The organism is Exiguobacterium sp. UBA5002 (assembly GCF_002396765.1).
Taxonomy (GTDB): Bacteria; Bacillota; Bacilli; order Exiguobacteriales; family Exiguobacteriaceae; genus Exiguobacterium_A.
The window spans coordinates 40,021-155,363 of sequence record NZ_DGYQ01000045.1 but is presented as its reverse complement, the minus strand read 5'-3'; the positions used below and the strand labels follow the sequence as shown (position 1 = coordinate 155,363).

At 45.7% G+C, this 115,343-nt stretch carries 111 protein-coding genes, 3 tRNA genes, 3 pseudogenes, 2 riboswitches and 1 other annotated feature (1 of these 120 running past the window's edge); of the genes and pseudogenes, 37 read left to right on the top strand and 80 right to left on the bottom strand.

From position 1 onward, the window contains the following. The 8 genes from B4C70_RS13960 to B4C70_RS13925 all read right to left on the bottom strand — a co-directional run. Positions 1-634, bottom strand: partial view of a Crp/Fnr family transcriptional regulator gene (locus B4C70_RS13960; protein ID WP_290780425.1) — the 5' portion only. 80 nt of this gene lie to the left of the window's left edge; the window shows 634 of its 714 coding nt (coding positions 1-634); its start codon is at positions 632-634; the stop codon falls past the left edge of the window. A gap of 157 nt (positions 635-791) precedes the next feature. After that, positions 792-1,946, bottom strand: a complete 1,155-nt coding sequence (locus tag B4C70_RS13955) for a CDP-glycerol glycerophosphotransferase family protein (protein ID WP_035412610.1) — start codon at positions 1,944-1,946, stop codon at positions 792-794. Positions 1,947-1,998: 52 nt separating this feature from the next. Further along, entirely contained in the window at positions 1,999-2,388 is a 390-nt protein-coding gene (tagD, locus tag B4C70_RS13950; protein ID WP_035412608.1) for a glycerol-3-phosphate cytidylyltransferase, read from the bottom strand. A gap of 16 nt (positions 2,389-2,404) precedes the next feature. Beyond that, positions 2,405-3,574: a CDP-glycerol glycerophosphotransferase family protein gene (locus tag B4C70_RS13945; protein ID WP_290780443.1), complete on the bottom strand. Its 1,170-nt coding sequence runs from the start codon at positions 3,572-3,574 to the stop codon at positions 2,405-2,407. 62 nt (positions 3,575-3,636) lie between these two features. After that, positions 3,637-5,019 (bottom strand): aldehyde dehydrogenase, encoded by a 1,383-nt coding sequence (locus B4C70_RS13940; RefSeq protein ID WP_214728510.1) that lies wholly within the window; start codon positions 5,017-5,019, stop codon positions 3,637-3,639. A 100-nt stretch (positions 5,020-5,119) separates the two neighbouring features. Next, the gene (gene deoD / locus B4C70_RS13935) at positions 5,120-5,827 is read right to left on the bottom strand and encodes a purine-nucleoside phosphorylase (protein WP_023467244.1); all 708 of its coding nucleotides are present in this window, start codon (positions 5,825-5,827) and stop codon (positions 5,120-5,122) included. A 24-nt stretch (positions 5,828-5,851) separates the two neighbouring features. Further along, positions 5,852-6,556, bottom strand: coding sequence for a response regulator transcription factor (locus B4C70_RS13930; protein ID WP_023467243.1), 705 nt, complete (start codon positions 6,554-6,556; stop codon positions 5,852-5,854). Continuing rightward, positions 6,553-8,316: a sensor histidine kinase gene (locus tag B4C70_RS13925; RefSeq protein ID WP_214728508.1), complete on the bottom strand. Its 1,764-nt coding sequence runs from the start codon at positions 8,314-8,316 to the stop codon at positions 6,553-6,555. Before B4C70_RS13925 ends, B4C70_RS13930 begins: the two co-directional genes overlap by 4 nt. A 197-nt stretch (positions 8,317-8,513) precedes the next feature. On the opposite strand from B4C70_RS13925, the gene B4C70_RS13920 reads away from it, so the two are divergent. Then, positions 8,514-9,806: an NCS2 family permease gene (locus B4C70_RS13920; protein WP_286949796.1), complete on the top strand. Its 1,293-nt coding sequence runs from the start codon at positions 8,514-8,516 to the stop codon at positions 9,804-9,806. A gap of 58 nt (positions 9,807-9,864) precedes the next feature. Here B4C70_RS13920 and B4C70_RS13915 read toward each other — a convergent pair whose 3' ends face one another. Continuing rightward, on the bottom strand, positions 9,865-11,145 hold the full coding sequence (locus tag B4C70_RS13915; RefSeq protein WP_058703668.1) for an ABC transporter substrate-binding protein: 1,281 nt from the start codon (positions 11,143-11,145) through the stop codon (positions 9,865-9,867). Between the two features lie 188 nt (positions 11,146-11,333). Between B4C70_RS13915 and B4C70_RS13910 the strand changes: the two genes are divergently transcribed. After that, positions 11,334-12,794, top strand: a complete 1,461-nt coding sequence (locus B4C70_RS13910) for a potassium/proton antiporter (protein WP_023467237.1) — start codon at positions 11,334-11,336, stop codon at positions 12,792-12,794. 59 nt (positions 12,795-12,853) lie between these two features. On the opposite strand, the gene B4C70_RS13905 is transcribed toward B4C70_RS13910, so the two are convergent. From B4C70_RS13905 to B4C70_RS13885, 5 genes are all read right to left on the bottom strand, one after another. After that, positions 12,854-13,489 carry a DedA family protein gene (locus B4C70_RS13905; RefSeq protein ID WP_149426856.1) on the bottom strand — a complete coding sequence of 212 codons (636 nt, stop codon included), beginning with the start codon at positions 13,487-13,489 and terminating at the stop codon, positions 12,854-12,856. 16 nt (positions 13,490-13,505) lie between these two features. After that, positions 13,506-13,727: a hypothetical protein gene (locus B4C70_RS13900; protein ID WP_058703665.1), complete on the bottom strand. Its 222-nt coding sequence runs from the start codon at positions 13,725-13,727 to the stop codon at positions 13,506-13,508. A gap of 168 nt (positions 13,728-13,895) precedes the next feature. Further along, positions 13,896-14,870 (bottom strand): aspartate--ammonia ligase, encoded by a 975-nt coding sequence (gene asnA / locus B4C70_RS13895; RefSeq protein WP_029340849.1) that lies wholly within the window; start codon positions 14,868-14,870, stop codon positions 13,896-13,898. A gap of 66 nt (positions 14,871-14,936) precedes the next feature. Then, positions 14,937-15,184 (bottom strand) — a binding site (T-box leader). A gap of 144 nt (positions 15,185-15,328) precedes the next feature. Beyond that, positions 15,329-16,216, bottom strand: a complete 888-nt coding sequence (locus B4C70_RS13890; RefSeq protein ID WP_058703664.1) for a carbohydrate ABC transporter permease — start codon at positions 16,214-16,216, stop codon at positions 15,329-15,331. Then, a complete protein-coding gene (locus B4C70_RS13885; protein ID WP_023467232.1) occupies positions 16,213-17,100 on the bottom strand; it encodes a carbohydrate ABC transporter permease in 888 nt (295 codons plus the stop codon). Before B4C70_RS13885 ends, B4C70_RS13890 begins: the two co-directional genes overlap by 4 nt. 166 nt (positions 17,101-17,266) lie before the next feature. Between B4C70_RS13885 and B4C70_RS13880 the strand changes: the two genes are divergently transcribed. Continuing rightward, complete coding sequence (locus B4C70_RS13880; protein WP_290780415.1) at positions 17,267-18,946, top strand: formate--tetrahydrofolate ligase; 1,680 nt, start codon at positions 17,267-17,269, stop codon at positions 18,944-18,946. Between the two features lie 16 nt (positions 18,947-18,962). Next, the gene (locus tag B4C70_RS13875; protein ID WP_082202576.1) at positions 18,963-19,919 is read left to right on the top strand and encodes an alpha/beta fold hydrolase; all 957 of its coding nucleotides are present in this window, start codon (positions 18,963-18,965) and stop codon (positions 19,917-19,919) included. Between the two features lie 73 nt (positions 19,920-19,992). Here the strand turns inward: B4C70_RS13875 and B4C70_RS13870 are convergent, their stop codons facing one another. Together B4C70_RS13870 and B4C70_RS13865 are read right to left on the bottom strand one after the other, a co-directional pair. Next, complete coding sequence (locus B4C70_RS13870; RefSeq protein WP_023467229.1) at positions 19,993-20,412, bottom strand: hypothetical protein; 420 nt, start codon at positions 20,410-20,412, stop codon at positions 19,993-19,995. Further along, a complete protein-coding gene (locus B4C70_RS13865; RefSeq protein ID WP_244290094.1) occupies positions 20,409-20,954 on the bottom strand; it encodes an imm11 family protein in 546 nt (181 codons plus the stop codon). Before B4C70_RS13865 ends, B4C70_RS13870 begins: the two co-directional genes overlap by 4 nt. 169 nt (positions 20,955-21,123) lie before the next feature. Between B4C70_RS13865 and B4C70_RS13860 the strand changes: the two genes are divergently transcribed. Continuing rightward, a tRNA-Gly gene (locus tag B4C70_RS13860) sits at positions 21,124-21,197 on the top strand. Positions 21,198-21,349: 152 nt separating this feature from the next. Continuing rightward, positions 21,350-22,159, top strand: a complete 810-nt coding sequence (locus B4C70_RS13855; RefSeq protein WP_290780411.1) for an MBL fold metallo-hydrolase — start codon at positions 21,350-21,352, stop codon at positions 22,157-22,159. Positions 22,160-22,212: 53 nt separating this feature from the next. On the opposite strand, the gene argF is transcribed toward B4C70_RS13855, so the two are convergent. From argF to argC, 7 genes are read right to left on the bottom strand one after another with little or no spacing between them, the layout of a single operon-like run. Beyond that, complete coding sequence (gene argF / locus B4C70_RS13850; RefSeq protein ID WP_290780408.1) at positions 22,213-23,142, bottom strand: ornithine carbamoyltransferase; 930 nt, start codon at positions 23,140-23,142, stop codon at positions 22,213-22,215. Then, entirely contained in the window at positions 23,139-26,171 is a 3,033-nt protein-coding gene (gene carB / locus B4C70_RS13845) for a carbamoyl-phosphate synthase (glutamine-hydrolyzing) large subunit (RefSeq protein WP_214728500.1), read from the bottom strand. Before carB ends, argF begins: the two co-directional genes overlap by 4 nt. Then, positions 26,161-27,219, bottom strand: a complete 1,059-nt coding sequence (locus B4C70_RS13840) for a carbamoyl phosphate synthase small subunit (protein WP_214728498.1) — start codon at positions 27,217-27,219, stop codon at positions 26,161-26,163. The genes carB and B4C70_RS13840 overlap by 11 nt, the downstream gene beginning before the upstream one ends. Beyond that, the gene (locus B4C70_RS13835) at positions 27,216-28,361 is read right to left on the bottom strand and encodes an acetylornithine transaminase (RefSeq protein WP_290780403.1); all 1,146 of its coding nucleotides are present in this window, start codon (positions 28,359-28,361) and stop codon (positions 27,216-27,218) included. Before B4C70_RS13835 ends, B4C70_RS13840 begins: the two co-directional genes overlap by 4 nt. Next, positions 28,327-29,100, bottom strand: a complete 774-nt coding sequence (argB, locus tag B4C70_RS13830) for an acetylglutamate kinase (protein ID WP_214728494.1) — start codon at positions 29,098-29,100, stop codon at positions 28,327-28,329. The genes B4C70_RS13835 and argB overlap by 35 nt, the downstream gene beginning before the upstream one ends. Next, the gene (argJ, locus tag B4C70_RS13825; RefSeq protein ID WP_290780400.1) at positions 29,097-30,314 is read right to left on the bottom strand and encodes a bifunctional glutamate N-acetyltransferase/amino-acid acetyltransferase ArgJ; all 1,218 of its coding nucleotides are present in this window, start codon (positions 30,312-30,314) and stop codon (positions 29,097-29,099) included. Before argJ ends, argB begins: the two co-directional genes overlap by 4 nt. Before the next feature lie 27 nt (positions 30,315-30,341). Continuing rightward, complete coding sequence (argC, locus tag B4C70_RS13820; protein WP_290780397.1) at positions 30,342-31,373, bottom strand: N-acetyl-gamma-glutamyl-phosphate reductase; 1,032 nt, start codon at positions 31,371-31,373, stop codon at positions 30,342-30,344. 507 nt (positions 31,374-31,880) lie between these two features. Here argC and nhaC point away from each other — a divergent pair. Together nhaC and B4C70_RS13810 are read left to right on the top strand one after the other, a co-directional pair. Next, a complete protein-coding gene (gene nhaC, locus B4C70_RS13815; RefSeq protein WP_290780395.1) occupies positions 31,881-33,257 on the top strand; it encodes a Na+/H+ antiporter NhaC in 1,377 nt (458 codons plus the stop codon). Positions 33,258-33,515: 258 nt separating this feature from the next. Next, positions 33,516-33,725, top strand: a complete 210-nt coding sequence (locus B4C70_RS13810; protein ID WP_023467214.1) for a DUF3006 domain-containing protein — start codon at positions 33,516-33,518, stop codon at positions 33,723-33,725. A gap of 91 nt (positions 33,726-33,816) precedes the next feature. On the opposite strand, the gene B4C70_RS13805 is transcribed toward B4C70_RS13810, so the two are convergent. The 5 genes from B4C70_RS13805 to nfsA all read right to left on the bottom strand — a co-directional run bounded on the left by B4C70_RS13805 (position 33,817) and on the right by nfsA (position 37,832). Next, the gene (locus tag B4C70_RS13805; RefSeq protein WP_214728486.1) at positions 33,817-34,269 is read right to left on the bottom strand and encodes a hypothetical protein; all 453 of its coding nucleotides are present in this window, start codon (positions 34,267-34,269) and stop codon (positions 33,817-33,819) included. A 2-nt stretch (positions 34,270-34,271) separates the two neighbouring features. Next, positions 34,272-34,817 (bottom strand): TlpA family protein disulfide reductase, encoded by a 546-nt coding sequence (locus B4C70_RS13800; RefSeq protein WP_290780390.1) that lies wholly within the window; start codon positions 34,815-34,817, stop codon positions 34,272-34,274. A gap of 148 nt (positions 34,818-34,965) precedes the next feature. Then, positions 34,966-35,676, bottom strand: a complete 711-nt coding sequence (locus B4C70_RS13795; RefSeq protein WP_023467211.1) for an NAD(P)H-binding protein — start codon at positions 35,674-35,676, stop codon at positions 34,966-34,968. Between the two features lie 155 nt (positions 35,677-35,831). Next, positions 35,832-37,070 (bottom strand): LCP family protein, encoded by a 1,239-nt coding sequence (locus B4C70_RS13790; protein WP_290780386.1) that lies wholly within the window; start codon positions 37,068-37,070, stop codon positions 35,832-35,834. Positions 37,071-37,085: 15 nt separating this feature from the next. Beyond that, positions 37,086-37,832, bottom strand: coding sequence for an oxygen-insensitive NADPH nitroreductase (gene nfsA / locus B4C70_RS13785; RefSeq protein ID WP_064300829.1), 747 nt, complete (start codon positions 37,830-37,832; stop codon positions 37,086-37,088). 144 nt (positions 37,833-37,976) lie between these two features. Here nfsA and B4C70_RS13780 point away from each other — a divergent pair, with 144 nt between their 5' ends. Further along, positions 37,977-38,888, top strand: coding sequence for a hypothetical protein (locus B4C70_RS13780; RefSeq protein WP_290780381.1), 912 nt, complete (start codon positions 37,977-37,979; stop codon positions 38,886-38,888). 88 nt (positions 38,889-38,976) lie between these two features. Here B4C70_RS13780 and B4C70_RS13775 read toward each other — a convergent pair whose 3' ends face one another. Then, positions 38,977-39,240, bottom strand: coding sequence for a hypothetical protein (locus B4C70_RS13775; protein WP_149426844.1), 264 nt, complete (start codon positions 39,238-39,240; stop codon positions 38,977-38,979). Between the two features lie 149 nt (positions 39,241-39,389). Here B4C70_RS13775 and B4C70_RS13770 point away from each other — a divergent pair, with 149 nt between their 5' ends. After that, entirely contained in the window at positions 39,390-40,220 is an 831-nt protein-coding gene (locus tag B4C70_RS13770; protein WP_290780440.1) for a GNAT family N-acetyltransferase, read from the top strand. Here B4C70_RS13770 and B4C70_RS13765 read toward each other — a convergent pair. From B4C70_RS13765 to B4C70_RS13750, 4 genes are all read right to left on the bottom strand, one after another. Beyond that, on the bottom strand, positions 40,209-41,144 hold the full coding sequence (locus tag B4C70_RS13765) for a hypothetical protein (RefSeq protein WP_290780378.1): 936 nt from the start codon (positions 41,142-41,144) through the stop codon (positions 40,209-40,211). The two genes, B4C70_RS13770 and B4C70_RS13765, sit on opposite strands and share 12 nt — an antisense overlap. A 112-nt stretch (positions 41,145-41,256) precedes the next feature. Beyond that, complete coding sequence (locus B4C70_RS13760) at positions 41,257-41,616, bottom strand: hypothetical protein (protein WP_064300833.1); 360 nt, start codon at positions 41,614-41,616, stop codon at positions 41,257-41,259. Positions 41,617-41,645: 29 nt separating this feature from the next. Beyond that, entirely contained in the window at positions 41,646-42,131 is a 486-nt protein-coding gene (locus B4C70_RS13755; RefSeq protein WP_214725314.1) for a GNAT family N-acetyltransferase, read from the bottom strand. A gap of 14 nt (positions 42,132-42,145) precedes the next feature. After that, positions 42,146-42,661, bottom strand: coding sequence for a GNAT family N-acetyltransferase (locus B4C70_RS13750; RefSeq protein ID WP_214728472.1), 516 nt, complete (start codon positions 42,659-42,661; stop codon positions 42,146-42,148). A gap of 248 nt (positions 42,662-42,909) precedes the next feature. Here B4C70_RS13750 and murB point away from each other — a divergent pair, with 248 nt between their 5' ends. After that, positions 42,910-43,821, top strand: a complete 912-nt coding sequence (gene murB / locus B4C70_RS13745; protein WP_035398835.1) for a UDP-N-acetylmuramate dehydrogenase — start codon at positions 42,910-42,912, stop codon at positions 43,819-43,821. A gap of 54 nt (positions 43,822-43,875) precedes the next feature. Here the strand turns inward: murB and B4C70_RS13740 are convergent, their stop codons facing one another. Next, positions 43,876-45,099 carry an aminopeptidase gene (locus B4C70_RS13740; protein WP_035398837.1) on the bottom strand — a complete coding sequence of 408 codons (1,224 nt, stop codon included), beginning with the start codon at positions 45,097-45,099 and terminating at the stop codon, positions 43,876-43,878. Positions 45,100-45,197: 98 nt separating this feature from the next. On the opposite strand from B4C70_RS13740, the gene B4C70_RS13735 reads away from it, so the two are divergent. Continuing rightward, positions 45,198-45,617 (top strand): YkvA family protein, encoded by a 420-nt coding sequence (locus B4C70_RS13735; RefSeq protein WP_023467198.1) that lies wholly within the window; start codon positions 45,198-45,200, stop codon positions 45,615-45,617. Between the two features lie 36 nt (positions 45,618-45,653). Here B4C70_RS13735 and B4C70_RS13730 read toward each other — a convergent pair whose 3' ends face one another. After that, positions 45,654-46,490: a formate/nitrite transporter family protein gene (locus B4C70_RS13730; protein WP_023467197.1), complete on the bottom strand. Its 837-nt coding sequence runs from the start codon at positions 46,488-46,490 to the stop codon at positions 45,654-45,656. A 184-nt stretch (positions 46,491-46,674) separates the two neighbouring features. After that, positions 46,675-47,277 carry a hypothetical protein gene (locus B4C70_RS13725; protein WP_290780369.1) on the bottom strand — a complete coding sequence of 201 codons (603 nt, stop codon included), beginning with the start codon at positions 47,275-47,277 and terminating at the stop codon, positions 46,675-46,677. 136 nt (positions 47,278-47,413) lie between these two features. Here B4C70_RS13725 and B4C70_RS13720 point away from each other — a divergent pair, with 136 nt between their 5' ends. After that, entirely contained in the window at positions 47,414-48,280 is an 867-nt protein-coding gene (locus tag B4C70_RS13720; protein WP_029340819.1) for a YitT family protein, read from the top strand. Between the two features lie 193 nt (positions 48,281-48,473). Then, a complete protein-coding gene (locus B4C70_RS13715) occupies positions 48,474-49,112 on the top strand; it encodes a CHASE3 domain-containing protein (RefSeq protein ID WP_069940323.1) in 639 nt (212 codons plus the stop codon). 45 nt (positions 49,113-49,157) lie between these two features. Here B4C70_RS13715 and B4C70_RS13710 read toward each other — a convergent pair whose 3' ends face one another. The 7 genes from B4C70_RS13710 to B4C70_RS13680 form a co-directional block, all read right to left on the bottom strand. Next, positions 49,158-49,490, bottom strand: coding sequence for an ArsR/SmtB family transcription factor (locus tag B4C70_RS13710; protein ID WP_290780364.1), 333 nt, complete (start codon positions 49,488-49,490; stop codon positions 49,158-49,160). A 55-nt stretch (positions 49,491-49,545) separates the two neighbouring features. After that, positions 49,546-49,980, bottom strand: coding sequence for a hypothetical protein (locus B4C70_RS13705; RefSeq protein ID WP_290780361.1), 435 nt, complete (start codon positions 49,978-49,980; stop codon positions 49,546-49,548). A gap of 20 nt (positions 49,981-50,000) precedes the next feature. Further along, positions 50,001-50,639 (bottom strand): thiamine phosphate synthase, encoded by a 639-nt coding sequence (gene thiE, locus B4C70_RS13700; RefSeq protein WP_290780357.1) that lies wholly within the window; start codon positions 50,637-50,639, stop codon positions 50,001-50,003. Next, positions 50,629-51,396, bottom strand: a complete 768-nt coding sequence (gene thiM / locus B4C70_RS13695) for a hydroxyethylthiazole kinase (RefSeq protein ID WP_133208527.1) — start codon at positions 51,394-51,396, stop codon at positions 50,629-50,631. Before thiM ends, thiE begins: the two co-directional genes overlap by 11 nt. Next, positions 51,377-52,180 (bottom strand): bifunctional hydroxymethylpyrimidine kinase/phosphomethylpyrimidine kinase, encoded by an 804-nt coding sequence (gene thiD, locus B4C70_RS13690; RefSeq protein WP_290780352.1) that lies wholly within the window; start codon positions 52,178-52,180, stop codon positions 51,377-51,379. Before thiD ends, thiM begins: the two co-directional genes overlap by 20 nt. Before the next feature lie 116 nt (positions 52,181-52,296). Continuing rightward, positions 52,297-52,407: riboswitch (TPP riboswitch) on the bottom strand. A gap of 63 nt (positions 52,408-52,470) precedes the next feature. Then, positions 52,471-53,748, bottom strand: a complete 1,278-nt coding sequence (locus B4C70_RS13685; RefSeq protein ID WP_290780349.1) for a murein hydrolase activator EnvC family protein — start codon at positions 53,746-53,748, stop codon at positions 52,471-52,473. 202 nt (positions 53,749-53,950) lie between these two features. Beyond that, positions 53,951-55,354, bottom strand: coding sequence for a murein hydrolase activator EnvC family protein (locus B4C70_RS13680; protein ID WP_290780346.1), 1,404 nt, complete (start codon positions 55,352-55,354; stop codon positions 53,951-53,953). Between the two features lie 263 nt (positions 55,355-55,617). Here B4C70_RS13680 and B4C70_RS13675 point away from each other — a divergent pair, with 263 nt between their 5' ends. Next, positions 55,618-56,028, top strand: a complete 411-nt coding sequence (locus B4C70_RS13675) for a VOC family protein (RefSeq protein ID WP_290780343.1) — start codon at positions 55,618-55,620, stop codon at positions 56,026-56,028. Between the two features lie 47 nt (positions 56,029-56,075). Here the strand turns inward: B4C70_RS13675 and B4C70_RS13670 are convergent, their stop codons facing one another. From B4C70_RS13670 to B4C70_RS13645, 6 genes are all read right to left on the bottom strand, one after another. Next, positions 56,076-56,588 carry a type 1 glutamine amidotransferase domain-containing protein gene (locus tag B4C70_RS13670; RefSeq protein ID WP_087682126.1) on the bottom strand — a complete coding sequence of 171 codons (513 nt, stop codon included), beginning with the start codon at positions 56,586-56,588 and terminating at the stop codon, positions 56,076-56,078. A gap of 26 nt (positions 56,589-56,614) precedes the next feature. Next, positions 56,615-56,788, bottom strand: coding sequence for a hypothetical protein (locus tag B4C70_RS13665; RefSeq protein WP_023467179.1), 174 nt, complete (start codon positions 56,786-56,788; stop codon positions 56,615-56,617). Between the two features lie 32 nt (positions 56,789-56,820). Beyond that, positions 56,821-57,255, bottom strand: coding sequence for an organic hydroperoxide resistance protein (locus B4C70_RS13660; RefSeq protein WP_035412467.1), 435 nt, complete (start codon positions 57,253-57,255; stop codon positions 56,821-56,823). A gap of 176 nt (positions 57,256-57,431) precedes the next feature. Then, positions 57,432-58,769, bottom strand: a complete 1,338-nt coding sequence (locus B4C70_RS13655; protein WP_023467176.1) for a hemolysin family protein — start codon at positions 58,767-58,769, stop codon at positions 57,432-57,434. Positions 58,770-58,961: 192 nt separating this feature from the next. Further along, positions 58,962-59,444: a DUF456 domain-containing protein gene (locus B4C70_RS13650; RefSeq protein WP_214806245.1), complete on the bottom strand. Its 483-nt coding sequence runs from the start codon at positions 59,442-59,444 to the stop codon at positions 58,962-58,964. A gap of 37 nt (positions 59,445-59,481) precedes the next feature. Next, positions 59,482-60,711, bottom strand: a complete 1,230-nt coding sequence (locus B4C70_RS13645; RefSeq protein ID WP_290780335.1) for a DUF2254 domain-containing protein — start codon at positions 60,709-60,711, stop codon at positions 59,482-59,484. Between the two features lie 181 nt (positions 60,712-60,892). Here B4C70_RS13645 and B4C70_RS13640 point away from each other — a divergent pair, with 181 nt between their 5' ends. Then, entirely contained in the window at positions 60,893-62,377 is a 1,485-nt protein-coding gene (locus B4C70_RS13640) for an aldehyde dehydrogenase family protein (RefSeq protein WP_023467170.1), read from the top strand. A gap of 56 nt (positions 62,378-62,433) precedes the next feature. Next, positions 62,434-62,823 carry a tautomerase family protein gene (locus tag B4C70_RS13635; RefSeq protein WP_029340806.1) on the top strand — a complete coding sequence of 130 codons (390 nt, stop codon included), beginning with the start codon at positions 62,434-62,436 and terminating at the stop codon, positions 62,821-62,823. Between the two features lie 107 nt (positions 62,824-62,930). Here the strand turns inward: B4C70_RS13635 and yidD are convergent, their stop codons facing one another. Continuing rightward, positions 62,931-63,215: a membrane protein insertion efficiency factor YidD gene (yidD, locus tag B4C70_RS13630; RefSeq protein ID WP_290780332.1), complete on the bottom strand. Its 285-nt coding sequence runs from the start codon at positions 63,213-63,215 to the stop codon at positions 62,931-62,933. Between the two features lie 104 nt (positions 63,216-63,319). On the opposite strand from yidD, the pseudogene B4C70_RS13625 reads away from it, so the two are divergent. The 3 genes and pseudogenes from B4C70_RS13625 (at position 63,320) to B4C70_RS13615 (ending at position 67,293) form a co-directional block, all read left to right on the top strand. Continuing rightward, a pseudogene (locus B4C70_RS13625) lies at positions 63,320-64,284 on the top strand (quinone oxidoreductase family protein). A gap of 149 nt (positions 64,285-64,433) precedes the next feature. Further along, positions 64,434-66,752 carry a YhgE/Pip domain-containing protein gene (locus B4C70_RS13620; protein ID WP_290780329.1) on the top strand — a complete coding sequence of 773 codons (2,319 nt, stop codon included), beginning with the start codon at positions 64,434-64,436 and terminating at the stop codon, positions 66,750-66,752. Further along, complete coding sequence (locus tag B4C70_RS13615; protein ID WP_290780326.1) at positions 66,739-67,293, top strand: TetR/AcrR family transcriptional regulator; 555 nt, start codon at positions 66,739-66,741, stop codon at positions 67,291-67,293. Before B4C70_RS13620 ends, B4C70_RS13615 begins: the two co-directional genes overlap by 14 nt. A gap of 15 nt (positions 67,294-67,308) precedes the next feature. Here B4C70_RS13615 and B4C70_RS13610 read toward each other — a convergent pair. Further along, positions 67,309-67,944 (bottom strand): annotated as a pseudogene (locus B4C70_RS13610) (sterol desaturase family protein). Positions 67,945-68,071: 127 nt separating this feature from the next. Here B4C70_RS13610 and B4C70_RS13605 point away from each other — a divergent pair. Next, positions 68,072-68,350: a hypothetical protein gene (locus B4C70_RS13605; RefSeq protein ID WP_195865882.1), complete on the top strand. Its 279-nt coding sequence runs from the start codon at positions 68,072-68,074 to the stop codon at positions 68,348-68,350. A gap of 35 nt (positions 68,351-68,385) precedes the next feature. On the opposite strand, the gene B4C70_RS13600 is transcribed toward B4C70_RS13605, so the two are convergent. Then, entirely contained in the window at positions 68,386-69,120 is a 735-nt protein-coding gene (locus B4C70_RS13600) for a metallophosphoesterase family protein (protein WP_290780323.1), read from the bottom strand. A 359-nt stretch (positions 69,121-69,479) separates the two neighbouring features. On the opposite strand from B4C70_RS13600, the gene B4C70_RS13595 reads away from it, so the two are divergent. After that, positions 69,480-70,502, top strand: coding sequence for a PTS transporter subunit IIC (locus tag B4C70_RS13595; RefSeq protein ID WP_029340800.1), 1,023 nt, complete (start codon positions 69,480-69,482; stop codon positions 70,500-70,502). A 95-nt stretch (positions 70,503-70,597) separates the two neighbouring features. Here B4C70_RS13595 and B4C70_RS13590 read toward each other — a convergent pair. Next, positions 70,598-70,670: transfer RNA gene (locus B4C70_RS13590), tRNA-Val, on the bottom strand. A gap of 185 nt (positions 70,671-70,855) precedes the next feature. Here B4C70_RS13590 and B4C70_RS13585 point away from each other — a divergent pair. Continuing rightward, a complete protein-coding gene (locus B4C70_RS13585; protein WP_290780321.1) occupies positions 70,856-73,996 on the top strand; it encodes an efflux RND transporter permease subunit in 3,141 nt (1,046 codons plus the stop codon). A gap of 61 nt (positions 73,997-74,057) precedes the next feature. Here the strand turns inward: B4C70_RS13585 and B4C70_RS13580 are convergent, their stop codons facing one another. Continuing rightward, positions 74,058-74,543 carry a hypothetical protein gene (locus B4C70_RS13580; RefSeq protein WP_290780318.1) on the bottom strand — a complete coding sequence of 162 codons (486 nt, stop codon included), beginning with the start codon at positions 74,541-74,543 and terminating at the stop codon, positions 74,058-74,060. A gap of 56 nt (positions 74,544-74,599) precedes the next feature. Then, positions 74,600-75,427 (bottom strand): M15 family metallopeptidase, encoded by an 828-nt coding sequence (locus B4C70_RS13575; protein WP_290780315.1) that lies wholly within the window; start codon positions 75,425-75,427, stop codon positions 74,600-74,602. A 217-nt stretch (positions 75,428-75,644) separates the two neighbouring features. On the opposite strand from B4C70_RS13575, the gene B4C70_RS13570 reads away from it, so the two are divergent. Together B4C70_RS13570 and B4C70_RS13565 are read left to right on the top strand one after the other, a co-directional pair. Then, a complete protein-coding gene (locus tag B4C70_RS13570) occupies positions 75,645-76,190 on the top strand; it encodes a methyltransferase family protein (RefSeq protein WP_290780312.1) in 546 nt (181 codons plus the stop codon). Positions 76,191-76,206: 16 nt separating this feature from the next. After that, on the top strand, positions 76,207-77,694 hold the full coding sequence (locus B4C70_RS13565) for a phytoene desaturase family protein (RefSeq protein ID WP_290780309.1): 1,488 nt from the start codon (positions 76,207-76,209) through the stop codon (positions 77,692-77,694). Positions 77,695-77,752: 58 nt separating this feature from the next. On the opposite strand, the gene B4C70_RS13560 is transcribed toward B4C70_RS13565, so the two are convergent. Genes B4C70_RS13560 through B4C70_RS13550 form a run of 3 tightly spaced genes read right to left on the bottom strand, consistent with a single transcriptional unit; the run spans position 77,753 to position 80,337 of the window. Then, positions 77,753-78,319, bottom strand: coding sequence for a histidine phosphatase family protein (locus B4C70_RS13560; protein WP_290780307.1), 567 nt, complete (start codon positions 78,317-78,319; stop codon positions 77,753-77,755). A 16-nt stretch (positions 78,320-78,335) separates the two neighbouring features. After that, positions 78,336-78,986 (bottom strand): response regulator transcription factor, encoded by a 651-nt coding sequence (locus B4C70_RS13555; RefSeq protein WP_290780304.1) that lies wholly within the window; start codon positions 78,984-78,986, stop codon positions 78,336-78,338. A 1-nt stretch (position 78,987) separates the two neighbouring features. Beyond that, on the bottom strand, positions 78,988-80,337 hold the full coding sequence (locus tag B4C70_RS13550; protein ID WP_290780301.1) for a HAMP domain-containing sensor histidine kinase: 1,350 nt from the start codon (positions 80,335-80,337) through the stop codon (positions 78,988-78,990). Between the two features lie 146 nt (positions 80,338-80,483). On the opposite strand from B4C70_RS13550, the gene B4C70_RS13545 reads away from it, so the two are divergent. Beyond that, a complete protein-coding gene (locus tag B4C70_RS13545) occupies positions 80,484-81,038 on the top strand; it encodes a YdhK family protein (protein ID WP_290780298.1) in 555 nt (184 codons plus the stop codon). 47 nt (positions 81,039-81,085) lie between these two features. On the opposite strand, the gene B4C70_RS13540 is transcribed toward B4C70_RS13545, so the two are convergent. Together B4C70_RS13540 and B4C70_RS13535 are read right to left on the bottom strand one after the other, a co-directional pair. After that, positions 81,086-81,158: transfer RNA gene (locus B4C70_RS13540), tRNA-Val, on the bottom strand. Between the two features lie 137 nt (positions 81,159-81,295). Next, positions 81,296-81,922, bottom strand: a complete 627-nt coding sequence (locus B4C70_RS13535) for a nitroreductase family protein (RefSeq protein WP_290780295.1) — start codon at positions 81,920-81,922, stop codon at positions 81,296-81,298. 185 nt (positions 81,923-82,107) lie between these two features. Here B4C70_RS13535 and yhfH point away from each other — a divergent pair, with 185 nt between their 5' ends. The 4 genes from yhfH (at position 82,108) to B4C70_RS13515 (ending at position 84,952) form a co-directional block, all read left to right on the top strand. Beyond that, a complete protein-coding gene (gene yhfH / locus B4C70_RS13530) occupies positions 82,108-82,254 on the top strand; it encodes a protein YhfH (protein WP_064505459.1) in 147 nt (48 codons plus the stop codon). Between the two features lie 192 nt (positions 82,255-82,446). Continuing rightward, positions 82,447-83,292: a polysaccharide deacetylase family protein gene (locus B4C70_RS13525; RefSeq protein WP_290780292.1), complete on the top strand. Its 846-nt coding sequence runs from the start codon at positions 82,447-82,449 to the stop codon at positions 83,290-83,292. A 15-nt stretch (positions 83,293-83,307) separates the two neighbouring features. Further along, complete coding sequence (locus B4C70_RS13520) at positions 83,308-83,949, top strand: YkyA family protein (protein ID WP_290780289.1); 642 nt, start codon at positions 83,308-83,310, stop codon at positions 83,947-83,949. 100 nt (positions 83,950-84,049) lie between these two features. Next, positions 84,050-84,952: an EamA family transporter gene (locus B4C70_RS13515; protein ID WP_290780286.1), complete on the top strand. Its 903-nt coding sequence runs from the start codon at positions 84,050-84,052 to the stop codon at positions 84,950-84,952. A 31-nt stretch (positions 84,953-84,983) separates the two neighbouring features. Here the strand turns inward: B4C70_RS13515 and nagE are convergent. From nagE to B4C70_RS13500, 3 genes and pseudogenes are all read right to left on the bottom strand, one after another. Then, positions 84,984-86,483, bottom strand: a pseudogene (gene nagE, locus B4C70_RS13510) (N-acetylglucosamine-specific PTS transporter subunit IIBC); the annotation flags it as partial. A gap of 212 nt (positions 86,484-86,695) precedes the next feature. Further along, positions 86,696-86,893, bottom strand: a complete 198-nt coding sequence (locus B4C70_RS13505) for a CsbD family protein (RefSeq protein WP_149426819.1) — start codon at positions 86,891-86,893, stop codon at positions 86,696-86,698. Positions 86,894-87,047: 154 nt separating this feature from the next. Next, a complete protein-coding gene (locus B4C70_RS13500; RefSeq protein WP_029340787.1) occupies positions 87,048-88,250 on the bottom strand; it encodes an ornithine--oxo-acid transaminase in 1,203 nt (400 codons plus the stop codon). Positions 88,251-88,436: 186 nt separating this feature from the next. Between B4C70_RS13500 and B4C70_RS13495 the strand changes: the two genes are divergently transcribed. Then, complete coding sequence (locus B4C70_RS13495; protein ID WP_290780278.1) at positions 88,437-90,464, top strand: sensor domain-containing protein; 2,028 nt, start codon at positions 88,437-88,439, stop codon at positions 90,462-90,464. 58 nt (positions 90,465-90,522) lie between these two features. Here B4C70_RS13495 and B4C70_RS13490 read toward each other — a convergent pair whose 3' ends face one another. Next, on the bottom strand, positions 90,523-91,920 hold the full coding sequence (locus B4C70_RS13490) for a basic amino acid/polyamine antiporter (RefSeq protein ID WP_290780435.1): 1,398 nt from the start codon (positions 91,918-91,920) through the stop codon (positions 90,523-90,525). A 110-nt stretch (positions 91,921-92,030) separates the two neighbouring features. Here B4C70_RS13490 and B4C70_RS13485 point away from each other — a divergent pair, with 110 nt between their 5' ends. Then, positions 92,031-92,714, top strand: a complete 684-nt coding sequence (locus B4C70_RS13485; RefSeq protein ID WP_149426816.1) for an MgtC/SapB family protein — start codon at positions 92,031-92,033, stop codon at positions 92,712-92,714. 110 nt (positions 92,715-92,824) lie between these two features. Further along, positions 92,825-94,459: a peptide ABC transporter substrate-binding protein gene (locus B4C70_RS13480; RefSeq protein ID WP_290780275.1), complete on the top strand. Its 1,635-nt coding sequence runs from the start codon at positions 92,825-92,827 to the stop codon at positions 94,457-94,459. A 116-nt stretch (positions 94,460-94,575) separates the two neighbouring features. Here the strand turns inward: B4C70_RS13480 and B4C70_RS13475 are convergent, their stop codons facing one another. After that, a complete protein-coding gene (locus B4C70_RS13475) occupies positions 94,576-94,833 on the bottom strand; it encodes a hypothetical protein (RefSeq protein ID WP_023467133.1) in 258 nt (85 codons plus the stop codon). A gap of 262 nt (positions 94,834-95,095) precedes the next feature. After that, positions 95,096-96,829 carry an adenine deaminase gene (gene ade / locus B4C70_RS13470; RefSeq protein WP_290780272.1) on the bottom strand — a complete coding sequence of 578 codons (1,734 nt, stop codon included), beginning with the start codon at positions 96,827-96,829 and terminating at the stop codon, positions 95,096-95,098. 124 nt (positions 96,830-96,953) lie between these two features. Here ade and B4C70_RS13465 point away from each other — a divergent pair, with 124 nt between their 5' ends. Next, positions 96,954-97,493 (top strand): gamma carbonic anhydrase family protein, encoded by a 540-nt coding sequence (locus B4C70_RS13465; protein WP_195865863.1) that lies wholly within the window; start codon positions 96,954-96,956, stop codon positions 97,491-97,493. 111 nt (positions 97,494-97,604) lie between these two features. Beyond that, positions 97,605-97,790 (top strand): hypothetical protein, encoded by a 186-nt coding sequence (locus tag B4C70_RS13460; protein ID WP_050678068.1) that lies wholly within the window; start codon positions 97,605-97,607, stop codon positions 97,788-97,790. Positions 97,791-97,935: 145 nt separating this feature from the next. On the opposite strand, the gene B4C70_RS13455 is transcribed toward B4C70_RS13460, so the two are convergent. Continuing rightward, positions 97,936-99,519 carry a glycine betaine ABC transporter substrate-binding protein gene (locus B4C70_RS13455; protein ID WP_290780267.1) on the bottom strand — a complete coding sequence of 528 codons (1,584 nt, stop codon included), beginning with the start codon at positions 99,517-99,519 and terminating at the stop codon, positions 97,936-97,938. After that, positions 99,516-100,643 (bottom strand): ABC transporter ATP-binding protein, encoded by a 1,128-nt coding sequence (locus tag B4C70_RS13450; protein ID WP_029340778.1) that lies wholly within the window; start codon positions 100,641-100,643, stop codon positions 99,516-99,518. The genes B4C70_RS13455 and B4C70_RS13450 overlap by 4 nt, the downstream gene beginning before the upstream one ends. Positions 100,644-100,835: 192 nt before the next feature. On the opposite strand from B4C70_RS13450, the gene B4C70_RS13445 reads away from it, so the two are divergent. Next, entirely contained in the window at positions 100,836-101,831 is a 996-nt protein-coding gene (locus tag B4C70_RS13445) for a LysM peptidoglycan-binding domain-containing protein (protein WP_290780264.1), read from the top strand. 126 nt (positions 101,832-101,957) lie between these two features. Here B4C70_RS13445 and lysA read toward each other — a convergent pair whose 3' ends face one another. The 12 genes from lysA to B4C70_RS13385 form a co-directional block, all read right to left on the bottom strand. Beyond that, positions 101,958-103,274, bottom strand: coding sequence for a diaminopimelate decarboxylase (lysA, locus tag B4C70_RS13440; protein ID WP_290780261.1), 1,317 nt, complete (start codon positions 103,272-103,274; stop codon positions 101,958-101,960). 13 nt (positions 103,275-103,287) lie between these two features. Then, positions 103,288-104,346 (bottom strand): alanine racemase, encoded by a 1,059-nt coding sequence (alr, locus tag B4C70_RS13435; RefSeq protein ID WP_290780258.1) that lies wholly within the window; start codon positions 104,344-104,346, stop codon positions 103,288-103,290. Continuing rightward, on the bottom strand, positions 104,343-105,275 hold the full coding sequence (locus B4C70_RS13430) for a branched-chain amino acid transaminase (protein WP_290780257.1): 933 nt from the start codon (positions 105,273-105,275) through the stop codon (positions 104,343-104,345). Before B4C70_RS13430 ends, alr begins: the two co-directional genes overlap by 4 nt. Before the next feature lie 25 nt (positions 105,276-105,300). After that, positions 105,301-106,008 carry a 2,3,4,5-tetrahydropyridine-2,6-dicarboxylate N-acetyltransferase gene (gene dapD / locus B4C70_RS13425; protein ID WP_029340774.1) on the bottom strand — a complete coding sequence of 236 codons (708 nt, stop codon included), beginning with the start codon at positions 106,006-106,008 and terminating at the stop codon, positions 105,301-105,303. Further along, positions 105,995-106,741 (bottom strand): 4-hydroxy-tetrahydrodipicolinate reductase, encoded by a 747-nt coding sequence (dapB, locus tag B4C70_RS13420; RefSeq protein WP_290780254.1) that lies wholly within the window; start codon positions 106,739-106,741, stop codon positions 105,995-105,997. The genes dapD and dapB overlap by 14 nt, the downstream gene beginning before the upstream one ends. Then, complete coding sequence (gene dapA / locus B4C70_RS13415) at positions 106,738-107,619, bottom strand: 4-hydroxy-tetrahydrodipicolinate synthase (RefSeq protein WP_023467119.1); 882 nt, start codon at positions 107,617-107,619, stop codon at positions 106,738-106,740. The genes dapB and dapA overlap by 4 nt, the downstream gene beginning before the upstream one ends. A 17-nt stretch (positions 107,620-107,636) precedes the next feature. Continuing rightward, on the bottom strand, positions 107,637-108,629 hold the full coding sequence (locus B4C70_RS13410) for an aspartate-semialdehyde dehydrogenase (protein WP_087682093.1): 993 nt from the start codon (positions 108,627-108,629) through the stop codon (positions 107,637-107,639). Between the two features lie 13 nt (positions 108,630-108,642). Further along, on the bottom strand, positions 108,643-109,842 hold the full coding sequence (locus B4C70_RS13405) for an aspartate kinase (protein ID WP_023467116.1): 1,200 nt from the start codon (positions 109,840-109,842) through the stop codon (positions 108,643-108,645). 112 nt (positions 109,843-109,954) lie between these two features. Beyond that, positions 109,955-110,132: riboswitch (Lysine riboswitch) on the bottom strand. 70 nt (positions 110,133-110,202) lie between these two features. Next, positions 110,203-111,573 (bottom strand): argininosuccinate lyase, encoded by a 1,371-nt coding sequence (gene argH, locus B4C70_RS13400; protein WP_047395002.1) that lies wholly within the window; start codon positions 111,571-111,573, stop codon positions 110,203-110,205. Then, entirely contained in the window at positions 111,570-112,775 is a 1,206-nt protein-coding gene (locus B4C70_RS13395; protein WP_050678063.1) for an argininosuccinate synthase, read from the bottom strand. The genes argH and B4C70_RS13395 overlap by 4 nt, the downstream gene beginning before the upstream one ends. Before the next feature lie 108 nt (positions 112,776-112,883). Beyond that, on the bottom strand, positions 112,884-113,321 hold the full coding sequence (locus B4C70_RS13390) for a GNAT family N-acetyltransferase (RefSeq protein WP_290780244.1): 438 nt from the start codon (positions 113,319-113,321) through the stop codon (positions 112,884-112,886). Beyond that, the gene (locus tag B4C70_RS13385) at positions 113,318-114,466 is read right to left on the bottom strand and encodes an alanyl-tRNA editing protein (RefSeq protein WP_290780241.1); all 1,149 of its coding nucleotides are present in this window, start codon (positions 114,464-114,466) and stop codon (positions 113,318-113,320) included. The genes B4C70_RS13390 and B4C70_RS13385 overlap by 4 nt, the downstream gene beginning before the upstream one ends. Positions 114,467-114,594: 128 nt before the next feature. Between B4C70_RS13385 and phnF the strand changes: the two genes are divergently transcribed. Next, positions 114,595-115,329 carry a phosphonate metabolism transcriptional regulator PhnF gene (gene phnF / locus B4C70_RS13380; RefSeq protein ID WP_029340766.1) on the top strand — a complete coding sequence of 245 codons (735 nt, stop codon included), beginning with the start codon at positions 114,595-114,597 and terminating at the stop codon, positions 115,327-115,329. The last annotated feature ends 14 nt before the right edge of the window (positions 115,330-115,343 follow it).

Here is a 115,343-nt window from a genome sequence, read left to right as displayed (position 1 = left end):
CTTTTGGCGTCATCGAAATGACACCTTCTTTTTTCCACTGGGAGAACATCCGATTGACCGTTTCACGCGGTGCGCCAATCAATTGACCAAACTCCCCATCGGATGGACGTTTTGCAAGACGGTAGGTTTCTCCTACTTGTCCCCCTTCCATCGCGATGAGACGAAGTAACGTCGAAGCTAACGCACCCGGTTTTCCGAACAATAGCAAGTCGCGCAATTTAGTCTCCGTCTGTTTCCGCATCAATGCTTGCCACCGCATGATCTCAAGCGCAAAAGTACCATCCTTTCTCATGAGTTCCTCTAATTTTTCTTTTGAGAGGAAACCGATGATACTATCCTCCATCGTCTCGATACTGTATGAACTCGGAAAAGCTTCTCCTACATCAAATTCACCAAATAGATCCCCTTTGAAATATAAGAACATCAGTAATGGACTGCCTTTTTTCGTCAACTTCGATAGTTTGACGCCTCCTTGTTTCACATAAAACAACTTGTCGTTCATTTCCCCTTCCCAACAGACGATGGAATCCTTTTTGAACGTCGTTTCCGTCATGAAGCTCTCTAGTAACGTTCTTGTCTCAGGTGATAAGATGAATGTATTCGCTTCAGTCGTTCCACAAGTCAGCATATCCATTTCTCCTCTCCTTTTCTTCTGCTTTTAGTATAGAACATCACAGTTCAAAAGAATGGATTTTCAAAAGATTGTCAAACTTTGTTCAATTTTTCACATTATTTTTGAAAAAGTATCTGACGACCGCTTTCTAAAACTAAAGCAATCGTCAGATATAGTATTACATACCTGTTCCGTAATAATGATGAACGATTCGTTCAACTGCTTGACCTGGTGGGTGATCATACCAACTTGTTTGGAATTCTTGCATGTGCTGACGGCACTCTTCAAGTATCGCGTCAGACACGATCCACTCCATCAATTGCGCCATCTGCTCCGTCTGTCGCACCGGTAATGGTTTTGGATACTGATCGACAAGTCCTGGTAGTTGTCGATATGTATCGATGTCCGGTGTGTATAAGAACGTTGGAACCTCAAGAAGACAGCTTTCAAATGGAATCGACGAATAGTCGGTCACCAGAACATCCGTGATGAGCAAATAATCATTGATCTGATACGTGTCATCCACAAGATGTATATGGGCGGAACGATAGGTCGAAAGCGCTCGGATCGTCGGATGTAACTTAACAAGAATCGTCCAGCCTGTTTTAGCCAGTTGTTCAAATTGTTGAATCGTGTGATCTTCCGTTCCTTTATATTCGCGGTAAGTCGGGGCATACAATAGAATCCGGCGGTCGGGTTTTACATAACGTTCTTTTAAATCAAGCGCCCGATGTTCCCGCTGAACCTCATCATACCAATAATCCGTCCGTGGCATGCCGAACGGTTTAAAATGAGATCGTTTTAAATCATGCGGTGCCATGAATTGTGTCGCACAACGCATCCCCGGCACGATGAAATCACCATATTCCTGATAGACACGTCGGAACCGATTTCGTATCCGTTCCGATACGAACAGGCTTTTCGAAGAAGTTAGTCCAAACTGCTTTAACGTTCCGCCGGCATGCCATAGCTGGATACGTCGTGTTCCACGTCGCGTTTTAGCAACACTGAATTCCGCAACATAATTATCGACGAAAACCGTCCGGGAGGTCGCAAGTAAATATGCGAGTCTGACGAACCGTAATCGACGAAAGCGAAGCATTCGGTCTGACTTCCATAAATCCGGCTGCTTCATGAAATGGTGATCATATACCAGATACCGTTTCTCATTTGGCAATTCCTGCGCCAAGCGATCATTAACAGGTTTTGCGTTATCCCCGTATGTCATCCAAAATAAAGTGACGGGGCGAAGCGGTAACAACCGAAAGACACCATAACAAATACGAAACAACAATAAATAGACCCATACGATTCCTTCTCTAACCACTTTCATCCTGCCCTTCTACGAAGAAAGACCGCACGTCGTCGTGTGGTCTCCTCTTCAATCACTTCGAAGCTAATTCCGTTTTAATCTGACTCGTAGAAATACCCTCAGTTCGGCTAAGGTAAACGACTTCACAATGCTCTTTTAAGAAATCGAACTCGCCTTTCCAATCATCACCCATGACGAAGAGGTCGACGTTATGCTTCTTCACATCTTCTACTTTTTGATCCCAGCTGTTTTCCGGAATGACTTCATCCACATAACGGATGGCTTCAAGAATCATCTTTCGATTCTCGAAATTATGGTAGGACTGCTTATGTTTCAAACGATTGAATTCGTCCGTTGAAATCGCAACGATAAGATAGTCTCCCATCGCTTTTGCGCGTTTTAAGATGTTGATATGACCCCAGTGTAATAAATCAAATGTTCCGTACGTAATAACCTTCTTCATGATTCTGCTCTCCCTTTTATCCGTGAATTCTCTTTATGATCGTCTTCATCGCCCGTTCTGAAGCCTGTCCATCATCCCATTGACAATACGTCTCTTGGAACGCTCGAAATGCTGACGCATACCGTGTGTGCCAATCATCTAACTGGTTCAGCTCTTCAAACAGTGCTGTTTCAGTCGACAACAATGGTCCCGGTGCCTCCTGCTCAAAATCGAAGTAAAATCCACGCAACTGATCTCGATAATGTTCTAAATCATACGTATAGAATAAAATCGGACGAGATAAGTGCGCAAAATCAAACATGACAGAAGAATAATCCGTGATCAAGGCGTCCGACGCCAGATAGAGCTCCGCGATATCCGGGTAGTCCGATGTATTTCGAACGGATGGATAAGCAGTGACGTCGAGACGACTTCCGACTAAATAGTGCATTCGGACAAGCAGAACGTATTCATCCCCAAATCGCTTTTCAAATTCATTTAGCGAAAAAGGTAGCTCAAATGAATATTTCCCTTGACCTTCGAATGCATTATCTCGCCAAGTTGGTGCATACAACAAGACTTTTTTTGAATGATCAATATCATAGTGGCGATATACTGCTTCTTTGATTTTAGCATGCCGTGCCTCTTGATAAAATATATCATTTCGAGGGTATCCAATTTCTAGCATCTCACCTTCAAAAGCAAATGCTCGCCGAAAGATTGAACTAGAGTAGGCATTCGGGGAAATTAAGCCGGACCATTTTGCAGTCTCTTGCTTAAATCCTTGCTTGTACCGCTCCGTCGTCGTATTCGCCATTTGGACATCATCCATATCAAGCGCGAGCTTTTTGAGCGGTGTGCCGTGCCATGTCTGGAGATAATACGTTTTTTTCGGTTTGATCAACCAACCCGGTAACCGACTGTTTGATACCCAGACCCGTGACGTCGCGAGCAAATAAACCCAGCGAAACGTCAACCGATCTACCGTCTTGACGTCTCGTGGAAACGTAACACCTCGTTGTTTACTAAAAATCAACTCACATTCCGGATGCATCGTACGCATCAATTCGTAGATGGCACGCGGACTGTCACTATATTGCTTTCCGAGAAAACTCTCGAAAAGGACTCGATTTGATTTTTGTGGCAACCACGTAAAGACTTTCATGATGGTTCGCAGACTGCGTTCAATCAAGCCTGTTCGTTTCATCCACTGTTTTACTTGATCTTTCAAGTGAAGAGCTCCTTCTTAAGTCAATTAATCACAGCTCATCATAACAAAAAGCGCATCCATTTGGAATTGCTATTTGTTCGCATGTAGCGGAAAGGTAAATCGAACGCCGTCGTGTTTTTGACGATTCCTTTACGATGGCTGAACGTCTCGAAACTATACTTGCCATGATATCCACCCATGCCACTCGCCCCGACTCCACCAAATGGTAGATGATGCTGTGCGACGTGCATCAACGTGTCATTGACACATCCGCCACCGAATGAAATCCGTTCAAGGATACGATGTTCGACGGCTTTGTTCTCTGTGAACAGATAAAGCGCAAGCGGCTTATCACGATCGTTAACGAACGCGATGACCTCTTCGACTTCACGGTATGTCAATACCGGCAAGATCGGTCCAAAGATTTCGTCTTGCATCAATGGAGCATCCACCGCTACATTCGTCATGACAGTCGGCGCCATCTTACGCGTTTCCGGATCCACTTGTCCACCGAATTCGATCGTCCCTTGCGACAAGTAACTGCTGAGGCGATTCAGATGATCGTCCGATACGATTTTGACGTAGGATGAGACGCCGACGCCATTCCCGTACTGTTTAAAGGCTTCTTCTTCAATCAACTGCAAAAAACGTTCTTTAACGTCTTCATGGATCAATACGTAATCCGGGGCAATACATGTTTGTCCGGCATTCAGCCACTTTCCCCATGCGATCCGCTTCGCTGCTAGACGAAGATCCGCATCCTTGTGAACGATCGTCGGTGATTTCCCACCCAGTTCAAGTGTGACCGGTGTTAAATGCTTCGCCGCAGCCTGATGCACGATTTTTCCGACGCGTGTGGAACCCGTAAAGAAGATATAATCAAAACGCTCGTTTAGTAAAGCGCTACTGACTTCAGCATCTCCTTCTATGACGATTCCGAATCGTTCATGGAATGCCGTTTCAAAAACTTCTCGTAATACACGAGAGACGTTCGGTGTCAGCTCGGATGGTTTAAGGACGACCGTATTCCCCGCTGCAATCGCACCAATGACCGGAGCAAGTGCCAGCTGGAAAGGATAGTTCCATGGCGCGATGACAAGAACGTTGCCATAGGGTTCGTACTGGATTTCACTTTTTGAGCCGATATGCAGAAGCGGTGTTGCGACACGCTTTGGACGTGCCAGTCGACGGAGTTGTCGCTCCATCCGTTGAATCTCTCCATAAACGAAACCGATTTCCGTCGTAAAAGCATCATGCTGTCCTTTATTGAGATCTTGTTTTAATGCCTCATAGATCGCGGCTTCATGCGTTTCAATCGCTTGGCGTAAGAACGTCAGCATGCTTAAGCGAAAAGCTAGACTACGTGTTGCACCTGTTTGGAAAAAGTGACGCTGTGTCTCAAGGCGCTCTGAAAGCACTGTCTCTGTCATCGTTGTCTCCATCCGAGAATCTCCCCTTTAACTGATCTATAACACTGCCTTTATCTTACCATATCTCTTTTCGACTATGAAAAAAGACGGAGAGGCTTCTCCGTCTTACTTCTTATAATTGAATCGCTGTTTCAAGCGCGACTTTCATCATATCGTTGAATGTCGTCTGGCGCTCTTCCGATGTCGTTTCTTCACCTGTCAACAGATGATCTGAAATCGTCAGGATCGTCAGTGCATTTACTTTATGTTTTGCTGCAAGTGTGTAAAGACCTGCCGCTTCCATCTCGATTGCGAGACATCCGAAATCCGCCCATTTTTTGAAGTGATGGAAATCATCTTGATAGAACTGATCCGTCGTGAAGATTTGACCAACTTTTGCATCGATACCTTGTTCTTTAGCTGCTGTATATGCTTTATGCAACAGATCAAAAGAAGCTGTCGGTGCGTAGTCTAGTCCATTAAAACGGACACGGTTCTGTGCCATGTCATGCGAAGCACTCATCGCGATGACGACGTCACGAACTTTAACGTCTGGCGTGATCCCACCGGCAGTTCCGACACGGATCAAGTTCTTCGCACCATATGACTGAACAAGTTCGTTCGCATAGATTGACATCGATGGTACACCCATACCTGTTCCTTGAACCGAGACTTTTTTCCCTTTATAAGTACCTGTGAAGCCATACATGCCTCGAACTTCGTTATAAAGGACGACGTCCTCTAAAAACGTCTCAGCGATGTATTTAGCACGTAACGGATCTCCTGGGAGTAAGACCGTTTCGGCGATTTGTCCTTCAGCTGCATTAATGTGTACACTCATGTACGATTCCTCCTCGATAGTCGTTTAAATCGACAACAATTCACGAAACTCATTCGGTGTCATACCGAATTGTTTTTTGAACACTTTCCGAAAATACTTATCGTCCTGATATCCGACTTCAAGTGCGATTTCGTAAATGCGCGCTTCCGTCTCACTCAATAATTCCTTCGCTCGATTCAAGCGAATCGTTTGAATGTAATCAGATAAGTTAACGGAAAAACGCTGTTTGAAGCGTCGTGATATATACTCTCGGCTCAAGTAAAACCGTTCGCTCATGAATTGCAGTGTCAATTCTTCCGCATAATGCGTTTCGATGTATTTGGCGATTTGATCAATCGCTTCTCCTGATTCCACTACCGGATGGATACATTCCATCGCGCGGGACAAGGCATCATTGAGTACATCTGGATCAACCGGCTTCAATAAATAATCAAAGGATTGATGCAAAATGGCACGTCGCATATACGTATAATCATCATACCCTGTCAGCACGATCGTGACGACCTTTGGATGATGATTTTTTGTCCATTCTAGTAATGTTAATCCGTCGAGTCCAGGCATTTCGACATCTGTCAGCATTAAATCGATCGTTCCAGTATCCAGTAATCGTTTCGCTTCTTCCCCATGTTCCGCCTCGTAAATATGTGAGACCTGCCAACTGTCCCATTCTCCGAGCAATTTGACCGCTTCCCGTACATGTCGTTCATCGTCTACGATCAACACGTTCATGCCAAGTCCCCCTTCTCATATGGAATCCGAATCACGATTTTGAATCCTCCCTCTACCGCTGAAGAAGAGAGCGTCATATTTGCTTGCTCCCCGTAAAAAATCAAGAGTCGTTCATAAATATTATGGAGACCAATGCCGCTCGTCTCGAGATCTTCTGGGTTACGATGCATGCGCATTTTTCGATCAATCTCTTCAAGTCGTCCTGTTTCGAGGACGGCGCCGCTATTCTCGATGTGAATGATGAGACGTCCACCATCCGTCCGGACTTTGTAGGCGAGATAGTTTTCTGTCGCTGCTAATTGCTGTCGAAATCCGTGTTTGAAGTAATTTTCAGCGAACGGTTGCAAGATCATCTTCGGCACTTCAATGTCATTGAGATGCCACGGGATGTCAACGATATAACGGAACCGTTCCGGAAAACGTTGCTGTTGCAAACGAATATACGCTTGAAGATGATCGACTTCTTGTTTTAGGGTTACGATCGTCTGCTCATTATTCATCGAGTAGCGCATCATTTGTGATAATCCGGTGATCGAGCGGTACGCGATCTTCCGGTCTCCTTGTAGCGTCGTCGTTCCGATCGATTGTAAGGCATTGAATAAGAAGTGCGGATTGAGCTGAGATTGTAATGCACGTAGCTCATTCGTCCGGTTTTCAAGTGCCAGTCGATACTCCCGTTTGATTAAACGATCAATCCGTTGAATCATGCGTTGGAACTGACGGTTGAGTAATCCAATCTCGTCATTCGTCGTCGCAACGAATGGTGCTGATAAATCCCCTTGTTCGACTCGCCAGACGTTTGCTGTCAACTGTTTGATTGGTTTTGTGATCTGCATGGCAACGAGACTTGCGGCAATGATCATGACGAACAGTGAGACGAGACCGATCAAAACAAGAATCAATGCAGTTTCGTTCGCCCCTTGGATGACTGACGCATACGGAATCCGTTTGACGAGTATGAGTGGAACGCCATTCGTCATCGTCTTTGAGTAGACGATGAACGATTTTCCGACACGTAAACTCCCACTCTGCCCAGTGAATTGATCGACCGGTAGTTCCATCTCTGCTCCAGTCTGTGCCAATACACGCTGTTCTGTCATCAACCATAACGACTCTTCCGGATCATTCTCGAACAGTTTTAACTGTTGTTCGAATACACGGACTGGAATATCCACTGAAAGGAAGCCGAGTGGCTCATCTGTTTCGACACGATCGATGCGATAACGAAAACTAACGACTTGTTTCTCATCAAGAATCATCGTGTGCACATTGTATGGTTCAATCGTGTGCGCTCCGTCAATCAACCAGCCACTTTTTTCTTTCATCAATTGAAAATAATCCGTTTCTTGCATCCAATCAAACGTTCCCCGACTCGTCGTTTTCATGTTGTAGACCGAATACTCCGAATAACCATTTAATATGACGAAATGTAACTGCTCGATATCCTGACGTGATAAAAACAGACCTAACATCGCCCGCGAAACGACTCCATCAGATTCGTCTAATTCCTGATCTGCTCCGACGCGCATGATGTTCATCAACGAACGATTCGCATACAGACTTGTCGAGAGACGGCGGATATCCTCTATGTAATGGGTCACCTGTGTATTTCCTCGCGTCAACACGTTCAGGCTAGAACGTTCTGCCTGTTCAATGTTTTGGTGCCGTACATACAAGTAGGAGATCGATGTCGCGAGGGCTGTCGGAATCAAGATCGCTAGGACGACGAGACGAATCAAACGTGTCCGGATACTTTTCATGAAAGGCGCCCCCATCCTTTTTCTTGTAATCAATCGTATCATAACCTTGAATCCGCTTACATCATTTCCTGATATTCTCTTTCATGATTCCTATAAAAAATTCTTTTTTGTTTCGACTTGATTCCGAATGAATTTTACTATAATATCATCAATGTTCGTTTTTTAATCAATTTGTTATGAAGGTGGTCCTTTTACCCATGTTTAAACTTGCCGCACATCAAACAACCGTAAAACGTGAAATCCAAGCTGGATTCGTGACGTTCATTACGATGGCATATATTCTGCTCGTCAATCCGACGATTTTAGCAGATGCCGGTATCCCCCAAGCCCAAGCATTTTCTGCGACGATCATCGCGACATTGATCGGTACGCTCCTGATGGGGCTTTATGCGAATCTACCAATCGCAGTCGCACCCGGAATGGGACTCAATGCGTATTTTACTTATACACTTGTCGTTGGTGAAAAGATTCCATATCAGACAGCACTCTCAGTTGTCTTCGTTGCTGGTGTCATTTTCTTATTGTTATCACTATCACCAATCCGTACGAAGCTGATTGAAATCATTCCGATGACATTAAAGCTTGCGATCACAGGTGGAATCGGTCTTTTCATTGCTTCACTTGGTCTCAAGATGTCAGGAATTCTCGTCGCTAGTGAAGATACACTCGTCACGATTGGCGCATTGACGTCACCAGAAGCATTGATCACACTCATCGGACTATTAGTTGCAGCCATCTTGACGATCAAACGTGTACCAGGTGCTATTTTATATGCCATGATCCTCTCTGGATTGATTGCATTCCTGACAGGTGAATTGAAGTTTTCCAATTCCTTCGTTGCGTTACCGACGTTACCAGAAGGATTGATCATCACGAATCCGTTCAACGCCATTCAAGACGTGTTCCAATACGGTCTGTTCAGCGGTGTCCTCTCCTTCGTTCTCGTGACGATGTTTGATACGACAGGTACGATGGTCGCTGTCGGAGAACAGGCTGGATTGATTGAAGAAGATGGATCATTGAAAAACAGCGAACGTGCCCTATTATCTGATTCGACTGCGATGGTCGCTGGTTCATTGTTCGGAACAAGTCCCACAACCGCTTACGTAGAATCTGCAGCGGGTGTTGCTGCTGGTGGACGGACTGGACTCACATCCGTGACGGTCGGGATTCTATTCGCATTATCTGCCGTCTTTGGACCGTTCGTTCAATCGATTTCGAGCGTCCCTGCGATTACTGCGCCAGCATTGATTTTAGTCGGTGCCTTCATGATTCAAAACATCAAACAGATTCCATGGGATGATTTCAGCGAAGCTTTCACGGCTTTCCTCGTCATCTTGATCATGCCATTATCCGGTAGCATCGCAACCGGTATCGCATTCGGTTTCATCGTCTATCCAATCATGAAAGCTATCCAAAAAGAGCGTGTCCATCCACTCATCTATGTGTTCGCCCTTCTCTTCTTCATCCAATTATTCTTCTTATCATAAAAAAACATGCCTGTTCCGTCAGTTAATCGGAACAGGCATGTTTTTTTTGAATCACTTCTTATTTTTTCATTTTATCCCATGTTTTCGTGAAGTCCTGCAGCATCTCGTCAGCTGTTTTTTGCTTACCAACATATGCTTGCATGATCGCTCCGAACTCGTTTACAGCACCATCCGGATACTTGAACCAGTTCCATGAGATCGTTTTTCCGTCTTTCGAGTACGCTTGAATATCATCTGCAAGCGGTCCTAGATCCTTCGCTTCGATTGATTTGAAGGCAGGGATGAATTTAAATTTATTGACCATGTAGTCTTTTCCTGTGTCAGACGTCGCCATCCACTCGAGGAATTTTTTCGCTTCTGCTTTGTTCTTCGAGTTCTTATTGACGACCCAGTTGTTTGGTACGCCAACAGGAAGACGGTCCATTTTTTCTTTATCATCATTGATCGGCATCGGGATGAAGCCCATGTTGATGTCCGGATTGACGTCCGTAATCAATTGTTGTGCCCAGTTCCCTTGTTGAAGCATCGCTGTCTTACCTTCAGCAAATTGAGAGACTTGTGTGTTGTAATCCGTCGTTAACGGATTTTTATTACCGTACTCAATCGTTAAATCAAATAGATTCATGAAATCCTTGAACTGTTTGTTATCTTCGAACTTTCCTTTTCCAGAATTCAAGTCTGCGATGAACTGATCTGGATCATCCTGCTGTGCGACCGGAATGTTCAACAGGTGATTACCGAGAATCCACCACTCCCCGTACCCAATCGAGAATGGCGTCACTCCGTCAGCCTTCAGCTTCTTTGAAGCTTCCGTCAATTCAGTTAATGTTTTCGGAAGTTCCGTGATACCGGCTTTTTTGAAGATATCTTTATTGTAGATAAAGCCATACCCCTCAAGGTTCATTGGCATACCATACAATTTACCATCAATCGTCATAGGCTCTTTTGATAGCTCCGTTAGATCACCGACCCACTTTTCATCTGACAAATCTTCTAACTTATCCTGCCATGTCTTTGCTTCCGTAAAGCCACCGTTGTTAAAGACATCTGGTTCATTACCTGAAGCGAACTGTGATTTCAGAGCCGCGCCATAGTCCGATCCACCACCGACTGTTTGCACAACGACTTTCGTTCCGGTTTCCTTTTCATACGCTTTTGCCATCTTTTCCATGTCTTTTGCGATTTCAGCCTTGAATTGGAATACGTTGAGCGTCTTACCGTCTTTTGAACCACTATCTTTCGAGTCATCGCTATTCAATGTACCGCCACCACATGCTGCCAAAGCGACGACCATCGCCGTCGTGACGACAGGTAATGCTGCCCATCTTCTTTTACGCATTCGGATTCCCTCCCTGATTTCGTTTCATTTCGTGCTACATCTTCACAATAAATGAAAACGCTTGCAATGAAGAGAGAGAAAGTTGTCCGGTGTGGTGGAAAATATTGAACAATCGTTATCCGAGTCTTTTCATCGGAATTGTTGTATCATGAAACTAGAGATTCTTTTAGGAATAGGAGTTTGATGCCATGTCCTTGCAACTCACGATTTTATTGATTGGTATATTGCTGTTTGCCGCCGTCTGGACGACGAAGTTATCAAGTCGTCTGAATATTCCTGCTCTACTGATTTTTATCGCCCTTGGTATGATTGCTGGAAGCGACATTACGGGGTTCATTCGTTTTGACGATGCAGAACTGGCTCAGCTTCTTGGAACCGTCGCCCTCATCATCATCTTATTCGAGGGTGGTCTGCAAACAGTTTGGAAGGAAGTGCGTCATGAATTAGCCCCTTCCCTCTCGCTTGCGACGTTCGGGGTCTTCATCGCTACATCCATCGTTGCCGTTGCTTCCCATTATATTCTGGGCTTTAGTTGGGCGAATGCTTTTTTACTCGGGGCAATCGTTGGTTCGACGGATGCCGCTGCTATCTTTTCTGTCTTGAGTGGTCAGCCGATTCGACGGAAAGTCGGATCAACACTCGAAGTTGAATCCGGTACGAATGACCCGATGGCCGTCTTTTTGACTGTCTTGTTCCTTGAGTTCGTGACAAACCCTGAAGAAGCATCGCTCTTATCGGGACTTGGATCACTCGTTTGGGAAATGGCGATGGGACTTCTGATTGGTTTGTTCATCGGATGGGCAGCTTCGACCTTGATCAATCGGATCGATTTGTCCTCTTCTAGCTTTTATCCGATCATGCTCATGTCGTTTGCTTTCCTGTCTTTCGGTTTAGCTGATACGTTCCATGCCAGTGGATTTTTAGCCGTTTATGTCACAGCGATCTACATCAGTAATCATGAACTCGTCTACCGACAGACACTCGTTCGTTTTACGATGAGTATGGCGCATCTTGCCCAAATCGGAATGTTCATCGTGCTCGGTCTGCTCGTCTTTCCGAAACAATTGCTCGATGTCCAGGTCATCCTGTCTTCCATTGCGTTGGCGCTGATCTTAATTTTCATCGCTCGTCCTTTGTCAGTCTGGGTGAGTCTTCTTCCGTTTCGTTATTCGTGGCAAGAGAAGGTCTTCATTTCTTTTGCTGGTCTAAAAGGAGCGGTACCGATCATTCTCGCGACATATCCTCTCGTTGCGGATATCGAGAATGCATCGATGATCTTCAATATCGTGTTTTTCACAGTCTTATTATCAACGCTAATTCAAGGAAGTATGTTGACGTTCCTTTCCGAGCGGTTACGACTGAACGAAACACAGACTTCTGCTATCCATACCGTCATTGAATTCATGTCAATCGGTAAACCGAATGCGGAAATCATTGAATTGACGTTACCGATGTCCCATCCATTCATTGGAACGACGATCTCAGAGATTGATTTGCCTCAGGAATTTTTGATCACAGCCATCATCCGTGATGATCAAATCATTACACCACGTGGGGACACTGCCCTAGAAGGCAATGATCAGTTACTACTCCTTACCCCAAAACATCGGATCAAGACACTGAAGCGATTCCTGTTTCCTCCCGCTTGATCTGTTCATGAAACAACGCAGTGGATCCTGAAGATCCACTGCGTTGTTTTTTTACATATTCATGAATCTTGTTGTTTCGTTTGTGTGTCTTGCTTCTGTTCTTTACGCTTCGCTTTAGCACGACGGTAGAGAACGTATCCACCAAGAATCACGACGATTCCACCTAAGATCCACCATAACTCCTGCTCTAATCCTTTTAGCATGGATTCGGCACGTTCTACTCCGAATCGTTCACCGACCCAGATGTAAAAGAAGGAAACCGGAAAAAGTCCAATACTTGAAGCGAGTAAATAGCGTTTGAACGAAAGACCAAACAAACCACATGGAATCGAGACGACCGAGCGCACGACGGGGAAAAAGCGGCCGAACAAAGCAGACCATGTTCCGTATTTCCCGACGATGCGCTCCCCTTGCTCAATTTCTTTTTCTTTAATCAGTAACCATTTGCCGTACCGGATAAGTATCGGACGACCTGCATAACGACCTAGAAGATAAAAGACCGTCGCGCCCATCAGACTTCCTAAAAAACCGACCAGAACAGCAGCTGTCCAGCTGACCGTTCCGTTCGACACATATAGACCGAGCAACGGTAAGCCCACTTCTGCCGGAATCAATTCTGTTCCAAGACCAACGATCATAATTCCTAAAAACAGCCAGAGATTGGATTCTCCGGCTGAAAACAACCATTCCAACATACGACTAACCCTCCGTTCATCCTCTCGCTGGACGGAGGAGATAATAAATGATGACGACTAACGTCGTCCAGACGCCTGTGAAGATTCCGATAATCCCGACAATGAAGAAACCGAGTGCAACGATTGAGCCTGTCTGTTTATAATCTCGCCACATCGTCCGTAATCCTTTAATGTTGAACCAAAGGAATACGAGGAATAATACAGGGATGAGTAATCCTACGATCAATAAAGAAGACATGTCTTCACCTCTTTCTTATTTATTGTTATCCCCATTCTATCAGGAATCGACACGTCTTTCCTCCGCCTGAGGTCTTACGAACCTAAAAAAAAGAACACGCTTCTGAATCGAAGCATGCCCTTTACTTTATAAAACATCCTGTTTTGACGCTTTCTTACTATATATATGTCAGAGCAAGTGGACGCCTTCCGCTTGAAGACTTTTACGCGTCTCTTCTGACCAGACAGAAGCTTGGACTTCACCGATGTGACGTTTTTTCAATAAGAACATCGCCATACGGGATTGACCGATCCCTCCACCCATCGTTAACGGTAGACGCTCTTCGAGCACACCTTGATGGAACGGGAACGCCAATTTATCCTCTTCTTGAGCAATCGCCGTCTGTTTTAAAAGTGCTTCACGATCAACGCGAATTCCCATTGAAGACAATTCGAATGCTCCGATTTCTGGGTGGTGTACTAAAATGTCACCGTTGAGTGTCCAGTCATCGTAGTCAGCCGCTCGACCATCGTGCTTCTCGCCTGAAGCCAGTGCGCCACCGATTTGCATGAGGAAAACGGCGCCATATGCTTTCGTGACTTCCGTTTCACGTTCTTTCGTTGAAAGAGTCGGATACGCATCCTCTAGCTCTTGTGTCGTCATGAAATGAATCGTTTCCGGTAAGATTGCCGAAATACCATACTCCGCTTCCACTTCTTGTTCGACTTGGCGAATCGTTGCATAGATCGCTTGTACCGTTTCTTGTAAATAAGCACTCGTCCGTTGTTCTTTCGTAATGATCCGTTCCCAATCCCACTGATCGACGTGAATGGAGTGTGTCGCATCCAGCATCTCATCGCGACGAATCGCATGCATCAACGTGTATAATCCTTCTCCCGCTTCAAATCCGTACGTATGAAGCGCTTGACGCTTCCATTTCGCAAGAGATTGTACGATTTCAAGATCTGCTGTGTGATCCAAGGCATCGAAGCGAATGATCCGCTCTACGCCGTTGAGATGATCGTTGACACCGAGTGTGCTTTCTACGAACAATGGTGCTTCGACACGTGTCAATCCGAGTGTCGTCGAAAAGCGTTCTTCAAAGCGTTTCTTTACGAGTGTGATAGCTTCCTGTGTGTGTTTCATCGATACGAGTGTTGTCATGGTGGTGTTCCTCCTCAATTGTGTTTTGAAAAAGAAGCCATAAAAAAGAGCCCTTCTTTCCCAAGAATATGGGACGAAAGACTCGGTTCCGCGGTACCACCCATGTTAGCAACGATGTTGCTCACTCAAAAGACGAATCACTTCATCTTCGGCCATATGATAACGGACAGGCAACTCCGGCTACGCCTACTTACATTCGGGTTCGGGTAGCGACTCCGGGAGGTTCTTCGCATCTTGCTTCCGACTGGGCTCTCACCATCCCCAGCTCGCTATACGGTCGTACAAGGTGTTACTCTTCCCTTCAACGTCGTTGTTACAATTGAATTGAGAACATCGTACAACAGGTCGCAAGTGTTTGAAAAGACTTTTTTTCAAAAAAAATAAAAGTTGTCAGATTAATCTGACGTGTAAAACATGAAAAAAGCGTTCTCGCAGAAGCAAGAACGCGCTTACAAAAATTATTTGATCGACCCACTCGTAATTCCTTGAATGATCTGTTTTTGCAAGGCAAAGAAGAACAACAATAACGGAATGATCCCGAGGACGAGTCCGGCAAGTGCTAAGTCCCACTGCTTCGTATACTGACCGAAGAAATAGAACGTCGCGAGTGGAATCGTTCGTAAATCGACGTCTCGTAACATCAGCGATGGCAGTAGGAAATCATTCCAAATCCAAAGCGTGTTCAAGATGATGATCGTGACCGTGATCGGTTTGAGTAATGGGAACACGATACGCCAGAATACACCCCATTGTGAACAACCATCAATGATGGCTGCCTCCTCGATTTCTTCAGGAATCGACTTCATGAATCCATGGTATAAGAAGATTGATAATCCAGATCCAAAACCAAGATACATCAGAATCAATCCCCAATAACTGTTCTGCAATCCGAGATCACCAGACAGTTTCGATAAGGGAATCATGATCGACTGGAATGGAATGATCATCGCGGCAACGAATAAGAAAAAGATGATCGTCGACAAGCGTGTTTTCGTCCGGACGAGTTTCCAAGCTGCCATCGAACAAAAGATGATGATGACCGCGTTAGCGCCGACTGTAATGATGACGGAGTTTAAAAAGACTTTTCCGAAGTTCATGGCTTCCCATGCTTCTGAATAGTTGGACGTCATCCATTCCTTTGGTAGGCCAGATGTATTCGTAAAGATATCTCCCTGCGTCTTGAATGAATTCGAGACGACGTAATAAAACGGAATCATATACAGAAGCCCCATCAATAAGGCTGCCAGTTCGACTGTTCCAAGACGGAATGAATAACGACCTCTCGTCTTTTTAGAGCGCTTCGGTTTCTCCTCTTGCGGAGTGGGTAACGGTTGTGCCGTACTCATGCTTCCACCTCCCGTTTTTTCGTCAGATAGACTTGAGTGACTGTAATCGCGGCGACAACAACGAAGAAGATGATCGCTTTCGCTGACCCGAGTCCAAGATTATTGTTCGTAAACGATTCTTTATAAATGTTTAAAGCAAGCATTTCGGTCGATTTGAATGGTCCACCATTCGTTAGGGATAAGTTCGTATCGAATAACTTGAAGGACCATGAAATCGTCAAGAACAAACAGATCGTGACCGACGGCATGATCAGTGGCAACGTAATGTTCCGTAACGTCGAGAGACGATTGGCACCATCGATTTTTGCTGCTTCAATCAGCTCTTGTGGCACGTTTTGTAGAGCTGCGATATAGATGACCATGATGTAACCGCCACCTTGCCAAATCGAAACGATGACGATACCCCAGAATCCTGTCCGGGCATCTCCTAACCATGGAAGTTCAAATATACTCCACCCTGTCAATTCACCAATCGATGCGAAGCCTTTGACATAGATGAACTGCCAAACGAATCCGAGGATCAACCCACCGATCAAGTTCGGCATGAAGAAAATCGTTCGTAAGAAATTACGCGTGCGAATATTTTGTGTCAATAAGAACGCCAAGATGAAACCAACGACATTCGTTAAGATGACGGCAACGACCGTATATTTCGTCGTCAACCAAAATGACTGCTGGAACTGCTCGTCACTCGTAAAGAGACGGACATAGTTATCAAAGCCGATCCAATTTAATTCTCCGGTTACACCGTTCCAATCCGTGAACGAATACATGACGCCATTGAAAAACGGTACAAGCACGATCACTGCGAATACAAGAAAGACCGGTCCGACGAAGAGCCAAAAATCAAGACCGCGTTTCCACTTCTTTTGTCCAGATGTCATTGTTTCATCCCTCCTCCACTCTACAGTACGTCTTTCTCTAGCACTTGAACACGTCACCATTTGACCCATTGGGTGGAAAATATTGAACGTTTTCTTTTGGCGCGTTCGCACTAGATACGCTACTATTAGAAAAAAGAGAGATCCAATCAAAGAGGGAGTCGATACCATGGAAAAGACCATTCGTTCAGACTTAGAAATCGCACAACAAACCGTCTTACGCCCGATTCGAGAAATTGCGAACCGAATTGGTTTGCAAGAAGAGGATTTTGATACGTACGGAAAGTATAAAGCGAAGTTGACAGACGGACTGTTGAACCGATTGGCAACGAAATCTGACGGTAAATTGATCCTTGTCACTGCCATCAATCCGACAGCCGCCGGTGAAGGAAAATCAACCGTCACTGTCGGACTCGGACAGGCATTGCATCGGGCAAACCATAAGACGATGATTTGTTTACGGGAACCCTCACTCGGTCCGACGATGGGCTTAAAAGGTGGCGCGTGTGGTGGTGGCTATAGCCAAGTCCTACCGATGGAAGAGATCAATCTTCATTTCACAGGCGATATGCATGCGATCACATCTGCTCATAATACAATCAGTGCCTTGCTCGACAATCACCTGCATCAAGGTAACATCCTTGGCATCGATCCGCGTCGTATCGTCTGGAAACGCGTTCTTGATTTGAATGACCGTGCCTTGCGCCAAGTCACGATTGGTCTTGGTGGTCCTGCGCATGGCGTGCCTCGTCAAGATGGGTTCGATATCACGGTCGCTTCCGAGATCATGGCGGTCCTCTGTCTAGCAGACTCGATCACGGATCTCGAACAACGCTTGAGTCGCATCGTCGTCGCCTATACGTACGATCAACAGCCGGTTACGGTCAAAAATATTCAGGCGTCAGGAGCTGCGACGTTACTTCTAAAAGATGCGTTTCGTCCGAACCTCGTTCAAACCGTCGAAGGAACACCAGCACTGATTCACGGTGGACCGTTCGCGAACATCGCACATGGCTGTAACTCTTTGATTGCAACGCAAACTGCACTGAAGCTAAGCGATTACGTTGTCACAGAAGCAGGATTCGGAGCCGATTTAGGTGCCGAAAAGTTCTTCAACATCAAATCACGGATTGGCGGACTCCACCCGGATGCCGTCGTTATCGTCGCTACGGTGCGTGCCTTGAAGATGCACGGAGGTGTAGACAAAACGCAACTCAGCGAAGAAAATCTCGCTGCCTTAACAGATGGTCTTGCGTTACTTGAAAAACACGTCGAGACGATGAGTCTGTTCGGCGTCCCTGCCGTTGTTGCCTTGAACCGTTTCTTCACCGACACGGAAGCAGAACGGAACATGATCCTAGAATGGTGTCAGGATCGTAATATTCGTGTCGCGGAAAGTGAAGTCTTCAGTAAAGGGGGAGCTGGCGGTGAAGCACTCGTCACGGAAGTCATGCAAGCTCTTGAGGAACCGAGCCAGTTCCGCCCTCTGTATCCTGACGTCTTACCGCTTCGTCAAAAAATCGAGCGTATCGCAAAGCGTGTCTACGGTGCAGCCGACGTTCATTTTGAAGACAAAGCACTCCGCGAACTCGAACGGTGTACGGAGATGGGTTTGAATGAGTTACCGATTTGTATGGCAAAAACACCATTTTCTTTAACCGATGACCCTGCTCGTTATGGTCGTGTCGAAGACTTCACGATCACGGTCCGCGAAATCCGACCATCGGTTGGTGCAGGGTTCATCGTTGCATTGACTGGGAATGTATTAACGATGCCAGGATTACCCGCAGTTCCCGCCGCCTTCCACATGGGCGTTTCGGAAGACGGACAGGTATTCGGACTTTCTTGATGAGAGGATGAGTTACATGACGATTGATCATTCACATTGGATAGCCTCTGACGGCTATACTACGACATTGCATAGCCTCGAAGCCCATGATCCTAAAGGAGTCGTGATCGTCTTTCACGGGATGATGGAGCATGGCGCACGGTATGAGGAATTCGCAGAATTCCTCTATGCGCATCATTACCACACGATCATCGCAGACTTACGCTGTTTCGGAACCCGAGCAGCACAGCTTGGAACACTTGGACACCTTGAGCCGAATCAAGGGTTTAAACAATTGATGCAGGACGCAGAAGAACTCGTCTCTGACATCAAAGAGCGTTATCCGACGTTACCGGTGTTCATTTTTGGTCATAGTTTTGGTTCGTTGATCGCTCGCCGGATCGGTCAAACACTCGGTCATACGGTAGCAGGAATCATCGCGAGCGGCCCCCCGACGAGTACAGGTTTACTCGGTGATGTCAGTCAAAAACTCGTCGAACGTCAAATCCATCAGCTGTCAGCAACACATCCCGCTGAACGGTTTGGACAACTCGTGTTCGGACGGTATAACTTGCGCTTCTTCCCAGCACTTTCTAAAAATGCTTGGCTCTCTTCGGATCCTCAATCCGTCATGCGCTATGATGCAGATCCATTGTCCGGTCAAACGGTCACGCTTGGGTTCTTCCACGAACTCTTGCATGCAACGAAGCTCGTCAACGCACTTGCTTCCGTCTATCAGCATCCACGTCACTTACCCCTCTTATTGCTTGCTGGTGGGGATGACGCGGTCGCGTTCGATGGAAAGGGTATTCATCATTTGTTCGATATGTATAATCGTGTCCGTGTCGATGCTGTACAGCTGACGATTTATCGAGGGTTGCGTCATGAGCTCTTCCATGAGTTCGAACGCATCCGCGTTTTTGCTGATATCGCGAGCTGGTTGAATAAACAAGTCAACCCTGCAGCTAAACAGTCATCTTCCCGTTCTTCTTAAGCCACATCGATCGATATAAAAAAAGGCAGCGGATCCTTGTGATCCGTTGCCTTTTGCACTTCTATCGTATCCTTCATTGAATCCAAGTCAGTGAAGAAATCATCGCTTCGATTTCTTCGATTTCAAGCGTCTCGCGTTCTGCAGAGTACGTCAATAAGACTAACCGTTCCCCGTCCGAATACGCGTAGATCCGTAAGAAGATATCTTCTTCTTTCCCATCTACTGCAAGCAACGCTTCTTTTGTTGAATTACGACGGACTTCAAGTGCTCCTGTTAGTTCGATGCCGAACTCTTCCACCAACAGATTGATTTCTTGTTCCGCCGCCTCATACGGTGTCAATTCTTCTGAATCGGACTCATAAATGGATAATTGGAGCGTACCCATTGCATTTTCATCCGTCGAATAAAAACTGACATATGTCTCTTCTTCTTGATATTCGAATACCTTTGGATATTCTAGCGTGATCCAATGATCGACTGTGTACTGTTTCATTTGAATTCCTCCATTCGTTGTATCTCTTCAAAGCGGATACCCGTCACAGCCATACGCTCAAATTGGCGAGCGAGTTGAGCAGAGACGAACATGCGATGCGTGCGCTCATCTCGCATAAGATGATGCGGACAAATCGAATCGCTGATTCGTCGCTCTGTCAAAAAATAGACGCGTCGTCTCGGGACCGGACGGAATACATCCGTCGTATGTAGATGTTCGATCCGACTGACAGATAAGAGATTGAGAAGATAGTACGGAACCACTCCGTCCTTCGTCTCAAGATGTACCTTGAGACATTGTACAGAAAAAGGCGCGTATGCTGCAATGACGCGTTGCACACGTTCCGAGACGAGCGGCAGATCGAATGTGTTTGGAAGGACATCCGGTAGCAAATCCGCATCTTGATTGATGGAAAAAGCAAGTACACCTACGTTATGGAACCACTCTCCTATCAATAAGCGATGACGATCGAATTGATGGTGACAGATCGCCTTCCATCCTTTTCCCATCGACTGTTCGCTCCAAACTCGCACTTCATTCACCAGACACTCTCTCCTCTACCCAACTTTACCCATATTGCAAATCAAGATTACCATTGGAAACGATTAACTAGTATTATTGTACACCGAATCTTAAAAGAAATTGCTTTTTTTCATAAAAGTTATGGAAATGCCCTCTTTGCTATGCTACTATATTTCATGTAGCCGATACGCGGGTGTAGTTTAATGGTAAAACCTCAGCCTTCCAAGCTGATGACGAGAGTTCGATTCTCTTCACCCGCTCCAATTATGACATAACATAGGTCTAGGACCATTTCCCTCTAGAGGGCAGGCGACTCGCGACGTGCGAGTCGTCTTTTTTATTGATTCTGCTGATGATTCCAACGAATTTATGGGTATACAACGATATAGATAGAGATTCGTAAAGGAGGATTCGTATGATTCAGATGAAAATGCCCGGCGTGACGATCTATCAAAGTACACTCATGAAAACGACTTCGACATTAATCGAGACGCCTGATTGTCTGATCGTCGTCGACCCTGGCTGGCTTCCCGATGAGATTGCAACGATTCGTCGAGACGTCGAAATCGTGCGTCGCGAACGACCATTATACGTCGTCTATACGCATGCCCATTTCGATCATATTTTAGGTGCCTATGCCTTTACGGATGCCATCGTCATCGCTTCTAAACCGTTCATCGATGTCGACCGACAAGAAGCGCTCCAAGCCGTCCAAGATTTTAATGATGAGTTCTATATCGATTCCCCCGTCCTTTTCCCAGACGTGACACATGTCATCCATGAGTCTGAGACGATTTTAACGATCGGACAAACGAAGTTAATCTTCTTTTTGACGCCCGGTCATGAAGCGACTCATCTTTCCTTCATCGTCATGCCACTTCACTTGTTAGTCTGCGGCGATTACGCTTCAGACGTTGAAATCCCCTTGATCGAACACGATTCCTCTGAGTATTTGACGACGCTCGAGTTACTCGAGTCGTTCATTTATGAATATGAAGTCAAACTCTTGATTCCCGGACACGGTCACATTTGTGATGTCCGAACAGAGATGATCGAACGACTTCATCAGAGCTATGATTATATTCTTGCCCTCCGTGCCGGAAAAGAATCCGACTGGGCTCCCTCTTGGCAAACGACCCCTTTTATGAAACGTCTGCATGAAAAAAATAAGCGACAAGTCAAAAAAGAACAAGAAGAACGATTAGCCCGACACCATTATGATTAACTTCGCTCAACCAAAAGACTCGGTCGCCAAATTGGCGACCGAGTCTTTTATGGTTATCCAAGTAATGTGACGAGCAACGCTTTTTGTGCGTGGAGGCGATTCTCAGCTTGATCGAAGATGACCGATTGCTTGCCATCGATGACGTCCTCCGTGACTTCCTCCCCGCGATGCGCCGGAAGGCAATGCAAGAAAATAGCTTCATCATTTGCTTGATTCATAATATTGGCATTAACCTGATATCCTTCAAATGCTTGCAGACGCATCGTCCCTTCTTCTTCTTGTCCCATACTCGCGAAGACATCCGTATACACGACGTCTGCACCACTTGCCGCTTCCTCGGGATCCGTCATGACGATGATGTTTCCACCCGTTTCCTTCGCAATGACTTGTGCCTCATGAACGATTTGTGGATCAGGAGCATACGCCTCCGGCGCACAGATGCGAACTTCCATTCCACTGAGCGCTCCACCAATCATCAGCGAATGCGCCATGTTATTTCCGTCCCCGATATATGTCAAAATCTTCCCAGACCGGGTTCCAAATGTCTCTTCGATTGTCAGCAAGTCAGCAAGGACTTGGCACGGATGGTGTAGATCCGTCAATCCATTGATGATTGGAATCGTACCATGTGCCGCAAGTGTGTCGACGATCTCATGACCGAACGTCCGAATCATCAGGGCATCGACGTAACGGCTCATGACTTGAATCGTATCTGAGAGCGGCTCCCCCCGCCCGATTTGCATGTCTGCTCCACTTAGCACGATCGGATGTCCACCGAGTTCGACGACACCCACCTCAAACGATAGACGTGTTCGCGTGGATGCCTTTTCAAACAATAAGGCCACTTTTTTATGGCTTAATGCGTTTTGGTAGACACTCGGCTGATGCTTGATGTCTTTCGCGAGTGCCAACAGCTCCGTCAGTGCTTCCGGCGTCAGTTCCGCCATCGTCAAGAAATGCTTTAGTTGTTGCATCGTCTTCATTTTACTTCCTCCTTGATCGGCTCTGTCCATGTATGAAGTGGCTTCACAGCATAAGGGGACTTTTCTGTCGCTTGTAGATGATAATGTGCTAGTTCAGGTTCTGTCAGAACTTGTACCCCGGCAGCAAGCGCTGCTTCGCGACTCGCTTTTTCTTCTGTCACGTGCGAATAGAAAATCGCACATTGTGCCCAGTCAATCGTTTCATCTAATGCTACACCCGTTCCGAAAGCCTCTGTATCTGCTCCAGCAACGATGATGTCTCTCGTCGTCAAATGTCGTTTTGTCGTCTCATCGAAAATGAAACGTTCCAGCGCCAGTCCGTCTGTCGTCCATTGCAGCGTTTCACCTGTCGAACGCATGACGGGACCTGTTTTCGGATCAACACCTTGTAGTTTCAACGTTGAAAAAACAGGGGTCTTGACGGCATGGAAATCAAGTTTCGTCTGTTCCGTTGGTAGTGCGACCGCTTGACCGACCGCTGCTTGGACTGCCCACTGCAAGATCGGTTGACCTGTTACTTTGGCGACGATCGGTAACGTGCGGGAGGCACGCGGATTGATTTCTAGCACGTAGACTTGATCGTCATGCAAGACGAATTGGATATTGTACGCTCCTTTATAATCCATTCGTTGCCCGATCATCTGTGCAATTCGCTCGATTTCGCTCTGAACGGTATCGCTGAGCGATACAGGTGGCAGAATCATCGTCGAATCTCCAGAGTGAACTCCTGCCCGTTCCAATTGCTCCATCAAAATCGGAACGTACGTCGTTGTTCCGTCCGTAATACAGTCGACTTCAATTTCCTTTCCTTGGAGGTAGGCATCCACGAGGACAGGGAATGCTAATTCGGACACGATCGTCTCTAATTGCTCTTGATCGTGGATGATATGCATTCCCTTACCTCCGATGACATAGGATGGACGAATCATGACCGGGTAACCGATCGTTGTTGCGACTTCTATCATTTGTTCGTGCGTCGCCACTTCTTGTCCCGGAATACGATCGATACCAATGTCATCTAAAAATTGATAGAACCGCTCACGGTCTTCCATTTGATCGATGACATCTGCCGTCGTTCCGAGAAGATGATAACCGGCTTTCTCCAAACCAGACGCCAGCGCAATCCCCGTTTGTCCTCCGAACTGGACTAAAACGTCTTCGCAATCCTCTGCTTCTAGTACATGCATGACGTCTTCAAGTGTCAACGGCTCGACATACAGGCGATCTGCGACTTCGAAGTCGGTCGAGACGGTTTCTGGGTTATTGTTGATCATGATCGTTTCATAACCGGATGCTTGCAATGCACGTACCGCGTGAACGGAGCAATAATCAAATTCGATTCCTTGACCGATCCGAATGGGTCCCGCACCGATGACAGCGACTTTCTTTTTCGTCGATGCTGTGACTTCCGTTTGACCACTCCAGTTTCCGTAGAAATAAGGCGTCGCACTCTTGAACTCACCTGCACATGTATCGATCATATGATAGACAGGGAGGATGCCTTTTTCTTTACGTAAGTGCTCGATCTCTACAGCACTGACACCCGTCAGAAGCGCAATTTGTTCGTCCGTAAAGCCCATCATTTTGGTTTGCTTTAGAGAACTTTCATTCGATACATCGATTTTTTGTTGCTGATCGACAAGACGTTGAAGTACTTTGACGAATAAAGCTTGTACTTTCGTCTGTTCAACGAGTTCTTCGACGGTCGTCTCCTTGCGATCGAGTAGTGCGAGCATCGCAAGCAAGCGACGGTCCGTCGGAGCCTTTATTTCTTTCCACAATACGTCAGCCTCCGCTGTTTTCATCCATGTCGGATAAAGAGGTGATTGCTCAACTCCCGCACCGCGCCACGCCTTTTGTAACGCTTCTTCTAGCGTCTTCCCCATCGCCATGCTCTCACCCGTCGCCTTCATTTGTGTTCCAAGCGTCCGGTTACTGCCGGTAAATAGATCAAATGGGAAACAAGGCACTTTTGCCGTGATATAATCCATCGTTGGTTCGAAGCTCGCCATCGTTTCCTTCGTGACAGGATTGATGCAATCCTCGAGTCGCTCACCGAGCGCAAGACGTGTCGCTAATTTTGCGATCGGATATCCCGTCGCCTTGGAAGCAAGTGCCGAAGAACGACTGACACGCGGATTGACTTCAATGACGAAATAGCGTTCTTCCGTCGGATGGATTGCGAATTGAATGTTGCATCCACCGATGACACCGAGATGCGATACGATTTTACGCGCTTCCGTCCGCAATTGTTGATTCATTCGATCCGAAATCGACTGAATCGGTGCAAAGACGACCGAGTCCCCGGTATGGACACCGACAGGATCGATGTTTTCCATGTTACAAACGATGATCGTCGTATCTGCGCTGTCACGCATGACTTCGTATTCGACTTCTTTATAGCCAGCGATACTCACTTCAACCAAACACTGTGAAATCGGACTCGCTTGTAAGCCGTTCTGCGCTAACAGACGTGCCTCGTCCTTCGTCAACGCGATTCCACCGCCCGTTCCCCCGAGCGTAAAGGCTGGTCGGATGACGAGTGGCACCCCGTGTACTGCCATGAAATCTTCAAGTTCTGCTAACGACTCGATTGTTTGACTTTCCGGGAGCGGTTGCGCGAGTTCGATCATCTTTTGCTTGAATCGTTCACGATCTTCTCCGTCTCGGATCGTCTCAAGCGATGTCCCTAGAAGTTCGACACCGTATTGCTCAAGTACGCCTGCTTCTTCGAGTGACATCGCAAGATTGAGTGCCGTTTGTCCGCCGACCGTCGCTAGGAGATGGGATGGTCGATCTTGTTCGATGATGGCCGTTGCTTTTTCAAGGGTCATCGCCTCAATGTAGACATGATCTGCCGTGCTCGGATCCGTCATGATAGTAGCCGGATTCGAATTCATTAAGATGACCTCGCATCCCGCTTCTCGAAGCGCCTGACAGGCTTGTGTGCCGGAATAATCAAATTCTGCTGCTTGCCCGATGACGATCGGACCCGAACCGATGACGAGTACTTTCTGTTTATCCCACATATGCTACCTCCTGATGTAATACGCTATTTACGAATTGATCGAAGACGACCATCGCCTCTGTCGGTCCTGGACTTGCTTCTGGGTGAAATTGGACTGTCATGATCGGTAGAGCCGGATGAATCAATCCTTCAACGGATCCATCATTGATGTGTTCGTACGCAAGTTCCATTTCAGACGCTTCGATACTTTTTACATCAACGGCATAACCATGATTTTGAGACGTCATGAACACTTGTCCGGATGCCAGATGACGTACAGGATGATTCGCTCCTCGGTGTCCGTGATGTTGTTTTAATAAGGTACAGCCGAAGGCATGAGCGAGAACCTGATGTCCCATACAAATACCAAGTGTCGGATAGCTCGTCGCCAGTTCACGGATTCCTGAAAGGAACGGGTCTAATTGTGTTGGATCACCAGGTCCATTAGAAAACAGCAGACCATCTGGAGCCAGCGCTTGAATCCGTTCCGGTGTCGTATCATATGGCACGACCGTGACACGCATATGGCGTTCAAGCAAAGCATCGATCATCGATTGTTTCACACCGTAATCGATACAGACGATGTGCCCCTGGTCGGCTTCCGGTACGTATTCGATGTTTGAAGTCGTTGATACGGAAGCGATGTATGCTGTGTCGATTGACGCAGTGACAGTCATATCTACTTGCATCATGTCACCGAATTGATCGCCTTCCGTCCGTAATAGATGCACAAGAGAACGCGTATCGACTCCCGACAAAATTGGCACATTCGCTTCACCCAACCAACTCGCGAGCGATGTTCCTTCCCCGTCCTCAGCCAAAGTTTGAACGATGACACCAGCGACTTGAATCTGATTGCTTTCTGACGCTTCCGCTTGAATACCGTATTGACCGATCAATGGGTATGTGAAGACAAGAATTTGTCCTTGATAAGATGGATCCGTCAAGACTTCCTGATATCCTGTCATTCCAGTGAAAAAGACGACCTCTCCTTTGACTGGAGCTGTTCCTTGCCACGAACCGGTAAACGTCGTTCCGTTCGCAAGCGTTAGTTTTCCGGATTGTTTCATACGATGACCTCCTGTTGACAAACGAGTTGTATTTTTTCGATGGCGTGCATGAGTTCCTGTTCCGTTACGAACAATGATGGCAATAAGCGAATGACATGAGGACCAGCCGATACGACGAGAAGACCATTCTCACGTAAGGCGTCAATCAGCGGTGCAACAGGCATCACACACTCGATACCAATCATCAAGCCACGTCCGCGAACAGAGCGAATGATGGATTTAGGTAGCTTTTGCTCTAATTGCTGTCTCAAAAATTCGCCTTTTCCTTGAACGTCTACCATGACAGTGTCACTTAACAAGAGGTCAAGTGTGGCTTCCGCTGCCGTCATCGCGAGTGGATTCCCACCAAAGGTCGAGCCATGCGATCCAGGTGTGAATACTTCCGCTGCCTCTGCCGTCGCGAGTAGCGCACCGACCGCGAGTCCACTTCCAAGTCCTTTCGCAAGGGTGATGATATCCGGTACGAGTGGCGTCTGCTCAAACGCAAAACGAGAACCCGTCCGACCAATTCCGGTTTGCACTTCATCGACGATGATTTTGACATCGTATTGCTGCGCCTTCTTCATCAACGCTTCTAGCCACGCATCGTCAGCGACGACGACCCCACCCTCTCCTTGAATGATTTCGAGCCATACAGCAGCAGTTTGATCCGTAATTGCTGATAGGCTTTCCATCTCGTTAAACGGTAGATGTTTGAATCCATTCACCATCTCCCCGTATCCCGCTTTGATTTTTTCCTGTCCTGTTGCGCCCATCATCGCAAATGTCCGACCATGGAAAGATTGTTTAAACGTGACAACTTCTGTTTTCCCTGTCCATTTTCGAACGAGTTTGTACGCCGCCTCGTTTGCTTCAGCACCACTGTTACAAAAGAAAGCATGACTGAGATGACTGTCTTCCGTCAGTCGCTCGGCGACCCGCTCTTGTGCCGCGATTTGAAACAGATTTGACGTATGCCAAATTCGGTTCAACTGTTCCTCTAGCCGTTGCTGAATATAAGGATGACGGTGTCCTGTGTTGCATACAGCGATTCCCATGATGAAATCAAGATACGTCTTTCCTGTCGCATCTTCTACGATCGACCCTTGTCCTTTGACCAATTCCACATCAGTACGTTGATAAGTGGGTAGTAGTGCACTCATGTAACTCCTCCTTGATTCGTGTCCCAGCAGCTAACGCATTTTTCCCAGACCGAATGACGACCTCTGGAATACCATGCTGAGTGGCCTGCATCATCGCTTCGACCTTCGGAATCATTCCCCCGTAGATTTCTCCCGACGCTATCGCAGCTTCGATGGCTGCAGACGTGATTTCTGATTGATAGTCACCGTTTACTTTTACACCTTCGACATCCGTCAACAATTCAAATCGGTCGACGGACCAAGCCTTCGCGACAGCAATGGCACACGCATCCCCGTTACTGTTCAACACACCTTGTTCCCCTGTAACAAGGGATGTGACGACCGGCACATAACCATTCGTACTCAACACTGTGAACAATCGTGGATGAATGTGCGTAATTTGACCAACTGCACCGAGTCCTTTGACTTTTTTACCATGGACGCTCGCACCGTCTAACCCGCTCATCCCGACCGCTGGAATTCCTGCCTGATTCAATTGCTGGACGATCCCGGATTGGACTTCCCCTGCTAAGATCCGTCGCGCCCCGAGTAACACACCATCCGTCGTCACACGGACACCATCTCGAAACACGGGTTTGATTCCCTCTTGTTCACAGTAACTCGATAGAAGTGGGCCACCCCCATGGACGATCAATAGTTCGTTACCGGTTTCGACCCACGCTTTCCATTCCTCGAAATACCGCGTATCCAACTGCTCCCACACACTACCACCTAGTTTGATGACTTTTCGTTTCGTCATGTTCGGTAACTCGCATTGATTTTGACGTAATCGTACGTCAGGTCACAGCCGTAAGCGTGTCCTTGTCCTACTCCGTCATGCAAATCAATGTGAATCTGTACATCCTGCTTTGCCAGTTCCTGCGATGCAACTGCTTCATCGAATAAGACAGGCATGCTCTGTTGCAGCACCCACTGCGAACCAATTTTGATGTCAACGTTTGATACATCGAGTGGCTCCTTGATACTTCCGACAGCAGCGATGATTCGTCCCCAGTTCGCATCTTCCCCAAAGATTGCTGTTTTGACGAGAGACGATCCGACGACTTGTTTAGCGACCATCCGCGCTACTTCATCGGTTTGTGTTCCCTTTACCGTCACTTCGATTAACTTCGTCGCGCCTTCCCCGTCCCGCGCAATCTGTTTCGCTAAATCTTGACAGACCGTTTCGATCGCCTGTTCGAATGCTAACGCTTCGTCCGTGCCTTCAACGATCGTTGCTCCTCCTGCAGCTCCGCTCGCTAAAATCATGACCATGTCATTTGTCGAACTGTCTCCATCTACGGTAATGCAGTTGAACGTACGATGAATCGTCCGACGCAACAGTGTCTGTAAGACATCCGGTTCAATCGTTGCATCGGTCGTCAAGAAACCAAGCATCGTCGCCATGTTCGGATGAATCATCCCTGACCCTTTTGCCACACCACAGACTGAAATTTGGATATCCCCTTGCATGTATTGTTGACCAGCTATTTTCGTACCAGTATCGGTCGTCAGGATCGCATGAGCAAAATCATCCGCGGCATCCTTGTCATTTGTAGGCATCAGCTGTGGAATACCTGCCAGTAACGTATCAATGGCTAACGGTTGACCGATGATCCCTGTTGAAGCAATCGCGACTTGTTCTGGAGCAACATTTAAACTTTTCGCCATCGCTTGTTGCGACATATACGCATGGGATAACCCTAGTTCCCCTGTACACGCATTCGCGTTCCCGCTGTTAACGAGGACGGCATGAATACGACCTTGTGACGCCTGAATCGCTTGTTTCGTCACAGCGATTGGTGCTGCTTGCACCTGATTCGTCGTATAAACAGCTGCAGCCCTTGCTCCTACTTCACACCAGATCAGACCTAAATCCTTCCGCTTTCGTTTCAGACCCACATGTATCCCGGATGCTTGAAATCCCTTCGGTGTCGTGATCGTCAATGGGGTCTCTACTTGTACTTGCCACACAGGCGTTCCTCCTCTTTTTTCTCTTGATTAAATGTAGATCGGCTGTTGCGTTAAACCGGATGTCTCATCAAAACCAGCTAGAATGTTGGCATTTTGAACGGCTTGTCCGGCAGCTCCTTTTTGCATGTTATCGATGACTGAAACGATGGTCACTCGCCCTGTCCGATCATCCTTATAAACGGTCAAATCACAGTGATTACTCCCGACGACGGATTTGATTTCCGGATCAGCCTGTTGGATTCGGACGAATGGTTCCGTTGCATACTGGTCCGTCAACCAGGATCGCCACTCCGTTTCCGATAAATCCATCAACGGCTGAACCGTCATAATCGCCATGATGCCTCGATTGATCGGTAGTAGTTGAGTCGAGAACATAATCGGATGCGATGATCCGGTCCATTCGAAAAGCGCCTGCTCAATTTCCGGGATGTGCTGATGCTGATTCACTTTATACAAGCGAACGTTTTCGCTTGAATGGACATGATGCGTTTGTGCCGTCAACGTTTTCCCTGCTCCCGTCAGACCAGAAGAAGCTTGAATGATGATTTGAGATGGATCGATTTTTTTCTCTTTTAAGAATGGTGTTAGTCCAAGCAAAACTGCTGTCGCGTAACAGCCTGGATTCGCAATCCATTTGCTAGCTGTAACAGCTTGACGATTCCATTCTGGTAATCCATAAGTTGCTCTTTGTTGTAACTGGGCATCAATGGGTTCCTTGTCATACCACGTTGCATATGATTCAGCTGGAAGTCTCAAATCGCCACTTAAATCAATGACGTAACCCGACCAGTTTTGAAGTTGTTCTAAGTAATGCTTCGAAATCCCACTCGGTGTCGCTAAGAACACCATATCCGTCTCGGTTTCCATCAAATGCTCCACCGAAAAGAAAGATAACGAGGAATATGTTTTTTTATTCATGAATGGGAATACATTATGCATGGATTCCCCCGCCATCGAGTCACTCATCAAACAGACGATCTCAAATGAAGGATGTGCTTCTAGTAGGCGAATCAGTTCAATTCCCGTGTATCCTGTTGCTCCGATGATGGTACATTTCATATCTGTACGCTCCCCTTTAAAGAATGTTATACCGATTTAAACATATGTATATTTATACTGTCAATTGAATTTTTATTAGTTTTTATACAAAAAAAGAAGCGTTGAAGCGATTGTCTTCTATAAGACAGTCCCTTCAACGCTTCTTTTACACGCATCTACTTAACGCTTTTCCGCACGTTGCGCTACGAGATGATCAATCCCAAATACGCCTGCACCCATGATCGCGACGACTACTACAAAAATCAATGTAAACATATGTATCCTCCTCATCGTTCACAAAAATGTCATTTGATACTTCTTATTGTGCAAGATTTGAACTAAAAAAGAAAGCGTTTACGACAAAAAATCGTCACATTTTTATTTTTTTATATTTTTCATCGACACTCTTATGGTTGACGTCCTCTGTAATATTCGTTAGTATTACGTTTGTTCAATGCTTTTGTGCATAAAAGCGTGTTAGTAACAGAGCGTTATCATACTTTCATATTCATATAAGGAGGTGGAAGCATGCGCATGTCATTCCGTGAATCCGCAGCTATCCTAGGAATCAGTATCACCATCTTATTGTCCGCGTTATTCGGTGCTAAAGCCGAACCGCATCTTGCCATCTTGTCTAGTCTTATTTTCGTCTCAGGATATGCCGTTTACCGCGGTTTTAAGTTCGAGGACGTCGAACACCATATGATTCAAGGTATTCGTGAAGCGATCAAACCGATCCTGATCATGTTGCTCGTCGGTATGACGATCGCGGTCTGGATGATGAGTGGCGCAGTGCCGACCCTTCTTCATTTAGGGTTATCTACCCTTTCAGCGACTTGGTTCGCACCGAGCGCTCTTCTGATCGCGATGGTCGTCTCGACCTTTACAGGCAGTTCGTTTACAACGATTGGTACGGTCGGTGTTGCCTTGATGGGAATCGCGATCGCACTGGGCGTCAATCCTGCGCTTGCAGCAGGTGCCATCATCAGTGGAGCTTGTTTCGGAGATAAGATGTCACCTTTATCAGATACGACGAATTTCGCGCCCGGAATCGTCAATGTGTCTGTGTTCGATCATATTCGTTTCATGATGGGAACGACGATTCCCGCTATCACAATCACATTCATCTTATTCTTCATTTTCGGACGTAGTAGTGGAAATGTCGATTCGTCTGCTGTTCAAACGACACAACAAGAGTTAGCTCGTTTGTTCGACTTGTCACCTTGGACGTTGCTTTCACCGTTGCTCGTCATGGTATTAGCATTACGTAAGATGCCGGTCGTTCCAACACTTGTTGCTGGCGTTTTAAGTGGATTGTTGTTAACAGGTCTTGTACAAGGAAACTGGAATATCTCGAACTGGATGGCCGTCATTCAGAACGGGTTAAAACTAGAATCTTCTAGTGAGACGGTCACATCCATCATTAGTAAAGGTGGATTGCAATCGATGATGTGGTCGGTGTCGCTCGTCATGCTCGCCCTTGCGTTCGGTGGTGTCTTACGTGGCATCGGTGTCATTGACGTGGTCATTGAACGGACCGTTTCTAAACTAAAACGTGATGGTAGCATCATTTCATCCGTCGCCTTATCGTCTATCGGTGTAAACGTGATGGCTGGGGAACAATACTTGTCCATCTTGCTTCCGGGTCAAGCATTCAAGAAAATCTTTGAAGAGCGTCAGATTGATCCACGCTTCCTCTCTCGTTCACTCGAGGATGGAGGAACACTCGTCAATCCGCTTATTCCGTGGGGTGTTTCTGGGGCGTTCTTCGCTTCGACACTCGGTGTCCCAGTAACAGCATACGTTCCGTTCGCATTCTTTTTACTCCTTTCACCATTGTTTACGTTTTTACTCGCATTTCTTCGTCCAACGAAAATCGAAACAAAACACTCTCTCGCTTCTTGAGTCTATTTCATATTAAAGATCCGATATGTCCTATCGGGTCTTTTTTTCTTTCCAATATCTCCTTTATTTCCTGTTAAATACGTCAGATTTAAGACGAAAACGGCTTGGAATCACGTTTTTTTAAAGAATCATGTGTAAAGATGAAATGAACTGGGAATATACCAAACATAAGATTAAAAATTACAGAGAATGATAGAGAGAGAGTACGTTCCTGATCGACCGAGGGATGACTTCGATGTAATTGTGGGAGGAGTTAATATGATCAAACGTGGTACGCTGGAGCGACTTGACGGCAAGTATGCTGTCCTACTATGGGAAAATGGTTCAAGTTTCATTCCACGACGTTATTTACCACCTGAAGCAAGGTTAGGCGATACGATTATTTTTGACGGTACAACCTATACGTTAGATGTCAGTAATTCATCACCCTCTTCCTTTCAAACATTTTCGTTTCGGCAAATGGGTTGATGATCGATAAAAAGCCATTCCGTATCATGCATTGACTATGGAGAAGGAATTTCTCTCATCAGTCTTTCATGAAATGAATGGCTTTTTCGCTTTATCTACGCACATATAGGGAGTGACCATCACACGATGGACAAGGAAAGTGATCAATATCGGATATTTCGATTCGTTCAAGTTCCGTCTGATCATGTGGGCATTCGTAAAGTGGTTGAACGACATCTAGTTGCAAAAACAGGGCACACCAAAATCGATTCGAAAATCGGTGACAAGTCGGACAGTGGTATAAATCCAATTGATACGGTACCCAACCATCCGCTAATTCCTCCTGATGGAGCTGATAGTGCTGAATTAATCGAAATCGATTCCAGTCGTCTACATACGTCCGCTGTAAAATCGGTTCATGCATCGACGGAACGAACCAAAGCGGGAGACCCGTCATGAACGCTTCGACCCCTTGCGTCAAGACAGCAGGAAATGTCGGCCAACCATCTAGTTGACCGAGTTGGAATGTTTGTTGAAAGGAGCAGTTGCGGCATAGGAGTTCCATCGTCATCCTCCTGTTCGTTTCACCATCTCTTTTAACATCTGTTCCGTTACAGGACCGATGTGTTTCGAAAGAATCGTTCCTTTCCGGTCTAATACATAAGTTGCCGGCATTGCTACGAGACGATAAGCATCTTCTGAAGTTCCCTTTCGATCATATAACACAGGATATTCAACAGGTGTCTGCTTCAGAAAATCAGCAACATCCGAAACACGTCGTTCTGATGTCGTGACATTGATTCCGTAGACGGGTATATCTGTATGTCGTGCAAAGGCATTTAGTTCTGGAATCTCTTGTTTACACGGTGGACACCACGTTGCCCAAAAATTAATGACAAAGACATCATGATTGATTTCGTCTAGATCGACAGTTTTTCCTTCTTGATGCAAGGATAGATTCGGGGCTTTCATCCCTACTTCGAGACCACCTTGTGATACTTGTTTTTGTTGTTGCTCCACTTTTTTTTGTTTTGAATCATATGTTTGATAACTTTGATAGGCAATGCCGATAATAGCAATCGCTAGGATCAGATAGATCAACGGTTTTTTCACATCTAACCCCCTCCTTCTTTGTTCAGTGTAGCAGACTTCCTCTTTTCGACTATCTACTTTTATCAACAAAAAAGCGAACTCTTCCGTCTTATACGCGGAAATGAGTTCGCTTTATTTTAGAGAATTCACGTTTTAACGAGACACACGGTTAGTTAAAACGTGGTAATTGTTTTTTGACTTGACGGTTATCTTTAACGCTACCGACAGCTTCCGCTCCTCCTAAGGCCTCATTCAAGGATGTCTTTCCTTCCTTGACTTCTAGACGTCGATTAAATACCGATCGATTATCGACAGAAGCAACGAGGATCGATGCGACATCCGTTTCCGAAATCGTCGCGTCCTTCGTGTCCTTCAAATCTTCATCGGCTTCAATCAAGCCACGCCCTTCACCTGTTGTGATGGCAACCGGACAAATGATCGTATACGTCAAACCACTATGTTCAATCTGTTCCTCTGCTGCATTCTTAGCAGCGTAGAACGGATAGACATCTTTCTTGAATTGCTCAGGTCGATCTGCACCATAAGCGCTCAGTAGCACGAAATGACGTACTCGCGCTTTTTTAGCTGCATCAATTGTTTTCAAAGCGACTGTTCGGTCCAGCAGTTCTATTTCAGTTGCTTCGCCGTCTACTCCTGCGGTCGCCGCACAAATGACTGCATCCTGCCCTGCGACTCCGTGCTCAATGACTTTTTCGAGTTCTGTTTCGATATCGACGTAATGCGCCTTGACACCGAGTTTTTCGAATCGTTCCACCAGATGTTCATGACGAACGATGACCGTGACCTGATGACCCTTGGCAAGCGATTTGACGACGCGCGCTCCAATCGTACCGGATGCACCTACGACTAGTACTTTCATATGGGGGTCCCTCCTCGATAAGTTAGTCACCTTCGTGGAATGTCATGATGTCATGTCCAAAAATCGTCGATTTCAGAGATAACCTAAAACAATCCACCAAAGGAGCAACGTACATCAATTTATACCCGCAATGACCGGAAGGAAACCCCTCCCCATTAGTTCTTCAATGTGCCATAAAACGTCGTATCGAGCTGATCACGTAGTTCTTGCAGTGCCTTCTCATTCGGTAAGTCATAGAAAATCCCGTTCAGTCGTTGGCTGACGGCTTCGATTTCATAATGTTTTCGTTCTGACATCAAGGCAATCGATAACCCTGCCGTTGCCATCTCGCGGACACTTAAATCAAGGTTCATCTCTTCTTTCATATACGTGTGCGCTGCTGGAATTTTCGACCATCCAGTCGGCTTCATCAAGTGTGTCGCGACGGCTTGGATGACTTCCGACTGACGATTCGCGCGCGCTCCGTCATTATCCGTTTTTCGATGTCTCGAATAGGCAAGTGCCATCGCACCATCCATATGATATTCCTTCCCTTTTTGGAATGAATACTGATTTGCTTTCCCACTCGCATCCTGCTCGGAGAACGTTCCTGTCGAGACAAGGTCGATTCCGCCGATTTGATCCACTAATCCGATGAAACTATCGAAGGAGATGACGATCTTTCCATCGATCTCTTCATCGAGTAGACCCGAAACAGCATCTTGCGTACATTCTTCTCCACCGAAGGCAAAGGCATGTGTGATTTTATCCTTCTTTCCATTCTCACAGGAAATCGGTGTATACGTATCTCGAGGAATCGACGTCAGTTGAATCGTTCGAGAAAGTGGAATGAATTGCATGACCGACAGGGAATCCGAACGTGATCCACGCAACGACTCTCCAGGTCGTGCATCACTACCAATCAATAGGAACGTGAATGGTTGTGAAGCAAAAAGAACGAATGCGATGAGCAACAATAAAAATAGTCCAAGAAGCTTTCGTTTAAAACGACGTTTTTTCTTGATTTTTTTAGGATGAGTTTCTCTTGAAGAGACGTCAGGATTCTGCTGTACCGATTGCTCTGATCGCCCCGCCTTCCTCGAGCGTCTCGAGCGTTCCCGATTAGCAAACAACCGTGATCCGGCATTCCCGATCATCTGTGCGACCTGTTTAAGCATGCCGCTCCCGGAACGACGCGATGTACTTTTTCTATCTCGCGGTTGCTCTTCGACATATCGATGATACGTAGCCGGTTCTTGCTGTTTCTCAAAGGAGTCTTGATAAAATGATTCGTCCGGCGCGTACGCTTTCGAAAAAACTTCTTCTTGCCTAGCCTGCTCTTCTTGTCTAGCTTGCTCTTCTAACTGCATACGTCGTCGCTCTAAGCGAGAGCGGTGTGGTTGATGTTCTGCCATTCAGATACCTCCGTATCAATCTTTTGCGATCTGTTTCTCTTTCAAGAACTCGCGGAGATACGTCCGTTTCGGTTCGTGCATCGAGGCAGCCATCTGTTTGACCCACCCTTCTGTCCGTTGACCACCGGTCCGTTCTCCGTAATACGATGACGTTGACTCTTCGTATCCTGTCAGTAACTCACGCATCGTATCGTCATCAGTATACGTATTCCGGTGGAAGACCGCATCCATCGGAAGGCGGGGTTTTTTACCCGGTTGTTGATCTGGAAGACCGACCGCGACTCCAAATAATGGTACGACGTGATCTGGAAGTTGTAAGAGTTCGCTGACACGACGAGCATCATTTCGTAGTGAACCGATGTAGACCGTTCCGTAGCCGAGCGACTCGGCAGCTACGACTAAATTTTGAGCGGCAAGTCCCGCATCGACAGCCCCTACGACAAGCGCTTCCGTCGTCTCGATCGTCCGGCTCACGTCGCCTCCTGCTAGTTCTGCCGCTAACGTATGTTTGTGGTAATCCATACAAAAGACGAAGAAGTAACTGTTTTCTGCCACATATTGTTGACCACTTGCAACGTCGACTAATTGTCGTTTCAATCCTTCATCTTCGACACCGATGATTGCATAAGCTTGCTGATAAGAGGATGTCGAGGCAGCCTGTGCGGCTTTTATGAGTGTTTCAATCGTCTCTTCGTCTAATTGATGTTGTTTGAATTTCCGGATGGACCGGTGGTTGAGTAAATGTTGAATGGTTTCATTCATGTGTAATCGTCCCCTTCTGTAATGAGTCTTCTTATTTAAGATAGTCGTCTCTGACTAAAAAGCGCAAATGAAGAGGTTCGGTTTATGAAAAAAGCGGGAATTGAATAGTGTTGTACTGTGCTTTTCTTGCGAAGGAGGGCGATCATGAGAATACGGAAACTGCGACTCTTACTAGAACAATATGGCGATACGACCCTTCGCGATATCATCGTCGAAATCTATCGTCAACTCCCGAGACAAGTCATCGAAGAGAAAGAGTTTGACGCCATGTTGACACAGTTCATGAAGTATAAGGATTTGCAAAAAGAACAGGAACAACCGACCGTCGAACAGACGATTGCTCAGACGGAACGGTTTATTCAATTAGCATACGAGCTCCAGTACCTTGAGCCGAATCCGATCGTACCGCTTCGCGAACAAAAGAATTGGTATATCACCGCCAAACGCCTGCTTAAGCATTTACGCCACTATGCTCATCGTAAAAACGGAACCCGTATTGCCTTTGAGGAATTTTTCTTTCTTCTTTCGTCGGCTGCCGGGGAAGAACCTTTATTTTTAAGTAATGATCCGTTTCGCTTATTGAAAGTCTCGCAAGTCGATTTTTTTCAAGAATTAGTTGGCTATTATAAAAATGATAGTCATGGTGTCGAATGGATGGAACGCGCCCTCTATACAGCGTTGAAGGTTCCGATGGACGTCGATACTGAGCGCAGTGATCTTTTGCTTGCCGTACTTGCCCATTGCGAGAAACCCGAACATCAAGAAGCATACATCCATTACTTGAATGCGCATGCTAAAAAATTACAGTCGCATGTTCGGATTGATGCAGACGCTTTATCCACCTATCAAGAAATTCGTTTCGCAGAGCTACATGCTCTCATTTCCTTACGCGCGTTAGAACGAGCGGAGACGATGCTGTTCACTGAATACATCCCATATTTTTCGCATCGCTCGACTCCGTTTCGTTATTATCTCGATCTCCTCGAACGAGCCGGACTCGAACAAGAACACGAAAGAATGGCACGCGTTGGTCGAAAAAAACGAATTCATTTCTAAGAGTAGATTCTTCTTGTTCACACGTAGTAGACAATAAAAGGCAAGTGACGATGGATTCGTCACTTGCCTTTTATTAGTCAGATTCATTTCAATCGGAGGCATTGACGATGCCAAGTCCGACTGTTGCGAGTAATGCAATACAAGCGAATAGGAATGCCATGTCGTTCGGTGAATCGAAGCCTTCATAGATCGGTTCCTTCCGATCAACGATGATATGATCCTCCGCGCCATAATTCCCATATGTCGTCGAACTGCTTACACCCGGTTCATCGTAATCACGCGCTTCGGCTACCAATGTATCCGCGCTGAATAACCAGCCCGATAAACCGATGACGATCCAGAGATACTTCATGATAATTTTGCCTCGATTCTTTCTTATCTTCAGGAATCCATCTACTTTTTGTTTGAAACAGAAGATATAAATACCTTTTATTTCCTGTAATATAAAAGTAAGATATTTTGAACTTCACTTTGCTAAAGGAGGAACTTAATTTGCCTATTGTGTATTACAATCAATTGTCTCATGTTCAAAGGCGACACGTCCATCAACTTCTTCAGTACCATCAAAAGGCATATGATTTTTCATATTTTCAGCCGCTTGAAGATTGTCAATGGGTCTACCTCGAATCCGGTCAGGTGAAAGCGACGCTCGGATATCATGTCGTGCATGACGTCGTTCACTTTATGAACAGCGCCTTTCATGACATCAAAGCCTTTCGTCATCTGGCTATTTTGCTACACTTACATGCCGTTCGACAAGGATGCCGGCAGATACATGTACAAGTCTCTCCGCCGCATGATCTTTCTTTAACTTCGATTTGGAAAGAGCTTGGTTATAGTTTATATGCCGAACAGTTTCGTTTAATTGGACTCTCAGAAGGACAGCCTGCTACGCTACGTTTGAAAGCTGTTCATGCACAGAATCAAGATACTTATCTCGCACTTCGTAACGATGCCCTTCAAGGAACACATCACTTTTTTCCTTATCAGGTATCTGATTTAGACAAGTTGATTCAACGAAAAGCGATTCCTTACTTAGTCTATGATAAGCAACTGATCGTCGGTACACTATTATTTCAAAAGCAGGGACAGAATATCCGTCTTCTTGAAATCACGTGCTTACCAGAGCTGAGACGTCAAGGATACGGTAGCCGCATCCTCCATGCATTTCAAGAAAAGTTACGACGTGCAAACATCCAAACGTTTGAAGTCTTTTTTCTCTCAACACAACAAGATGTATTACGCCTGTATCATCCCTCGATGTTTTGCGATATCCAGTTAACCTCTCATTGGCATACGTTCAGTACGGATCAACCTCCGTTAATCATTTAGGCGATTGACGATTCCCTTGTATTCAGGCAACACATACTCCGCATCCATTTCCCGAAAATCAACATGACCCGTTTTACGAAGCACTAGCCCCATCTCGTATAACTGTTCGATATAGGCATCTCCCCATGTCAAGGCAAGTCCCGGTTGGTGATTATGAAAAGCAAGCAAGGCATCTTCAATAATTTCAGAAGCAATGGATGCTTGCATCACACGGTTCAATAAAGATTGGAACAGTACGGTTTGTCGTCCGATCAGCGCATAAAACGGGAAATAATGTTTAGCATAAACAAACGTCGGCAAATAGGCATCCGCCTCAATCGTCTTTAACAACAATGGTGAAGCGGGACGTTGTAATCGTTCTGCAAGTCCAACGGTCGCCTTGCATTCGCACAGCTGATCAAGCACTCGAATCGTCAACTCTTCTTCGATATCGAGCAATAAGACGAGATCCAGCAGATTCAATTCATGCGTCTCCATGAATTGATCACTGCGTTGAAGATGCATCGTATAAGTAAAGTCCAGCTTTTCAGCAACAAGTGCCCACAACTCGGAATGGCGCGCCGCATATAGACCTACCGGAAAGTGAAGGGGTTGGCGGACGATCGAGCGATGCCCTTCAAGTGTATAGACTTGATTGACGTCCAGACCGTCTGCTAGCAGCATTTCGAGTAACTGCTGACGATTTTGACACGTGACGAGTGTTTGAAACAGACGATCAACCTCGACGAGTGGTTGTTTCATTTCAAGCGCTATTTTCAAATGAGCAGGTGAATCCTGCTCTAGCGCACGCTTAATGAATTGTAAGGCCTGTTGTTCCGCATCGTTCAGTTGGGCGACATGTGTCCGAAACATTTCGATGTCAAGTTCCCGGAAGGCTTGTAACGCCGGTGCAATTGATTGATTTTTTACAAAGGGTTTCCACATGATTCCCTCGACCTCCTCATTCCAGTATCTCTTCGTAGTGTACGCAATATCCTATCGTCTTGAAAGCAAAAAATGGAGAATCTTCCGTCGTTTCAGGAAGATCCTCCACTTTTTATTTTTTACCGACTTTTAAATGAGCGTTTCGAAAGACAGCATCTTGTTTTCCTGTCTTTTCAACACTTGTTCCGACAGACCCCAGGTATTCGAGTTCATCCTTTGGTTGAATGAACTCGTATGTGATGGCAGGTTCGCCCCGAAGTCGAACGTGTATGATTTGTCGATGTCGTAAAGAGAATGATGCGCGCACTTCAAGAAAGGAGGAAGCTGATAAATCATGTTGCCGCTCTAAGATCGTCATCAACTCTTTTTCCGAGTCACGATAGTTCCCCTGCAATTGAGCATACGAAATACCGACTCCTAAAGATAGGATGCCAATTAGACTAAGAGCGAAAATGACCAGCACTTTCTTCATGACTGATCCACCTCCGAAAAAAGTTCATTCTACTTATTCATCGGTTCATCCATCGTTGACGTGAAGTCTTTTTTCGAATCCTTTACGTGAAACTGCATGTCCACATGTGGAATATCATCTTCTAAATAAGGGTCGGATACGGTTTCGAAACCAAACGATCCGTAAAACCCTTCTAGGTGTGCTTGTGCCTGTAAGTAGATCGCAGCTTCTTTCTGCAAATGTACCATCGCTCTCTCCATCATTTGTCTCGCTAACCCAACCGATCGGTGATCACGATGAACAGCTACCCGTCCAATCGCTACTCCTTTTGTAGGATGATTATACATCCGAAGGCATCCGACGATTTGACCGCTCTCACTCCGTACGATTAGGTGTGTCGCTTGTTGATCTTGATCATCTAGCTCCGGATACGCGCACTCCTGCTCGACGACGAAGATATCCGTTCGTAATTTCAAAAGTGCATATAAGGTATCAGGTGTCATGGAATGAAAAGACGCGAAGTTAAATTCGTACATAAAAACTCTCCTCTTTAGTTACGACAAAGTCGTGATAGTTGTCCAACATAAATCGTGACGGGAACATCTCTAAACACCGTATCTTTTTCCCAGTTCAGCCCGTTGGCACGAGCGACATTTTGCGAAGCACGATTATCGGGATGAATGATCGAGATGATTCGATCATGCCCTCGATTGAACGCCTCCATCATTAATCGTTTTGCTGCTTCACGACCATAACCGACTTTCCAGTGCTTTGGTTCGAGCCAATAACCGACTTCTAACTCTTCTTTCCCATCCACTTCCTGCATCAATAATCCGGCAAAGCCAATCGGTTCATTCGTTTCTTTTATGAACAACAGTAAAAAACCAGTTTGTCGCTCATCCGAATATCGCTCCAATTGCCGTTCGAACCACTCTCGTGCCTCATCTTCACTTAAGGCAGTGCCTCCATTGATATAACGCATGACTTGCTCATTTTGGACAAGTGACTTATAAAAACTAAAATCCTCTTCTTCGAACGGTCGCATCCATAAACGTTCACTTTCCATCGTCATCGCCTCCTTCTATACTTCTCTTTTCCCGAGTTCTTTTCGCTTCATTCCTCTTCCTGATCCTGCTTTCCCTGTGACATTTTTCATTACTAATCGATGACATTCACTCCCTAGTGCTTGCAATTCCCGGCATAAGTCGGTATTTTGGGAACAGTATGTTGAACAATGACCGTACGATTAATGTTAAAATATATTTTGAGCGCATGAGCGCTGGGTAGGAATTCACGAAAAGGACTGAGACCATAATGACTGAACAAGTAATGACGGGACTGTATGAAGGCATTTCAAAAGAGTCCGTACTAATCAATGAACCTTTAAAATATCATACGTATACAAAAATGGGAGGAATCGCGGATTTATTCATCATCCCAACTTCTTATGAAGAAACAGCTTTTGTCGTCCGATACGCTTACGAACAAGGTATTCCCTTGACGTTGCTTGGAAACGGATCGAATCTTGTCGTACGTGATGGCGGCATTCGCGGCATTGTCCTCTCCTTTGAGAAGTTAACCGATATCTCGGTCGAAGGACATGAGCTCGTCGCTCAAAGTGGCGCAGCAATCATCGAAGCGTCTCGTGTAGCTTACGCGCATCAGCTCAGCGGTCTTGAATTCGCTTGTGGGATTCCAGGAACGATTGGTGGCGCATTGATCATGAATGCGGGAGCATACGGTGGTGAAGTCAAGGATTGCCTCCATAGCGCTACTGTATTGACACGGCAAGGAGAACTGTTGAACATTTCGCATGATGAACTCGAACTGGGATACCGGACAAGTTGCTTCTCGAAGAAAGAATACATCATCCTCGAAGGTCGATTTGCCTTAACAGAGGGTGACCCAGCACTAATCAAGGAAGTCATGGATGATTTGACGCATAAGCGAGAAACGAAACAACCACTCGAGTACCCTTCTTGTGGTAGCGTCTTTAAACGTCCAGAAGGCTATTTTGCAGGGAAGCTGATTCAAGATAGCAACTTACAGGGAACACGCATCGGTGGTGCTGAAGTGTCCAAGAAACACGCTGGTTTCATCGTCAACGTCGAGAATGCGTCAGCATCCGACTATATCGCGCTCATTCGTCATGTCCAAGAAACCGTTCAAGAAAAATTCGGTATCTTACTTGAGACAGAAGTGAAAATCATCGGTGAAGAAGCATAATCCATCATTTTACTAAAAAGGTGAGCTCCGTTTCGGACTCACCTTTTTGTTCATTTAGATTGACCAGTTTCCGTCACGCATGACTGATTCACGCGTTCCGTCTGCAAGTTCTCCTTCAATCGATAGATCCGCTGATCCAATCATGAAGTCGACATGCGTCATCGAGTCGTTCGCGCCTTGTGCTTCTAATTCTTCTGCTGAAAGGCTTGGACCATTTTCGAGACACGTCGAGTACGCACGACCAATCGCTAAGTGGCACGAAGCATTTTCATCAAACAATGTATTATAGAATAGGATACCCGAGTCAGAAATCGGCGAACGGTGCGGCACGAGCGCAACTTCTCCGAGATAACGTGCACCTTCATCAAGTGAAATCAAGTCATCTAATGCTTCTTGACCCTGTTTCGCTTCCGCTTTAACGATTTTTCCGTTCTCGAACCAGAGTGTGAACTCATCAATCAAGTTCCCACTATAGCTAAGCGGTTTTGTGCTCGAGACGTGTCCGTTGACACCTGTCTTTTTTGGTAACGTGAACACTTCTTCTGTCGGCAGATTCGCGATGAAATCAACACCATCTGCATTCGGACCACCGCCACCTAACCAAACATGACGTTCTGGTAATTCGATTGATAATTCTGTTCCTGGAGCTGTGTAGTGCAATGTTTTGTATTTCTTCTCTGTCAGGAATTTTGCTTTTGAACGCAGATTATGATCATGATCCGCCCATGCAGCGACCGGATCCGCTTGATCGGCACGTGTAGCCTTTAAAATAGCTGACCAGAGCTCTTCAACAGCATTCTCTGAATCAGGGAATACTTTCTTCGCCCAGCTTTCAGAAGGTGCTGCTACGACACACCAGCTGACATTGTCACTCATGACGAACTTCCGCCAATTAGCAAGAGCGACACCGGCTGCTTTATTCGCACGTGCGATTCGGCTCGAGTCCACGCCATTCAATAAATCTGGATCTTCACTGACGACTGATAAGAACGCAGTCTTTTCTTCTGCCAGTTGGTCGTAACGTGCTTTTAACCAATCCGGGAACGTATCAAACGACTCTTCCGGTGCATCGAAATAACGGATTTTCGTCATCTCATCATCTGACCATTGTACATATACTTGCGTAGCTCCTACTTCGTAGGCGACACGCGTGATTTCACGAACGAGCGGCAAATTTTCGATTCCTGCACGCACCTCGAGTTGTTGTCCTGGTTGTAGATTAATTCCCGTACGCACGGCTAAAGACGCGTATTGTTGTAATTCTGCTTGTGTCGGCATTATGTAATCCCCTTTCTTGTATCTTTATTTTCACGAAATAGTTGCAATTTTGCAAGAAATAAGGCGAAACTAGAAAGAGAAGAGAAGGAGGCATCACCATGGAATTCACACCCGGCGATTTTAAATCGGCCTATACGTATTTTCACCGACAGGCACTCGACCTCGTTGGTGATGAAAAAGCACAGCAAGAATTGTTAGTTCGAGCAGAAATCGGACTTGCGCACTTGACGCAAGATATCGCGTCTACAGAAAGCTCGGACATCGAACGCGAGGCAGAACTCGTCCTTTATTTTCAATTAAAACAACTGCTTGAAATGCTTCGTGCTCTCTATCAGAAAAAATTCGAAATGCATGCGGAGCAGGAACAATTGTTATTGACGGCCGTTCTGTACTTCACGTCTCCTGTTGACGCCTTACCGGACGATAACGTCCTCGGGCTCTTCGATGATGCACAAATCGTCGAAACGATTTATGAAGAACTGGCTGCAGACGTCGATCGCTTTCAACATATGGAATGAATGAAAAAAGCAGCTGTCGCGACAGCTGCTTTTTGATTACGCATTTTGTTTCGAAGCAATATGAACAGGTGTCGTGGATTGACGTGATTCATCTACTTCTAATTTTTCTTTATTCAGCCACGTATAGATCATTCCCATGAAGACTGCTCCACCAATGATGTTACCGGCTAAAGCTGGCAACAGGTTATGCATCGCTCCGGCAAATGTGATCGTATCCGGATGTGGTACGACTAACGCAATGGAGAACAGTGCCATATTGGCGATGACGTGATCAAATCCAGAAGCAAAGAATACTGCGACGAGTACCATCATCATCATGATCTGCGCCAACTCATTCTTCATGTTCTTTGGAATGAAAATCGCTAAACAGACCATCCAGTTACAGAAGATAGCACGTGTGAAGATTTCCCACGTCGTATGGTGGATCTTCGTTTCTGAGACAGAAAATAACCAGTTGTTCATACCAAGCTCTTGGATGATTCCTGTTTGAGAAAAGAGTAGCGCAAACGCCAATCCGCCAAGTCCATTTCCGATCAGACAGATCAACCAGACCTTCATCGTATCCATCTTCGTCGTATAGCCGCGCATCGTCGCCGTCGTGAAATACATCGTATTCCCTGTGAATAGCTCTGCCCCACCATAAACGATCAGGACGAGTGCCACTCCGAAGGTCAGTCCACCGACAAGTGTCGCAACAGGTGACTCCGCCATATATAGACCGTTAATTGCTTTTAAAGTAAAAATGATTGCAAATCCAATGAAAATTCCCGCTAACATGGCACGAACTAAGTACTCGAGAGGACGCATTTGTAGCATGCGCGTCGACTTGATTGCTTTATTCCGTAATCCTTCTAATGCTTCTACCTCGTTCATCGTAGAAACCTCTCTTTCTTTTTGTTCAACACTTCACAATGTTTGTTCATTTATTATCATACTTCCATCTTAAAAGATGTTCAAGTATTGAATAGACCTGTTTTATCGTTTTTATAAAAGAACGAGATGTAAACGATATCATTTTGTCGAGATTGTGAAAAATGCCTTTTCTTGCTTTATACAATTAATTAGTTTGGATCTGTAGTCGTGATGCGAAGCGTTCAAAGAAAGTATTTCGCCTTGATGCATCGAGCACATAACCATCAATGACGACCCGATTAAAGCGTCTAGAAGAGGAAGTAGCTCGTTCGATATCGGTCGGAGTGTAGGCGTCGAATGTTTTCCGGTCCATCGTAAAATCTGCACCTGAATACGGATCCGTATAGTGAATTTCAAGATCGGTCAAATCAGGAATCGTTGAAAATAAAACAAGCGTATGATGCATCAGCACTTTAGATAACCGAGCTTTCAAAAAATCCTGATTCACTTGTAGTGTCCCAGTATCGGTACCAATCCAAGCTTGTCGCTCTTTTCCTGTCACTTCATAGGCAAGACGTAACGATTCTCCTTCGACATCTACCTGTTTTAATTCTGATGAGAACGGAAGTTGTTCGGCTAATTGACGAACCGCTACCGTATTCATCATCGAGGCACCTACTTGTCTCGCTACAAGATCACCATCATGCCAAATGGATGATTGATTTTTTTCATTGGGTTGTTCGAAAATACGAATTCCAACCAGTACTCCTAAACAGATACAACCAAGAATCCATAACATTTTCTTCATTTTCATCACCTTCCTAAAAAAACGTACCCTTTTTCATCTTTTTTCATAAGAAGGGTTGAAATTTTATGCATATGAGCGTACTCTTGCAGGCAGATACTCACAGAAGGAGGAGCATGAGGTCACTCATCATATTGCCATGACTACAACACACCCACAGAAAAAGAGAGTTGAAAAAATCAGTTTCTTAATCATTGGTACGTTGCTGTATTCCCTTTACATCAGCTTACTACTATCTCCAAATGATATCGGATCAGGCGGTATCATGGGGATCACACTCATTATTCAAGAGCTTTTCCACACGCCAATCGGATTAACGCAATTGCTCTTAAACATTCCCCTCTTCCTTTTAGGTTTCCGTTTCCTACGCAAACGATTCATGTTCTTATCTGGAATTATCGTCATTGCTTCTTCCTTTTTAATTGACTGGATTCCGACTCAAATCGTTCCGGAATCTCTAAATGATCCACTCGTCGCTTCCATCTTTGCTGGTCTAGTCTCTGGTCTTGCAATGGCATTGATCTTCTTCGGTGGTGCTTCAACTGGAGGGCTTGATATTCTTGGAAAGTTTTTCTTTGCTCGTTTTCATAACTGGCCACTTCCTCGTATATTTCTGATGCAAGATCTTGTCATCTACATCCTTGTATGGTGGGTATTTGATCTTAAACACGTTATGTATGCTCTCATCATGAGCTTTGTTCGTGCCAAAGCCCTTCAGACGGTTTACAGTTTCTATTCTGCTTCTAAGCAATGTATCATCATTTGTGAGAAAGCAGATGAAATCAATGAAGTCATTACAAAAGAACTCGGTCGTGGTGTCACGATTCTCGATGCACGTGGAGGATATTCCAACCGAACGAAAAAAATGGTCTATGTCGTCGTTCAAAATAATGAAATCGTCCGTTTGCAAGAAATCGTCTCTTCTGTCGAACCGAATGCATTCGTTACATTCTCGGAAATCCACACTGTCTTCGGCAATTACAAGGAACATTCGTATTCGTTTTAACACCAAGCGCAGCTTAGCTGTGCTTTTTTCATCTTCTTAAAACAGCTTCTCGTATTTCATCATCTTTCCTGCTTTTTTATGAGTATTATTCACTTTTTCGATCATTATCCCTATTCAAAAATTAGACAGGCTTCACTTTTTTTACGATAGTAGTTAAGCTTATGACATGTCTTTTATTTAAAGGAATGATTGCATGCACTCTCTTTGGCGTCAGCGTATTCTGCTGATTTTCTTGGTCAGCTTATTCGCCTCTATCCCGATCATCTATGCGTTATCCGGTTATCGGACGATTGCAACGATGACCGAGCAAATGAAGGATCATGATATCCCGTTAATCAATCAGGTAGATCAGTTGGTCGAACACAATCGAGATCGTGCCAATGCGGTTCGTGGTCTCTTATTGTATGAAGATAATCGTTATATCGAACAATATTACTTTTCAACGTCCAAAATCCATGATTTGCGTAATAGTCTGAACCAATCGTCGACTACTCCAGGGACGATTAAAGATCTTCTTCGCCGCAACAATGTCTGGGAGTCCGAAATTGAACGCGTGTTTGTTGTCTATGAACGTCAAAGTCCAACAGCCGCAAAACGTCTTGCTAGACAGTCGACTCAGACGACCCAAACGATTCTCGAAGACTTATCCCGTGTGAAAGATGATTTGTATAAAACGCTTCAAGCCAAATTACAACAATCAGATTCTTTAATCGCTACATATAAATGGATGTGTCTCGCTCTCTCCATCCTGTCCTTTTTATTGATTAGTGCCACGGTCTTTTTCTTCCACCGCTTCGCTCCAAAAGGATCAGAACAATCGTCTTTAGAATAAACGAAAAGCGCAGCTATAGCTGCGCTTTTCGTTTATTCTAAAGACTCATTCAGGCATTGCTTTTCCCTCTTGTACATGTTCCATCGCCATATGTACAAGCGATGACACATGATGGTCATCCAAGGAATAATAGACGACTTTACCGTCTTTTCGAAACTTGACGAGTCCTTGTTTCAACAAAGATCGAAGATGATGCGACGCTGTCGCAATCGAACAGTCGACAGAAGCCGAGACATCACAAACGCATAGTTCTTCTTCGATCGTCAGCGCATAAACGATTCGCAGTCGTGTCGCATCCGAAAGAATCTTAAATAGCTTTCCGATTTCAGACGCGCGTTGTTCATCAATCGCAATCGTTTCACAACGGGGAATGTCCATGTCCGTCACCTCGTTTCTACCTATATTGCACCATGAGAAACGGGACATTGCAAGTTCAGCGCATTCGTCTGCGAATGAGCCAAAACACGAACCATCCTCCTACGTAATCTCCGATATCCCAGACAATTCGATTTTGATCGACAGCGCGTACGCCGATGTCAATGACTTTCGTGCTTTCTAATCGATTCGTATAACGTTGACGAAGTCGCGTCGGAATCGGTAGATGAAGAAGTGCCCGGTAATAGATATCTAAATGAGTATGTCCCCAAATTTCCGTCGCAATCGAGCTCGTTTTAATATACAACGGACGTTTGTAGCGTCTTTCATACTTTTCTTTCAATAAAAGACCCATCTCATAAGATATACGATTAGGACGCGGAAATAAGACTTTTCCTAGATGGTAGATTCCCTGATTATCGACTCGAATGATTTGTGGTTCTAACCGATATCGAATCCAATAGCCGCGAAAACGGATCGTCTGCCATTTCAATACAATCACCTCTGAACGGATTATACCCTGTTCTGAAGTGATTGATGCCATTCTCGCACAGCATCTGTCATTTGCTGCGCAGCGAGTTGCCGATCTTCTTTAGCGAAAATTTCTGAGATGACGGCATACCCTTCTAGCGGGATAGGCAGAGAAGAGACATTCGTTGCTGTGATTCCACCAATACCGATTAGAGGTAATCGTACGGCTTCTCGAATTGCCTGAAGCATCGTGTGCGACATGGAATCAGCGTCCGCTTTGGATGACGTCGCAAATAGAGACCCCACGCCTAAATAAGATGCTCCGTCCCGTTCTGCTTCAATCGCTTGTGCAACGGTTGCTACTGACACACCGATCACGGCATCTGGTAAAAGGCGACGTGCTGCGATTAAAGGAATGTCTTCTTGTCCGATATGCAAACCAGCTCCGACGAGTAATGCGATATCGATCCGGTCATTGATGATCAAAGGAACGTCGTAGCGATCCGTGAGTGTTTTCAACCGAACTGCCTGATCGTAGAATTCCTTTCCTTGTGCTGTTTTTTCCCGTAATTGCACGATCGTCGCACCACCTAAAACAGCTTCCTCAACGACCGTCTCGATCGCGACTCCAGGATGGTACCGACGATCCGTCACTGCATAGATGGAGTAATCAATTGACACGTTCTGTCACCTCCACCAGATCTTGCACCGTCATGAGGCTGATGGCATTGAACAACTCTCGTTTAAAATCACCAAGACCTTGCGCGGAGGCTGCTTGTTCTCCTGCTTTTCCCATGACGAATGTCCCGTGGACAGCCGCCTCAAATGCCGTATATCCTGCACCGAGGAAGCTCGCAATCAAGGAGGCCGTCATGCAGCCCGTACCCGTGATGTCTCCCAAACGTGGTGTTCCTACATGTAATTCCATTTCACGCGTTCCATCCGTGATGTAGTCGTTCGGACCTGTCACGACGAGGACAGATTGGTGTTTGCGAGCGAATGCACGAATGCTTTCTCGATCCATCATTGCATCTCCCGCAGCATCGACTCCCTTAGTTCGCCCATCTTCCCCAAGTAACGTCTTGATTTCAGAAGCATTTCCTTTAATGACCGTACACCCGAGATCAATGAGTTCTTTAGAAAAGGCAGTACGTAATGTCGTTGCCCCTGCTCCAACTGGATCAAGAACGATTGGGACATTCAAACGTCCCGCTTCACGTGCTGCGAGTCGTTGAGCTGCTTGCATGTCTGCATCAATCGTACCAATGTTTAAGACAAGAGCTTGTGCGAGTCTAACCATCTCTTCTACTTCACGAATGTCTTCCGCCATGACGGGTGATGCTCCAACAGCGAGTGTGACGTTTGCGCAGTCGTTGATCGTCACCGTGTTCGTCAGATGGTGAATGAGTGGTTTGTGTTCAAGAATGGTCGTAAACATGTGTATCCCTCCAAAGTGAGTGAAAATGATGTGTCGGTCCAATACCTTGTCCGAGGGCAAATCCATGACGAATTGCCTCCGTGACATAGCTCTTTGCCTGTCTTACACTATCTGTTAAATCTTCTCCAAGCGCCATCCGCGCCGCAATCGCCGCAGATAAGGTACAACCAGTTCCATGAGTATGTTGATTGTCTAACCGTTCCGATGTGAAGCGGTGTTCCACTTCCCCATCAAACAACAAATCCGTCGCAGCTCCTGAGAGATGTCCACCTTTTAGTAATACTGCCCCTGTCTGTGTAGCCAATTGATGCATCGCCAGTCGCATTTCCTCTAGATTGGTCACTGATCGTCCTGTTAACCGCTCCGCTTCCGGTAAATTCGGTGTGACGAGTGTCGCAAGCGGCAGAAGTTCTGAAATCAATGCTTGTTCAGCTTCCGTCCGCAATAGGACATGACCACCTTTAGCGACCATGACGGGATCTAATATGATAGGAACTGTCTGTTTGCGGAGATGTGTAGCAATGACACGAATCGTCTGCGCATTCGAGACCATCCCGATTTTGATCGCATCGACACGAATGTCTGAAAAAATCGACGTTAACTGGGCATCTACGATTTCTGGGGACAACTCTTCCACCGCTTGAACACCCAACGTATTTTGCGCCGTGACGGCTGTCAGGACGCTCATTCCATAAACCCCTAAAGCCGAAAAGGTTTTTAAATCTGCTTGAATCCCAGCTCCACCACCGGAGTCGGATCCTGCAATCGTCAGTACATGTTTCATGTTCTTTTCACCTTCCCATCGAGCAATGTAAGGGAGTCGTGACCGACAAAAAAAAGCGTCGACCGCTGTAAAAAAGCAGTCGACGCTATACGAAAGCGTTATACACGCATTCCGGTATCCGTTCGGCTCAACTTTCCTACGCTGGTATTATCCAGTTCAGGTAATAGGGTCGAAAACAGATTGGTTTTCCTCTCAGCCGGATTCCTCCAGCTCCCCTAGTTGCTCAAGTATTCGTTTCGCCTTAACTGTAGCATAGAGAAGAAAAAAAAACGAGCCGAAGCCCGTTTTGATTACAGATATGCTAATGGATTGACTGCATTTAGAGGAGAAGAGGCACTGTATTGATAGCCTCCGACATGTAGTTCGAAATGTAAGTGTGGTCCTGTTGAATTCCCTGTACTACCAAGTGTCCCGACTTGCTGACCTTGAGAGACCGTTTGTCCTGCACGAACCGATAATGAACTCATATGTGCGTAGACAGTCGTGTACACTTGTCCATCTAGGAAGTGAGAAATCATGACATGATTGCCGTAAGGTCCACCACCTGATGCTGTAATGACCGTTCCAGCTGCTGCAGCGACGATTGGAGATCCGACCGAACCACTGAAATCAACACCGTTGTGGAACGTATAACCGTTCGCGCCGCTTGCTGGTCCGAATCCTTGTGACACTCCACCAGAAGATGGTCGAACGAATTTCCCTCCACTCGAAACAACCGGCGGGACAACAGAATCAGTTGATTCCGAACTCTTACCTGCTTGTTTTGCTGCTTGAGCATTCGCTTTAGCGGCTTTTTCGGCTGCCGCTTTCTCCGCTGCTGCTTTTTCAGCCGCTGCTTTAGCAGCTGCCTTCGCTGCCGCAATTGCACGTTCTTGCGCTTCGAGAGTCGCTTGAAGTTCTTTTGCGTCTAACAGTTCTGTCGTGAACTTCGTCTTCCCTTTTCGTAATTTCTTCAGCGTGGCACTACGTTCTTTCATTTGAAGCTTTAACGCTTTCTTTTGTTCAAGCAATACTTTCTTTTCTTGCATTTGCTCCGCTTTTTTCTCAACGAGCGTTTGTTTTGCTTCTGCTAATTTTTGTTGCGTTGCGATGTAATCCGAAATCATTTTATCGTCTTGCTCAGCGATTTTTTTCCCCGCCATGACACGGCTGAATAAATCACCTAAATCCTTCGATCCAAAAATGACTTCTTCCCATTTAATCGAGTTTCCATCGTTCTCTTGGAAAACACGCAAACGATCACCGAGTAGTTCTTCCTGTTTCTGTAACATTTCTTCGTAACGGACGATGTCTACCTTTAACTCATCGATTCGAACGTTCAACTGTTCGATTTGTTTATTTTTTTCAGAGACTTGGAAAATCTTTTCGTTGATTGCTGCGTCAATTTGATTGATTTGACGTTGCTCTTTTGAGATTTTAGCTTCTTGTTTTTTGATCGCTTTTTCAAGTTTACGTTGTTCAGCGGCATTTTCAGCCTTTTTTTCTTTAATGGTCGCTGCTGCGATCGGTTGCGTTCCTGTTATAAGTAATGCTCCTAAAACAATGGTAGAAATTAGTTTTTTTAGCATATATCGTTTTCCTCACTTATGTTTTTTTCATATTTTATTATAGTATTCAAGTTTCTCTCATATCTGAAATAGATTATAGCACCGTAATCGTTTCAAAAAAATTTCATTTACATTTCAAATGAAAACGATTTTTTGTAATATATGATTTGTTTTTTGAAAATGACAAAAAAAGAACCGTTGCATATGCAACGATTCTTTACGATTAAAACATCGACATTGGATTGACTGAGTTAGCTGGACCTGTTGCACTGTAGCTGTATCCACCAACGTGAATTTCGAAGTGTAAGTGTGGACCTGTTGAGTTTCCTGTGCTACCACGTGTACCGATTTGTTGACCTTGGCTGACACGTTGACCTGCACTAGCGTTCAATGAACTCATATGTGCATAGACTGTCGTATATGTCTTCCCGTTCAATTGGTGAGCGATCATGATGTGATTTCCGTAAGGTCCGCCACCTGATGCTGTAATGACTGTACCAGTTGCAGCTGCCACGATTGGCGTGCCAACTGGACCACCGAAGTCAATCCCGTTATGGAACGTATAACCATTTTCTCCGCCTGCAGAACCATACCCTTGTGTCACAGCACCAGCAGTTGGATGAATGAAGAGTCCGCCTGATGATGGTGACGGTTTAGGTGTCGCTGGAGCTGACGGCGCTGGAGCTGGCGCAGTTGGTGCTGGTGTAGATGGTTTTGGTGCCGATTGTTTTGTCGAACCAGAAGGTTTTGCTGACTGCGCTGCCTTCTCTTGTGCTGCTTGCTGAGTTGCTGCTTGCGCTGCTTCAGCTTCTGCTCGTGCTTTTGCTTCACGTGCAGCTTGAGCTTGACGTTCTTTTTCGATTCGCGCTTCACGTTCACGCGCTGCTTTTTCAGCTGCAATCGCTTTTTCTTGAGCAATCAAAATTTGCTGGACTTCTTTTGCATCCATCAATTGTGTTTCGAACTTTTCTTTTTTCTTACGTAGTTCTTTTAAGCGTTTGTTCCGCTCTTTTAATTGTGATTCAAGATCCGCTTGTTGATGTTTTAATTCTTTTTTCTCAACGACCAACTGCGCTTTCTTTTCTTTTACTTCTTGCTGCGCATCCGCTAATTGCTTTTGCGTATTCTGGTAATCCGTGATCATTTTATCATCTTGTTTTGAAATGGATTTCCCTGCCATGACACGGCTTACGAGATCACCAACGTTTTTAGCACCAAAGATGACTTCTTCCCATTTAATTGAGTTTCCATCATTCTCTTGCATGACACGAAGACGATCACCGAGTAGTTTTTCTTGGCGTTTTAGTTTCGCTTTATATTTCTCAATTTCTTTTCCAAGTTCAACGATTTCACGTTCTGTTGCTTTGATTTGACGATCCTTTGTTTCGACAGCAAAGATTTTTTCGTTCAACGCTTCGTCTAGTCGATTGACTTCTTGTTGTGTTTTAGAGATTTTTTGACCTTCTTGATTAACAGAAGACTCTAAGTTTTTTTGCTTTTTAGCATTGTCTTGTTGCTGTTGTTCGTTTTTGGCTTTCTGTTCACTTAAATCGTCAGCTGCTGCAAAATGAGGTGCTGATGAAAGAACCAGTGCGGAAACGATGAGCGACGCGAACGTTTTTTTCATGTAGTATTCCCTCTTTTTCTGTAGTGTATGTTTTATGATTTATCGTAGAGTATTTAAGTTAAATTTAAATTCTGTAATAGTTTTTCTTTTTTATAAGAACGTTTTTGATTATAGCATTCATTCCTCTTCCATAATATTTCAGTGATATTTCATTTTAAATAAATCTTTCCTCTTCTATGTAATAGAAACATTTGGAAGGTAACTCATCGTTGCAACTTTGAAGTGTTTTTGGGAAACTGAAGCGAATAGAAGGAGGATATCATATGAAATTAGACCACACTGGAATTGCTGTTCGCGACATGCAGGAAGCCATTTCATTTTATACAAACGTACTTGGAGGAACTTTAACAAAAGAGTACTCGAATCCTGCGCCTGGTGTCGCTTCCAATATTGCGGTCATCGAGTTCGATGATGCGCACATCGAGTTGTTAACGCCAACAAGTCCGGGTAGTCCGATCGCACGTTTTTTAAAACAACGCGGGAAAGGTGTCCATCACATTGCTTATCGTGTAGAGGATTTAGATCAAGCGATTGAAGAAGCAAAACAACAAGGCTTAACATTTTTAGAAGATACGTATCGAACGACGCCGTTCGGGCGACGACTGATTTATATGAATCCCCGGCATTCACACGGCGTCATTACAGAACTCTGTGATTATCCAGAAAATCTATAAAAAATCAGCACTGCGATAGCGCAGTGCTGATTTTTCGTTTCATGGTATTAGCCGAGTTTAGCTACGATTTCCCGATTGAACGCAGGAATGTCATCTGGTTGACGACTTGAGACGAAATTATCGTCGACGACGACTTCTTCATCTGCAAAGTCCACACCAGCATTTTCTAAATCAATTCGAATTGATTTATAACCTGTCATTTTTCTTCCTTTGACGATTTTTGCATTAATCATCAATTGTGGTCCATGGCAGATCGAGAAAATCGGTTTTTTCGACATATCGAATTCTTCGACGAATGAGACGAAACGCTCATCTTCTCGAAGTAAATCTGGTGAAAATCCGCCTGGAATCAGGAGAGCATCGTAGTCTGCTGCTGAAGTCTCATCAATCGAGAGATCAACGGTTACTTTTGCCTCTTCCTGCTTCCCAACGAGTTCTGCACCTTTTTTGGCACCAATGACCGTGATCTCGTGCCCTGCTTCTTTTAATGCATCAACCGGTCCTGTGAATTCTACATCCTCAAAATGATCGGCGAGTACAACGGCTACTTTTTTAGACATGTGATTCATCCCCCAAGTTGTTTGATTTAGATTGGATCTTCTCCGCGATCTCGTGGAGAAACCGTATCATCTGGCATTTCGTCTTTTCCTTTTAGGATTTCCTTTTGCTGCTCCTCTGTCAGTTTCCGTTCTTTATCCGACAGACGATCCCGTTCATCTTCAAACTCTTCATTTGGACGATCGGTTTCTTTCGGTGCCATGGAAAACCCTCCTTATGATCCGTCGCTTATACTTATAATGAATCGACGACTTTAACAGAAAGATCTACATCGATATTTCCGCGTGTTGCTTTCGAGTACGGGCAAAAGTTGTGTGTTTTCTCAAGCAACTCTTCTGCTTCCTCTTGTGATACGCCAACGACTTCGACGACGAGTTTCGCTGCAATTTTCACACCGTTATCCGCTTCATCCTGTAAGAGGCTGACTTCTGAATTCGTCCGCGTCTCGACTCGTTTTTTTGCTTGGCGCGCCATTAAATTATAGGCACCATCAAAACAAGCGGCATATCCTGCTGCGAATAACTGTTCCGGGTTTGATGTCGGAATGTCTTCTTTGCCTTTTGTTCCTGGCATGACTAAATCGAGATTAATGACGTTATCGTCTGAAGCGACTTTCCCGTCGCGACCACCGACTGCAGATGCACGTGAAGTAAGAATGACGTTTGACATGATAGAAAACCCCTTTTCCTGTTGAATTAAAAAATGCATTTTTTGCCACATAGACAGTAATACCCGTCACTGAGGGAGATAAACACAAGAGGTGTCTATCACCTTAGCTAATCATTTTTTAAGTAGACAAAAAAAGACGATGAACTCGAAGTCCATCGTCTTGCACATTCTATTTCTTATCCAATCTCTTCTGTTGCAGTTTCTTCTTGATCAGGCAATTGAAGATAAATCGATTTCACTTGATGATTATCGACTTCCATGACTTTGATCGTGTATTCCTGATAGCGGAATTCTTGACCACTCGACACTTCCGTATCCTGTGCCATGACCCAGCCACCAATCGTATCGATGTCTTCTTCTTCGATTCCTAGGTTAAAGCGTTCATTTAGGTCATCAATCAAGACACGTCCTGAGATGCGGTATAATCGCTCATGAATTTGTTCGATATCTGCTTTCTCATCCTTATCGAATTCATCTCGGATTTCTCCGACGATTTCTTCCAAGATGTCTTCCATCGTGATGACACCAGCCGTACCACCGTATTCATCGATGACGAGTGCCATCGGTGTTCGTTCCACCTGCATTTTCAGCATGGCATCTTGAAGCGGCGAATATTCGGATACAATCGGCAAGTTGTGGATGTAATAGCTTAATGCTTTTCCTTTGTTCGCCATATGATCCGTAAATAATTGTTTTGCATTGATGAAGCCAAGGATTTTATCCTTATCTCCTTCTTCCGCTACTGGGTAACGTGTGAACTGATACTCTTCAACGAGACGAATGATGTCCTCCATCGATGCATCGTTCGAGATCGTGATTAAGTCCGTCCGCGGTAACATGATATCTTTCGCGATCCGCTCATCGAACGAGAAGATGTTCTGCATGTAGGAAAGCTCAGTCTGGTTGATTTCTCCACTCTTATAACTCTGTGTCATGATGATTTTAATCTCTTCTTCAGAATGGACTTCTTCGTGTCCCGCTGGCTCGACACCAAATAACCGAAGGATGATTCGTGCTGAACCGTTCAATGTCCAGATGAAAGGTTTCATGATTTTACCGAACCAATAAAGTGGTGGCGCGAGTAGCATCGTGATGGCTTCCGTTTTTTGAATCGCCAAAGATTTTGGAGCAAGCTCTCCAAGTACGACATGAAGAAACGTTACAATCGAGAATGCAAGAACGAACGAAATGATCGTCGAGACGGAGTTCGGAATATCAATTTCTTCGAACAACATACCGAGAATCGCACCTACCGTTGATTCTCCTAACCATCCGAGACCAAGCGCTGTCACGGTAATTCCAAGTTGACAGGCCGATAAATAATAATCCAAATTCTCAAGTAGCCTCTTCGCCACTTTCGCAGTCTTGCTTCCTTCTGTAATCAACTGATCGATTCGAGACATTCGCATTTTGACGACCGAAAATTCGGCAGCTACAAAAAAAGCTGTTAAGACGATGAGTAGTGCAATGACGAGTAGTCGAATGATGATCGTCGTCGTGTCGAATGTCTCCATTGAGTGTGTACTGTCCAATCGTTTCCCCGAAGAAAGGGGATTCACCTCCATTAATATAAAGCCAGATGCCGAGGCATCTGGTGGTTTACAGCAAAAAGAAGCTTCAGACTTTCAAAGCTTCCCTACTTTTTCATATTCATACTATAACGGAACTTTCATAAAATGTGTACTTGAAGACATCATTTCAGACCGTCAGACGACATAGAGAATAAAAATTACGATCATGAGTAACATCGCGATTCCTTTTAACAAGGCACTTGATAAGATACCAAGGACTGTTCCGATCCCGACTGAAACCGAGATTTGCCATGTCTTTTTACTAATGATTTTTTCCGTCAAGATGGCAAAGACGAACGGGAAAATTAATAATCCGATACCCGGCAAAATAAATGGTCCCGCAATCAATCCGACTGTCGTTGCAATCTTAGCCGCTTGTGAGCCTCCCCGTCGATCGACGGTGTAGGCGCTAACGAGATAATCGAGTGTAAATAAGAGAATGATGAAAATCGCTTGAATCACCCAAAAACTAATCGATAGTTCAGAGAACCCGAATCCGAATCCATAAATCAAAAAACCAACTACTAAAATCGGCGCACTTGGGATGATCGGATACACGAGACCTGCAAAAGCGACTAGAAAACAGACGACGATCAGACTCCATAACAAGATTGTCACTTTCTATCCCTCCCTTCTTTTGATCCTCTTGCCCTTATTACGATGAAGGGGAGACAAAAGTTTCATTCAACGCCCGATGGATTTGATTTTGCAAAAAATCACGATCCCAGTCGTTCATTGTTTCAAAACGTACTTCCGAACAAATGTATGGAATAAATCGTTGAATGGTTTCATAGTGAGCAGGTAAGGCTTGCCGCTTCATCGTTCCAAGCGACTCAAGCATCGTCGCGAGAACTGAAATATCTTCTGCTCCGTAATGTCGTAGTTGATAAAACGTCGTGTATAACAATTGTTGGTAAGTTTCCCTGACGACAATGTGTTGCTGGTCCTTTCCAACAACTAGCACACCATCTGGTATTACGGCATACTGTCGCATTAAGTCACCAATAATCCGAACCGCATGTCTCGCTGTATTCGGATCATTGATTCCTGGAGAAATCGCACGTAAAGCAACTTCACTTAATTTTTCAAGAACAAATGCAAAATCCTGTTCTGAAGATTTCGTCGGTCCAATCAAGATACTTTCATCGATATCCCGGCAAGTTGCCCGTCCGATGGCTTCTCCCTCTGTTACGAATGAGCCGACGGTTCGATGAATATACACGCGGTCTTTCTGATCAAAAACATCATAATCGACTGCTTGAATATATCCGGTTCGAGTTGCCTGAATAAGATGTGGATAATTTGTCGTCATCTTTCTTTCAGTAATCTTTTGTTCTCCTGATTCTAGGTGTTCGACTTGTCGTTTCAATAATTCGTTCCCTTCTTCGTGTAATCGATCGAGTAAAGTCGTCACGCGAATCGACTGACTGACGATATGAATGAATGCGACGAATGCCACGATCGATATCAATACGACGAGAACGGCTACTGTCGAAGCGACGACGCTCGTCTTCAACGCCGGACGAAGAAAAAAGAGCATCGTCATCGAGTAACTGACCGCTCCAATGAATATGCCGAAAATGTGTTGCACTTGCCGATTCTCGATGAAGTTAGGCAATGTCCGTGGTGAGAATTGTGATGAATAGGTCGTCAATACGACAAGAATGGTTGAGAATGTGAACGTCATCATGGCGAGCAGTCCGGTAAAGACCGAACTATGGATTGTCTGCGCTAAGCCAAGCGTCGTTTGCCAGTCTTTTGGAAACCAGTTTGATATATACACATCTAACCACGTCACGATTCCCGTCAAACCAATCCCAATGAGACCATATAACAATGGCCACCACCAATTGATTTCTCGAGACAGGACTTTCAGCTTCTTCAAAATAAAATTCCTCCTTTTTATAGCACTATATTGATTGAATTCCTGATTTAAAGCGCTTTAAAACCCATCTGACTGACTGACTTTGAGCAATATGTTTGGTCGAAGTGCACGGATGTGTTTTACTTCTTTTCATAACGTGAATAACTTAATTGTTATGAAAACGAATGGGAGATGAAATGATATGGCTCAACAAAACGAAGCAACATTGCATACAGATTTCACGAAGATTTACATTGATGGTCAGTGGCGCACAGGCGCAAGTGACAGCAACATGACGAACACGAATCCTTTCACGGGTGAAGAGCTCTTCACGATCTCTGCAGCGAATCAACAAGATTTAGATGACGCTTATGAAGCGGCTCAAGTCGCTCAAAAAGACTGGGCGAAAGTTCCTGCCTTAAAACGTCAAGGTCTCATCGAAAACTTCTTGAAAGTCTTGTACGAAGAGAAAGAAACGATCATCGAATGGTTGATTAAAGAGTCAGGAAGTACACGTATTAAAGCGGAAGGCGAATTCCTTGCTTCTGTCTTGATCGTCAAGGAAGCTGCGACATTCCCACTTCGGATGCACGGTGAAATTCGTCCATCGGTCGTACCAGGTAAAGAAAACCGGATCTACCGTAAAGCACTTGGCGTCATCGGTGTCATCAGTCCATGGAACTTCCCGTTCCACTTAGCTGTACGGTCGATCGCTACTGCCATTGCCATCGGGAACGCAGTCGTTGTTAAACCGGCTACGGACACACCTGTTTCAGGTGGATTGATTTTTGCTAGTCTATTTGAAAAAGCTGGATTGCCAAAAGGTGTCTTGAATGTCATCGTCGGTCGCGGTTCAGAAATCGGTGATGCTATCGTCGAACATCCTGTACCACGCTTGATTTCATTCACAGGATCCACTGAAGTTGGTCGTCATATCGGTGAACTTGCTGGTAAACACCTGAAGAAAACAGCGCTTGAACTTGGCGGAAACAACGTCTTCGTCGTACTTGATGATGCTGATCTCGATCGTGCGGTCGAATCTGCTGTCTACAGCAAGTTCTATCACCAAGGTCAAATTTGTATGTCGACGAACCGAATTCTCGTCGCTTCTTCGATTCATGATGAATTCGTCGAGAAATACGTCGCTCGTGTAAAAGAGCTACAATACGGTGATCCATCACATGATCGGACACAAGTCGGACCGCTCATCAACCAATCACAAGTTGAACGAATTCTTGAAGATCTCGAGAAAACAAAAGCTGCGGGTGCAACCGTTCGTGTCGGCGGCGAAGCAAAAGATAACGTCATCGCACCTACTGTCGTCACTGGTGTTACGAATGATATGCCACTCGCTAAAAATGAAATCTTCGGACCGGTTGCTGTCATCATCCCGTTCGATACGGATGAAGAGGCACTCGAAATCGCGAACTCACTTCCATACGGATTGAGTGGCGCTGTCCATGGTTCTTCTATTGAACGCGCGACTGCCTTTGCGCTTGAAGTCGAGACAGGTATGATTCACATCAACGATCAATCGGTCAACGATGAGCCACATATGCCATTTGGTGGTGAAAAAGATTCAGGACTCGGTCGCTTCAACGGTGAGTGGGTACTTGAAGAATTCTCGACTGTCCAATGGTTGTCTGTCATGCACGATCGTCGTCAATACAAACCATTCTTCGAGTAATATATGAGTAGGGTTTTCCCCCTACTCTACATAATTTTGTTAAGGAGTGATTTCACATGCCGTTATTACGATTCGACGTCATTGAAGGACGTTCAGAAGAAGAGTTAAAAACGTTACTCGACACCGCACACGATGCGATGGTCGAAGCATTTGATGTGCCGGAGCGCGATCGTTATCAAATCGTGCACACGCATAAAGCGCATGAGATGGTCATTCAAGATACAGGACTTGGGTTTGAACGGAGTAAAGATATCGTCCTCATCAGTGTGACGAGTAAAACGCGGACGGAAGAGAAAAAACAACGTCTCTACCAATTACTCGCCGAACGCTTACAAGCAAACTGTGGACTCGCACCGACTGATTTGATGGTTTCGATCGTTGAAAATGATGCAGCCGACTGGAGCTTCGGTCTTGGCGAAGCACAGTTTTTAACGGGTAAACTATGATCGTCTGTCAGTAGAACAAAAAGGGAAGTATGTTATCGGTAATTTCCGGTAACATACTTCCCTTTTTTGTTCTTACTTCATTAAACAAGAGAGAACCTTCACATGACTTACTCCTTCGTTTCTTCCGCCTTCTCCCGTGGATTTTCCCGTTGCAACGGTGCTTTCCAACTAAATTGATCGGGTTCTGGAACGAAGTCAAGGCCCCCTGGATGGAACGGTTGGCAACGTAACAATCGACGCGTCGTCAAATAACTACCTTTTACCGCACCATGACGTTCAATCGCCTTCATCCCGTAATGGGAGCACGTTGGATAGAATCGACATGTAGCTGGTTTCATGGGAGAGATGACTTTTTGATAAAAACGAATTCCTCCCATTAAGACACGCTTCATACTGTCCCTTCTTTCATCTTTTTTTCTAGTGTAACGCATCTGTCCATCATTTTCAGATGTTCTGCCTTATACTAAAAGCAGATTTAAAAGAAGGATGTGTTGAGATGAAGGCATTAACATTCCACGAATTCGGGAGTTCTGATGTATTACGCTTCGAAGACGTGCCAACGCCAACAATTATTGAACAGGAAGTTCTGATTGAAATGAAAGCGATCGGTCTGAATTTTGCAGACATCTATCGCCGAAAAGGAAACTACCATTTGGAAGGACAGCCCCCTATATTTTAGGTTACGAAGGTTCAGGCATCATCACAGCGGTTGGTTTAGCTGTTTCAACGTTCCACGTAGGTCAACGAGTTGCTTTTGCGGACGTTCCGCTTGCGAACGCTGAGTACGTCGCAGCACCCGTCGATAAATTGATTCCGCTTCCTGATGGTATCTCATACGAAACAGCAGCTTCTATCTTATTACAAGGGTTAACAGCGCATTACTTAACTCGTGATAGCTACCATGTCCAACCGAGAGATGTCGTCTTAGTGCATGCAGCCGCCGGTGGCGTTGGTCAGTTGTTGACACAGCTCATTCGTTTGCTTGGGGCAACTCCGATTGGATTGACGTCTTCTCCTGAGAAAGCACAGATTGCTAAAACTGCGGGCTGTGAATCTGTCTATTTATATTCCGAGAACTGGGTCGAGCACGTGCTCGCGCAAATTTCGGGTAAAGGGGTTGATGTGGTCTACGAATCCATTGGTTCTACCTTAATGGATAGTTTCCATGTGACAAAAGTCCATGGAACGGTTGTCTTCTATGGTATGGCAGGCGGTGATCCCGCACCTGTCGATCCACGTTTTTTAATGGATACGTCCAAAACATTAACAGGTGGCGACCTTTGGAATGTGTTAACGTCTTCTGAGGAACGCATCCGCAGATCGGGTGAGCTGTTTGATTGGATTTTATCTAGTCACCTTAACCTGTCCTCTCCGACAATTTTTGCTTTATCTGATGGAAAAGCAGCGCATGACTTTTTAGAAAGCCGACGTAGTACAGGAAAGTTACTGTTAATTCCTTAATCATTTTCTAGAGACGACTCTCCGTGAGTCGTTTTTTTGTGTGAAATTGGAATTATCGATTGATTTTTTATAATGAAGAGAGTAAAGTAAATCTCATCAAAACCTAAAACTCAAATTAGTTTTGAGTTTTAGAAAGGGGATTTGTATTTATGTTTCGCTCAGAATGGAAGAAATTGAAGAGTCCGATGATGATCGTCGTTATTCTCGCCCTCATTCTCGTACCGTTTCTTTACAACTCCATCTTCTTATCTGCATTCTGGGACCCGTACGGTCGTACAGAAGATATTAAGGTAGCTATCGTCAACGAAGATCAGGCGACAAAGTTTAAAGGAGAGAAAGTCGACATCGGGGATCAATTCGTCGATAAACTCAAAAAAAATGATGATTTTGATTGGCAGTTCTTGTCTCAGGATAAGGCCGAGAAAGAATTGCGTGACGGAAAGGTCTACATGACAGTCGTCATTCCAAAGAATTTTTCTAAAAATGCAACGACACTACTCGATGATCACCCGAAGAAGATTGAGTTAGAATATTACTTGAATCCAGCGAAAAACTACTCGGGAACACAAATTTCGAGTACTGCCGCAAAACAGTTAAACGAAAAAATCCGAAAATCCGTTACGAAACAATATAGTAGTGCTATATTCGGTGCGTTAAAGAAAATCGCAAACGGAATGGAAAAAGCGTCGGACGGTTCCTCTAAACTCGAGGACGGTAACCATAAAACAGCGGATGGCGCTAGAACACTAGCAACAAATCTTGGAAAACTCGCAGATGGCAGTCTGACACTGTCCGAAAAACTCGGGGAAGCGAATCAAGGTTCGAAAAAACTGAGTGATGGTGTCACGACACTCGACGAAAAGACCACCCTCTTCGCTCAAAAAACGGGTGAGCTATCTTCTGGATTGAACACACTCGATGAAAACAGTGGCAAGTTACAGGCAGGTGCCGCGCAACTTCAAGAAGGCGCAACAAAACTCAGCGGTGGCTCAACACAGGTACGCCAAGGGGCAGAACAACTGGCTGCGGGTACTGCTCAGCTTAATGAAAAAATTCCTCAGTTGACGGACGGATTAAATCAACTGGATGAAAAAGCACAAGCTGCGAATGCCTTTTTAACACAACTCAATCAAGATGCTGAACAGGCGAAACAGGACTTACGGGCTCGTCGCGAAGCACTTGAGGCAAACGTCGCTCAACTAAAAGAAGTTATTTCTGCTTCTGAACAGTTATCAGATGAAGAAAAACAAACATTACTCGGTTCTATTGGTTCATTAGAAAAAAATATTCAAAGTCTTGCTGCCCAAGAAGGTGCAATTGATCAGAGTCTTGCTCAAGCAACAGAAGCAACGAAGAAAATCGGTCAACTCGCCGCAGGTGGTCAGCAAGTCCAGTCTGCTGTATCGCAACTAAACGCTGGACAATTGAAGCTCGTCGATGGTGCGAAACAAGTCGAGTCTGGCGCACAACAATTAGCTAGTGGACAACAGACGTTCAATGAAAAACTCGGTCAGTATACTGCGGGTGTGCATAAAGCCGCAACAGGCGGTGCCCAACTAGCTGACGGCGCGAACCAACTGTCCGATGGTACACATCAACTTCAAGCTGGGGCTAGCGCGTTGAATAACGGATTAGGACAATTGGCATCTGGTTCTTCTACGATTACAGATGGTATCGGCAAAACGACAGAGGGTGCTTCAAAAATCGCGGATGCCAACACGAAACTTGAAGATGGAGCTAAAACACTGAAGGATGAGCTCAGCAAAGGAGCTAAAGACGCGACGGTCAAACCGACAAAAGAGCGGGATAATATGCTAGCAGAACCCGTCGTCTTAAAAGAACATGACTATTCGACGGTCAATAATTACGGTTCCGGTTTATCAGCTTATATCCTTAGTATTGCCTTGTTCGCAGGTGCCTTGATGTTCTCTTCGGTCTATCAGATTCGTCCCGAACATGGCGAGAGTCTGACATGGCGCTTCCTCGTCGGTAAATTATCACTTATCTTACCGATTGGCGCATTACAAGGTGTCGCAGCGGCCACAGCAATCGTCTATGTGCTGGATGCTGATGTCGCGAGTGTCCCTGCGCTCTATGGATTCGCTGCCTTGACAGGTATGACGTTCATTACCATTCTGTTCACGCTCGCGATGCTACTCGGTCGCGTCGGACAGTTCCTTGCCTTCTTACTACTCCTTCTTCAAATCGGTGGTAGTGGTGGAACGTTCCCTGTCGAAATGACGCCAGGGTTCTTCCAAGCGATTCACGCTTTCTTACCGATGACATATTCGGTCGGTGGATTCCGCGAAGCGCTTGGACTCGGTGTGACGGATGCCCTCGTATCCAATAGTCAAGTCCTTGCGACCATATTAGTCGTCGCATTAATCATCAGCTTCGTTGGAGGGCTCGGAGCCAAACGGATTCTACTCTCAACGAAAGCGAGACGAAAACAACATGACACAGTCTGATAAAGAAACTTTGATACTCGACTCAGCAATGGCTTGCTTTTCAGAACTCGGTTATAAAGGAACGACGATCGAGCGTGTCGCCCGACGCGCTCATGTCGGAAAACCAACCGTCTATCAATTGTTCGAAAGTAAACTCAATCTGTTTGAATCACTCGTAACACGTGTGTTGCAAGAGATGAAAGAAGAAGCAGAACGCGCTTACGTCGAACAGGCGACCGTAGAAGAAAATAAACAAGCAATGATCGACGCCATCGCCTATCATCAGCAACAACACTTATTCATTCTTCAAATCATCGAAGAAACACGCAACTTAAAATTACAAGAGATGCAGGAATTACGGATGCGGATTGAACGACATGTCGTCGAATATATCAAGACATTACTTGAGACTCGTCTTGCTCAAGACGATCGCGACATACCGGTCGATGTCACGGCCTTCTTGATCTTTCGAACGTATATCGCGTTGATTGCCGAATGGCCATCGATTGCGCGTCCACTTGAACTCGATACGATTCGACGTGCCATGTTGCGCGTTCTGTGAATAAAAAACCGCTGATCAATGGATCGGCGGTTTTTTATTATCCAATTCTTTTTCTAAATCACGTGCCGTTTGGCTAGATAAGACTGTTTTTTCATCCTTCAGCGTTCCAAATAACCAATCTCCTACCGGATTGGATACACCGAATCAATAATGTTCATTTTTGAAGTGATGTAACAGATGCGTCTTTTTCATCCATTTCCCAAAGCGTGTTCTCGGCTTTAGCGGAACATGCGCCACATAATGCTTCCACTCGTAAACAAGTAACATGACGATCAATCCACTCGCGGCTGCAGCTGTCGAGACGACAGATTGTGTCAGAAGATAGGTCAGAGCCGCAAAGAAACCAAGGTTCGGCAAGGAATACCAGACAGGTAAAAACAACAGATGCAGTTCATTCGGATGCGCATGATGATCGTAATGAAGTCGTTTCAACAATTTTCGTCCAAGCGCATTTTTAGGTGGTGGTAAATGGAACAAAAAACGATGCGTCAGGTATTCACTGAAACTAAAGACGATCAGTCCAAGACAAAAGAACAGTAAAATCGACCAATGAAACGGCTGAGCAAGGACATAACTACTGACCGCAATCAGTATTACGAGCATGATCAAAATATCCGGAAATAGAAAAAAACGGCGATAGATGTCTGACATAGATGCCCTCTCCTTTCTTTTTTCGTTACAGCGTCTAATCATACGTTCATTGATTCGTCATGTTTTTTTACTTCAAGTCGTGTAATCATTCTCACTCTTTCCCTTATACTAAATAGGGAATGGAGTGATGATCGCTTTGAGTTTATCGACCGGAATCATCTTCGTGTTACTCGCCTATACACTCATGTCGCTCTACGACATGTGGCAGGTATATCGGACAACTAGCAAGCTTTGGATGTTTGTATTATTTCTTGCAACATTGATCAGTCTCATCGTTGCCTTTTTTGTGGCCCCTGTCCTTGCGCTATTCTTTTACTGGTCACGCCATCCATTGAAACGAAACATCGGTATCGTGTTACTGATTGTCGTGTGCCTCATCTCAATTATGACGAAGCTATCTGCTTAATCGACTTCCTTCATGAACTACTCATGAAGGTTTTTTCATGTCCTACTACCGAAGAAGAGACGGCGCATCAACTCACGTTCCGGCATCTCCGTCGTATTGAGGACGTCTAAAAATGGTCGATCATCATATGAAAGCTTCAGGATTTCTGAACGGACTTGATCCTTCTCCCAATCAATGATTGCTACTGGGGCGATGGCTGTCTCCTGACATCCAAGTGCACCTGGATTAATAAAGAGTGTTTGTCCTGTCTCGACTTGTTGCGCTGGATGATGGTGACCGAAACCAATGATCCGCGCCTCACTTCCAGCAAACAGGACGGATAAGTTTTCTTTCGTTCCATCCACCGCTTGCTTTAACGGCTCTTCACCAATCTTCTTCGTCTTATCGGCATAAGCATAGTGCGTCAGGTGCATCGTTTGTTCCTGATGCATGATATTTAAGACACGCGGTAAACGTTCCAAATACTTTTGATTTTCTTGCGTCAACGTATCCGCAATCCATTGATGGTGCTCTTTCGCATGGCGGTAACTATCGGGATAGGTCTCCCCATGAATTAAAGCAAGGACACATTCATCATGATTCCCAGAAATCGTTTGAATATCAGGACGTTGCTTCAATAGATCAATGACTTCATTATGCTCTGGTCCAATGCCGACAAGATCACCGAGACAATAGACGGCATCGATATCTGGTTGTTGATCAAGATAGGACAATACTGCACGTAATGCTGATGCATTGCCATGAATATCTGTAAAAAGCATCACTTTCATGTAAACGCCTCCATTGTTGGTACATTAGGATTTCCCGGTGATACCGTGAATTCCTGTCAGATTTCAGGAAAAATAAATTGTCAGAAAATATTGATTATAAATCAAGAGCGTGTTAGGCTTAGAAAAATTCACAGAGAGGGGCACGATCGAATGATTCCGACGCAACAGCCATTTAACCAAGCCGGCCGACTGATTATTCTATGCATGAGGGACTGAAAACTTTTCCGATGATGAAACGGAAATGATTTTTGGGCCCTTCTTTCGATGCATCGAATGAGGCGCCCGCACAGAATGAGTGGCGCCTATCCCAAAAACGGATAGGCTTTTTTCATGGCAAAAAATAGAGATAGATAGAGAGGATGACAACGTTGAAAGAATATGCGATGGATCGAATGGTAAAAGTATCAGCTGGAATGGCAAATGCCGTTCTTGTAACACTTGGTGTCGGACTCCTGATTGAGACGCTCGGAAATCTTCTACATATCCAAATGCTACTGACGATTGGTGGTGTCGCAAAAGTACTACTCGCCCCTGCACTTGGTGCCGGTATTGCCTTTCAGCTCGGAGGAAACACACTTGTCCTGTTCAGCGCGATGATCGCAGCAACGATCGGTGGTGCCGCTCTTCAATCAACTGCTTCTGGACTCGTTCTTGTACCCGGTCAGCCGATCAGTGCGTTACTCGCAGCTGCCGTCGCTGTATACGTCGGAAAACGCATGACTGGAAAAACGAAATTTGACATGATGGTCATCCCGATGAGCGCTGTCCTTGCTGGCGGCGTGACTGGAATCGGTGCTGCTGCCGTCACGACACCACTCCTTACAAAATTCAGTGCCATGATCACAGCATCCGTTGAATCATCTCCAATCGCAACTTCTCTTGTCATTGCACTCATCTTTAGTGTCTTATTGATGTCTCCTGCTTCGTCCGCTGCACTCGCTATCGCTTTGCAACTTGATCCTGTAGCAAGTGCCGCTGCACTGATTGGCTGTTCCGCTCAATTCGTCGGCTTCACGTTGATGGCATACCGTCAGACGGATCCAGGTGGTTTGATTGCTTCATTCTTTGTAACACCTAAAGTACAATTCCCGAATATCGTTAAAAATCCACGTCTTGTCGTTGCACCGTTTCTCGCAGCGATGATTTCAGCTCCTGTCGCGACGCTTCTTCTCTCTTTGAAAGTACCGTACGAACTCGCAGGACTTGGATTAAATTCGATGATTGCCCCACTCAATATTTTCGTCAACCAAGGTCCTCAGGCGTTCCTCGTCTTCTTCTTGACTGGTGTCGTTCTACCTGGCGTCTTGACGCTCGTCTTCTATCGATTGACGACCGTCGCAGGGTGGACGAAGCGTGGCGATCTCCACCTCGAAATTCAATAAAACAATTTACCTCCCTTCCAACTATTCCTGATTGATTTCGGGAATAGTTTTTTAACGCAAAAAAATCGCTCCTTCGAAAAGGAACGATTTCGGTATGATTCTGACTGGGCTCGAACCAGCGACCTCTACCCTGTCAAGGTAGCGCTCTCCCAGCTGAGCTACAGAATCATGCTGTGTTGTTACTGGGTATGTTTTTATTATAGCAGCATATCGAAAAGTGTAAAGCCTTTTTAACAAAAAAATTTATCTTTTTTCAAAAAGATCTTTTCAAATAAAAACAGTTTTAAAGTTGCGGGTTCTATGAGTGTCTTCTACTATGTAAATAAGCACATATAAAAGAAAGGAGCGTTCATATGAACTTTTTAACCCGATTTAGTTTGAAGAACTCGGTTGCTGTCTTCATCATTGCAATCCTATTGATTTTAGGAGGCGTGTATTCCTTCTCACAATTAAAAGTTGATCAGTTCCCGGAAATCGAGTTTCCTCAGATTTCAATCGAAGCGGTTTACCCTGGTGCATCACCTGACGATGTCGATAAACAAGTCGTCTCAAAGCTTGAAACTTCCCTTAAAGGAATTGAAGGGGCTACCAAGCTAACAAGTTCTTCTTATGAAAGTATCGGTATCTTAAACATCGAATTCCCGTTCGATACCGATATGGATAAGGTCGAACAACAAATCGATGCTGCCATCCAAGATGCGAATATACCGGAGGAAGCAACGACGAAATTAAATCGTCTGTCCTTTGGATCGTTCCCGATCTATAATATCTCCTTCTTTAGCAAAGATGGCAAAGACATCGAAAAAATTCTAAAGGAAGATATCGAACCTGAACTTAATAAGATTCCAGGCATCAACAGCGTGTCGGTTGGTGGCTATAAGGATGATCTCGTTCAAATCACTGTCGATAAGGAGAAAGCGACGGAAGCGGGTCTCTCGCTCTCAAGCATCAAGGAACAAATCAATGGAAAGTATGTCTCGTTCCCATCTGGTCAGCTATCAGAAAACGATTCGAAAATTCCGATTCGCGTTGAGGAAAAACTAGAAAATCTAGATAAACTAAAAAATCTACAATTGACACCTGCTGCAGGTGCGGCTAGTTCATCAAATAACGGTCAAACAGGTGGTTCATCTGCTGGCGGTCCACCACAAGGTGCAACGCAAGGACCACCAAGTACAACAGGTGGAACAGCTGCAGATCAGGCGCCTGAACCTGCAGAACCGATTCGCCTAGAGGATATCGCAAAAATCGAAGCAGTCTCGCAACAAAGTGAAAAAACGCGTTACGATTTAAAAGATTCCTTATCGATGGCAATCACGAAAAAACAAGATGCCAATACAGTCGAAATCGCAGATGAAGTCACAAAGATCCTCAATAAATATGACGATCAAGTCGACTATACGATTGGGATCGATTCAGCGAAGGATATCGAGGAGTCCGTTGCGACACTCGTCAAAGAAGGATTACTTGGTGCACTCTTCGCATCACTCGCTGTACTCTTGTTCTTACGGAACCTCCGCGCGACGATCATCGCCATCGTCTCGATTCCATTATCATTACTCATCGCTGCTATCTTCTTGAACTGGCAAGATATCTCCCTGAACATCATGACACTTGGTGGGATGGCTGTTGCAGTCGGTCGTGTCGTCGATGATAGTATCGTTGTCATCGAAAACATCTTCCGGCGCGTCCGAAAATCCGAATCCGGTATGACGGATGAGATCATCGAACAATCGACAAAAGAGATTCTAAAAGCAATCACGTCATCGACGCTGACGACCGTGGTCGTCTTCCTGCCGATTGGATTTGTCGGTGGTATTACTGGTAAGTTCTTCTTACCGTTCGCTTTGACGATTATTTTCTCATTACTTGCTTCACTACTTGTGGCAATCACGATCGTACCGATTCTCGCGAAGTTTGCATTCAAAAAGGTACCAGCGGAAGAAAAAGAAGGAGTTCTTCAACGGTGGTACGGCAAGCTGATTGAAAAATCACTCTCGCACAAGGCGATCATCTTGGTCGTATCGTTCGTCCTTCTCGGTGGTTCCCTGGCGATCGTACCGCGTCTCGGCTTTACGTTCATTCCGAACGAAGCATCGAAGACCTTGACGGCATCGCTTGAACTTCCTGCTGCTACATCACTTGAAAAAACAAGTGACGTCTCATTTGAGATGGAAAAAATGTTCGACAAAGAACAAGCCATTGCTGACGTGACGACTTCTGTCGGAGCGCGTGACTTTACGACAGGCTTACGTCTCGATAATAAAGCAAGTTACTTCTTGAATCTAAAAGACGGCGTAAACGTCGAGAAAACGATCAAATCACTTGAGACACAGATGGAAGACATCGCTCAAGACGAAAACGTCGATGTCAAAATCAGTGTGGCTGAACTATCGACAGGTGGTCCTCCATCGAATAACAACGTCGATGTCGACTTGTTCTCGAACGACCTCGAAGCCCTTCAAGAAGCGGCAAAACTCGTCGAGGATAACATGTCGCAAAATAATGATTTGAAATATATCACGAACAACTTCAGCGAAAAACAAAAGCAGTATCTCGTAGAAATCGATCCTGAGAAAGCAAGTGATCGCGGACTATCTGGTTTCCAGATTCTCGGTACCGTTAACGATCAAACGAAGCCAGTCACGGTCGGAACGCTCAATCTCGACAATAAGGATCAAGACGTACAATTATCTTATGAAGAAGGACTCGTCTCGAAAGAAGATCTCGAAGACGTCCAACTCTTCTCAGCAAACGGTCCTGTCGCTTTGAAAGATGTCGCGAACGTCAATGAAGTCGAGACCTTCACATCGATTCAGAAACTCGACGGAAAAGTATATGCTCGCGTATCTGGACAAGTCAAAGGAGACGACGTTCAAAACGTATCAAATGCCGTAAAAGCTGACGTCGAAAAAATCGATTTACCAGACGGTGTCTCACTGACAAGTGGTGGCGGAAATGACGATACGGTTGAAATCTTCCAATCACTCGGAATTGCGATCGTCGTTGCAATCGGACTTGTTTACCTGACAATGTTGATTACGTTCGGAAAAGCTCGGATTCCATTCATCATCTTGTCCTCTCTGATCTTTGTTCCGATCGGTTCACTCGTCACGCTCTTCCTTGCGAATGAACCATTGTCTGTCAGTGTCATGATCGGCTTCTTGATGTTGATCGGAATCGTCACCACGAACGCAATCGTTCTCGTAGACCGCATCGGTCAAAACGTCGGACGTGGTATGCCGATTCGCGAATCATTGATTGAAGCTGGTAAAACGCGATTACGCCCAATCCTGATGACCGCATTTGCAACAATCATGGCATTGGTACCACTCGCATTAACCACTTCTTCAGGAACATTGATCTCAAAAGGTCTTGCCTTGACGGTCATCGGTGGATTAACGACCTCTACGTTGTTAACACTTATCATCGTTCCTGTCGTCTATGAATTGTTCTTCTTCAAAAAAGCAAAAAAAGAACGTACGACTAAGTAAATGCACATGAAAAGGAGCCTATCGCGATCCAAGTGATAGGCTCCTTTCATTCTATAAGACCTTACGACTCTAACTGTTCATCCGTTCGTTCCAACGTACCATCATGTTGCGCCACTAATCCGTCGAGGACGGATGGTTCAAACTCTTCACCGATCGCAATGATTCCTGTTTGTCCAGGCGGAATGACACCGAGTGTTCGTTTGAATGTTTCTTGAATTTCTTGATTTTCCTTCATGTCTTTCGATCCACCAATCAGCATACCCGTCATCGAACCAAGTAAGATGCCGAATGAGCCTCCTAGAATACCTACCGCCATTCCAATTAACGACCCTTTGACGGCGCGATTCGATCCACTTAGGTCTACAGCATCTTCAAACGAAAAAGCACCATTCTCATTTCGCTTGATGACGGCAATCTGTTCGAAATCGACTTGACCTCGCGCATGATATTTCTTCAATTCACTGAACACTTGATAGGATGTCGCTTCTTCTTTGAACGTAAACGTCATAATGTGATGTTTCGCATCTTTTTTTGCTATTCGTTCCACCTCTTTCACCTGAGACGAATAACCGACTAAGCCAACATCCTCTATTTACCATGTTTTTAAGGAGTCGAAACCTTTACTGGTTTCCATGGTGCGAGGTGGAAATACTCCTCCATTGTTAATCCACTGACTTTTAGACGAGCGGCAAGCGTTGCTCCGACATACCGATAGTTCCAGCTCTCATACGTATACCCCGTCCAAGATTCTTTACCAGATGGATAGCGGAGATGGAAACCGTAGCGGTGAGCATTCGCAAACAACCATTTTGCCTCTTTTGTTTTGGAAAAGCTAAACGTGGCGTATTTTGTTGAATCAGCGCCTCCGATATCAAACGCAAGACCTGTTTGGTGTTCACTTTTCCCAGGTTCTGCACTATACGTACTCGCCTTCTCATATCCATCACGCGCAACATATTTATCAAATAACGTTTTTTGATAGGCATAGGAGCGATATGTACTAAACGCAACGAGCGTAATTCCCTCTTTTTTAGCCGCTATACGCATTTTCTCAAACGCTGCTCTTGCTTGTTGATTCTCACCAGGAGCGTACGTCGCGCGGAGCGCTAAGTTCTTATTCGCGATGAGGGTCTTACCGATCCGTTTCCCACCGATTTGTTCATCCGTCAGTAGATACTTCGTACTCGCATAACCAATCTTCGTACCATATTGTACTTTTGACCATGTACCGACTTTCGACAGTTCCGTCACATAGATCCCCGTCGGAATAACCGCAAGACTCGGTTGATCAATCGATGCTCCTTTACGCAAATGAAGAGATGTCTTTGCTTGCCGATAAGTAGAAGTCGATGCTTCGACTGTTGGTATATACACTGATGTACAGGCCGCTGTTAATGTCAACGTCGTGATGAGTGTCGTGATGTATTTCATGAATCGTATATCTCCTTTAATACATGTTCTAATCTGCATCCATATTTTAGATTAGAATACCATTCTTTTTTTCAAACAGGGTTCTTTCGGAATGCTTGTCATGAAAATGAAGTAATTCTGAAGTTTTCTAAATGTAGCTTAAGGACGAATTACAATGGGTAAATAACGATGTATGCGTTTTCGAAACATGATTCTGATGTAGAAAGGAGTAGCGTACGTGTCACTTTGGGAATGGATTTTCAGTATTGGTAGCATCTGCTGGATTGGTGAGATGGTTCGTTTTCGGAATCGCTCCGAGTCTAAGTCAGGGGCAGCAGAACAAGTGAGTTTTTATTTGATTTTCCTTGTCCTAAGCGGAACGATCGTCTGCGCTTTCCTCTTTGCGAATGAAACCGTTTCTTCTATCATGCGCATCTTTTCATGCATTTTATTATGGTGTGGTGTTTCCTTACGTCTATGGGGAATTCTCCACTTAAAGCAACAGTTCACTCGTCATGTCGTCGTGGCGTCGGGTGATCAGCTCGTCAGTAGCGGTCCCTATCGCTTTTTACGTCACCCGTTATATAGTGGATTGTTGTTGATTACGATGAGCTTCCCCCTGTTCACCGGTCAGTTCGGACTTTTCATTCTCTCTGGACTTCTGATGTTCATTTTCTTGCTCTACCGGATTCGAATCGAGGAAGCGATGTTAACGAAAGGTTTTGGACCTGCCTATACAGTATGGGCTGCAAAACGCAAACGATTGATTCCATTCATCTACTAAAGGAGAAGTGATTCATTTGAAGAAACGCGCAATTGTCATTGGAGCAGGTCTAGCTGGTATGTCTGCCGCCATTCGTTTAGCTGGAGATGGTTATGCAGTCACAATGCTTGAAAAGAATGCAAACGTCGGAGGGAAACTGAATCAACGTAGTGGAAAGGGATTTACTTTCGATACCGGTCCTTCCATCTTAACGATGCCTTGGGTACTCGAACAACTCTTCTCAAGCGTTCATCGTAACTTGGATGATTACTTAGAAATTGAGCGCATTGAACCACAATGGCGTACATTCTTTGAGGATGGAACAAAAATCGATGTCAAAGGTGACTTACCTGGAATGCTTGAAGAAGTCGAACACGTCTCGTCACGGGCTGATTTCGTTGAATTGTTCCGGTATTCCAAACAAATGTACGACTTGTGCCTCGACAGTTTTTATAAATACAGTCTCGAAGATTTAAAGGACTTAAAAAAATACCATACGATGTCTGATTTATTAAAGATGGACCCGATGAATACGGTCGCGACCGGAACAAAGAAACATCTCAATGATCCGTATCTCGAACAGCTGTTCAACTATATGGTCATGTATGTTGGTTCCAACCCGTATCAGGCACCTGCTGTCTTCAATCAGATGATTTACGTTCAAATGGGACTCGGCATCTATTATGTCAAAGGTGGTATGTACCAAATCGCGCGTGCCATGAAACGGTTGCTTGATGAGCTCCGTGTCACGGTTCATCTCAACTCACCCGTTGAACAAATCGTCCTTGAAAATAAAAAAGCGGTGGGCGTCTTATCAAACGGAACGTTTCATGCAGCCGACATCGTCGTTTCAAACCTTGAGGTCATCCCGACTTACGAACGGATCGTACCGGAGAAAAAAGCCCGGAAACAGGCAAAAAAATTACAAGCGTCGTTTGCCCCTTCCGTTTCAGGTCTTGTCCTACTGCTCGGTGTAAATCGTGAGTATCGCGGGCTAGCGCATCATAATTTCTTTTTCTCGGAAAATCCAGAGCGTGAATTCGCCCAAATGTTCAAAGAAGGTACCCCTCCTGAGGATCCGACGATTTACGTCGGAGTCTCGTCAAAATCCGATGCCTCCCAAGCTCCTGAAGGGAAGGATAACTTATTCGTCTTGACACACGTTCCACCGCTAACACTTCAAAAAGGTGAGGTCAACTGGGATGCGTACCGTGAAGTCGTTCTCGATAAACTGGAGCGGATGGGACTTCATGGACTTCGAGAATCGATCGAGTTTGAATATCGCTTTACCCCAGAAGATTTGAAGGAATTATACGGTCCAAACGGTGGATCGATTTATGGTGTCGCAGCCGATCGGAAGAAAAATGGTGGATTCAAGATTCCATCGAAGAGTGACTTGTACGAAGGACTTTATTTCGTCGGTGGTTCGACACACCCAGGCGGCGGTGTACCGATGGTCACATTGTCCGGTCAACTGACGGCTGACTTGATCCGAAAACATGAAGGTGCTGTTCCTACACCTTAAGATTTCTCCAATTAAAAAAGAGACGGAAACTGATTCACGCATCAGTTCCGTCTCTTTTTTAATTTGTATTCGTCAAAAGTGGTACGACGTGAATGTCCGCCTTTTCTCCTGATTTCACATCCATTCGACATACGGCTGGCATCGATAAGGACTTCCAAAATGCGTAATCGAATGTCGGATCAAATGTTTCTAAGAGTAGCACCATGATATTTCCATGTGTTCCAAGAACGACTGTTTCGTCAGGATGCTTCTCCACTAGTTCGTCGATGAATGGTCGAATGCGTTGCGACGCTTCGTTGTTCGTTTCGCCTCCATACGGATTTTCATTCGGATGTTGCCATACATATGTGACCGCTCCTTGAAAATCGTCAAGCTCTCCCGGTGCCAACAATCGCTCTCGTAGTTCCTCTACCTCAATGATTGGTTGTTGACGTGCCTCCGCGAGCGGTGCAATCGTCTCGATTGCCCGTCGATACGGGCTGCTGTAGAATCTGTCGATTGGAATTTCTTGAAAGGTTTCAAGTAAACGTATCGCATCTGCCTGTCCTGTATCGGAAAGTGGACGTGCTCTCTCATCTGTTGAGTATGTCGAATGTGCGTGCCGTACGAAATAGAGTGTCGTCATGTTTTGAATTTCCCCTTTATTGGTGTGTCCAGCGGTATCCGATTCCGCGAACTGTTTCCAGATGCTGTTCAATCGGAAAACCGCAAACACGTAGTTTTTCTCTTAAATGTCTGATATGCGAGTCGATCGTCCGCTCGTCTACAGCCGCTTCCGCTCCCCATAACATCGTCGTTAGTTGATCGCGCGTCCAAACACGTCGTGGAGAATCTAAAAATACACCTAACAACTCAAACTCCGTCTTCGTTAACGAAATCTTTTGTTGGAGGTAACTACAACGATAGCTTTCCCGGTCATAGGATAGACTATCGTACTGTTGCTGTAATAAAACTTCCATTCGTCCGATCAGTTCCCCTTCTTGAATCGGTTTTGATATGTAATCATTCGCTCCTACTTCTCGTGTCCGAATGATGTCTTCCCGTTGATTCCGCGCCGTAACCATTAAGATCGGGATGTTAGAGTGTTCTCGAATGAGACGACAACATGTCCAGCCATCCATATCCGGCATCATGACATCTAGTAAAATCAGGTCGAATACGCGCTGACGGCAGAGATCAAGAGCTTGTTGCGCAGAATCCACAAGCTGACACGTGTACCCATACGGCTGAATATACAGTTTGAGCAGTTCAAGCATTCTTGGTTCATCATCTACGATCAATACATGCGGCATTTTATTTCTCCTTCCACTGCAGTGTCACTTGTGTTCCATGTCCAAGTTGACTCTTGATGTTCAATTCTGCTCCATGTGTCTGAGCAATTGCTTCAACGATGGAGAGTCCGATTCCAGTTCCTCCATGTTTTCGAGAACGAGATGCTTCCGTTCGGTAGAGCCGTTTCGTTACATGAGGTAAAGATTCTGCAGCGATCCCTTCTCCTGTATCTTCGATTTGAATGAAAACTCCTACTGCGTTGACACCATAACGAACGGTGATTTTTCCCGACGTCGTATGTCGCCGTGCATTTTCAATGATATTCACGATCATCTGACGGAGCTGCTGAGCGTCACCCATCACTTCTATTCGCTCACCTTCTATCTCGAACGAAACATTTTCTTGTTCGATGTCCAGGCGCATCAATCGTATCACTTGATGAATCAAGTCTTCGACATCGACAGGTTTTCGTTCCATCATAAAAGCATTGGCATCAATGCGTGCTAACCAAAATAATTGCTCAATCCATTCATTCATTTGCTGACTTTCTTCTCGAATGATCGTAATGTAGCGTTGTTGCTCATCCGGCGTCAACGTTTGACGTTCGAGAATGTCCGCGTATCCCTTTATATATGTCAATGGTGTTCGTAGTTCATGAGATACGCTTGCTAAAAATTCGGATCGTTCCCGATTCAAAAAATCGAGATCTTGTTTTAATTGCTGAATCGAACGCGCCAATTGTCCCAGTTCGTCTTGTCGATCAATCGGCAACGCTCCATCTTCCCCATCTAATAGACGTGCCGTCGCTTTTTCCATTTGAACCAGCGGACGAGAGATGAGCCGGGTCGTCCAAATGCTTGCCGCACCTGCTAATAAAAGTGCGAGCAGACCCACTTGGAAAAACTGCTGTTTCAACGGATCAAGTACGTGATCCACGATTGCTTTAGAAGCGAACATGAAGACATGACCCCGATGTTTCCCGTCGATGGTAATGGGACTGTCCGTCATTAAAAAGTCACGCATCGTCACGATTTTTCCTTGTTGACGGTAATCGAAATCCGTATGCTCTAGCACACTTTTCATCTCATTCGACAAAGGTCGTGACGCTTCGAGTCGTTTTCCATCTGCATCAGTGATCACCACAGTAAACGATGAATCTGCTTCCATCATGCTGACATGGCGCATCGTCGTTTGGTCATAGGAATCGACAAGGACATCACGATGGGTATTTCCTCGGTTCAGTAAACCGTCCACTACTTCCTGCGTTCGTGTTTGAGACAACTGATAATACAACGTCCCAAACAACACACTGCCACAAATTAAAAATGCCGCAAGCACGATTCCTCCGACCGAGTATGAAATACGACGCATGACATTTCCTCCCTTTCTCTTCACTATTAGTATAGCGAAAAAAACACGATCGACGCTGACAAACGAAACTGTCACCTCATCTGCACACGATTTGCACATACGCTGGGTATAATAAAAAAGACTAGTGAATTCAGGAGGGTTTTATTATGAAAAAATCATTGACGTTAACCGCACTGGCTCTTAGTTCTACGCTTTGGCTCGGTGCATGCGGATCCGCTTCAAATGACGAAGGAAGCAATAGCGACTCACACGACATGTCTCATGGAGATATGATGCATTCGAGTGATGGAAAGATACCGTCTGGTCTAAAGGAAGCCAGTGATCCGACTTATCCGAAAGGAAGCAACGTCACGTTGACGACGAATCATATGGATGGAATGAACGGAGCTAAAGCAACGATTGCGGGAGCTTATGATACCGTCGTCTATGCGATTAGTTACAAACCGACCAATGGTGGAAAAATGGTGAAAAATCATAAATGGGTCATTCAGGAAGAACTCGATCCCGTTCCAACTAAGCCACTACAAGTTGGTGATGAAACGACTGTCAAAGCGGATCATATGAAGGGTATGGATGGAGCTAAAGCGACGATTGACGAAGTAAAAGAAACGACTGTTTATATGGTGAACTATGAACCAACGGACAGTGGAGAGATGGTGAAAAATCATAAATGGGTCACAGAGGATGAGATAAAGAAATAATAAAAAAAAGCCCGCTTTTCCTTTAAAGGAGAAGCGGGCTTTCGGTATGATTCTGACTGGGCTCGAACCAGCGACCTCTACCCTGTCAAGGTAGCGCTCTCCCAGCTGAGCTACAGAATCATGTTTGCAGTACGTTATGTACTTGCTAGGACATGTATTAATATATCAAGAAACTAAAAGGTTGACAAGTCTTTTTCCGAAAAAAATAAAAAAATTTAAATGGGGGAATCAACCCCGCTTCCCCCATTTTGAATGACTTACAGGAAGGTTGATACTCGATCAATCGGTAAACGTAGTGCCGGACGTTTTTTCGCATCTTCAACCGCTTTTCCGACAGCAATTAACATGACCGGTACATACCGTGACTCGGTGATGAACGTTTCTGCAAAACGTTGATGATCAAATCCCCCCATTGCGAGTGTTGATAATCCACGCGCTTCTGCCGCAAGCATCAATTGCATCGCAGCAAGGCTCGCATTCGACATAGCCGCGTCGCGACCATACGCCTCACTTTGATAAGCGCCTTCTACCTGTGCCTTGATCGAATCAAACAGATCCTCTGTCATGCCACCTGCTTCTACTGCTGGACCGTACACCGAATTGTAGTTTCGATTAGCTTGAACATCACCTAAGATCGCAATGACTGCTGAAGCCGAAGTGATAGCCGGCTGATTGTATGCGATCGGTGCAAGCTGCTGCTTCGCTTCTTCCGAATGAAAGACCGTGAAATGCCAGTGTTGCAAATTCCAAGCACTCGGCGCGGCTGTCGTCCATTCTAATAGTTCTTCTACTTCCTGTTTTGAAAGCTTGAACGTTTCGTCGTAATGACGAACGGAACGTCTTTCTGTTAAGACACGGATTGTATCAAGTGTTGCCTGTGTCATGTGTAAATCCCCCTTATCATTATCAGATTATTTAGATATCGTAGCATGTCTCTTTTTCATTGTCCTCTATCAGTACTTCAAATGAATTAACTGTTATAAAACAATAGTTGACATTAAACTTCTGTACTAATACAATAAAATCAAGAAAAAAAATCATTGCGTTTACTTTGAAGGAGGAAAAACACATGGAACAACCCCTTTATCAAGAAGCATCTGCTGCATTCTATCGTGAGCTTCCCGTCAAGACGTGTGCCCATTGCGGAAAAGAGATGGATGAACAATGTGAATCCTATCAAACGGAATGCGATGAGTGTGCTGTAACAGAACACTAATAACACATGAAACAATCACTTACTTAGTGGTTGTTTTTTTATTTCTTTTAAACTCTTTCTAAATAAATCGATATTTTTTAGAAAAATCGATTTTCCGTCATCTTTTTGTCATCTGTTTGTTACAAAAGAAACAGTCAGAATGTTACATTATCTGTATATGATATTTTTTGACAAAAGGAGCGACAGACAACGATGGATCCATTTACCTCAAGCCACGCTAGTGAACTCGGTCCACGACCGCGTACAAAAAAAAGAAAGTTTTTCCCTCGATTTTTCTTACTTCTCACACTTGTTTTTCTCGGAGTTGGGGGATATGTCGCTTATCGATACGTATTTACTCCTGAACAGCAATCCATTACGACAGGTAAATCCATTACTGAAGTACCTGTCGTCAATATGGAAAAAGCACGCGTGGAAAAATGGAATGGTGTGACGAAAAAAGTCGCTTATTTAACATTCGAGGATGGTCCATCCGTATTAACACCGGACTTACTTCGAACATTGGATCAACTTCAGACTCGTGCCACTTTCTTTTATCTCGGATCACAAGTAGATGCTTTTCCGCAAGAAGTCAAAGCTACTGCTAAAGCTGGACACTATATCGGATTACACGGGGAAACACACGATTACGATACATTATACGAAAAAGGAAAGTATGTCTCAGAGATGCAAAGTGTTCAGAAGAAAATCCATGAGTTGACGAAGCTAACACCACATTTGACACGACCACCTTATGGCTCTGATCCCGGCATCACGAAAAAAATGGCATCTGCCATTCATTCAGCAGACTTCCGTGTGTGGGACTGGTCAATCGATTCAATGGACTGGTATTACAAAGATAGTGCAAAAGAAGTAGCGAATACGGTTATTCGGCGAGCAGAGCGTCCGTTTGAAATCATACTCTTACATGAACAACCACAAGCCATCAAGGCACTTCCAGCCATTGTTGCCGGACTTCAGAAAAAAGGCTATCAATTCGCGATTTATGATGAAGATTTCCATATTCCGTACAACTTCGCGCAACACTCGAATTTATAAGGAGTTACTATCCAGATGGAAAAAACATTCGTAGCAATACTGTTCCTGTCGAGCTTCGGACTCGCTGCCTGTTCCAACGATTCACCAGCCTCTCTTCATGAACAGCTAGAGCAACAAGTCAAAGATGAAGAGAAAGCATTCACGCTAGCTGATCAACGTGCTCGTAAGGACGAAATTTCAGTTAATACGTACCAAGCCGTTCTTGATGCAGGTGCTGAAGAAATCAAACGCTCTCAAAATGAACGAGAGGAATTAGAAGCCTTAAATGACGAACGGCTTGCTTTATTGAAACAAGAAGAAACGTTACGTAAAGAAACATACGCTGCACTTGATCTTGAAGAATTGCAGGATGCTGTCAACCAACTTGATGGTAAAGCAAAAACAGAAGGAACTGCCTTAGTAGCAATCATCAAGGAACGCCAGCAGACGTTTCAAACGTTCTCGAAAACGTATCGACAAGCGATGGACGCCGAAAAGAAAGTGCTTTCACGCTTGACGAAAAAACCGGATTTCGTTAAGATTGATGAGTCAACAGCGGATTTAAATCGTTTAACACGGAAAGCTACCGCGTCATTAAAGAAGTGGAATGCACTGACCGTTCAGTATAATCAAACGAAAACCCGGCTGTATCGTTTGCTCGACACATCAACTCAATAAATCACACAGGTTGCAACCAAACCCTGTCCAAAAAACCTGGACAAGGCCCCGTTGCAACCTTTTTTGTGTGGTTTTTACTAAAAATGGAGGGAAATTATTCATGCATCGCTCAAAAGCCACTTTATTCGTTCTCATCGGCGCTATCAGTTATGGTGTCCTCTCAACGATCGTCAAACTCGCTTATGCCGCTGGATTCAACTCAGCAGCCGTTTCAGGTAGTCAATTTTTCTTCGGCTGGCTCATGATTTTCGGACTTGCCTTATTTACGAAAAACCTTCGTCTCGATCTCAAAACAGCTGGTCTTCTCATGCTGATTGGTATTTCAAGCGGTACAACCGGTTACCTCTATTACCAAAGTCTTCAGACCGTATCGGCATCCGTTGCGATCATTCTCTTATTCCAATTCACTTGGATTGGTGTCATCATTGATGCTCTCGCATTCAGACGCTTACCTACTCGCGCGCATTTCCTGTCCGCGATTCTACTGATTGGCGGAGCCATTCTTGCGAGTGCGGCTTACTCGAGCCCACTCGACCTGCGTGGAACATTATTCGGTCTTGGAGCTGCTGTTAGTTTCTCGATTTTCCTACTCGCTAGTGGACGCGTTGCCAATCATCTACCTGTCATCAAGAAAAGCTTCTATATGATGACAGGTGGTCTTGCTTTTGTCATGATCATGTATCCACCGACAACGTTCTTGTCGTCTGCGAACTTCGAAAATGGACTTCTGTTATACGCGATTCCGCTCGGTCTATTCGCGTTGATTTTGCCACCACTCTTATTTGCTGCGGGTGCGCCTCATCTTTCTCCAGCAAGTGTCTCTCTGCTTGGAGCGGCTGAACTACCGACAGCTGTCATCTGTTCCGTTTTAATTTTGGATGAACATCTGGTGAGTTCTCAATGGATTGGGATCGTCATTATCTTGATCGGAATCTTTTATCCAATCTATCGCTCAAGCAAAACAGCGCCTGTTGCGAACGTACAGCAAAACGACCTTTCCTGAGCTCAGGAAAGGTCGTTTTGCTGTACTTCTGTCGTTTCATCGCATCCGCAACGAACTCGACGTCCGTGCCGATGATGATTTGCACGCTAGTCGCCCCCATCTTCATGACACCTTTTGCTCCAGCCGCTTTAATCGCTGCTTCGTCAATGATGTTTGGATCTTTGACTTGAAGACGTAAACGTGTCGCACAATTGTCAATCGACGTGACATTTTCTGTTCCTTTCAATCCAGCAAAAATTTGAGCTGCTTGTTGCTCATATTTATCGTCTGAATCTGTCAAAACGACTCCCGTGTCTGTGACGAGCGATTCATCTTCGCGACCTGGTGTCTTCAGATCAAATTTTGTGATCATGAAGTAGAACAGGAAGTAGTAGACGACCGCGAACGCGAGACCAACCGGGATGAGAAGTAATGGTTTTGTGGCAATCCCGAAGTTCAAGGCATAATCAATAAAACCAGCCGAGAAGGAGAAGCCATGTAAAATACCGAGTAAGTTAACGATGGCCATCGATAGACCTGTTAAAACCGCATGAATGACATATAAAACAGGTGATAAGAACATAAACGAGAACTCGATTGGTTCCGTGATACCTGTCAAGAAGGACGTCAATCCAAGACCAATCATCGCTCCAGCAACTGCTTTTCGATTTTCCTTACGCGCAGCCATGACGATCGCAAAAGCTGCAGCCGGTAAGGCGAACATCATGATTGGGAAGAAGCCTGCTTGATAAATCCCAGCTGTCGGATCTCCAGCGAAGAAGCGCGCGATGTCACCGTTCGCGACCGTACCATCTGCTTTTTCATATGAACCGAAGACGAACCAGAAAATATTATTTAAGACGTGGTGTAAGCCGACAGGAATCAAGAGGCGGTTAAAGAATCCAAACAGAGCAGCGCCTCCTGCACCGAGACCAACCATCCATTCACCAGCACCATTGATGCCTTGCTCGATGAACGGCCAGACATAACCAAAGACGAAAGCAAGTACGAGCATGACCGCTGATGTAATGATTGGAACGAAACGACGGCCACCGAAGAATGCCAACCAATCCGGTAACTTAATGTTATAGAACCGATTGTATAGAAGTCCTGCGACGATACCCGCGATGATTCCACCGAATACCGCCATATTAACGGTCGAACCGAGTGTCGCCTGATTCGCGATCGAACCAAGTGTCGCTCCGTCGACCTTAGTCGAGGAATCATTGACGATCGCCGCGATCGCATCATACTTCGCCTGAATCTGTGCGCTGGAATAATCCTTGTTCATCGAGTCGACGCCATTTTTTAAGACAAGATACCCGATGGCCCCAGCAAGACCCGCTGCTCCACTCGCATCGATCGATAGACCAATCGCGACACCAATGGCAAAAATCAATGGCAGGTTATCAAAAATAGCCCCTCCTGCTGCTACCATCAACGGAATATCAAGCATATCCGCCGAACCTAACCGGAGCACGATTCCCGCAGCCGGTAGTACTGCGATTGGTAACATCAAGGCTTTACCAATTCGTTGTAGAAACTGCAACATACCTTTCACCCTTTCCTGAATAAAACGATAATGACAGAACAATGTAAACGCTTTTACGTTGTTTATTATTCCACATAAACAACTAAATGACTAGACCTTTATACAAATTATTTCTCATCTTTTTAGTTGATATAAAATTTCATTATAGCAGACACTAAAAACCGGACTAGAGCGATTACTCAGTCCGGTTTTTCTATTTAATTTCAACGGTCTTAGCGGCGATTTGTATCTTCGAAATTTTGTTGGACGTTACCGACTGTTTTCTTCGCCTCGCCTTTTACTTGATCTTTTTTACCTTCACGTTCTGTTGATTTATCGCCTGTTGCTTTCCCGAGCGCTTCTTTCGCTTTACCTGCTACTTTATCGACGAGACCATCTGCTTTTTTATTGAGACCACTGTTGTTTGACATAATCATTACCCCCATTTAAAAGTTTTTTTTGCGATAGTTGTCTGTTCCCTTGTCACTGATTTTCAAACTTTTCTTTAATCAAAATCGACACTTTCCTAAACAAAAACAACAGTGAACATCTTGTCCGCTGTTGTTTAATCTAAAGCTATTCTTTTTATTGGGCGACGGAAACGCCTAATACTTGTTCAATCCGTTCGAACGCCCAATCCAACTCTTCTTTTGTAATGACGAGCGGTGGTGCAAATCGAATGACTGTCTCATGTGTTTCTTTACAGAGCAAGCCTTTTTCTTTCAACGCTTCACAATATGGTCGCGCTGCTTCTGTCAACTCAACACCAATGAATAATCCACGACCACGTACTTCTTTGATCATCGGGTTGTTGATTTGTTTTAGTTTCTCCATGAAGTACGTACCGAGTTCGAGTGAACGTTCCGGTAACTTTTCGTCTTCTAATACTTCAAGTGAAGCAATCGAGACGGCACACGCAAGTGGATTACCACCAAATGTCGAGCCGTGTGAACCTGGATTAAAGACAGAAAGGACATCTTTATTCGCGGCAACACACGAGATTGGGAATACACCACCACCCAGTGCTTTACCAAGAATGTACATGTCTGGTGTTACCTCGTCCCAATCAGAAGCAAACCATTTACCGGAACGACCGAGTCCAGACTGAATCTCATCCGATACGAGCAACACATTCTGCGCACGACAAACTTCTTGTGCGTCTTTTAAGAAACCATCATAAGGAATTAAGATGCCCGCTTCGCCTTGAATCGGTTCCAAGATGAATGCCGCTGTATTTTCAGTGATCGCCTGTTTTAATGCCTCAAGATCGCCATATGGAATCGTCTTGATTCCAGGAAGAAGCGGTCCAAATCCCCGTTGGTATTCTGCTTCCGTCGACATCGAGACGGCTGTCATCGTCCGACCATGGAAGTTTCCTTCACAAACGATGATTTCAGCATCACCTGGAATTTGTTTGACTTCATATGCCCAGCGTCGTGCTGCTTTTACTGCTGTCTCGACAGCTTCCGCACCTGTATTCATTGGTAACACCATATCTTTACCCGTCAATTGTGCTACTTTTTCATAGAAAAAGCCAAGTTGATCATTGTGGAAAGCACGTGACGTCAATGTAATCTTGTCTGCCTGACGTTTTAAGGCGTCGATGATCTTTGGATGACGATGTCCTTGATTAACGGCTGAATAGGCACTCAGCATATCCATATAGCGACGTCCTTCAGGATCCGTAACGAAGACACCCTCAGCCTCTGAGATGACGATTGGGAGTGGATGGTAGTTATGTGCTCCGAACTGTTCTGTCTGTTGAATGATTTTCTCTGTTTGATTCATCGAAATTCCCCCTCATAACTCTTTAGAAAACGTTTTCAATGTTATTATAGCAGATTCTTTCACAGAATCTTCATCTAAAAAGTATCCGAGCGAAAGGATTCTAATGCGTAAGAATTGAATATATTGGGAAAAGACAAGAGAAGTGAACCGTCATCTCTTTTCAATATAAAGGAGCGTGCGCACGTAATGGACCGTTCGACCATTGATTCCTATGAAGTCGTCATTCAAGAATTCCCTTTACCCGCTTTCATATTGAATACTGACTTGACCATCCGCTCTTGGAATGAGCTAGCCGCACAGCAATGGGGCTGGACACAACAAGAAGTCGTGGGTCAGACTGTTCCACTTCTTGAACGGGAAGACATGGCATTCAGCCAGCAGATTTGGCATGCCTTCTTGGAGCGCCGTCAATCCGTCCAATTACCGAATGCCTCCTTGTTGCATAAGACGGGCACTTCTGTAACGTCAACTCTCCTTTTGTCTCCTTTACTTGATGATACAGGAACTGTCATTGCCGCTTTTGCTTGCTGTATCCCTTCAGCTGAGCAACAAACGAATATGAAACCACTCTTCCAAGGATTGATGGATTTGCGTCATGCATTCGATCAGATTGCTTCTGTCGCCGTCTTCGACGCACGAGGAACGATCAAGTACGTGAATGATCAACTCATCGATGTGACAGGATATTGCTCTGAGATGCTTCTCAACCAGCCTTGGTCACTCATCCTAGATCCATCCAGTCCCGTCGTTTCGGGGATTCGCGATCAACTTCGTGAACGAAAAGCATGGTCTGGTCGCCTTAGCCTTACTTCGCAAACGGGCGAACGAAAACATCTCCAAGCGACGCTCATTCCGATCTATGATGCAAACGGTGTTCGTTTTCAGCACCTGTTCATCGGCAACGACATCACGGAAACAGCGGTGCTTGAAGAAGAACTCGATTTTTTAGTGCATCATCATGAGATGACGCACTTATTAAATAAACGAGGATTTTTACGCGAAGGCGAGGCATTATTCCGTTCTGCCGCGTCGCATGATCCGATCGCGCTAATCTTGTTCGATATCGACCGTTTTAAAGTAATCAATGATTCGTTTGGAACACACGTCGGTGATCAACTACTTCAAGCGATGGCAACACGCCTTTTGCAACACACGACAGGCATACTCGCTTTTCATCCGACGAGTGATCTATTCGGTGTCTTGTTACCTGCACCGCCGAGCAATCTGCTTTTCCAATATGCTCGAAAATTACAACAAGCACTGCAGCGCCCTTATTATATCAACGGTCATTCATTGATCGTTTCTTGTACGTTCGGGATCACGGTCTATCCGTCCGAAGCCAAAACATTGGAAGATTTATATCGCCGGTCGGAAACAGCTCTATACGCAGGAAAATCGATTGGTACTGGAACGATCCAGTATTTAACACACGAGATGGATACACAGTTCACACGGAAAATCCAACTCGAGCGCTCCCTTTTCACAGCACTCGAAGATCAATCCCTTTATCTTGCTTATCAACCAATCATTGAACTTCAGACACAAGCCGTCAAAGGCTTCGAAGCGTTATTACGCTGGAATCACACGGCACTCGGGAGCATTCCACCAGATGAATTCATTCCACTCGCTGAAGAAGCTTCACTGATCACACCAATCAACAACTGGGTCATCATCGAAGCATGTGAACAGCTCGCAAAATGGCAACAGACGATTGATCCTGAACTGACGATGGCAATCAATATCTCACCACATCAGTTCCAAAGCGACTCCTTCATTCGTACATTACAACACATCGTAACAGAACGACTGGTATCTCCATCTTCGATTACTTTGGAGATGACGGAAAACATCGCGATTCTCCAGACGCAACGGACGGTCGAACGCATGCACCTCATCAAGTCGCTCGGCTTCCGTTTATCGATCGATGATTTCGGTACCGGTTATTCTTCTTTGCAGTATCTCAGTGCTTTTCCAATCGACGAATTAAAAATCGATAAAGTATTCATTGATGGTCTGGCGACAAATGACCACGCCTTGCTCGATTCCATCATTCAACTCGGTCGCAATCTAGAGTTGAATCTTGTCGCTGAAGGTGTTGAGACAGAACACGCGCTAGATTATCTAAAAACGACATCGTGTCAACATATGCAAGGGTTCATTTTCTCTGAACCTCTATCTGTACAGGATGTCGAAAAAAGATTCTTAACACCTTAATCAAAAAAAGAAGTCACGGTGGATGAAAATCACCGTGACTTCTTTTGCATAGCGTTTCTTACAATTGAATCTCTCCTACGACCATTCCGTAAACAGCTACTCCTGCCAAGACAACAAGAACCATACTGGCAATCCACTCATAACGTGACATGCCCGTCCGTTGCTGTTCTCGCTCTGCTAAAGCGTACGCGAGAATACCTGGCGCATAGACTAATGCCGCGATGACGATGTACCAGATACCCGACGCATAGACGAGCCAAATCGAATACGCTGATGCGATGACAGAGAAAAGTAACATTTTCTGATTGCGCTCTTCTCGCGATGTCCGAATGCTATACAACGCTGATAACAAATACGGTAATAACGCACAAATCCCAGCGATACTCGACAGGACAAGATAGGTTTGTGCTGAGAAGAGCGCGATTCCAGCGACGACCTGTGTCGCGATTTGTGTAATCAACAGCGCACCGACTGGAGCACCTTTCCGGTTCGTTTTTGCGAATGCTTTCGGAAATGCGCCGTCTTTTGCAACGAGATACGAAATCTCCGATGCGAGAATCGTCCATCCGAGAAGTGCGCCGGATAGTGAGATAATCAAACCAATCATGATGATCGTCGCACCGACCGGTCCGATCGCTGCCTCTAATACATACGCCATCGTCGGTTCTTTTAATCCAGCTAGTTGTTCTTGACTGAGCACTCCGAGTGATAAAACGGAAATCAAGATATAGATGACTAACACGCCAACAAGTCCTGTTACTGTCGCCTTCCCGACATCACTTCGGTTTTTGGCACGGCTTGATAAGACGACAGCACCTTCGATACCGACGAAAGCCCATAGTGTGACGAGCATCGTTCCTTTTACTTGATCAAAAATCGAACCGAGTTCTGTTCCCTCTTCCCAGATATCCAAATTAAACGTTTTGATATTAAAAGCAATTCCTACTAGAAGAATGAAAATCAAGATTGGAACGAGCTTTGCGATCGTCGTAATCAAATTGACCAGCGTCGCTTCCTTGATTCCGCTCGAGACGAGCCAGAACAATCCCCAGATGACGACTATACTCATCAAAAGAAGGAATATTCGATTTTCCGCTGCGAAAATCGGGAAGAAATAACTAATCGCATTGAACACGAGCGTGATATTCGCAACTGTTCCGATCCACGCCGATACCCAGTATCCCCAAGCGCTGTTAAAACCGACGAAACGTCCGAACCCTTCACGCGCGTAGGCATAGATACCGCCTTCAAGCTCTGGTTTACTATTGGCGAGATGTTGGAATACTAGCGCGAGCATGATCATGCCAATCCCCGTGATACTCCACCCGATGAGGATAGGTCCTGCACTTGCACTTTGGGCCATTGCACCAGGAAGGTTAAAAGCTCCTCCACCGACCATGGAACCGATGACCATTGCAGCGAGCGCAAAGAATCCGATTTTTTGTTGATTCATGATGAGACACTTCCTTTTTCGTATATCTATTACATCTTACGTATATTCATTCGAAAGACACAAAAGTCATTATAACAAATCACCTTTTAAAGTAAAGAAAGGATTTGAGACAAATGAACTGGATTCATGTATTTCAGCTCGAAGACCTTCTAAAACTCCTGTTAGCCGCTACGCTTGGAATTTTCATCGGATTCGAGCGTGAAATCAAAAATAAACCGGTTGGTATACGCACTAGCCTCGTAATTACCCTGATCAGTTGCTTGTTAACCATTGTTTCCATCAAATCGGTCTTACTCTACCATGACATGGCGACGAATGTTCAGATGGATCCGATGCGTCTCGTCGCCCAAATCATTACCGGAATCGGTTTTATCGGCGCTGGTGTCATCTTACGTCGACCGCATGATATCGTCAGCGGATTAACGACTGCCGCTATTATTTGGAGTGCAAGCGGGATTGGAATCGCTGTCGGTGCAGGTTTCATCTGGGAGTCGATTTTTCTCGTTCTTTTTCTCTTCCTCTTACTGGAAGGTTTAACTCGGATGATGGGACGTATCAACAATAGTCGGTTCGAAGCAAATGTCCTCGTTGCGCATCTTTTACTTCCTTCCGGACTTGATCCGACGGACATCGTTCTTGCTCTTGAGCGTAAAGGTGTCCGTATTACGAATATGCGTTTACGTGGTAATCCCGTTCGATTGACGTTACGAATGTATTCCCCGCATAAGCTGACCTTATTCCTACTTTATGACTATTTGAAATCGCTTGGAATTGAGGATATAGACCTTGATCAGTGAGAATTATCTGAAAATTTATGTTGCATTTTTAATCATTTTCACTTAAATTAACAATATATTCACATTTTTCTGAAATATTTAACACTAACTCTCGGGGGGGTCATCGTTCCATGAATAAACCATCGAAAATCGCTTTTGCTGGACTATCCAGCATCGCGCTTCTTGCTGTCGCTGCATGCGGGCAAGGAAATGACGAAAACACAAGCGGATCAGATTCGAAAAACAAAAAAAAGGAAGTCACACTCGTTTCGACGACGGATGTACCTCAGCTAGATCCGACGAAAACGACGGACTCGACTTCCATCATCGTCACGAACAACGTCTTTGAAGGGCTGTATCGTCTTGATGGAGATAACAAACCAACAGCTGGAATCGCGGAAAGCGTCGAAGTGTCGGAAGATAAAAAAACATACACATTCAAACTGCGTAAAGATGCGAAGTGGTCAGATGGATCAGCCGTCACAGCAGATGATTTCATCTATGCTTGGAAACGCGCACTTGATCCGAAGACAGCAGCAGAATACGCGTACATTTTACAAGATTTAAAGAACGCCAACAAAATCATGTCTGGCGACGCTGAACTTGATGAGCTCGGTGTCAAGAAAGTCGACGAGCAGACACTTGAAGTCCAACTTGAAGCTCCAGCACCTTACTTCCTTGGTTTGACAAGTTTCCCAACTTACTTACCATTAAAACAATCATTCGTCGAAGATAAAGGCGATAAGTTCGCGACAAGTGTTGATACAATGGTCTTCAACGGACCTTTCGTCCTCGATAAGTGGCAAGCAAATGCTGGCTGGACATACAAGAAAAATCCAGATTACTGGGATAAAGCGAATGTCAAGATGGATAAAATCGATGTCAAGGTCGTCAAAGAAATCTCAACTGGCGTCAACCTGTTCGAAGCGAAAGAAGTCGACTTCGCACCGATTACGTCTGAGTTCGTTTCGCAGTATGAAAAATCAGATGATTACAAGACACGTCCAGATGCTCGGATCAACTTCCTTCGCTTTAACCAAAAGAATAAAGCTTTGAAAAATAAGAACATCCGAAAAGCGCTCGCGCTTGGTTTTGAGAAGCAAGGGATTACAGATGTCATCCTAAACGATGGATCAAAACCAGCAAACTTCATCGTCGCGAAAGACTTCACGTTTACACCAGATGGGGAAGACTTCCGCGCGAAATATCCAGATCTTCAAAGCTACGATGCTGACGCCGCGAAAAAAGCTTGGGATGCTGGCTTGAAGGAACTTGGTGTGAAAACAGTTGAACTCAGCATGCTCTCACGAGATGAAGATGCCTTTAAGAAGGTTTCTGAGTACTTAAAAGGAGATCTTGAAAAGCACCTGCCTGGTTTGACGATCAAAATCAAACAACAACCATTCAAAAACTTCCTCGAACTCGAATCGAAGGGAGATTACGATATCTCTGCGGCTGGTTGGGGACCTGACTACCAGGATCCAATGACGTTCCTCGATATGTGGTTAACGGATGGAAGCTTCAATCGGATGGAATACTCGAACAAAAAGTTCGATGATCTCATTAAGGGAGCAAAACAACAAGCAGATGAAGCGAAACGTTGGTCGGACATGCAAGAAGCTGAAAAAATGCTGTTGACAGAAGACTACGCCATCGCACCAATCTACCAAAAAGGGGAAGCTTACTTACAACGGACAAACATTGATAAATTGTACCGTCATCCATTCGGTGCCGATATGAGCTTTAAATGGATGGAAGTAAAATAACCCTTTAAAACATTGATGAACAAGTAGCGGACCTCGTTCCCTACTTGTTTTTTTATTTCCAGACGACATTCTCAAAAAACAACAAAGACCCCTTCTGACGGAGCCATCGGAGGTCTTTACTGTGCAATTTGTTTGTAAAAAGCAATCTCTTCATCCTGTCCTTCCTCAACTGCTCGGAAGAATTCAGCGAAGTATGCATAAAGAACGGTGCGTTCCTCATATGTCGGTCGAGCTTGACGAATGACGGAGAATGCAAGATTTCGCAACTGACGTTTCGTTCGTCGATGTGTCGGTAGGGCATGAAATTGACGCGTGAATGAACGGTAGACATCCGCAATCAAGGCTTCATGTCCTTCAAAATAGGTCTTATCCATAATGATGATCTCCTTTCTAACCTTGTTGTCCTACTGTTTTCTACGATCCTTTTAGATAAAAGTTTCATAGAAAGTGAGATTTCTCACAAACGATATAGAACTTACTATAACAAGCTTTCCAAAATGATTCAACATCCAAACTATTAAGTTTCATTAAGGAATTTTAGCCGTTTTGTAAAGTGGCTTTTTTTGATTTTATCGTAACTCGATTGATAGAAAAACGGTCTGAGTCCGGGAATGAGACTCAGACTCGCGACGGACATCAGTCTGCTTGTACTGAAATATGCTGAAAGTGTTTTACGTCGAATAATCCACTGTCGGTCAGCTTCAACTCCGGAATGACCGGTAAGCAAAGGAATGACATCGTCAAATAGGGATTAAAGGAACGATCCGCCTCTAACACATCGAGGGCATCATTCAATGCTTCGAGTGTATCTCCAACTTCTTGGAAGGGACGATTCGTCATCAGTCCAGCGATTTCAAGCGGTAACTCAGCAAGTACCTCTTGCCCATTGACAGCAATGACTCCTCCACCCGCTTGGACGAGACGTTCCGCAGCCAGTTGCATTTCCTCATCCGACGCGCCAACGATGACGAGGTTGTGCGAATCATGGGCAACAGTCGCTGCAATCGCTCCGCGTTTCATCTTGAAACCTTTGACAATCCCGACTGCCGAGAAGGATGTGCCGTGATGCCGTTCAATGACAGCGATCTTTAAGAGATCCTGCTCCGGCACGGGCACGAAATGCCCGTCTTGAAGTGGAACGTCGAGAATCAAGTGCTCGGTGACGATGCTTTTTGGAATGACTCCGATGACATGCGCCCGTGCTGATTCAAGTGGAAGGGCAAATACTTCTGGTGTAATCGGTTTTGTATTCAAGGTTCCACGTAATGACTCCGGCACATGAGCACGTCGAATAGGTCGAATCGTTTTCCCAGCTCGCGCAACACAATCACCTTGAATATACACCTCGTCAATCACGACGTTATCGGCATCGGATAACAAGACGAAGTCCGCCCGGCGTCCTGGTACGATGGCTCCCCGATCGTCTAAACGATACGCGTTCGTCGCATGCAACGATGCCATCGCATACGCTGTTTCGCGTTTAATTCCATGACGAATCGCATAGCGGATATTATAGTCGATCGTTCCCTCTCGTAACGTGTCATCCAAATGCTTATCGTCCGTACAGAAGAGGAAACGGCTCGCGTTGCTCTCTGTCACAGCATCGAGTACTTCCTTCAAGTTTCGGGCAGCTGATCCTTCCCGCACTTCGACATACAAACCACGACGCGCTCGGGCGATCGCATCTTCCTTACTGACAGATTCATGATCCGTTCGAATTCCGGCGACACCATAAATGTTAATTTCGCGTGGTCCAAGTCCCGCAGCATGACCATCGACCAGTTTTCCTGCGTCTTCGATCTGTTTAATTTTTTGGAGCATATCGCGATCGGCTCGTTCGACCGCTGGATAATCCATGACTTCTCCTAAACCATGGACACCAGGATGATTGACGAACGGTGCAAGTGCCGCCGCATCAAGTGATGCTCCCGCGTGTTCAAACGAAGTCGCCGGTACGCAGCTCGGTAACATCATCCGGACATCAAGCGCGAGACCTTCAGCATCGTCTAGCATGAAGGATAAACCTTCTGCTCCTTTGACATTCGCGATCTCATGCGGATCGGCAATGATCGTCGTGACACCTAACGGTAGAATCGCTTGCTCATACTCACTCGGCGGCACCATCGATGATTCAATATGGACGTGGGCATCAACGAAACTTGGTGCGATGAAAAGTCCTTCTCCCGGACGATTCTCGATTCCCTCATACCCCTCTCCGACAGCAGCAATATAACCTGAATCAATCGCTACATCTGCTGTATATGTCTCACGTGTCATGACATCAATGACTGAAATATTCTGATAGACGACGGCTGCTTTCTCTTTTTTTGCAGCAATCGCGATCAATCGTTCACGCACTGTTTGTTCCATCCTGTCTCCTCCTGTTGTAAGCGTATTTTTACCATCTTACAATTAGTTTGGAAGCTGTTGCAATTTATTTTTTGTAACGTCAAGATGAAAGAGTATCGATTTAATGCCTGAGGGGGAAAAACGCATGAAATATCGTGTCGGTTCACTTGTTCCAAACATCGATCCATCCGTTTATTTAGCGGACGGATCTAAAGTCATCGGAGAGGTCACGATCGGAAAAGACTCATCTGTCTGGTTCAATACGGTCATCCGGGGAGACGAAGGTCCGATTCACATCGGGGAACGCGTCAACATCCAAGATGGTTCAATGATTCATCAGTATGAAGGGTATCCGACCATCATTGAAGATGAAGTGACGATTGGTCATATGGCGATGATTCACGGCGGAATCATTCGAAAAGGAGCGTTAATCGGAATGTCGGCGACGATCCTCGATGAAGCCGAAATCGGAGAAGGGGCATTCGTTGCTGCGGGAAGTCTTGTGCCGCCAAAAATGAAGGTACCTGCCGGCGCGATGGTCATGGGGGTTCCTGCAAAAATCGTCCGGGATATCAGTGACCATGATCGATTCATCATGGAACGAACAGTCCGAAAATACGTGAAACGAGGGCAGCAGTATGCTGACAGTTGTGAAGCCATTACAGAGGATTTGACAAGTTTGTGAGAACGTTTACAAAGTTCACGGGTTCTTAACACCTCCCCTCTTCCGTCTTTACAATTTTTTCGTACACTAAAGGTGTAAGAGATGAATCAAGACACAGAGAGGGGATTTTATATGATTCCAGTATACGAAGAACGCATCATGTCTGATTTGTTTTCATCTACGAATAACCCAAGTTACGGTTTGCCGACGTTACCCGAATCGGAAACGGATTGGTTGACAGTCGAGATCCAAGCACGTATCGTTAAAGATGCCGAGCACCGCCTTGGAACATTAAACCGAGAGGAAGAACGTGTATGATTCAGCAACGCACTGTTCGCGCTTGGCTCGCTAGTCGCATCAAAAAATAATTTAATCACTTGATTACGTATTTTCCAAAACGATATAGCGCGTCAGCGCGCATACAAAAAGAGCCGAAGCGGATTCCCGCCTCGGCTCTACCTGTTTATTTTGAAATTAATCCTTCCTCGATCAAGAAATCACGTGCGACTTTTTCAGGGCGCTGTTTCTCGACATCTGCTTTGTAATTCAATTCTTGCATCTTCTCATCCGTAATCTTATCTTTTAACGTGTTGAGGACTTTCTTCAGCTCCGGATGTTCTTCAAGTGTTTCTTGACGAACAAGCGGTACCGCATAGTATGGTGGGAAGAACTTTTTATCGTCTTCTAGCACTGTTAAATCGAATTTTTGTAACAAACCATCTGTTGAGAAGCTATCGATGACGTTCGTTCGACCATTCGTCAGTGCTGTATAACGGAGTCCTCCATCGACGGGTTGTACATCTTGGAATTTCATGTCCGGGTACTTTTTCTTCAGCCCAAGATAACCATCTTCCCGGTTCGCAAATTCGATTGTTGATCCGAGAATCAAACGATCACTGACTTTTGACATATCTGACACCGTCTTCAAGTCATTTTTTTCGATATCTTCTTTCGTCATGGCAAGGGCATACGTATTGTTGAAACCGATTGGGTCCAGGACGTCGACCTGACTTTTCTCAGGAATCATCTTCCCGACTTTTGCATAGACCGTTTCCGGATCCGTCTCGACGTCTTGCTTGAGCACGTCGATCAACAAAGTACCTGTGTACTCGACATACGCGTCAATTTCCCCTTTTTCAAGCGCACCGTAAGCGACTTTCGTCCCCCCGAGGTTCAATTGACGTTCGACTTCCAAATCCGTTTTATCTTCGATTAAATCCGCTAACATATTTCCGAGAATCAATTGTTCCGTAAAGTTCTTCGATCCGATGACAATCTTATCTTCCTTGAGGAAAGAGTACGCGACCGTTCCACCGATTAACAAGAAGACGATACTTGCGATCGCGATCTTACGTCCAGCTGGCATCGCCTTGCGACGCTTCCGTGCCTTATTCTTGATTCGACCATCTGCAAGTGGAATCCCATTTGGCGCCACGGAGTATTCAATCCGACTGACGACGAAGTCGATGACAAGAGCTAAAATACCGGCTGGAATTGCTCCGGCAAGAATCTGGTTATTATCAACCGTTTGAATACCCGAGAAGACGAGATAACCAAGACCACCGGCACCGATGAATGCTGAGATTGTCATCAAACCAACAGCTGTAACGGCTGAAATTCGAATCCCTGCCATCATGATCGGCAAGGCAAGTGGAATCTGAACCTTACTAAGGATTTGTCGATCCGTTAAACCGATCCCTTTAGCTGCTTCGAGCGTGTCCCCTGGAATACTCGACAGACCCGTGTACGTATTTTTAACGATTGGCAAGAGTGAATAAAGCACGACCATGATGATCGCTGGTGTCGATCCGATACCAATGAACGGAATCAAGAAACCGAGTAAAGCAAGACTCGGAACGGCCTGCACGACGCTCGTCAGCGCAAGGACAGGCTTCGCAAACTTTTGGTAACGGGTAATCAGGATCCCGATCGGAATCCCGAGAACGACCGCGATGACGACGGCAAAGACTGTCAGCTGTAAGTGCTCTAGCAATAAATCACCGATCTGATCGGTATTATTTTTTACATAATCAAAGAATCCGCTCATTGGACTTCCTCCTCATGAATGAATTGCTCACTCAAGACGGAAAGTAAGCTACTACGCGTGATCAACCCTCTGAGTTTTCCTGTTGCATCCGTTACTGGTAGATAACCAGTCTCTTCCTGATTCATGACTTCAAGAACGTCGAGTAATGAATCATGTTCATTAACGGCGATGATTTCGCCCTCCATCACTTCTTCGATCCGTTGGCTCTTATCCGGAATCGTCTGGATGTTCTTCAACTTAATCAGCCCTTGTAAGACGCGGTCACGATCGGTAATCAACAAGCTGTCGACTTTGCGTCCACGCATGATTTCAATTCCCTGCAGCAACGTCCGTTTGCCACTGATTGAAACTGGGTCCTCGATCATGATATCTTCTGCCTTGATGAATTCTGGACTACTCCAGATTTTATTTTTTCCGATGAACGATTCGACATATTCATCTTTTGGATGACGCAAGATTTCTTCTGGAGTATCGAACTGGACGATTTCCCCATCACGCATGATACATATCCGATCCGCTAACTTGATCGCTTCATCCATATCATGGGTGACGAAAACGATCGTCTTTTTCACTTCTTCCTGCAAGTTAAAAAGTTCTTCCTGTAGATCGTTACGGGTAACGGGATCGAGTGCACTGAACGGCTCATCCATCAAAATGACATCAGGATCATTCATTAAAGCTCGTGCGAAACCAACACGCTGTTGCTGCCCACCACTGAGTTCGCTCGGATATCGATCGATGAATTGCTTTGGATCAAGCCCGACCATCGTCAACAGTTGTTCTGTCCGTTGATCCATCTCATCGTGGTTCTTCCCCTCAAGCCCAGCAATCAATTGAATGTTTTCCCGGACCGTCATGTGAGGGAACAAGCCGGTTTGCTGAATGACATATCCCATATGACGTCTTAATTCGATCGTGTCCGTCTTCATGATGTCCTTCCCGTTGACCAAAATCGTGCCTGAAGAAGGTTCGATCAGTCGATTGATCATCTTAAGTGACGTCGTTTTCCCACAGCCACTTGGTCCGATGAAAACAACGAGTTCACCCTTTTGAATCTCGAGCGATAAGCCTTTCAAGACGACATTGTCCTTAAACTGCTTACCGACGTTTTTGAATTCGATCATTCCTTCTCACTCCTTTTTACTATTTCCATATATTATGGTTTCCCAAAAAGATTACGGTTTAAACAAATTTTCTGTAATTTAGTTTTATTTCTTTGCAAAACGGGAATTTCTTAGTTCTTTTTTTAAAATAAAGGGAATACCTTAATAAAGAGTACTTGTAAAGCATGTTTTTGATGAAGGAGGTACTAGACGATGAACATCAAGAAACCTACCATCATGATGATCGGATTACTTCTCCTTAGTCCACTTTCGATTCCTTCACAGGTTAATGCGGCGAGCTCTACGTTTGTGACGAAAGGAACGACGACACAAAAAGTCGTCGCATTGACGTTTGATGACGGTTCAGATGGGACGAACATTGCAAAAATCTTAAGTATCTTGAAAAGTAACCAAGTGAAAGCGACTTTCTTTTTGACAGGCAGTGGTGCAAACAATCATCCTCAATCGATCAAGAACATCACAACCGCCTCTCCTACACACCAAATCGGCAATCATTCGTATTCGCATCCGGATTTCACGACTTTAACTGCGAGCCAAATGACGAGTGAGTTATCCCGGACGGAGTCTCTTATCCGGTCCTTGACCGGGAAAACGACGAAACCGATTTTCCGGGCGCCGTTCGGTGCAAGTAATAGTAACGTGTTGAGTACCGTTGGTGCAGCAGGTTATACGAAAACGATTCAATGGAATATTGATACGACGGATTGGAAAGGCATCTCTTCAACAGCCATCTTGGATCGTGTAATACCAAAAGTCGTTCCCGGATCAATCATCCTGATGCACACTGGAGCTGGTGCGAAAGGAACACCAACCGCTTTGCCAACGATGATTTCAAAACTAAAAGCAAAAGGCCATTCGTTCGTCACGATTTCAGAACTGTTACGGTCACCGACTTCAACCGGTACGACGTATACCGTCAAAGCTGGCGATACACTCTATTCCATCGCCCGCAAATACAACGTCTCGGTCTCTGCCCTCGCGAGTGCGAATAACATCACGAACTGGAATCTGTTGAAAGTCGGTCAAGTCTTGAAAATTCCAACAACGACTTATACGGTTAAAGCCGGTGATACACTTTACTCGATTGCGACACGATATGGTGTCACCGTCACAGCATTGATGCAGGCAAACAACATTACGAATCCGAACCTCTTGTTCGTTGGACAAGTCTTAAAAATTCCAAACTGAATCTGCTGATCGCAACACAAAAAAAACGATCCCTCTCTATTCAAGAGAAGAATCGCTTTAGATCGTATGCATGAAACCGGCGCGATAGCGTCGGTTTTTTTGTCCTCTCGTTTGACCCCGCACCTCTTACGACTCTGAGCGGACACCGTTGATCCCAAGATCACACTGAATTAAATCCGCATACGTTTGTCGACGGACGACTTCACGGGATTCCCCGTCCCGGACGAAGACAAGTGCCGGACGTAAGAACTGGTTATAGTTGCTTGCCATCGAGAAGTTGTATGCTCCTGTCCCAAAGACAGCAAGGGTATCGCCACCGTTCGGTGTGACCAACTGTGCTTTTTCAGCGACGAGATCCCCTGATTCACAAGCTGCTCCGACGACCGTCACTTCAGTCGTTTCACCACTCATCCGGTTTGCGATGACGGTTTCATACACGGCACCGTAAAGTGCTGGGCGAATGTTATCCGTCATTCCGCCATCGACCGAAAGATATGTTCTGACGCCTTCAATTTCTTTGATGGCCCCGACCGTATACAGTGTCGTTCCTGCATTCGCAACGACCCAGCGCCCTGGCTCGATCCCGATTCGTGGACGTTCGATGCCGAGTCGCTCCGTTTCCGTCTCGATCACGTCCATGACGCGTGCGATCGTCGCTTCAAAATCAAGCGGCTGATCGTCCTGTGTATAGGCAATACCGAAGCCACCGCCAACATTGACTTCGCTGACTGTGAAGCCATGGTGCGCACGAATCGTTTCGACGAAGCCCATCATCGTCCGAGCCGTCTGTTCGAACAGTGACGGATCTTGGATTTGCGAACCAACATGACAATGGATGCCAAGTAACGACAGATGTTCCGATGCTAAAATCGCTTCGATTGCGTCCAAGTAATCTGACGCATGTGTTGAGAAACCGAATTTCGTATCGACGCCACCTGTCTGGATTTTCGCATGCGCTCCCCCGATGACTTGTGGCACGATCCGGATCAGGACATGAACCGTTTGACCAGCTTGCGCTGCGATGGCTTCGAGTTGTGCAATTTCGGCAAAGTGATCGATGACGATCCGTCCGACACCTTGCTCGACGGCATATTGAAGATCAGCCGTCGATTTATTCGAACCATGGAAATAGATTCGTTCTGTCGGAACCCCGGATTGACGGGCGATGAAGAGTTCTCCCCCCGTAACGACATCAATTCCGAGACCATGACGCACGACTTGTTCATATACGGCACTGACTGTCAGAGCTTTAGAAGCAAAGGAAGCATACGTGTTCGGATACTTATCAAGGAAGTGTTCCCGGACGGTCGCTAATCGATCCGTCAGCTCCCGCTCTGCCATCACGTACAACGGTGTTCCGTACTGTACTGCAAGATCGGTCGCTGCGACACCATCGATGTGCAACGTATTGTTTTCTTCTGTCAGGTATTGACTTCCATACATAATAAGTTCCTCCTTATAGATACTGATGCGTCAAACGCCACGACCGGGCACACATCTGCTCTGAATTGTTCGCTGCTCCTGTCCGGGTGATATCGTCAATTTCAACGCCATCCCCATATAGCACGACCTCGTCTCCGACCTCAATCGTCCCATCGACAGCGACGAACGTATGACTCATGAATAATTTATTGATGACCGGATAAGGTTTTTCTTTAATATGAACAGGCAACGCGGCACGCCCACGGACGACCCCGTCTCCATATCCGACGGGTAAAATAGCAATCCGCATCGGTTCTGTACTCGTAAAGTTCGTCCCGTACCCAACGTGTTCACCCGGTCCGATTTCGCGAATTTCAACGACCTCCGTCGTCATCCGTAGCGAAGGAACGAGCCAGTCCATCTTCTCAATCGGTGAATAGCCGAATAAGAAGATGCCCGGGCGGACATAGTTACAAAATGCGAGACGCGGATCGTGTTTGACGATCGTCGCACTGTTTTCCGAGTGCATATACGTAAACGTATGGCGCTTTCGTAACACATCGGCAATGGCGACGAAACGTTCGACTTGTCCATCGTGATCCGCATCCGGTTCATCGGCAAGCGGAAAGTGTGTATATAAACCTGTTAAAGCGAGCGAATCTGCTTGCGCAAGCGCAAGAACAGCTTCCGCCTCTTGAAGCGAACTGACACCAAAACGATTCATCCCGACGTTGATCTTCAAATGTAACTCGATTCCCTGCAGCTGTTTACTGTTTAGGGCGAGCCATTCTAGCGATGAGACACCGAGTGCAATTCCGAAACGTCGTGCTGTTTCAAAATCCTCCGTCGGATTCATCACCAGTACATAACTGTCTGGAAAATTCGTTTTGATTTCAATGGCTTCATACAACTCGGCGACAGCAAAGTGATGCACATCAGATGCCATCAGCGTTTCGACCATCTCGAGCATGCCTAAGTTGTACGCATTGTTCTTGACCACGGCAAAAATACCTTTACGTGACCGAGCGAAGACCGATGCGACGTTCTGTCGCACCGCCTTCCGATCGATCGTGACGAGTGTACGCGTCGTCATTCTGCGACAGCTGGTGTCGCATACGTCAACCAATCCGCATATTGCGGCAATTGACCTGTGACGGCTTGACGGTAAAGATCGAGCAACTCATCTGCGACGTTCCGTGTTCCGCCGTTGATCGAGATATGATCGATTTCACCGACACTCGTGATTTCAGCAGCTGTTCCTGTTAAGAAGATCTCATCTGCGACATATAACTCATCGCGTCCGATGTGACGTTCGACGACAGGATAGCCTTGATCTTGTGCCAAACGGATGATGACTTGGCGTGTGATACCGTCGAGTACTGAACAATCAAGTGACGGTGTATGAATCGTTCCGTTTTTAAGAAGGAAGAGGTTCGCAACACTCGCTTCACTGACGTTACCGTTCATGTCGAGCGCGATAGCTTCATCAAATCCATCACGGATCGCTTCACCTTTTAAGAGTTGTGAGTTCATATAGTTCGCAGCCGCTTTCGCTTGCATCGGCATCATCGTTGATGAGACGCGGCGGTATGATGCGACTTTGGCACGAATGCCAGCGCCTTTATCGAAGTATTCCCCAAGCTCCCAGCAAGAGATGCCGACATGAACCGTCGTATCTTTCGCCATCAATGCTTGCCATGGCGTACCGAGGAACACGAATGGACGGATATAACAAGATTCGAATCCGTTTTTCGCAACTAGATCAATCGTCGCCTGAACGAGTTCATCCACCGTATACGGAATCGTGACGTGGTAATACGCACAACTGCGGAAGAGACGCTCGATATGTTCCTTCAATTGGAAAATCGCCGGTCCGTCCGGTGTCGCGTATGCACGAATTCCTTCAAAGAATCCACTACCGTAGTGAATCGCATGTGACATGACGCTCGTGTTCGCATCTTTCGGATCATGAAAGACTCCATCTAACCAAATTGCTTCTCCATACTGTGTATCCACTGCCATGTGTTTTCCTCCTCTTCGACGTCAATCAGAGTGAACGTAAATCATCCACCAATTGCGTCTTCTCTTCTGTTTTCGCATCTTTCTGTTTGATGACACGTGCAGGTGTTCCGGCAACGACGCTTCCAGCAGGTACGTCTTCTGTGACGACACTACCAGCAGCGACGACGGCATCTTTGCCGACTTTGACGCCTTCAAGAATGACTGCATTTGCACCAATCAAGACACCGTCTTCAATGATGACAGGTGTTTTTGAAGGTGGTTCGAGGACACCCGCGACCACGGCACCTGCGCCGACATGAACGTTTTTCCCGATCGTCCCACGTGCACCGACGACAGCGTTCATATCAATCATTGTACCATCTCCGATTGATGCACCGATATTGATGATGGCACCCATCATGACGACCGCGTTATCACCGATGACGACATGATCACGAATCCATGAACCTGGTTCGATGCGCGCATTCAAGTGACGTGTATCAAGCATTGGTACCGCACTGTTGCGACGGTCATACTCCACGTGAACATCCGTGATGCGATCTGAATACTTTTCTAAGAAAGTAGCCGCAAGTCCTGCATCCGCGAAGAAAATCTTTGATTCATCTGATCCGAATGCAGTAGCGCCTTCGATCGTCAAGCCCGCCAAATCGCCGTTGACGTACAGTTTTACCGGTGTTTGTTTTTTAGCATCTTTAATGAATTTAGCAATTTCGTAAGCATCAGTGAGTAACATGTGAATCCTCCTGTGTGTAGAGCGTCTCTAATGTATAGAGTCCCGCTGTTTTTTGAATGAGTGCCTCAGCTGCTTTGATCGCACCAGAAGCAAATACTTTTTTCGATAACGCCGTATGTTTGATTTCAATCAATTCGTCGACACCTGCGAATAAGACTTCGTGTTCTCCGAAGATCGTTCCACCGCGCATCGCGTGCATCCCGATCTCGTTCGTCTCGCGCTTTTGCCGTGTCTGTGACCGATCATATACCGGTGTGACGTCACGTGCCGTCTGAATCGTTTGCAATAACAACTCAGCCGTTCCGCTTGGCGCATCGACTTTTTGGTTGTGATGTTTCTCGAGCAATTCGATGTCATACGCTCCTGCTAGTGGTATGAGTGTCTTCAGCAGTTGCTGCACCAACGCGATGCCGTACGACATATTGTACGACTGGAAGATCGGAATTTCTTTTGCAGCGTCCTTGATCGATGCCAGTTCCGCTTCAGAAAAACCAGTCGTCGCGATGACGAGTGGTGTTTTTGTCGCCAGCCCGTATGCGAGCAGATCCGGTAGCAAACTCGGATGCGAGAAGTCGATGATCGCATCGACCGTCTCTGACATCTCCGTTAGCTCGGCATATGAAGCGATCGTATCGGATGACTTCGTCCGGTCAACGATCGCCACGACACTTTGTGGTGCGAGTTCGACGACGTATTGTCCTGTCGCCCCATAACCGTGTAACGCGAGTTTCATCGAACCACTCCTTTGTAAGCCCGCATCGTTTCGAGTAAGTGGGCGTGTCCTGCTTCCGATTGACGGACGAGCGGCAAGCGTGGCGCACCGACAGCAAAGCCGAGTTCTTCAAGCGATGCTTTGACTGGAATCGGATTAACGTCACTGAACAAGGCACCGATGACCGGTAACAAGTCTGCCTGAATCCGGCGAGCCGTGACAAGATCTTGTGCGAGTAACGCCTCAGCAAGTGCTTGTGTCTCTGCTGGGTACGGGTTAGAGAGAACTGAGATAACACCCTGTGCGCCCCATGCCATGTACGGCAGGATTTGATCATCATTTCCACAGAAGACCGCGAAGTCTTCCGGAATCGCCGCCATCAGTTCACCCATGAAGCTGACATCTCCACTCGCTTCCTTAAAGGCTTGGATTCGTGGATGACGTGCTAACGTCACTGCTGTTTCGACTGCGATCGCAACGCCTGTCCGCGACGGAACGTTGTACAGCATGATCGGTAATTCGGTTGCATCAGCGACCGCCGTGAAGTGTGCGACGAGACCCGCTTGCGATGTTTTATTGTAGTACGGTGTGACGAGCATCGCTGCATCCGCACCGAGGCGCTCTGCGAGTAACGTCTTCTCGATTGTTGCTGCCGTGTTGTTCGAACCCGTTCCGGCAATGACGGGTACTCGTCCTGCCGTGATTTGAACGGCAGTCGTCAGGAGTTGTTCGAATTCCGTGTTCGTCAGTGTCGATCCTTCTCCTGTCGTCCCTCCAACGACAAGTGCCTGAATTCCTGCTGCGAGTTGTTGCTCGATTAAGCGTTCAAATACGTGTAAATCCAACTCGCCTGCTTCATTAAATGGTGTGACGAGCGCTGTACCTGCTCCTTTGAACATGAAGAACTCCTCCTTTTTTATGAATGAATCGACTGTTCGATTGCTTGGCGTGCGACTTGTACGGCATTCGAGGCGGCACCTTTTCGAATGTTGTCGGCTACACACCAGAGATGGAACGTGTTCGCGAGACTATCATCTTGTCGAATCCGACCGACGTAGACGTCGTCCGTACCACTTGCATCGAGTGGCATCGGATAACGCGTATTCGCGACATCATCGATGAGGACGACGCCCGGTGCGCCTTCAAGTGCTTCACGGATCGCTGCAACCGTCGTCGGCTGCGTAAACGTGACGTTGATCGCAACCGAGTGAGAATTCGTGACTGGAACACGCACACATGTCGCGCTGACTGGTAGTGCTGGAAGATTGAAGATTTTCCGTGTTTCGTCAATCATCTTCTGCTCTTCTTTCGTATAGCCGTTCTCAAGGAACACATCGATATGTGGCAAGATGTTATCGTGAATCGGATGCGGATAATTGACGGGCTCTTCTCCGCGTGCTCCACGTGCCAGATCCTCGATTCCTTTTTGACCAGAACCGGATACGGCCTGATACGTCGTATAGTTGACACGCTCGAATCCCAGTGACTGGAGCGGTGCTAAGGCGACGACGGATTGAATCGTCGAACAGTTCGGATTTGCGATCAAGCGGTCCGTTGCTTGAATCGCTTGCGGATTGACTTCTGGCACGACGAGTGGAATCGTCTCCTGCATCCGGAAGGCACTTGAATTATCAACGACGAGTGTTCCGTTTTCAGCTAGTAACGGGGCATATTGCTCACTGATCGTTCCGCCCGCTGCGAACAACGCGACATCGATCCCGTCTTCCGTGATGTTTGGCGTCAGCGCTTGGATCGTAATATCTTCTCCCTTGAACTGTACCGTGTTCCCTGCTGAACGAGCAGAAGCGTAAGCGGACAGGCGGCTGACCGGGAAGTCCAGTTCGGCTAGTACTTGTAACATTTTTTGACCGACGGCGCCGGTTGCTCCGATGACGGCTACATGATACATTCTGTTTTCCTCCTTATAACTCGAACGCGTTTGCAATCGCTGCAACCGTCCGTTCAATATCTGCTTGTGCAATCGTGTATGAGATGCTGATTTCTGAAGTCGTAACTTGATAGAACGGAATGTTCTCTGCTCGGAAGATTGCGAACAATTTCGAAGCGACACCTGTTGCATCCCGCATCCCGATTCCGACGACAGATAATTTCGCGTGTTGATTATGGCGATCGACCTTGACTGTCGTGAAGCGATCCATGATGTCTTTCAATGCTTCATCGAGGAACTCTTCCTCATCGAGTGGACATGAGAACGATAAGAAAATGTCACTGTCGAACGTCGTTTGACTGATCATGTCGATGTTGACGTGGCGATTGGATAAAAGTTCGAAGATATCGGCTACTGCTGCATTCGTTTGCGGTACGTGTTTGATTGATACCGTCAAGACGTTCTTCGTCACACTGACACTCGTCACCGCTTTTTGTTCCATTGTTTCCGTCGCTTCCATGATCCATGTTCCCCTTTTCGATTCAAGTGTTTTCCCGACGAAGATGTGTACGCCATATTTTTTTCCTAGTTCGACACTTCGCATTTCCATGACCTTCGACCCGAGGGCGCTCATTTCCATCATCTCATCATACGAGATATGTGGAATCGGTTGAGCGGCGGCATGGATTCGCGGATCAGCTGTATAGACACCGTCGACATCCGTGTAGATTTCACACCGTTTATCAAGGACTGCCGCAAGGGCAACAGCCGTTGTATCCGATCCACCACGTCCGAGCGTCGTGACATCACCGAGTTCGTTGACACCTTGGAATCCAGCGACGATGACGACATCATATGTTTCGAGTTTTTGTCGTAATAGATTTCCATCAATTTGTTTGATCTTACTTTTCGTATGCAATCCCATCGTACTGATTCCCGCTTGAGCGCCTGTTTGCGATAACGCTTTGACGCCGAGTGAGTTGAGGGCGATGCTGAGTAATGAAATCGTCTGTTCTTCTCCGATGGCAAGCAGTCGATCGAGTTCTCTTCGCTCGGGGCGATCCGTGATGGCTTGCGCCTGAGCGATCAAAGAATCTGTCATCTTGCCCATCGCCGAAACGACGACGACGAGTTTTTCACCTTCGGCTGCGCGACTCTTCAAATAATTCGCAATAGACTGAATCTGTTCGACAGTCGCAACCGAGCTTCCACCAAATTTAAGTACAGTTGTCACAATCCTATCTCCTTTGTCCCGATACAGAAAAAAACGACGGGCCGGTAGGAGCGTTCCTACGGCCCGTCGTTATCACGATCGGACAAACGAAGACAAAGTCATTCGTTCTTTTACGTAAGATAGCGCTCCGAAACATCGGTTTCGGCAGTACAACGGATCTTAACCGTTGTACCAGCAAACAAGAAGAAGCATCTTCTCGTTCACTTCGGCGGACTTCCCCTTTCACATCATTCGGCATGCTTGCCTTCAAGAATGATGCTACTCATGTCATCCGCGCCTCTATCTGTCGGTTGTTAGTTACAGTTATAGCAGACATCTTTTGTTAAATCCAGTCATTTGACTGTTTTTTTTCAAAATTCGTCAATTCGCAAGATGCTGTTTCGCGAGTTCGAGTTGCTCCGACACGGCAGCAAACCCTGTCCCGCCGTAGCTAGTCCGGCGTGCTACTGCTTGAACCGGATCGAGGAGCGGATAGACGTCTTCCGTGATATCAGGATGGAACGTTTGATACGTCTCGAGGTTCAAATCCTTCAGGAAACAACCGTTCTGCACACAGTAAAGGACGGCTTTGCCGACGATTTCATGCGCTTCCCGGAACGGTATGCCTTTCGTTACAAGGTAGTCGGCGAGTTCCGTTGCATTCGAGAAGTCTTGCATTGTCGCCTTCTTGAGCGCTTCGGTCTTAAACGTCGCAGATTCAATCATTCCGGTGAAGATTTGAACGGATTGGAGAACGGTATCTGCTGTATCGAAGACCCCTTCCTTATCCTCTTGCATGTCTTTGTTGTAAGCGAGTGGTAATGCCTTCATCGTCGTCAAGAAGCCCATCAGATTGCCGTAGACGCGCCCCGTTTTCCCACGAATCAATTCAGCGAAATCAGGATTTTTCTTCTGTGGCATCATGCTCGACCCTGTCGAGAAAGCATCAGACAACTCGATGAAGCCAAATTCTTGCGATGCCCAGATGATGATTTCTTCACAAAAACGCGAGAGATGCATCATGACGGTAGAGGCGATCCCGAGGTATTCGATGACGAAATCGCGGTCGGAGACAGCGTCGAGACTGTTCGGATAGATTGACTCAAAACCGAGCAACTCGGCAGAACGGAAACGATCGATTGGGAATGTCGTCCCCGCGAGCGCGCCTGCCCCGAGCGGTGATTTCCGGATCCGCTTTTGATTATCCGTCAACCGTTCGACATCACGTTCGAACATCCAGAAATAAGCGAGCAAGTGATGGGCAAGCGAGATTGGTTGTGCCCGTTGCAAATGCGTATAACCTGGCATGACCGTCTCGATATGTTGCTCCGCTTGTTCCGTGATGACCGATTGGAGCTCGCGTAATGCCGTCGTCAACGCTTCAACATGTTGTTCCATCCATAGATGTAAATCCGTTGCGACTTGATCGTTTCGGCTCCGTGCCGTATGCAGTTTTCCTGCAACCGGACCAATCTGTTCCGTCAATAGACGCTCGAGATTCATGTGAATGTCTTCATCTGCTAGCGTATACACATGATCCGCTAACGTCGTTTCCAGTTGCTTCAGTCCTTGCTCGATTTGTGTCCACTCGTCTTGAGCGAGGATCCCTTGTTCAAATAGCATCTGCGCGTGTGCGAGACTGCCTTTTAAATCGACGCTCGCTAATTTTTGATCGAACGTGATCGATGCTCCGAAGGCTTCCGCTTGAGCGGAAGCACTTTCCGTAAAACGTCCACCCCAGAGTTTGGTCATTTCGTGACACCCGCCTGACGATGTACGCTCGCATGCGTCGAAACGGCAAGTCCGTGTAATTTGATGAAGCCTTTTGCTGCTTCATGATCGAACGCGTCTTCTTTCGTATACGTCGCAAGTTTCTCATCGTAGAGTGAGACAGCGGACTGACGACCTGTCACGGTTGCGTTTCCTTTGAACAGTTTAACGCGAACTTCTCCTGTGACGTCCTGTTGTGTCGCCGTCAGGAATGCTTTCAAGCCTTTTGTCAATGGTGCATGGAAGAGACCGTTATAGATCGTTTCTGCATATTGTTTGCTGAGTAGTGGTTTGAAATGCGCGACGTCCTTCGTCAATGTAATCGTCTCGAGTGCAGCGTGAGCTTTGAGTAAAACCGTTGCTCCTGGGCACTCATAGACTTCCCGCGATTTGATACCGACGAGACGGTTCTCGACGTGGTCGATCCGTCCGACCCCATGTGCACCAGCGATGATGTTCAGTTCCGTGATCAGTTTCGCCAGTGGATACGTCGTTCCGTTGATCGAGACCGGAACACCTGCTTCAAAGCCAATGATGACTTCTTCTGCCTGATCCGGAGCGTCTTCTGGCGCTACTGTTAACGCGTAAGCGTCTTGCGGTGGCTCTGTCCAAGGGTTTTCTAGGACGCCACACTCGTTACTCCGTCCCCAGAGGTTCATGTCGATTGAGTATGGGCTGTCGAGGTTGATCGGGATCGGCACGTTGTTTTCTTTCGCATAGGCGATCTCTTCTTCCCGTGACCATTTCCATTCCCGAACCGGTGCGATGACTTCGAGTGATGGATCAAGTGCTGCGACCGAAACTTCGAACCGGACTTGGTCGTTCCCTTTTCCGGTACATCCGTGAGCGACCGCCGTTGCACCATGTTGATGCGCGACTTCGACAAGCTTTTCTGCGATCAACGGACGCGAAAGCGCTGAAATCAACGGATAGGCATTTTCGTAATGAGCGCCATATTGAAGTGCTGGCAAGACGAAGTCTTGTGCGAATTCTTCTTTAACATCGAGGACGATCGATTCGATCGCACCGACGAGGAGTGCTTTTTCTTTAATGACGGATAAATCTTTTCCTTCTCCGACATCCATGCATAAGGCAATGACGTCATAGTCCTTGCTCAACCATTTGATGGCTACCGATGTATCAAGTCCCCCAGAGTACGCTAAGATCAATTTTTGTTTCGACATGTATAATTCCCTCCTGGTTTTAAATTCATCTGTATGTATAAAAATTCATTATGAATTATATATATACATAGAAAACAAAAAAAAGAAACCCTTTTTGCAGGATTTCTTTCAAAATGACTTACATTTTTTCTCCATCGTTCGGTGCGGGATGCCCGCATCATCGAATTCATCGGAGACGATCGTATACCCGAGTCCTTGATAAAACGGGATCGCTTGAACTTGCGCGCCGAGTGTTAGCAATTGCTTCCCTTCGCGACGTGCGACTCGTTCCATCGCCTGCATCAACTCGCCACCGTATCCTTTTCCTCGCGCTGTCGCTAGCGTCGCGACACGCTCTACCTTCATCCGTTGATCGTCATATGGACGGGTACGCCCCGTTGCGACCGGTCGACTCTGCTCATCGAGGACAAGCAGATGAATCGCTGTTTCATCATGTGTATCGTATTCAAGATGGCGTGGTACGCCTTGCTCCTCGACGAAGACACGCTCCCGGATCATCCGGACGGCTTGATGTTGTTCTGCTGTACGTACTTGAATGACTGTCATGACTGATATTCCTCCCGTAATCGATCGACATATGCCATCGCATCATCCCGATTCGTAAATTGTGCCTGTGCCTGAACCGCACTTCCTCCGCCTCGCCCATTGAATGCTTGAACATGTGCTTTAGCGAACTTCCCGAGATGGGGTTCACCTGGACTACTCATCAGTAGCTTGTTCGTCGTCGCATTCCAGACGACGCCGACGCGTCCCGCTTCTTGAATCGCTTTAGCAAGTTGCTCGGATATTTTGATTTCTTCATCCAGATGTTCAAACACAAGAATGCCTTCTTGTTGTTCTAAAGCGTGAGCGAGTGTGAACGTTGCGAGTTGTTCCTGGGCGTGTTCGATCTGTTTCGTTAAGCGTTTCTGCTCTTCTTGTAACGCTTGGACGGCTTCTAGCATTTGAACTGGTTTGACCGACAAGGCTTGCGCCGCTTCCCGTAAGGCTCGTCGTTCTGCCTGAACGAGTTGGTATGCCCGTTCCTTCGCGACATAGGACAGACGAATATTTCCACGAATCCGCTCGACTCCGGTAAAGAGAATCGACTCGAGCTGTGCCGTCGAATCAAGATGCGTCCCGCCACATGCACTATAATCGAGTGTGCCGATTTGAACGACACGAATTCGTCCTTCAACTTGTGGTGTTTTTCTTAATGGTAAGCGTAGCGCTTCCGCCTCGTCATACTCTGTCGCCGTGATCGGTAATCCTTGTTCAATCACATGTCGTAATCGTCGATCCAGCTGTTCTTGTTGCATAGTTGTCCATTTAGGTGTCTCGATATCAAGCGTCGAGACCTCACTTCCCGTCCGAAAACTGAGTGTCTTGATATTTGATTCATCTTGTAGGATTGCAGAGATGACATGTTGTGCCGTATGCTGCGCCGCATGATCGATTCGGACTGCGTCATCTACGATACCGGTGACGTCACCTGTGAGCGGCGTCGCCAGTTGGTGCCAGACGACACCGTCTTCGATTTGAACGTCAAGGACCGGTTGGTCGTTCAATGTTCCACGATCCGCCGGCTGTCCACCGCTCTCCGGATAGAAGTAACTTTTCTCTAAAGCAACCCAATAACCATCTACTTGTTTTGTCGTGCGAATGGATGTCTGAAAGGTTCGGACATCGGATTCTATTTGTTCGGGGCGCATACCTCGACCACCTTTCTCTGTCAGTTTCACTCTGTATTATGCCATATTTCATCCAGAATCGTTTGTCGGCTTGCCTTTTTCCTAGTACACTAGACGAAAGACTACCGATCGCGAAGGGACGAAATGCCGTGATTCAGCATATCAATAAAAATTCACCACTCCCCATCTACTATCAAATCGAAGCTGCCTTAAAACAACAAATCGAAAGCGGTGTTCTTCAACCTGGCGATTTGATCCCGTCCGAGCGCGAATTTGCGGAAGCGCACCAAATCAGCCGAATGACGGTCCGACAAGCCATTTCAAACTTGGTCAACGCCGGTTACTTGATTCGTCAAAAAGGACGTGGAACATTCGTCGCGAATAAAAAAATCGTCATGCAACTGTCTGGATTGACGAGTTTCTCGGAAGAGATGGAGCACTTAGGTTTAGAACCGACGAGTGCGCTACTTTCCTATCAAATCATCGACGCCTCGATGACGATTGCCAATAAGCTACGGATTCGCGAAGGGGCATCGGTGTATGAACTGAAACGTTTACGAATTGCAGATGAGCAAGCGCTTGCCCTTGAGACCGTCTATATCCCGGAACAGCTCTTACCTGGACTCGATCAAGACGTCGCGACCGCATCGCTCTATGCATTTGCAGAAGCGAGCGGATTAAATCTTGGACGTGCGAGTCAAACGTTCGAATCACGTCTTGCAACGAAGGAAGAGGCGGGCCATCTTGGTCTATCGACCGCTTCGCCTGTCTTATCTGTCGAGCAACTGACGTACCTGACAACAGAGCAACCGTTTGAATATGTCATCTCCGCTTACCGAGGAGACCGCTATACCTTCACCGTCGAAATGGAACGACAACGCTAAAAATCCCCTTGTAT

Bases quoted from the DNA above. Each gene is read 5' to 3' on its own strand.
- B4C70_RS13955 (WP_035412610.1), bottom strand. From the start codon at position 1,946: ATGAAAGTGGTTAGAGAAGGAATCGTATGGGTCTATTTATTGTTGTTT.
- tagD (WP_035412608.1), bottom strand. From the start codon at position 2,388: ATGAAGAAGGTTATTACGTACGGAACATTTGATTTATTACACTGGGGT.
- B4C70_RS13945 (WP_290780443.1), bottom strand. From the start codon at position 3,574: ATGAAACGAACAGGCTTGATTGAACGCAGTCTGCGAACCATCATGAAA.
- B4C70_RS13940 (WP_214728510.1), bottom strand. From the start codon at position 5,019: ATGGAGACAACGATGACAGAGACAGTGCTTTCAGAGCGCCTTGAGACA.
- deoD (WP_023467244.1), bottom strand. From the start codon at position 5,827: ATGAGTGTACACATTAATGCAGCTGAAGGACAAATCGCCGAAACGGTC.
- B4C70_RS13930 (WP_023467243.1), bottom strand. From the start codon at position 6,556: ATGAACGTGTTGATCGTAGACGATGAACGACATGTACGGGAAGCGGTC.
- B4C70_RS13925 (WP_214728508.1), bottom strand. From the start codon at position 8,316: ATGAAAAGTATCCGGACACGTTTGATTCGTCTCGTCGTCCTAGCGATC.
- B4C70_RS13920 (WP_286949796.1), top strand. From the start codon at position 8,514: ATGTTTAAACTTGCCGCACATCAAACAACCGTAAAACGTGAAATCCAA.
- B4C70_RS13915 (WP_058703668.1), bottom strand. From the start codon at position 11,145: ATGCGTAAAAGAAGATGGGCAGCATTACCTGTCGTCACGACGGCGATG.
- B4C70_RS13910 (WP_023467237.1), top strand. From the start codon at position 11,334: ATGTCCTTGCAACTCACGATTTTATTGATTGGTATATTGCTGTTTGCC.
- B4C70_RS13905 (WP_149426856.1), bottom strand. From the start codon at position 13,489: ATGTTGGAATGGTTGTTTTCAGCCGGAGAATCCAATCTCTGGCTGTTT.
- B4C70_RS13900 (WP_058703665.1), bottom strand. From the start codon at position 13,727: ATGTCTTCTTTATTGATCGTAGGATTACTCATCCCTGTATTATTCCTC.
- asnA (WP_029340849.1), bottom strand. From the start codon at position 14,870: ATGACAACACTCGTATCGATGAAACACACACAGGAAGCTATCACACTC.
- B4C70_RS13890 (WP_058703664.1), bottom strand. From the start codon at position 16,216: ATGAGTACGGCACAACCGTTACCCACTCCGCAAGAGGAGAAACCGAAG.
- B4C70_RS13885 (WP_023467232.1), bottom strand. From the start codon at position 17,100: ATGACATCTGGACAAAAGAAGTGGAAACGCGGTCTTGATTTTTGGCTC.
- B4C70_RS13880 (WP_290780415.1), top strand. From the start codon at position 17,267: ATGGAAAAGACCATTCGTTCAGACTTAGAAATCGCACAACAAACCGTC.
- B4C70_RS13875 (WP_082202576.1), top strand. From the start codon at position 18,963: ATGACGATTGATCATTCACATTGGATAGCCTCTGACGGCTATACTACG.
- B4C70_RS13870 (WP_023467229.1), bottom strand. From the start codon at position 20,412: ATGAAACAGTACACAGTCGATCATTGGATCACGCTAGAATATCCAAAG.
- B4C70_RS13855 (WP_290780411.1), top strand. From the start codon at position 21,350: ATGATTCAGATGAAAATGCCCGGCGTGACGATCTATCAAAGTACACTC.
- argF (WP_290780408.1), bottom strand. From the start codon at position 23,142: ATGAAGACGATGCAACAACTAAAGCATTTCTTGACGATGGCGGAACTG.
- carB (WP_214728500.1), bottom strand. From the start codon at position 26,171: ATGTGGGATAAACAGAAAGTACTCGTCATCGGTTCGGGTCCGATCGTC.
- B4C70_RS13840 (WP_214728498.1), bottom strand. From the start codon at position 27,219: ATGAAACAATCCGGAAAACTAACGCTTGCGAACGGAACGACGTTTACC.
- B4C70_RS13835 (WP_290780403.1), bottom strand. From the start codon at position 28,361: ATGAGTGCACTACTACCCACTTATCAACGTACTGATGTGGAATTGGTC.
- argB (WP_214728494.1), bottom strand. From the start codon at position 29,100: ATGACGAAACGAAAAGTCATCAAACTAGGTGGTAGTGTGTGGGAGCAG.
- argC (WP_290780397.1), bottom strand. From the start codon at position 31,373: ATGAAATGTACCATCATCGGAGCAACAGGATACACGGGAATTGAACTG.
- nhaC (WP_290780395.1), top strand. From the start codon at position 31,881: ATGCGCATGTCATTCCGTGAATCCGCAGCTATCCTAGGAATCAGTATC.
- B4C70_RS13810 (WP_023467214.1), top strand. From the start codon at position 33,516: ATGATCAAACGTGGTACGCTGGAGCGACTTGACGGCAAGTATGCTGTC.
- B4C70_RS13805 (WP_214728486.1), bottom strand. From the start codon at position 34,269: ATGGAACTCCTATGCCGCAACTGCTCCTTTCAACAAACATTCCAACTC.
- B4C70_RS13795 (WP_023467211.1), bottom strand. From the start codon at position 35,676: ATGAAAGTACTAGTCGTAGGTGCATCCGGTACGATTGGAGCGCGCGTC.
- B4C70_RS13790 (WP_290780386.1), bottom strand. From the start codon at position 37,070: ATGGCAGAACATCAACCACACCGCTCTCGCTTAGAGCGACGACGTATG.
- nfsA (WP_064300829.1), bottom strand. From the start codon at position 37,832: ATGAATGAAACCATTCAACATTTACTCAACCACCGGTCCATCCGGAAA.
- B4C70_RS13780 (WP_290780381.1), top strand. From the start codon at position 37,977: ATGAGAATACGGAAACTGCGACTCTTACTAGAACAATATGGCGATACG.
- B4C70_RS13775 (WP_149426844.1), bottom strand. From the start codon at position 39,240: ATGAAGTATCTCTGGATCGTCATCGGTTTATCGGGCTGGTTATTCAGC.
- B4C70_RS13765 (WP_290780378.1), bottom strand. From the start codon at position 41,144: ATGTGGAAACCCTTTGTAAAAAATCAATCAATTGCACCGGCGTTACAA.
- B4C70_RS13760 (WP_064300833.1), bottom strand. From the start codon at position 41,616: ATGAAGAAAGTGCTGGTCATTTTCGCTCTTAGTCTAATTGGCATCCTA.
- B4C70_RS13755 (WP_214725314.1), bottom strand. From the start codon at position 42,131: ATGTACGAATTTAACTTCGCGTCTTTTCATTCCATGACACCTGATACC.
- B4C70_RS13750 (WP_214728472.1), bottom strand. From the start codon at position 42,661: ATGGAAAGTGAACGTTTATGGATGCGACCGTTCGAAGAAGAGGATTTT.
- murB (WP_035398835.1), top strand. From the start codon at position 42,910: ATGACTGAACAAGTAATGACGGGACTGTATGAAGGCATTTCAAAAGAG.
- B4C70_RS13740 (WP_035398837.1), bottom strand. From the start codon at position 45,099: ATGCCGACACAAGCAGAATTACAACAATACGCGTCTTTAGCCGTGCGT.
- B4C70_RS13735 (WP_023467198.1), top strand. From the start codon at position 45,198: ATGGAATTCACACCCGGCGATTTTAAATCGGCCTATACGTATTTTCAC.
- B4C70_RS13730 (WP_023467197.1), bottom strand. From the start codon at position 46,490: ATGAACGAGGTAGAAGCATTAGAAGGATTACGGAATAAAGCAATCAAG.
- B4C70_RS13725 (WP_290780369.1), bottom strand. From the start codon at position 47,277: ATGAAGAAAATGTTATGGATTCTTGGTTGTATCTGTTTAGGAGTACTG.
- B4C70_RS13720 (WP_029340819.1), top strand. From the start codon at position 47,414: ATGACTACAACACACCCACAGAAAAAGAGAGTTGAAAAAATCAGTTTC.
- B4C70_RS13715 (WP_069940323.1), top strand. From the start codon at position 48,474: ATGCACTCTCTTTGGCGTCAGCGTATTCTGCTGATTTTCTTGGTCAGC.
- B4C70_RS13710 (WP_290780364.1), bottom strand. From the start codon at position 49,490: ATGGACATTCCCCGTTGTGAAACGATTGCGATTGATGAACAACGCGCG.
- thiM (WP_133208527.1), bottom strand. From the start codon at position 51,396: ATGTTTACGACCATTCTTGAACACAAACCACTCATTCACCATCTGACG.
- thiD (WP_290780352.1), bottom strand. From the start codon at position 52,180: ATGAAACATGTACTGACGATTGCAGGATCCGACTCCGGTGGTGGAGCT.
- B4C70_RS13685 (WP_290780349.1), bottom strand. From the start codon at position 53,748: ATGCTAAAAAAACTAATTTCTACCATTGTTTTAGGAGCATTACTTATA.
- B4C70_RS13680 (WP_290780346.1), bottom strand. From the start codon at position 55,354: ATGAAAAAAACGTTCGCGTCGCTCATCGTTTCCGCACTGGTTCTTTCA.
- B4C70_RS13675 (WP_290780343.1), top strand. From the start codon at position 55,618: ATGAAATTAGACCACACTGGAATTGCTGTTCGCGACATGCAGGAAGCC.
- B4C70_RS13670 (WP_087682126.1), bottom strand. From the start codon at position 56,588: ATGTCTAAAAAAGTAGCCGTTGTACTCGCCGATCATTTTGAGGATGTA.
- B4C70_RS13665 (WP_023467179.1), bottom strand. From the start codon at position 56,788: ATGGCACCGAAAGAAACCGATCGTCCAAATGAAGAGTTTGAAGATGAA.
- B4C70_RS13660 (WP_035412467.1), bottom strand. From the start codon at position 57,255: ATGTCAAACGTCATTCTTACTTCACGTGCATCTGCAGTCGGTGGTCGC.
- B4C70_RS13655 (WP_023467176.1), bottom strand. From the start codon at position 58,769: ATGGAGACATTCGACACGACGACGATCATCATTCGACTACTCGTCATT.
- B4C70_RS13640 (WP_023467170.1), top strand. From the start codon at position 60,893: ATGGCTCAACAAAACGAAGCAACATTGCATACAGATTTCACGAAGATT.
- B4C70_RS13635 (WP_029340806.1), top strand. From the start codon at position 62,434: ATGCCGTTATTACGATTCGACGTCATTGAAGGACGTTCAGAAGAAGAG.
- yidD (WP_290780332.1), bottom strand. From the start codon at position 63,215: ATGAAGCGTGTCTTAATGGGAGGAATTCGTTTTTATCAAAAAGTCATC.
- B4C70_RS13620 (WP_290780329.1), top strand. From the start codon at position 64,434: ATGTTTCGCTCAGAATGGAAGAAATTGAAGAGTCCGATGATGATCGTC.
- B4C70_RS13615 (WP_290780326.1), top strand. From the start codon at position 66,739: ATGACACAGTCTGATAAAGAAACTTTGATACTCGACTCAGCAATGGCT.
- B4C70_RS13605 (WP_195865882.1), top strand. From the start codon at position 68,072: ATGATCGCTTTGAGTTTATCGACCGGAATCATCTTCGTGTTACTCGCC.
- B4C70_RS13600 (WP_290780323.1), bottom strand. From the start codon at position 69,120: ATGAAAGTGATGCTTTTTACAGATATTCATGGCAATGCATCAGCATTA.
- B4C70_RS13595 (WP_029340800.1), top strand. From the start codon at position 69,480: ATGACAACGTTGAAAGAATATGCGATGGATCGAATGGTAAAAGTATCA.
- B4C70_RS13585 (WP_290780321.1), top strand. From the start codon at position 70,856: ATGAACTTTTTAACCCGATTTAGTTTGAAGAACTCGGTTGCTGTCTTC.
- B4C70_RS13575 (WP_290780315.1), bottom strand. From the start codon at position 75,427: ATGAAATACATCACGACACTCATCACGACGTTGACATTAACAGCGGCC.
- B4C70_RS13560 (WP_290780307.1), bottom strand. From the start codon at position 78,319: ATGACGACACTCTATTTCGTACGGCACGCACATTCGACATACTCAACA.
- B4C70_RS13555 (WP_290780304.1), bottom strand. From the start codon at position 78,986: ATGCCGCATGTATTGATCGTAGATGATGAACCAAGAATGCTTGAACTG.
- B4C70_RS13550 (WP_290780301.1), bottom strand. From the start codon at position 80,337: ATGCGTCGTATTTCATACTCGGTCGGAGGAATCGTGCTTGCGGCATTT.
- B4C70_RS13545 (WP_290780298.1), top strand. From the start codon at position 80,484: ATGAAAAAATCATTGACGTTAACCGCACTGGCTCTTAGTTCTACGCTT.
- B4C70_RS13535 (WP_290780295.1), bottom strand. From the start codon at position 81,922: ATGACACAGGCAACACTTGATACAATCCGTGTCTTAACAGAAAGACGT.
- yhfH (WP_064505459.1), top strand. From the start codon at position 82,108: ATGGAACAACCCCTTTATCAAGAAGCATCTGCTGCATTCTATCGTGAG.
- B4C70_RS13525 (WP_290780292.1), top strand. From the start codon at position 82,447: ATGGATCCATTTACCTCAAGCCACGCTAGTGAACTCGGTCCACGACCG.
- B4C70_RS13520 (WP_290780289.1), top strand. From the start codon at position 83,308: ATGGAAAAAACATTCGTAGCAATACTGTTCCTGTCGAGCTTCGGACTC.
- B4C70_RS13515 (WP_290780286.1), top strand. From the start codon at position 84,050: ATGCATCGCTCAAAAGCCACTTTATTCGTTCTCATCGGCGCTATCAGT.
- B4C70_RS13505 (WP_149426819.1), bottom strand. From the start codon at position 86,893: ATGTCAAACAACAGTGGTCTCAATAAAAAAGCAGATGGTCTCGTCGAT.
- B4C70_RS13500 (WP_029340787.1), bottom strand. From the start codon at position 88,250: ATGAATCAAACAGAGAAAATCATTCAACAGACAGAACAGTTCGGAGCA.
- B4C70_RS13495 (WP_290780278.1), top strand. From the start codon at position 88,437: ATGGACCGTTCGACCATTGATTCCTATGAAGTCGTCATTCAAGAATTC.
- B4C70_RS13485 (WP_149426816.1), top strand. From the start codon at position 92,031: ATGAACTGGATTCATGTATTTCAGCTCGAAGACCTTCTAAAACTCCTG.
- B4C70_RS13480 (WP_290780275.1), top strand. From the start codon at position 92,825: ATGAATAAACCATCGAAAATCGCTTTTGCTGGACTATCCAGCATCGCG.
- B4C70_RS13475 (WP_023467133.1), bottom strand. From the start codon at position 94,833: ATGGATAAGACCTATTTTGAAGGACATGAAGCCTTGATTGCGGATGTC.
- ade (WP_290780272.1), bottom strand. From the start codon at position 96,829: ATGGAACAAACAGTGCGTGAACGATTGATCGCGATTGCTGCAAAAAAA.
- B4C70_RS13465 (WP_195865863.1), top strand. From the start codon at position 96,954: ATGAAATATCGTGTCGGTTCACTTGTTCCAAACATCGATCCATCCGTT.
- B4C70_RS13460 (WP_050678068.1), top strand. From the start codon at position 97,605: ATGATTCCAGTATACGAAGAACGCATCATGTCTGATTTGTTTTCATCT.
- B4C70_RS13455 (WP_290780267.1), bottom strand. From the start codon at position 99,519: ATGAGCGGATTCTTTGATTATGTAAAAAATAATACCGATCAGATCGGT.
- B4C70_RS13450 (WP_029340778.1), bottom strand. From the start codon at position 100,643: ATGATCGAATTCAAAAACGTCGGTAAGCAGTTTAAGGACAATGTCGTC.
- B4C70_RS13445 (WP_290780264.1), top strand. From the start codon at position 100,836: ATGAACATCAAGAAACCTACCATCATGATGATCGGATTACTTCTCCTT.
- lysA (WP_290780261.1), bottom strand. From the start codon at position 103,274: ATGTATGGAAGTCAATACCTGACAGAAGAAAACAATACGTTGCACATC.
- alr (WP_290780258.1), bottom strand. From the start codon at position 104,346: ATGACGACGCGTACACTCGTCACGATCGATCGGAAGGCGGTGCGACAG.
- B4C70_RS13430 (WP_290780257.1), bottom strand. From the start codon at position 105,275: ATGGCAGTGGATACACAGTATGGAGAAGCAATTTGGTTAGATGGAGTC.
- dapD (WP_029340774.1), bottom strand. From the start codon at position 106,008: ATGTTACTCACTGATGCTTACGAAATTGCTAAATTCATTAAAGATGCT.
- dapB (WP_290780254.1), bottom strand. From the start codon at position 106,741: ATGAAACTCGCGTTACACGGTTATGGGGCGACAGGACAATACGTCGTC.
- dapA (WP_023467119.1), bottom strand. From the start codon at position 107,619: ATGTTCAAAGGAGCAGGTACAGCGCTCGTCACACCATTTAATGAAGCA.
- B4C70_RS13410 (WP_087682093.1), bottom strand. From the start codon at position 108,629: ATGTATCATGTAGCCGTCATCGGAGCAACCGGCGCCGTCGGTCAAAAA.
- argH (WP_047395002.1), bottom strand. From the start codon at position 111,573: ATGACCAAACTCTGGGGTGGACGTTTTACGGAAAGTGCTTCCGCTCAA.
- B4C70_RS13395 (WP_050678063.1), bottom strand. From the start codon at position 112,775: ATGTCGAAACAAAAATTGATCTTAGCGTACTCTGGGGGACTTGATACA.
- B4C70_RS13390 (WP_290780244.1), bottom strand. From the start codon at position 113,321: ATGACAGTCATTCAAGTACGTACAGCAGAACAACATCAAGCCGTCCGG.
- B4C70_RS13385 (WP_290780241.1), bottom strand. From the start codon at position 114,466: ATGCGCCCCGAACAAATAGAATCCGATGTCCGAACCTTTCAGACATCC.